Consider the following 92,816-nt stretch of genomic DNA (forward strand, 5'->3'; position numbering starts at 1 on the left):
AATTTAAATATTATTGTAATTAAATTACTAGATAACAATCACATTATGATTGTTGAACCGATGGTTCAGCGGGGATTACCTAGAAAAGACTCAATTAACCCATTGAGCAAAAAAACAAAATCTAGGAATCCTCACCTTCTACAAGGTGAGGTTGTTCAAACTATTATATAAAAAATATAATTCAATAAAAGTTTTACAAAGAAATTTAGCTGATATTATGTCTGAGGTTAACAAAATTGATATGTTCAAAAATGATGTGAGATATAGGGAAAACATCGCCCATATTGAGACAATACCGGCTAAAAAGGCAAGCTTTAAAAAAGTCGATAATCTGAATGAGAGAATCGTTGATTACATTTCATCAAAAGATGTAAAGTTATACAAGCATCAGGCAGATACATATGAAGCGATTAAAGACGGTGAAAACGTAATAATCACAACACCCACTGCATCCGGAAAGACACTGGCATTTAATCTTCCTATAATGGAGACAATGATAGAGGATGAGGATGCAACTGCCCTGTATATCTATCCTGCAAAGGCCCTTTCCAATGACCAGTTGCATGTTTTGGAAGGTTTGGAAAGTGAACTGAATATAAAAGTCAGGCCCAGAACATATGATGGTGATACTCCAAGGGATGATAAGCGTGGAATTCGCGAAAAGTCAAGAATCGTCCTTACCAACCCATACCAGCTGCACCTGATATTGTCATGGCATCACCAGTGGTCAAGATTCTATAAGAATCTAAGATACATAGTAATTGACGAATCACATTACTATAAGGGTGTTTTCGGTTCCAATGTGGCATTTCTTATAAAAAGACTGAAGAGGATAGCCAATTTCTATGGATCATATCCACAGTTCATATTATCCTCCGCAACACTGGCAAATCCTTTGGAACTGGCCAACAGATTGACCGGTGAGGAATTTGTGCTAGTAGACGATGACTCATCTCCAAGCGGGGAGAAGGATTTTATCCTGTATAATCCATTCAAAAATTATGTAAGAAAAAAGGTCAACACCCAAAATGCGCCCTCAGTGCACATGGAAACTGAAAACATTTTCATGTACATGATGCTTAAAAACATCCAAACATTGTGCTTCACCGTTTCAAGAAAGACAACCGAGCTGATTGCAATGTGGGCAAAAAAGGACATGACACAAGTCAAGGGACAACTTGCCCATCGTATTGCAGCATACCGTGCAGGATATCAGGCGGCTGAAAGGAGGGAGATTGAAGAGGGTCTCAAAAGCGGAAAATATTTGGGAGTGACATGCACCAATGCATTGGAATTGGGCATAAATATAGGATCCCTTGATGCTGTTATCATTTCAGGATATCCTGGAACTATGATTTCCACTTGGCAACAGGCCGGAAGGGCAGGAAGAAGCAATCAGAAATCCCTTGCTGTATTGATTGCCTTTGAAAACCAGCTTGATCAGTATTTCATGAACAATCCGAAATTCTTCTTTGACAAGCCTCATGAAAATGCCATTATAGATTTGACAAATCCGATTTTGCAGGATGCACACCTTCTATGTGCAGCTAAGGAGCTTCCGCTTCAGCGGGGCGAGGCTGAAAAATACTTTGACATTTCTCAGGACGTGATTGACGAGTTAGTCCTAAAGAAGGACTTGCATGAAAACCATAGGGGAGATTTCATCTATCCATATGATGACAATCCTGCAATGGACCATTCCCTTGACCAAATTTCATCTGAAGAGTTCAAAGTCATGAACAATGGGGCATTGCTTGAAACCATGGAGCGTTCACAGGTTTACCGTGAAGCTCATGAAGGCGCCATTCTAATCAACAAGGGTGACACCTATGTTGTAAACAGCGTTAATTTGCAAAACGGCTTTGTCAACGTGTCTAAAGAAGCCGTGGATTATCATACAATGGTTTTGAACCAGACTGACATTAGCATCAAAAAGAAATTGTCAAAAACCAAATACGGCAAGCTGACCATACATTTTGGTGAATTGACCGTTAGCGAGGACTACTTCAAGTATAAGAAGATGCAGTTTTCAAAAGCGATAGGGACTTATCCTCTTGAACTGCCTCCATTGAAATTCAATACAAAGGGTTTATGGTTCACAATACCTAAACAGGTCAAGGACACACTTGAAGACATGTTTCCAAATGAGGAGGAAGTGTTTGCCGGAGGCCTTCATGGTGCAGAACATGCATTGATTGGACTTTTCCCATTGCATACCATGTGTGACAGGTTCGATATTGGAGGATTGTCCACCAATTATCATGAGGATACTCAGGAGGCAACCATATTTATCTATGACGGTTATGAAGGTGGAATCGGAATTTGCGAAAAGGCAGTGGAGGTTTTTGTCGAGCTTTTAAATTCAACCATTGACTTGCTGGATAACTGCCAATGCCAAAGCGGATGTCCCGCATGCATCTATTCTCCGAAATGCGGAAACGATAACAAGCCATTGCATAAGAATGCCACAAAGTATATCCTGGAATACATGTCCAAATTGATATCAAAGGATGATCTTGAAGTGGAGGGGGAAGTAATCATTGAAAATGTGGAAATCCCTGATGAGTATGATGAGGCATATGAGCTGTATGAAAAAGGGGACTATTCCTCTTCAAAAGATGTCTTAAACGGAATTTTGGCCAAAGATAGCAGGCACTCAAGGGCTCTTGCATTAATGGCTCAGATATTATATGAACAGGACCAGAGGGACATTGCATTGGCATTCACCAAAAAGGCCCTTTCGTGCGACAGGTCTAACATGATGGCGAACGAGTTGGAAGTGCTGCTTTCAAGCAAACCTAAAAAGGAAGAGGTCGAGTTGAGCTCCCTTGATGATATTGATACGCTATATGAGGAAGCCTACGATTTGTATAATCAGGGAGACCTGGCAACATCCTCAGAGATATTGGAAAAGCTTTTGGATTTCGATGATAAAAACGCTGAAGCCCTTGCATTGATGGGAATGATATATTATCAATCAGGAATGTTTCCAAAGGCTATAGAGTATTATAAGAAGGCATCAAAAATAAATAAGAATGGTGAAATGGTTCGTGAGTTGAAAATGAGGGTGGCTTAAGGAGAACCTGCATAAGGTGTAAATCCTTCCTCAAAATGTTCGCATACTTTTTCCAGCTCTTCAGGAATGTCAATATGTTGTGTACAGTAGTCCAGACATGTTCCGCAATATGTGCAGTCTTCTGCTGAAACCTTTTCGTCAGCCAACTTATCGAAATATAGTCTGTAGATGTCTGATTCAGGACGGTTAGAGCTGAGGTTATATATGCTGAAGTATTCAGGAATAGGAATCATTTCAGGACAGGCATCGACACAATATCCGCATTCGCTGCATGGCACTGCAACGCTTGAATTAAGTTTGTCAGCCATTTTTTCTAAAAACTCATTTTCTTCACTAGTCAATGGTTCGAAATTTTCAAAAGTGTCGCAATTGTCAAGCAGATCTTCCATTTTGCTCATTCCGCTCAATACCATCTTAACATGTTCCAGTGAAGCGCAGAATCTAATTGCAAAGCTGGCTATTGACTTGTCCGGATTGAATTGTTTGAATTCATTTTTGATTTCATCGTTTGGATTTACAATCACTCCACCTTTCAAGGGTTCCATTACATAAACGTCAAGCCCGTGCTTTACGCATAAGTCATAGCATTTGTGGGCCTCAATGGCAGGGTCTTCCCAGTCAAGATAATTCAGTTCCAATTGGACAACATCAAGGAAATCGCCATATTTGTCAAGAACCTCTTCAAGCAAACTGGCATTGTCGTGAAAACTGAAACCGATTTTTTTGGCGGTTCCCTCTTCTTTCATCTTTTTAACGTATTCGAATGCATTGTGTGCTTCGGCCAGTTTGAGCCATGGTGTATTGATGTTGTGTATGAAGAACACGTCAAAATAGTCTATGTTCAATCTTTCTAACATTTCATTGACGAATTTTTCATTGTCTTTCTCGTCGGTCAATGCCCATGTAGGCATTTTATCACAGATCTGGTATGATTCACGAGGATATCTATCAACTACCGCTTTCCGGATGGCCACTTCGCTTGTTCCATTATGGTATGCATAGGATGTATCGAAGTAGTTGAATCCCTTTTCCATGTAAATGTCAACCATCTGATTGAACAGTTCCTGGTCGACTGATGTAGGGTCATTTTCGTCGGTTAGCGGAAGCCTCATACAGCCAAAACCGAATTTTGATTTGTAAGTCATAATACTATCTCCTTTGGGTAATATTTTTTATTGAACTTGAATATATAAATGTTGTTTTTCTCAACAGTTTAAGTATTACTCAAATAATGTTGGTATATTAAATAGTTTTATATGTAAACAAAACTAAACTTAAAATATTAATGTTTATAGAGGAGTAAAAAAATGCACGAATTATCAATGGCTCAGGGCATTATCAATGCAGTTCTCGAAACTGCCGAAGCAAATAATGCAACTGAAGTTAATGAAGTAACCGTTGAAGTTGGAAGATTGGCAATGATTAATCCGGAACAATTGGAGTTCATTTTAGGTGTTCTGATTGAGAATACTATGATGGAAGATGCAAAAATAGTTTTTGAGGAAATTCCTGCAGAAATCGAATGTTTCGATTGCAAATTCCATGGCGAGGCCATACTTGATGATAGTGACCATTATGCTCCACTTGTAAAATGTCCTGAATGTGACAGCCTGAATGTAGAAACCTTGAATGGTAAGGACATTGTTGTTAAAAATATTGTTATAGAAAAACCTGATGATGCTTAAATGAATTGAGGTGAAAAAATGCACCAAGTAGCTGATGTGGAAGTAGCAAAAAATATTATGGATGCTAATAAGAGATTAGCGGATAAGAACTTAAAAAATTTAGAAGAAAAAGATATATTCTGTGTTGATTTTGTAGGAGCAATCGGTTCCGGTAAAACAACACTTGTTGAAGAGATTATTGATAATACTGATTATAAGATTGGTGTTTTGGCAGGGGATGTCATTTCCAAATTCGATGCAGGACGTATTGAAAAGCATGATGTTCCTGTAGTGGGCCTGAACACCGGTAAAGAATGTCACTTGGATGCACACTTGGTTGGCCATGGTCTTGAAGATTTGCCATTGGATGACTTGGACATGGTGATTATCGAAAATGTTGGAAACCTGATCTGTCCTGTGGACTTTGATTTGGGTTCCCATTTGAGAATAGTCGTTGTAAGTGTTACTGAAGGTGACGATACTGTAGAAAAACATCCAATCATTTTCCAAACATCAGATGTTGTTGTGATAAACAAAGTTGACCTTGCAGATGCAGTAGGCGCTGATGCGGATAAGATGGTTGCTGATGCTCAAAAATTAAACCCAAATGTTAAAGTAATTAAATCAAGCCTTAAACAAGGCACTGGATTAGATGAAATTATTCAAGTCATTGAAGAAGCTATGAACTAATTAAATTAATTTAGGTGGTAACATGAAAGTATGGATTGATATCTCAAATGCTCCGCATGTGAGGTTTTTTAAAGATGTAATCAAATATTTGGAAGCTGAAGGCGAGGATGTAATTGTTACAGCAAGACAATTTGGGGATATTCATAAATTACTTGAAATGTATGATATAGACTTCATTTCAGTTGGAAAACATGGAGTGAGTCTTTATGATAAATTGAGGGAGAGTACTCAAAGAGTATATAACCTGGTAGACATTATACATGATGAAAGGGTTGATGTCGCCCTTAGCAAGCATTCTATAGAACTTCCTAGAATCTCATTTGGTTTAGGAATTCCAAGTTTATATGTTTTGGATAACGAGAAAGCTCTGGCTGCTAATAAATTGACTCTTCCTTTATGTGATAGAATCATTGCCCCAAGCAGTATTGATTTCTGGCAATTAATGAAGTTTGGTGCTGATCCGAACACTATCATTCCATATGACGGTACCTCTGAATTAATGCATTTTAAAAGTTTCGAATACAATGATAATATATTTGATGATTTGAATCTAAAATTAAAACATTCCAAAACCATATTGATGAGGCCTGAACCTTCACTTGCATCATATCTTGATGTGGACTGTAGAAAGTCAGTCCTGTCACCTATTGTTGACGAGTTGAAGAATGTGGCAAATATTTTGATATTGCCGAGATTCAAGGAACAATCTGAAATATTTGAAGGAATTGAAAACGTCCATATTTTAAAGCCTCCAGTTGACACTTCAAGCATTATTAAAAAATCAAATCTTGTAATTGGTGCTGGCGGAACAATGAATAGGGAAGCTGCAATCCTTCAGACCCCAGTTATTTCATGTTATCCTGGTGAAACTTTATCTGTTGATCAGTATTATGTGAATAAAGGTCTTATGTATAGGTCTAATGATACTGATGACGTTATTGAAAAGGCATTGGAGTATATTGTCAATCCTCATGAAAAAATTGAGATTAAGACTGATGATTTATTCCAGGTGATTTTGGATAATTTATATGATTTGGCCAAAAATGGCAAATAGTTTTTTATAGTAATAATGTCATATATTAATATGATATTAATTATTGATTTTTTGGGCTGGTAGCTCAGATGGTAGATCGTCGCCTTGGCATGGCGGAGGCCCCGGGTTCAAATCCCGGTCAGTCCATTTTATATTTTAATAAATTAAATTGTGATTAGAATATGTTGTTAATTGCTCAAAACCACTTACAATTAATTGTTGAAGTAGGAATAATGCTATTTGTTGCATGGATATTTGCATTGAACTTAATTCCATTGTCTTTAAGTGTTGTAACCTTTTTATCCTTGTTTATTATGGGTGGTTTTACACTGATTTTTGGAGCAGATATTGCTCTTTTGATATTGTCTTCAAGTCAGGCGGAATTTACTCACCCGTTCGGGCCGATTGCTCTTTTGGGTACGGTTGCGGCTTTGGCATCGCTTAAGGTAATGAAGGAATCGGGTGTTGATATACGGCCTTTAAGAAGATTTGTAATATTGTTCCTTGCAGGAATTACCATATTTGGGGGATTAATGCACAGATCCTTTTTAATTTTATGGTTAATTGGATTATTCTTCGGTTATCTGATGATTTCCAAATCATTCAGAGAAAAATCTGTATTCACCATGAAAAGGGTTGGATTGTTTTTAGGTGTCGCAGGAGTAGGTTTCATTCTATTGGAAGCTGTCTCAAGGATAACCGGCATGACAATTTTCTCACCTATGTTGAGGTTCAGCAGGATTGAACAATACTCACTGTCAAGTATTAAAACCGTATTGCATAATATTCAATTAATTGGTCACAATGCATCAGCTTCCTATTGGGGAGCAGAGGGCACTGCCTTTGCTGAAGGTTATATTACCTTGCCGATGCAGTTCGTTTTATTCTTTGGTCTTCCTTTCCCGATGTTCTTTGGTATACTTGTAAACCAGAAAGATACAATCGATTATATGCTTCCGGGTATCTTCGGATATGGTTTTGACTTTGGTATATTGGGACTTGCAGGATTAATGGCATTTGTACTTGGAACCATACTTATCGGATTTAAAGTACTGAACATGTACAGAGAAAAAAGGGAGAAAAACAATAAAAAATACCTTGGAAGAGAAGTATTGTTGACAGGAGCATTGGCTTCATTCTGTGCACAGGCATTAATTGGTTTATTTGTATTCAACAGGACAATTAATGGTATGGCATTGTTAACATTCATATTTGTCGGTACATTGATTTTGGCTAATGTAGTTTCACTCAAAACAAGATCATAAGAGGTAATTTTATGAAAGCTTTAGTATTACTTGGATGTCCAGAAACTCCATCTCAGACTCCAATGGCTGTTTATGTTTTTAATAAATTAACAAAAATGGGTTATGACACAACTATCGCTGCAAATCCTGCGGCTTCTAAACTTGTAAAGATATCAGACCCTGAAGGACTTTACAATCTTAATATCGTAGATTTGGAAAGGACCTTGGGTGATATCAATGAAGGAGATTATGATTTGTTAGTGGGTTTTGTTCATAAGGATGCGGCAGCCTCATTTTTCGTAACATTTGACCAGATATTGCAGACTAAATCATTAGCATTGGTATTTTCAAGAGATGCTGATGAAGTAGCGGAATTTGTGACAATGATTGAAGAAAGCGGAAGTGATGCTTTAATCGCTGCTGTAAGAGCTTTCCATAATCCTTCCCCAATAAAAGTTAAATTTGACAGAGCAATTAAGGAGTTTGAATAGAATGTCTTTTTGTTTAGATACTTACCTTCAACAGTCTGATAATTATGAAATCCATGCTTCAAAAGCAGGTTTTAAGGATTGTGCAATGATTATAAGATTCAAAGCCGATGATTTAGTATACATTAAGCCCGGCGATGAAGTTTTAGGCGTTCGTGTTATTGGAATTCCACCAATACCAATTGGATTTGACCATGAGAAAGGAACTGTTTTTTTACCTTACACCAAACCTTGTCATGGAACTTCAGTTGTGGAGCTTCCAATCGATGAAGAGGAAGTCGAAAAAATCAGAAAATTAGATACCGGTAATAAAAAATGAAATCTACAGTTGTCGGAAGCTTTCCAGTTGAAGTAAAACAACCGTCTTCAACTAAAGATAAATTATTGAATGCATTTGGTGCATATGATCCTTTTAAAGAGGCTATTAAAAGTAGTGTAATATCTCAGCTTGATGCAGGAGTTGATATAATCTCTGATGGTCAAGTTAGGGGAGACATGGTTTCTATTTTCACTGAGTATATTCCCGGAATGAAGATTGTTGACGGAAATACTGAAATCATTTCAAAAATCAGGAATCCCACTCAGGAAATTTCAGTTAAAGACTTGCAATATGCCAAAAAGGTCATGAAGGATTACTTTAACGGCAGTATTCCTGAAGGCAAGGGGGTTAAAGGGATAATCACAGGTCCAAATACCATCGTACACTCTTCAAGAATATCTAGTTTTTATAAAAACAAGGAAGATGCAATTATTGATTTGGCACACTCCTTGAAATTTGAAGTTGATGCAATAGCCAAAAAGGTAGAACCGGTCTACATTCAAATCGATGAACCATTCCTTTCAACTGGGATGGTGGATATGAAAACCGCTCGTGAAGCTATTGGCATACTGCATGACGGTTTGGAAATACCATTGGCAATGCATGTTTGCGGCATCCTGAAGGATGCTTTTAAAGATATTTCCAATTTCAATGTTGATATTCTGGATTTTGAATTTGCAGGAAATAACGTTAATCTCGATGTTCTTGAAAAGAATGCCAATTTAGTTTCTGATAAAAAAATCGGTTTTGGCTGTGTCGATTCATCTGTAAATACTGTTGATGATATCGCTGATGTCGATGAATTGGTTTTAAAAGCTATTGAAATCGTTGGAAAAGACAATTTGATTTTGGACCCTGATTGCGGATTAAGAAGGGCTCCAAAAGATGTCGCTTTTGAAAAATTGAGATTAATGAACGAAATCAAGGATAAATACAGTTAAACTTTTAAACATTTGTTTCACTACCCAATCATCACTGGTGTTTAAAATGAGCGAATATTGCAGTAAATGCGGAGAAAAGTTAAAGGAAGATGCAGTATTTTGTGCTAATTGCGGCGAGAAAGTTGCGAATAAACATAATAGATTCTTAAACAGGAACGTAATCATTATAATAATTATTTTTGCCATTTTGGCTATTTTTTTATCAGCCACTATTTTGTCCCATCAAACCCAAAAGGTCAAGGTTGACAATGTTGAATTTGAAATCCCCTCCGATTATGTCAAGGAGCCGCTGAGAACCGATGTCAATTATGACGCCAACGTAAAATCAAGCGCAATGGGTTGGAGCAATGATGACAATTATATTGAAATTGGTGTTACAAGAACGCCTGGGGCGGGCATAGACAGCCAAAAGGTGGCAGCGAATTTGGGTGGAACACCGACAAAAATGTATGGTTATACTGGATATTATCTTGAATTTGAAAATGAAGGATGTGCATTTGTATTCGGAATAAAAGATGAAGTATGTATGGTTTATGTTTCCGATTATGATGTTTTCGATGATATTAATGTAATAGGTGCGGTTTAAAAAAATAAGTTTTGGGATAAAAAATCAATTCCCAAATCTAACGATATTCATGTTTGAAGTTCTTGTCATATAACTTGGATGCGTTAAAGTCGCCAGGGTCTAGGACATCTCCCACCACAATCATTGCAGTCTTTGTAATATTGGCATCTTTAACTTTTTGTGCAATATCCTTGAGGGTTCCTCTAATTATTTGCTGGTCTGGCCAAGTTGCCTTTTTGACTACTGCTACTGGAGTGGTTTCCTCATAACCTTCGAGCAATTCTTCAACAACTTTATCGATCATTCCTATGCCCAAAAAGATGCACATGGTTGCATGATGCTTTGAAAAGCTTGCAAGGCTTTCACCATCAGGCTTTGGAGTTCTGCCTTCAGGACGGGTAATGATGACACTTTGTGAAATCTCAGGTAAAGTTAACTCAGCTTCAAGAACACTGGCAGTACCAAATAGGGAACTTACTCCCGGAATGATTTCATATTCAATGTCGTGCTTTTTCAGTTCACGTATCTGTTCGCCGATAGCTCCATAAATTGATGGATCGCCGGTATGTACACGGGCAACCAATTTGCCGTCATTAACCGCTTCGGTTATTATTGCATCGGTTTCCTCTAAATTCAAATAAGCGCTATTGTGAATTACACATTCGTCTTTTGCAGGACATAAAACATTTTTATTGACAAGTGAACCTGCATAGATGATTACGTCAGCTTTTTCAATTACATTTCTTCCTTTAACGGTGATTAAATCAGGATCTCCAGGTCCTGCACCAATAAAAACAACTTTACCTTTCATAATATTATGTTTAATTTATTTATTATTTAATTATTTGGTATCAAAATTGACTTTGATTTGGAGCAAAGTTTATTAATATCTAAGATAATTAAGAAATATGGATAATAAAGGTTTTATTTCAATAGAATATTTATTTTCACTATTTATTCTTATCATTATTGCTTTAGGAGTGTTATTTTATGCCTCATCAGCAATATCGTCAAGTTTTAATATTGAAGATAGTGTAACGCATAGGTTGATTCTGGATGATGTGGCCAATCAGATTAGTCAGGTGAACTCGAATGGCATAGGATATTCAAAATATGTCCAGCTACCATCCGATAAGGGATATTTTGAGATAACTGTTGAAAAGAACAAACTGACGATGGAATATGGCGATAAAAAAGGGGAGACATTGATGATGCTTGCAAATATGGACTCCAAATATAAACTTGTAAGCGGAAGGAGTTATATGGTAACAAAAACCTCTGAGGGGGTTGTTATATCATGATGGATGACAAGGGACAGATTTCAGCGGAATTCCTATTCCTGTTTGGAGTTTTGATATTGGTGGTCATGCTGTCAATAGTTTTTGTAGCAAATGAGCAGGAATTGAATGTTGCGATGAGTGCAGCTCGAAGCGGTGCAAATGAGGGTCTTGCAACTTCATCATGTGCAATTTATCCTGAAGACACATTTCGTGATTATTCAGCATCAAAGACAAGCTTGCTGTATCCGTATTCAGTTAAAATTGTTAATGTTTCTTATGAGGAGTTGGGTCATGACATAAACTATGATAAAAAGAAAATACAGTTCAAGGTATATGCCAAAACATCACAACGTTTCAGCAATTCCGAATTGGTTTCCATTGGTGATAGGATAAACTATAATTTGAGAAAATCAATTGCAGTAAGCTTTAACAGTACCGCTTCAACGAATAAATTGTACAATCCGGTATTTTCTCCCCATTATGTCTATACAACCGCTAATGTTAAATGGATTTAGGGATATACTATTAATTATGAACAGATATGAAAAAGGTAAAAAATGCTTAGAGGGCATTCAAAATAAGTCAGTTGAAGAAATCTTTAAGGAACTCGATGATATCGCTCCGGATTTGTCCAGATTTGTCATAGAATATCCTTATTCTGAAATATATACTCGTGATGAGGTTGACTTGAAGACCCGTGAAATCTGCACAGTTTCAGCATTGACTGCTCTTGGAACAATTCCCCAGCTTAAGGAACATATCAATGCGGCATTGAATGTTGGAAATACTCCTACAGAGATTGTTGAAATCATGATGCAGATGAGTGCCTATTGTGGTTTTCCAAAGGCAATCAATGCAGTGATGGCCGCTAAAGAGGTATTTGCCGAAAGGGACCTGCTGTAGGTGACTAATGTATCCTGATGACATTAACATTTCAGAGGTTAGCTATGACAGGATATGCCTTAACTGCAAGTACTGGCAAACTGTCACCCAATTGGATGGCTCCGCTCAGAGTGTGGTTTGCCGTTTGGGAAACGGCCACACAAATCCTGGCGATACGTGCAGCCAATTCATGCCCGACAGCACCTTTGACAGCTTGCAGGACCCAAACAAGTATCATGACAAGTCACACAAGTTAAGTGTGTTCAGGCGGTTTTAACATGACTTTTAAAGCAATTGCATCCAAACTGCAGGATGAGTTAGTTGATATAATTAAATCCAAAAAGGAAGTAAATGACTATGAGCTGATTGTTTACAAGTATCTATTCATTTCAGAGCTGAATATTCCAATCTTTGAAGAGTTAGGGGTTGAAATAACTGAGGATTCATTCATATTGTATGTCATCCCTGATGATTTGGAATTTAACCTATTGCGTGATTTGGATGACTCATTTGACAAGTTTACAATCACATTTTTACCTAATTCATATAATATTTTAAAATTGAAATTCAAATTAAGTGATTAAATGTATAATGAAGAAGAAAAACAGCAATTGATGAATGATTTGATTGAAATGGAAACATTCAAGGCGGACGTAGGTGATGAGGGAAAAATACTTCAAAAAGACTTAAAGGAGTATTTCATCAACGGAAATGGCGATAAGGAAGATCTGATATTTAGATTGGAGTACTATCTCTATGCTTTTAAGTTATTTTGCCGAAGGTCAGTGAAAATAGATAGGAATCAATTCATTGTCTATTTGAATGATTCTCTTTTGGATTATCATTTAATTAATCTTGTTAAAAATGATTTGGATGAATTTGAATTGGAAATAGAAGCGGTTAAAGAAAATAAGGATGTTCTGATTAATCTGATTTTCACGCTTCATTATTAGATTTTGAAAATTTTACGGGCATTTCTGGTGGTAATCTCATCAACAGCCTCAACATCCATGTCTTTTATCTCTGCAATTTTGTAAACAGCATTTACAACATTTACAGGTTCATTTCTCTCTTCTTTTGTCATTGCCAGGTATGGGCTGTCGGTTTCGGTTAGGACATAGTCAAGATCTATCTTTTCAATAAGGTCCTGATGGTGCTGTGAATAGCACAGCATTGTGGAAAAGCTCATTACACAATTATCCATGTTCATGATTTTTTTGGCGGTCTTAAGGCTGCCTCCATAGCAATGAAAAACAAAATAGGGAATGTCTTCGTATTCGGGAATTATGTTGACTGCCTTTTTCTCACAATCTCTCACATGCATGACAATAGGTACCTTATATTCATTGGCAAGCTCCAGAAATCCTCTGAATATTTCTTGCTGTCTTTCACGCAATGCCTTGTCTGTAACGTAAAAGTAATCCATTCCGACTTCGCCAATCGCTACAATGTCGTCAAGATATTTATCAATATTCTCATGGGTTGTTTTGATGTCTGATTCGGTGGCGTTTTGTGAGCTTACTGGGTGAAATCCAAAAGTAGGATAGATAAATCCTTCATAATCTTTGGAAAGCTGCAGGACATCCATGTTGCTGTCATTGCTGTATCCGGAAACGATTACATGGTCAAGTTTTTCCTGGGCTCTTTTGATGACGTCCTCACGGTCGCTGTCAAAGTCCTTAAAGTCAATGTGGCAATGGGTATCAATCATTGTTTAAACTCCAAATCTGCGTTCACGCTCTTGATATGACCTTATGGCCCTTATAAAATCAACTTTTCTAAGTTCCGGCCATAGAGTTTCACAGAAATACAGCTCGGAATAGGATGATTGCCAGAGTAAAAATCCGCTCAGACGCTCTTCCCCGCTGGTACGGATAATTAGATTAGGGTCTGCAAGGCCTTCAGTATAAAGGTTTTTGCTTACAAGCTCTTCGTCCACATCATCAACTGTGATTTCTCCAGCTTGAACCTGTTCAATAATCTTTTTAAATGAATCTATGATTTCCAAACGTCCATCATAACCAATAGCTATATTAAATAATCTTTTATCGTAATGTGCAGTTGCATCCTCTGCTTCTTTTATTGCATCACGCACGCTTTCAGGTATCAGCTCGGTTCTGCCGACTACCTTTACCTTCACTTCGTTTCTGTGTATCTTTTCGTGGTCCACTAACCTTTTGAAGTTTGTAACAAATAGGTTCATCAATCCTTCAACCTCGTGGGGAGGTCTATTGAAGTTTTCTGTTGAAAATGCATAAACGGTAATAATTTCAATTCCAAGTTCTATACTCCAGTCAAGAACCTTTTCTAAGGTATCAACACCTATTTCGTGTCCTTTGACAACATCCATATTTCCTTGAAGCTTGGAGTATCTTCTGTTTCCATCCATAATTATAGCAACATGTTTTGGCATTTTTTCAGGCTTTAAATCACGAGTAATATACCATTCATATAATCTATAAAGTATGTTTTCTGACATATTCATCACTTATTTTGATAATTCATCAGCTAATATTAAACTACGGACATATCCATCAATGCTTTGGTCTCGACTTGTGTCAATGTAAATCTTATCTATACCGAATGTTACAGCTCCGTGACTTGGCCATGAACTGACCAGAACAAGTGTCCTAAAAATCATGTTTCCCACTCGTCCGTTTGGAGCGATAATAATGTTGGCTTTGCTGTTTATCGCTTTTTCTATTAGAATGAAGCAATTTTCGACTTCTTCTGATGTGTTTTCCTGAATCAGTTTTGTTAATTTTTTGCTGTCGATTATTGAATTTGATACTTCGCCGCCTCTTCCGAAGTCATCTTCCCTTCCTTCAGCTAAAACTGCAATTTTAGGTTTTTTACCTACTTTTTTGAGAAAATCAATACAGTTCAGCACGATTTCATATTTTTCATCGATAGTATTACCTTCATCAATTCCAACAGGGGACAATAGAAACTCGTGTCCATTTCCATTAACGTATGTTGCCCTTGACAGATTCGGGTAATGTTTCTTGAGATATTGCATAATATTGGAGGCAGGAAGTGATCCACGAACCACTGCATCGATATTATCATCTAAGACAGCTTTTATCAAGTCATCGTCACTATATATTAGTCTTATATCCGTTTTTGGGTGTTTTTCTTTGAAAATATGACATGCTTGTATGATATTTTCGTTTTCACCAACACCAATAGCTATTGTTTTCATTAATTTAATTATATATATTTCATTATAAATTAAAGTTTTCTAATTAATTGGGTTTTCTGAAAAATTTTTAAGTAATCAAATTAAAAATATTATCAAACTGTGGGGATTTTCATGACCGGAAATATTAATGATCTGTCAAGCTATAGTCAAGAGGATATTGAAAAATCAAATTTAATCAAAGGGGTCTTAAGGGAATTTGTGCCTTTAAAAATTTCCAAATGTTATTCTAGAGATATTTCATTTGATAAAAAGTCACACCTGGAATCTCATATTGATGCGAATGTTATCCATCAATTGGATTATGATTATAGTTCAGATGAATTTGAAGAGGATAAGCATGTTTTAAAATCTCCTTCTGATAGAGGAATTCTTTCCAAATATTGCCCTGAATGCGGTCGCAGATATCCTAAGAGCGAAATTATATGCCTTGACTGTTTGGTTCGTCTTAAAGAATTTTCCGATAAGATTGATGTTGGAGATATAGAATCAAATCCCCGATTCATATTCAATGGGCAAAATGATTACGTTTCATTTGAGGAATTGTTAGAGAGGAACAATCTCATAAGAATTAATGAATTTGAATTTACAATCGATGATTATTCGACTATCCTGCATGATATCAAATCCCAGGCTTTTGTTAATTTTGATAATTTGGTTAAGGAAAATAAGATAGACTTTGAGGGTCTCGATATCCTTGAAAAAATAATATTGTTTACAAAATCCTTTGTAAAAGTTGAATACAAGTCATCCGGTGCCCAGTTAGGTTATTTTGAATCAGATACCATTTCCATTGATGACAGACAAACAAAATCCCTTCAAATAACTACCATGATTCATGAATTGTCTCATTTTTTAATCCAGGAAATCCTGATTCATATTCTTTGCAAGTTATTAGATGCCACTCGAAATTCCCTCATTGAATCATTAGTTACATTTATACTGTCCTATACTCATTTCACCCAATTGATTGATGAATACACAGCCCATAACGTTGAGGGACGATTTACAATTTTCGGATTTCAGGATTACTCTTCATTTACTCAAATTGAACAAAGAATGGACGGGGAAATGACAAAAGATGAAATTGAAATTACAAAATCAATTGGAAATACTTTTGCAATATCCATTAAGGAAATATTGGAATCCCTGATTGATAAAGAAATGCGTGAAGAAATAAAAGAACAGTTTTTAGAGGACGTTTTGGATAGGCCAAATTACAGGGCTTTAGAATTGGAAAACTGCCAAATTCTAAATGAGGAAGGGTTTATTAAGGCCATTTGGCTGATTTTAAATGAGGGATGTGAAGTTGCCGCTTCAAACATTGGCAGACTAATCTCCATTCATGAGGAATAACAATTTCTAGATTTTGGCATCGATAGGTGGTGGATGTTGATAAAATAGTTTAGAAAATGACTTATATTTTGACAACAAAACTAGATTTATGAATGTAAAAGACAAAATTTTAAACCTAAATCAGGAACACACCGGTAGCACTGCAGATATTAATGACTTACTTTTAACAATTATTACTAAATTCCAGTTATTTGAACCTTGCGCTTACTTGTCTGAGGATGATGAATGGCTTAATGTCAGTTTGATATCAATTGAAGATAATAATTCTGGTCAGGCATTAACCATCCGCAAAAGCGAAATCACCACATTCGGCATTTTCAATCGTGAGGAAATAGAGCTTAATTTTGCTCCTCAAAATGAATCTGAGGATCTGTATCAATGAAGGAAATCTTTCTAGATGAAGACTTTGATGTTGAGAAGGTAACATCACAAATCACCAAAATCATGGATATGTGGTCAATTCAATTTTTGGACATTAATGGACCTAATTGGATAATATATGACTATGATATGCATGTGAAATACGTGTTCCAGTTTCAGGTGGATTTCAATGACATCGAAGTCCGCATAAAATTAGAGGATTTGAAATTGAATGTTATTCATCACATTGAATCTCTGAGGGATGAGACAACATATAGGGACAATTTGACAAATGCAGTTTTTATAAAATAAAAAAAAGAAAGAATTAAAATTATTTAATTCTTGTATTGTAGTATCTTACACCATCTGTATCGAATGTGTACCATCTGTCAACTTCAACGTCATAACCTTCGCCGACTACAGTTACATATGAATCGGTTTGAGGATTATATACTCTTGCAGTTGTGTTGTTGGTCTTTGTGTCGTTTCTTGGTGAATTATCTCCAACAACAGTATCATTTGTAGCGTTACCGTTTTTATCAATCATAATGACATTAGGTGTGTCATTAGTGGTTGTATTTTTGGTAACGTTTGCAACAGTAACGTTATTTACTGGAGCTTCACTGTTAGTGGTGACAATATAAATTCCAACTGCTAAAAGTGCAACCACTAGAATTGCAATAGCAATTAAAATAATGTTATTTTTTTCCATATTTTATCACCTTAATATAATGTTTGTCTAAACTAGTATATATTAATCACTCACATCATAGTCATCAATCATTTCATAATTGAACTGAGGATATTTTGATTTGAGTTTTTCTTGTATTTCGTTTTCAATCTTTTCTCTATCAGCACCAAATTCCATGATGATGTCAAACATTACGAGATTTTGTTCTTCAATAACTATGAATCCGTGAATTTCAAGTATTTCTTCATATTTGCTTATGATTTCCTCTAAGTAGTTGCGAACATTTTCATATTTGTCATTTCTTGCATAGATTCCTACAGTAAGGATAATACCAAATTCATTATAAATTTTTAGTTGCAATGCTCTTGTTAGTTTATGGATATCTAATGCAGTTAGCGTATCATAAACTTCAATGTGTACAGATCCGGACATCTTTTCAGGTCCGTAATTATGCAAACTCAAGTCATAGGCTCCATGAACTTCAGGCATTTCGCATATTGAATTTTTGATTTTTTTAGATAATTCTGAATCGATTCTTAAGCCGATTATGCTGTTTGCTGTTTCCTTAATCATATCAATACTTGCTTTAATGATTACAATGGATATGATGACTCCCAGAATTCCTTCAAGTGAAATGTGGAAAAATATAGAGATTATCGCTGCAACCAAGGTTGACAGTGATAGTATTGAATCAAAAAGGGCATCGCTTCCGGAAGCTACAAGTGCTTGTGAATTTATATTTTCGCCAACACGTTTTACATATTGGCCTAATGCAAGTTTCACAACTATTGCGACTGCAATGATTATAAGTGAAACAGTAGTGTAGTTTGTAGCATCAGGGGTAAAAATTTTTGGCCATGATTCCATAAAAGCGGTTATGCCCGCCCATAAAACGATTGCTGCAATAATTGCTGATGAAATGTATTCGATACGCCCATAACCATAAGGGTGATCTTTATCACGGGGTTTATTGGCAAGTTTCACACCAATTATTGTAATGATGGAAGATAGCGCATCAGTTAGGTTATTGACTGCATCTAATGTAATTGCAATTGAATTTGTCACGATTCCAACAAATGCCTTAAATGCAACTAGAATTAGGTTAACTACTATTCCTATTACACTGGTTTTAATGATTTTTTCCTGCCTTGTCATATATTATAATTTATTTTTGCTAATTAATAGTTTTTTTTACAATAACTTTAAATAGATTCAATGTAAATTTAATTTCAAGGAGGCATTTTATGTCAGTATATGATTTTGAAGTAAAAGACGGTGATGGAAATACAGTTTCACTATCACAATACAAAGATAAGGTACTTTTAATAGTAAACTCAGCAACAAAATGTGGATTCACACCACAATACACAGAATTAAACGAAATATACGCTGAATTCAATGAACAAGGTTTTGAAATCCTGGATTTTCCATGCAATCAATTCGGAGGTCAGGCACCTGGAACAACTGAAGAAATCACTGAAGTTTGCCGATCCAAATGGTTAGTTCCATATACAATCTTTGAAAAGGTTGATGTTAATGGTGAAGATGCATCTCCATTATTTGAATATCTTAAGAATGAACAGCCTTTTGTTGGCTTAACAGGCAAAGGCGCTGGAAAACTGAAACTTGTTGTTAAGATGAGGGACAGACATTACAAAGACAACAATGACATCAAATGGAATTTCACAAAGTTTTTAGTTGACCGTGAAGGCAATGTGGTTCGCAGATTCGAGCCAACTGAAGACTTAAGTGATGTAAAAGAAGCTATAAAAGCTCTTTTATAATCTTCTTTTTTTTATTTTTTAAAATTATTCTAGAATTCACATTCTTTTTACAAAATATTTCATTTCACTAAAATATTATTAACTATGAAATACATAAATACAGTTACATAATAAAGGTGCAAGCAAATGTATAAAAAAATATTATTACCTACAGATGGTTCAACCTATGCAGATCAGGAAGTTGAAAGAGTAGAAAAGCTAATTGCTGAAGATGGTGAAGTAATTGTTTTGTCTGTTGCAGGTAGATTGACCTCTAGCGCTTTTCAATCCCGAAGAAAGGTTAAAAAAGTTAATGAAAAACTTAAAAAGGATGCTCAAAAATTTGTAGATAATATGGCATCTAAATTTGATGAGGATATGAACGTTACAAAAATGGTCCTCACAGGTTTTCCGGCCGAAGTAATTCATGATGTGGCGGAAAAAGAAGGTGTTGATTTAATTATTATCTCTGCATCAGGTAAAAGTGGAATTCACAGATTTGTACTTGGCAGCGTAGCGGAAAAGGTACTTAAAAACAGTGATGTGGACGTGCTACTGGTTCACAATGATTAGGTGTGTGTATGAACTCAAAAACTATTATTACTTTAGTGATTATAATTCTGATAATTGTTATTGGGGGATTTTTCTTTATCCAATCAAATTCTCACAATACAAAAGTAGATGTGATTAGTAACTCTTCTTTGAAGAATGGCGATATGGTTCAGATAGTGTTGACTGATGAGTATAGAAATGTTTATCCTGGCGAACAGGTTCACATTAAGATTTTAGACGATTCAGGTTGGGGAAATAATTATGATGTTGTGACTGATGATTCAGGCGAAGCATCAATTGTTCTATCAACATATAACAACGGAAATTATACAATTCATACTAATTATAATGGAACTTTATTTAATAAGGCTTACCATGGTGTAGATGAATTAGTAATCGACGATGGTTACGGTTACTAATACCATTTTTTTGTGATAACATGGGGTTTAAATCTAAATTACGTAATCTTAAAGATTGTGCTGTCAATTCCATGATTTATAATAATTATTATGATGAGGATATTGACGATAATTTGGTTTATTTGGAATCCCGTGACGGGCTTGATTTCACTGGAAATATATTCAGGATAGTTGAAGAGTTGTCCAGTGGAAAATATGGCGATTTAAAAATCCATGTTCATGCAAAGCCGCAGGTAGTAGATAAAATAAAGGCATACCAGAAAAATTATAACTTAAAAATTGATAAAATCATCACTAAGGAAGCGGTGGCTACAAAAACCCTGGAAAAGGCAAAATATATTTTTACGGATTCTGGCATTAGGCCGAAATATGTCAAAAGGGAAGGTCAGATTTTTGTAAATACATGGCATGGAACTCCATTGAAAGTAATGGGAAAGGACAATGTTGCTGAAGAACACAGAATAGGCAATGTGCAGCATCCTTTTCTTTCAAGTGATTATCTGTTATATCCAAATGATTTTATGATGGATAAGATGCTTAATTCCTATATGATTGAAAAGATTTTTCCTGGAAAGATATTGCTTGAAGGCTATCCCCGCAATTCTATTTTCTTTAAGGACCCAAATGATTTAAAAAGTCTATTGGATTTGGAGGATAAGGAGATATTTATTTATATGCCTACATTCAGGGGAATTCTGATGGACCGTGACAATGAGGGTCAAAAGAGTGATGTTGAAAATTATCTCTTTCAGCTTGATGCAAAATTGAATGATGGCCAGATATTATTCGCTAAATTGCATGTTTTAAACGAGGCAGAAATCGATTTTGAAAAATTCAAACACATTAAAGCATTTCCTCATGGTTATGAAATATATGACATCGTTAATTTGGCTGATGTATTGATAACTGATTATTCCTCTGTATTTTTTGATTTTGCAAATACTCGACGTAAAATCATCTTGTTTAATTATGATGAAGAGGATTACTGCTCATATAGAGGATTCTATTTCCCATTGTCTGATTTGCCATTTCCTAAAGTGCAGACAATTGATGAATTGGTAAATGAATTGAATTCTCCTAAGGATTATGATGATTCAGGATTTTTGGATAAATTCTGCCAGTATGACAATCCAAATGCCGTTCAAAACATCTGCAGACATATCTTTTTAGATGAGAAGGTTTGCAGTGAAAAGACTATTGAAAATGATAATCCCAACATTTTGATCTTTGCTGGAGCGTTGTATAAGTTTGGAATTGCTTCATCTCTTTTCAATTTGCTTAACTGTATTGACCGGACAAGATATAACTTTTTCATAACATTCAAACAATGGGAAGAGAATATTGTGGAAAACCATGAGGAGATTTTCGAGCTGATTCCTGAAAATGTTGAAGTTTTACCTATTAGATTTAATTTGACACCAACTGTTAAGGAGAAACTGGATTATAACAATTTTTATCTCTCAAAAGATGAAATTGACTGTCCGGAAAGTCTTCACAAATTGTTTAAAAGATCTTTTGAAAAGCAGTTCGGAACAGTCAAGTTCGACGCCGTAATCGATTTTGACGGATATAATCATGATGAGACATTGATGTTTACATCATCAGGCTTAAATTCATCCGTTTGGGTTCACAATGACATGGTTCAGGAGGCAAAATGCAAAGGAAATCAGAACCTCAATATTTTAAAGGAAGCGTATTCAAATGCGGATCATGTTTGTGTGGTTTCACCAGGTTTGATTGAGCCAACAAGCAAAATCAGCGGACGAAAGGATAATGTTTCTGTTGTCCATAATTTGAATGACTATAAAACAATTAAGGAAAACTCCAAAAAAGAAATTGAGCTTAACGAAAATACATTCGTATATAATAATGACATTCATGAGGTCTTATCGAAGGATGCATACAAATTTATCACAATCGGCAGGTTTTCACCAGAAAAGGGCCATAAAAGATTGATTAAGGCTTTCAATGATTTTTGCAGGAAGTATCCTGATTCCCAATTGATAATTGTTGGAGGATATGGTGTCTCATTTGATGAAACTTGCAGACTGGTTGATTCTGTCGAGTGTGGAAAAAACATCACATTAATCAAAAATATCTCAAATCCAATGCCTATCTTGGCCAGATGTGATTTGTTTATCTTGTCATCTTTCCATGAGGGGTGGCCGATGGTCATTATGGAAGCTGACACCTTAGATATTCCTATTGTTGCAACAGATATTGAAGCAACTAAAAGCATGGGCTCTTATGGAGGATATTTGGTTGAAAATTCACGGGAAGGCCTGTTAAAAGGAATGTCTGATTTTGTTGAGGGCAAGGTCAAACCTCAAAAATCAGATTATGAAGAGTATAATGGGGACGCTATTGAAGAGTTTTTAAAAATTCTTACATAACTATAAAACTAATGAATAACTAAATACTATATAATTAATTTAATTTTATGAGGAATAATATGATTATAGGATATACTGCTGGTGTATATGATTTATTTCATATTGGACATTTAAACTTATTAAAAAATGCAAAAGGAATGTGCGACAAGTTAATTGTTGGCGTTACTGTTGATGAATTGGTTTCATATAAAAATAAAAAGGCATTCATACCATATGAAGAACGTATTGAAATGGTTAGGGCATGCAGATACGTTGATGCTGTTGTTCCACAGGATAATATGGATAAACTGGAAATGTGTAAAAAACTGGGAGCTTCCTACTTATTTGTTGGTGATGACTGGTATGGAACAGAAAAATGGAAAAATTATGAAGTGGAATTTGAAAAAAACAATATCAAAATTATCTATTTCCCATACACCAAAGGTATTTCATCAACAAGAATCAGAGAATTGTTACATCAGGAAAGGGGAGCGTCCCTAACTGATTTAAAATAAGTTATTGGAAATATGACACAAAATAGATCAAAAAGAATATTTTATTTGGATGCTCTAAGAGCATTTGCAATCATTGCAGTTGTAATAATCCACATATTTAACAGTACCAGGTTCATGACTGCACCGGGATATGCAGCCATCCCCTCCGGGAAATGGCTCATTTCATGTTTTTTAGGATCACTTTTAGAGTAGGTGTACCTTTATTCTTGATGTTATCAGGAGCATTGTCTCTTGGTCGTGTTTGGGATATCAAATCATTTCTTAAAAAGAGACTTCCCCGTATTACAATACCGTTTCTGTTCTGGGGATTTGTATTAAGTTTGTTCATTGTGGCATTCTCTTATTATTTTACTTTTGTCCATACGATTGACCCGTATAATTTAAATAATTTCATTCATTATCTATATCATTCATACATGGCTGATAACACTGGATTTACTCCTTACTGGTTTTTCTGGATGATTTTTGGGGTTTATCTGATAATGCCTATTGTCAATAAATGGATTCTTAATTCAAAGTTGGAAGAGTTGGAATATTTCCTGGTTCTCTGGTTGGTTACATGCATATTTGACTTTACATTATTCAAAGAGTTTCCAATACAATTAACTTATTTTTCAGGTCCGATTGGTTTGATTGTTGCAGGATATTATTTTGCTAACACCAAACGAAAAGTATTCAACAGTCCATATTGGGCTTTACTAATTTGCATAATAGGTTTTTTACTTGCAGCAGTTTACATGTATCTCTTTTCAGATGCAAAGCATACGATTTTAATGGACCGCTGGTCTATTATGAATGTGGTTTTAAGCATTGGAATATTCCTGTTGTTTAAAAATTTCTCCAAATTCAATTTCCGCCCGAACTTTTTATATAATCCTGATGGATTATTTAGAAAGGCGATTTTTTCCATTGCAATGTACAGCTATGGAATATATTTGATTCATAGGGTTATTATGGAAATTTTCTATAGGTATTTTAAGCATGATTTAAGTTTCATACCATTCATTATACTATTGTTTTTCACAACATTTTTTATTTCATGGGCTATAATGGCGATTTGTTATAGAGTTCCGTATTTAAAAGATGTAATCGGTGTAAAATAATACTATTTTTCTTTAAGTATTAATATTATAAAAAACAGATTATCTATATAATAGTTATATTTATCAATTTTAACGTAGGGATTTTATGAGTGATTTAAAATTTAACGAACCGATATTGGTTACCAGACCATTATTGCCTCCTATCGAAGAATATGAAAAAAAATTAAAGGAAATCTGGGACAATAAGTGGATAACAAATAACGGTCCTTTAGAACGTGAGTTTCAAGCTAAACTAAAAGAATTTTTAAGTGTGGACAATATTGAGTTGTTTGTTAATGGCCATAACGCTTTGGAGATGGCTATAAAAGCATTGGATTTAACTGGTGAAGTCATTACCACTCCTTTTACTTTTGCATCCACCACTCAGGCAATAATAAATAATGGATTGACACCTGTTTTTGCAGACGTGGACCCTGAATATTATAATTTGAATCCCGATAATATCGAAGATTTGATAACTGATGAAACTTCAGCAATTATTCCAGTTCATGTTTTTGGAAATCCCTGTGATGTTGATAAAATTGAAAAGATAGCTAAAAAACATGATTTAAAGGTAATTTATGATGCTGCTCATGCATTTGGAGTTACAATTGATAATAATCCAATTGCAGCTTATGGTGATATCAGCATGTTCAGTTTCCATGCAACCAAAGTATTCAATACAATTGAAGGAGGAGCATTGATTTTTAGTGATGATGACCTGACTTATAAATTCAAGGCCCTAAAAAACTTTGGAATTACCCCTGATAATGAGGAAGTACAATTTTTAGGAGTTAATGCTAAAATGAATGAGTTTGAAGCGGCAATGGGCTTGATTAATCTTGATTATGTTAGCGATTCAATCGCAAAAAGAAAAGTCATTTACGAAAAATACTTGGAATGTTTATCCGGCCTTGAAAATCAGGGTAAAGTTAAAGTCTTAAGACCTAAGGAAAATGTGAAATATAATTATGCATATTTTACAATTAAATTGAATTCTTTGGATGAAAAAACTCATTTGTTTGAAAAATTGCCGGAATACAATGTTTTTCCTAAGAGATATTTCTACCCTCCATGTAATGAGTTTCCTGCATATAATTTTGATAAAAATACTCCAATTGCTAAAGATATTAGTGATACAATTCTTTCACTTCCATTATATTTAGATTTAACTGTTGATGATGTTGAAATGATCTGTAAAATAATTGAAGCTGAATTAAAATGATTTTGGTGTTTTAATGAATTTTAAAAGTAAAGGTAAAAATCTAGCAAAAAAATTTATTAATAAATATGCTGGTTACTATTATCGACCTACAGTGGATATGGAATTAAATGGTGATGAAATAATTATTAAAACTCATAAAAGAGTCATGCCTAATTCATTCATTGAAATTAAACATAGGTCAAGTGGAAAAAGAGTTGTCAGACCCATTAAATCATCTACTGCAATTTTTTCAGTTTCAGAATTAATGGATATGACTCAAAAAGGTATATTAGATGTTTATTTTAAAGTTAAAATGAATAATATCTTTTTTAAAAAAAGAGTTTTCTTCACTTCTCATAATCAATTTTTCAAAGCAATTTCTTATGAAAATAATCTTGTTTTAATTTCTTATAGAACAAATTTTGGGAATTTATCTATTAGAATAAAGGATATTGATTTTGATTATTCAATAACCGAACTGAAAGTTATAGAGGATAATAAAATTTTAATTAAGGGTACTTTTTCTTTATTAAATGAGGATATAAACAGCATAGATAAAGTCACAATTATCGCAAATCATCGTCGTGATAGTCAAAGCAATGTATTTGACTTAAATTTTAATGTTAATGAATCAAATAGTAGGCAATATGAATTTGAAGGAATCATTGACGATATAAAAAGTTCTTCTGAAAGAATTTTAGACTTGAGAATGGATTTCTTTATAAGAATTTATGATGATGATATTTATTATCAATCTATTATTGACTTGTCAACATTTAAATATTTTGAAAATGATGAAGATAGATTTTTAATTAAAATTAATGATGGAGACATGGTATACTCATATTATGCAACTGAAAATAAACATTCATTAGCGTTATGGATTACAACAGAATCTGCATGGATGAGGTCATATACAATTGCATGTGGAAGAACTATCTATACCAATGCTTCTAAAAATAAGTTAAATGAAAAGATGATTTTCTTTGAAAGCTTTTTTGGAAAGTCATATGCCGGCAATCCAAAATATCTGTATGAAACAATGCTTGAAATGGGAATGGATAAGGAATATACTTTTGTTTGGGCATATTCTGGAGATGATAAGGATGTTATTCCTGGAAATCCTATCATTGTTGATAGGTTTGAACCGGGGGATTATTACAAATATCTTGCATTATCAAAATATTGGATTAACAATATAATTTTTCCGATTCACACAAAACGGCCGGGAAATGTATATTTACAGACTTGGCACGGTACTCCTCTTAAAAAATTAGGATATGACATTACAATTCCGGGTCCTGAAGTTCAAGGAAGAGAGAATTTCTACAATGAATCTAGAAATTGGGATTATTTAATTTCATCCAATCCTTATTCTACAGAAATATTTAAACGAGCATTTAAATATGAAAAAGAAGTTTTAGAGGATGGTTATCCGATCAATGATATTTTCTTTAAGGATAATACGGAATTTGTTAAAGACTTAAAATCAAAACTCGGCATTGATGAGAATAAAAAAATAATATTATACGCTCCAACCTGGAAGGATGATGAGCAGAATGAATCATGGCAACATTACTTTAACTTAGAAATTGATTTGGAAAGGTTATATGAAGAGTTTTCTGATGAATATGTTGTAATATTGAAGATGCATCATTTGGTGTCTGAAAATTTAAGGATTGACGAAAAGCTTAAAGACTTTGCCATAGATTTGTCAGGTTATGATGATATTCAGGAGTTATATGTTCTATCTGACATTTTAATAACTGATTATTCCTCAGTATTCTTTGATTATGCACATTCAAGAAGGCCAATATTGTTCTTTGTACCAGATTTAAATCATTATATTGAAAATGTGCGTGGTTTATATTTAAATATGGAAAAAGAACTTCCAGGACCACTTATAAAGGATAATGATGAATTAATAAATATTATCAGAAATATAGATGAGGTTTCAAGAGAATATAGTGAAAAATACGATGAATTCTACGAAAGATTCTGTAGTTTATGTAAAGGTGATTCCGCTAAAAGGATTATTGAAAAAATTTTTAAATAAGGTGTTTCGATGGATATCAAACAGAAGATTGGAAATAAAATATTAAACAGTAGTGGTTCAGTTCAGCATTATAAAAAGCAAATTGATAAACTGAATAAAAAGGTCGAAAGACTTGAAAAAGAAAATAACTCAACAAATAGGCTTCTAAATACATTATTTTTGGATTATGATTTGACTCCTTCCCCATTACTTCAAAATTTCAGAAATTTATCTTTGGAATTATTAAGATTCATGGATAATATATGTAAGAAATATGATTTGGAATGGTGGATGAGAGGAGGAACATTTTTGGGAGCAATCAGGCATGATGGCTTTATTCCATGGGATGATGATATGGATTCCGGAATGATGAGGAGCTATTATGACAAATTTGTCGACGTTCTTCCTGAAGAACTTGAAAGAAATAATTTGGACAATAAAATCAAAATTAATTTCAGACAAAGAAACGCTTTTGTAGAAGGGGCAACTTCATTTTTACAATTATTCTACTATAGTGACCTTAAAAAGGGTATTGACTTAACTGCATTGGATGTTTTCCCATTTGATTACATGAAAGATTATAATGGAGAAGACTTTGGTCAGTTATATGAAGATGTCAGACTTCAATACTATCATGATTTGGTGGACAGTAATGGTGATTATGAGGCATCCATTGCTAAAGTTTATGAAAGCTTGAATTTAACAAGAGAACAAACACCTTTCATGTTGAATGGTGTTGAAGGTTCAGCAGGTCCAAATAGATTAAACAAGCTTCAAGTTTTCAATACTGATGGAATTCAACCATTTAAAAGAGTTAAGTTTGGAAAATATGAGTTCCCAGGTCCAAAAGATAAAGATTATTACTTGAAAAATTATTATGGAGACTACTGGAAAGTTCCTAGGGTCTTGACATTCCACCAAAGAATGGGAAGACTTAGAAAATATCCAGAAATCCATGAAATCATGGAAAATGAGGCAATATATCTCAAAGAAGTAAATGATAATTTTGAATAATTAATGATATTATGAAAAACGTTTTAGTATTCCCTTGCGGTTCCGAAATAGGTTTAGAAATTCACAATGCTTTAAAATACAGTAAGGATTTTAAGCTGTTCGGTGGTTCCAGTGTAGATGATCATGGAAAATTTGTATATGAAAATTATATTCCAGATATTCCTTTCATTGATGATGATAACTTGTTGGATTGCTTAAACAATATCATTGAGGAATATGATATTGATTTGATATATCCTTCTCATGATGATGTTGTTTTAAAGCTCGCTGAACTTAAGAATGACTTAAATGCTCATGTGGTTGTCTCAAATGATGAAACCTGTGATATTTGCAGGTCAAAAAGCAAAACTTACAAGTATTTTAAAGGCTGTGATTTTATACCTAAAGTGTATGATATCTCAAAAGACAGTTTCGATGACTTGAGTTATGTTGAATCCATCGCTGAAGGCGAGTTTCCAATATTTTTAAAGCCTGATGTTGGCCAAGGGGCAAAAGGAGTTGCAATTGCAAATAGTGTAGATGACCTAAGGCATCATTTCTTTGAAAATCCTGGCTTGATAGCCGTGGAATACTTGCCAAATGATGAATACACTATTGATTGTTTTTCAGCTAAAGGTGAATTGTTATATTGTGAAATGAGAGAAAGAATCCGTGTTAAAGATGGAATTAGTGTTAATGCAATAACAATTGAAACGGAAGAAACTGTACGGGAGATTGCAAAAACAATCAATTCGAAATTGACCTTTGACGGAGCATGGTTTTTCCAGCTCAAAAAAGATAGGGAAAATCAGTATAAACTATTGGAAATCGCTCCAAGAATCGCCGGAACAATGGCATTGCATAGAAATACTGGAATCAACTTCCCATTATTGACATTATATGTTCATTTGGGTGTAGATGTAAGCATAATTGCAAATAAAAATAGATTAACAATAGATAGGGCATTGACTAATCGTTTTAAGTATGAAATTGATTATGATAGAGTTTATCTTGATTTTGATGACACGGTATTTGTCAAAGGCAAAATTAACACTTATCTTATGATGTTTTTATATCAATGTGTTAATGAAGGCAAGGAGATAATTCTGATTACAAAACACATTAAAGATATTGATGAAACGTTAAAAGGATTGAAAATTGATATAAATTTATTTGATAAGATTATTAGATTAACAAAAGAGGATAATAAATCTGAATTTATGGATAATGAGAAAGCGTCAATATTCATTGATGATTCCTTTTCAGAAAGATTGGCTATTTCAAATGAACTGGGCATTCCTGTATTTGATTTAGATGCTATAGAATCATTAATCGATTGGAGAATGTAGAAATGAGTAATGAATACAAAGTATCAGTTGTGGTTTTAGTTTATAATACAGAATATTATCTTGAAGACTGTTTGGATTCACTTATAAATCAAACATTGGAGGATATGGAAATTATCTGTGTTAATGATGAAAGTACTGATAACAGTTTAAATATTTTAAAACAGTATGCAAGAAAATATGATAACATAACAATAATTGATCAGAAAAATCAAGGTGGAGCTGTTGCAGGAAATAATGGTCTTAAAATTGCAAAAGGAGAATATGTGGCAATTATAGATTCTGATGATATTGTTGTTGAAGATGCTTATGAGAAATTATATAATAAAGCAAAAGAAACAGATTCAGATATTGTTGCAGGAAAGCCGGTTAAGTATGTAAGTGGAATTCAAAGAGAAATTACATTTAGCCATGATATTTGGGAGGAAGAACGTACATTCACTGTTGATGAATTTAAAGATATTTATTATGATGTTTTCTACTGGAATAAAATTTATAGGCGCAAGTTGGTTGAAGAACATGATATTTACATGATTCCTGGCAAAATCTATGCTGATGTGCCGTTGGTGTTTAGGGCGTATTCCTTTGCGGATAAAATTAGCATTATTCCAGATGTTGTTTATTATTGGCGAAGACGTGCTCAAGAAGACATTATTAAAGGAAATAGTGATACTTCAGTAAGTAAAAGTTTACAGGATATTTCAAACATGAAGGATCGATTGTCGACCTTTTATTATGTAAAGGAATACTTTGCAGAAGCAGGTATTGAAAAATACTTTAATTATGCTATTAAAACATATATGGAGAGGTTTTTTTATCCAATTAGAGGGATACTTCAGGATGACACGTTCAAATGGGAATATCTGAAAGAAATAAAAGTAATATTATCAAATATTGATGATTTATATGATAATGATTTGGATAAAAGATACAATATCTTTTTTTACTTTATATTGAATGATATGGATAAGGAGTTAGAAAACTTTTTAAATTTTGAGTTGTTTGAACGTTCAACCGTTACACGTGATGGGAAAGTCTATTGGAATATAAAATACTTTGATAATCCTGAATATAATATTCCAGATGAATTGTTTGAAATAAAAAAAATTGAGGATAATTTCATAGATATTGAAGATATTTCATCCGATTCTAAATATATCTACTTTAATAATATATCATTTCCTCAAAATATAGCTATTAAGGAAGTAAAAGTTTCATTAAGAGGTTTAACAAAAATTGAGACCCTAAAAATAAATAATATTTATGAATTTAAATTAGATGAAATTGATAATCATGTTTATAGCGGCAAAGTTAAAATCGAGGATATTCGAAACATTAACATTTTTGATGTTCACTTAAAAGTCACATACAGTAATGATAATTATGAATTATTTAGAGTTAAAGAAAGATTATTTGAAAAAAACAAAAATGACATTATTAAATTAAATAAAAATAAATATTTATTGTTTCATTTTACCCATTTAGGTAATTTTTCAATTGTTAATGGATATTGCCGAAATTTCTTTAAATATCATGTTGATAATCGAGCAATGACTTTAATTCCACAGAGTAGTGGGGCTACACGTTATAAAATTGCTGTTATTTATAAATATGACCAAGTATATTTCACTAATGTTGATACAAGCTCAAAAATTAGATTGAAAAACGAACTAGAATTAATTTGGAAGTATAGTCTTGATGAAAATACAAAATATAATTTGTTTATAAAAACTAAATTCTTTACAATTAAATTAATGAAAGATGCTTTTGTTGATTTTAAAGAGCAAACTGTTGATTATAATGGTAAAAAAATCAGAATATTTGAAGATTCAGATGGAAGTATAGCAATTTTATTAAAATAGTGAAAATATGAAAAATAATCCGTTAGTTAGTATAATAATACCCGTATATAATACTGAGGAATATTTGGAAGATTGTTTGGATAGTTTATGCAATCAAACACTTAAAAACATTGAAATAATATGCATTGATGATGCTTCAAATGATAATTCATCTGAAATTTTAAATCATTATGTTAACAGTGATGATAGGATAAAACTTTTAAAAAATAAATTTAATCAGGGCCAATCAATTTCAAGAAATAGGGGTCTTGAAATAGCAACTGGAGAGTATGTAACTTTCTTGGATTCTGATGATTTAATGCAAAAGGACGCATATGAGAAATTATATAACTTTGCCAATAATTATAATCATGATTTAGTTGTTTTTGATGCTGTACGTTTCAATGATGAAATGATTGAGTGGAAAAGTGTTTTGCATTCAAAAGCGGGTTATGATAAAGTTTATACTCAAACCAATGTTTTTGAGCATAAAAACTTAATTTATGATACAAGTATATCAAAATTTCTTAAAAATGATTTCATAAAACGTCATAACTTTAAGTTTCTAGAAAATGTTTTATATGAGGATTTGTTGTTTTCAATGCAGGTTTTATGTGCAAGCGTTAATCTTGGAGTATATCCTGATGTTAAATATTACTGGAGAGTCAGATACGGCTATAAAAAATCTGTGACTCAATCTGTATCAGAAATAAAAAATCTTAAAGATAGGTTGACAATAATCAATAAGATTTTGGATCTTTTAAACTCAAATAGTAAAAATAAAAGTTTATTGAATATTTTTTATCAAAAATTAGTCGAAATAGATATTTTACAATTCATAGATCAATTAGATTCTTGTAGTTCTGAATATAAACAGGTCATGTGTGATGAAGTAAAACCGTTGGTTTTAAACTTCCCTATTGAAGTATTTGAAGAGTTAGATGGTATTGATAAAGTAAAATATCTTTTGTTTTTAAATGATATGTGGGATGATCTGATTGAGTTAATTCAATTTCAAAAATATTTAAAAAATGAAATAAATGATTTAAAGGCACGTAATAGGAAGTTATCGAATTCTGTCAAAATCAAAAATGAAAAACTTAAAAAGCAAAGAAATTTCAAATACCTTCTTGAAAAAAATCATCAATTAAAAAAAGAAAACAAAGCCTTAAAAAAGGAAATAAAAATTATCAAATCAACTGGTGGTTGGTTAAAATATAAAGTTAACAATATTTATCTTAGGATATTTAAAAAGATTTAATGGGTGGGTAAATGGGTTATAAAGATATTCAAAAATATATCTCTGATTATTTTGGGGATAAATCCAAAAAAGAATTGGAAGATGAACTATTTTACACTAATCCCGAATTATTCAATGAAATTGCTAAATATAGAAAATATGGAATTCCAAAAAAATATAAAAAAGCCTCAAATAACTTCCCTATTGATGAAAACTTATTCTTTTTTGAAAGTAATCTCTCAAAACAGTATACTGGTAATCCAAGATATATTTATGAGCGCATGTTGGAATTATATCCGGATTATACTTATGTATGGGGATATAATGGCGATAAAAGCAATATTCCTGGAGATTCAATTGTAGTTAAGAGAAAATCTGATGAATATTATGAGTATCTAGCTAAAGCATCTGTTGTAGTCAATAATACTTTATTTCCTGTTTGGTATTTGAGAAAAGAAACATTTTATTTACAGACTTGGCATGGAACGCCTTATAAAAAATTACATTGGGATGTTGATTTAAAACAACATGCAAAAGGTAGAACTTCACCTCATTTTTATGTAAAGTCCACTGGTTGGGATGTATTGTTAAGTCCTAATCATTATTCAACTGAAAAATTTGCGTCATGTTTTAAATATAAAGGCAAAATTTTAGAAAAAGGATATCCCGCTAATGATATCTTTTATGATAAAGAAAAATATGAGTCTAAAAGAATCGAAATTCGTGAAAAATTTGGAATTTCGGAAGATAAATTAGTTTATTTATACGCTCCCACTTGGGGAAATCGTAAATCTTTAAGGAATTTGGATCAACCTTACGGATTATTTTTTAACCCTCAAGAATTCTTAAAAAACGCTCCTAATAATTCTATATTGTTAATAAGGTTCCATCATTTACTGGATTCAGATGAAACCTTAGAATATTCAGAGAATATTATTGATGTTAGCGATTGGGATGATGCAGTTGAATTAATGTGTGCTTCTGATATTTTAATCACTGATTACTCTTCAATTGTTTTTGATTGGTATTGCAGTAAAAAACCTGTGATTTATTATGTTCCTGATTTGGAGGAATATGAAACCAAAACTCGTGGAGTTTATTTTGATATAAATAAAGTGAATTGTGGTGTCGTCTGTAAAAATGAAGAGGAATTGTATGATAATCTTGATGTAAGGGACGCTCCATTCTATAAGGAATTTTATGATGAGTTCTGCTCATTGCATAGTGGCAATTCCTCCGATGAAGTTATAAAATATGTCATTGATAGAAATAAAGTATCTCAAAAAGTCAAATTAAAAGATTTTATTAAGAAAAGCGGTAAGAGGATATTCAAATGACATTTGTAAGTATTATAATTCCATTTAATAGGCCGAAAAGGTATTTAAAAGACTGTTTGGATAGCTTGTCTGAGCAAAATTTAACTGATGAAGAGATTATCCTAATTTTGAATGGAGTAACTGAAGATATTGATGAACTGTTGAACAGTTATGATTTGAATATTGTTACAAAATCATTTGAAAGTGAAATTGGTGTTTCAAAAGCTAGAAATGAAGCATTAAAAATAGCAAAAGGGGAGTATGTGTATTTCATTGATAGCGATGATTACATCTATCTTGATGGATTATCAAAACTTATAAACGTTGCGAAATCTACAAATGCTGATTTTATTAATGGTGAGAAAATCCTCGGCGGATATATAAGGGACCGTTTTAGTGAAATCTTTGAAATGCTTGCAAGATTAAAAAAATATCCTTTAACCAAAGATAAATTAAGTGATGAGGAATTTTCATTAAGATTGTTGGTTGGTGATAAAACCGATAAGTTTGAGGTATTGTCGGTACTGCACTGCCTGATTAAGAGGGAAAAGATTTCTGATCTCTTTTTTGATGAATCTGTAAGGTATCAATGCGACTATGACTTTATGGTTAATGTAATGAATAATGTCAATTCAATGGTTGGTGTTGAGGATGCATTATATGCAAAAAGATTAAGTGATGATTTTGTTAATGTGCCTTGTCTAAATCAGGAAATGGAAGATGAAGGATTTCTGGTTTATGCACAAAATTATAAAAAAGCCTATAAATCATTAAATAATAGTTTATTAAAGGAAATAATGAATCAAAAATTATTCACATATTTTTATGAGGTTTATTCGATTAAATTTTATTCAGATTCCAATAACAAATGGAGAAATGAATACTTTGATCTTTACGCCGACTTGGTTCAGGATGTTAGCTTTGAAAACGTATCATTTTTCAAAAAAAGGGAATTGAAAGCACTTCAGGCAAGGGATAAAAATAAGCTTCGCAAATTACTTAAAATCAGAATTAATTTCAACAAGCTTCTTGAAATGAAAAACATTTTAAGAATTAAAACAGCAATATACTATAAAATCTTCAATAAAAAAGAAATTAAGACTAATCAAATCATTTTTTGTAGTTTTAAAGGAGATTATTACTCAGACAGTCCAAAATACATATATGAATATCTGTATGAGAACTATAATGATGAGTATGATTTTGTATGGGTATTGAATGATAAAAAGGTCAAGATTCCTGGAAATCCCAAAAGAGTGACCAGATTTTCCCTAGAATATTTTAAAGAGGTTGCGCGTTCCAAATATTGGGTTATTAATGGAAGGCAATTTGCGCCTTTGGCTAAAAGGGATGAACAGGTGATTGTTTCTACATGGCATGGTACTCCACTTAAAAAATTGGGTTTGGATATTGGAAATGTCTATACCATGAATCCATTTATAAAACATTCATATGTTAATATTTCTAAGCAATGGGATTATCTGATATCTCCAAACAGGTATACAACAGATATATTGAAAAGCTGTTTCGGATATCAGAAGGAAATTTTTGAATCAGGATATCCTAGAAATGACATTCTCTACAATGCGGATGAGGAAAAGGTTAACCAGATTAAGTCAAGTTTGAACATTCCAAATGATAAAAAAATCATTTTATATGCTCCAACATGGAGGGATGATGAGTTTATTGATGCAGGGATGATTAAATTCCAATTAAAATTGGAATTGGATAAATTAAAGGATGCATTTAATGATGAATATATTATATTGATTAGAACTCATTATTTTATTGCTGATAAGCTTGATTTGACTGGTGCCGAAGATTTTGCAATTGATGTAAGCAAATATAATGATATTGCGGAATTATACTTGATAAGTGATATTTTAATCACAGATTATTCTAGTGTATTCTTTGATTTTGCAAACCTTAAAAGACCGATATTATACTATACTTATGACTTGGAAAAATATGAGAATGTATTGAGAGGATTTTACATTGATATCCATGAAGATGTTCCAGGACCCCTTTTAAAAACTACTGATGAAGTAATTGATGCAATTCGAAACATTGACCAGTTAAAAGAGGAATATAAGGAAAAATATGATCAGTTTTATGAAAGGTTCTGCAGCATTGAAGATGGAAACGCCTCTAAAAGAATTGTTGAAAAGATTTGGAAAAAATAGGTTGAGTTGTTAGTATTGATTAAAGTTTCAGTAATTATCCCCGTTTTTAATACTCAGGATTTCTTGAAAGAATGCATTGACAGTGTGGTTAATCAAACATTGGTCGATATCGAAGTCATTTGCATAAATGATGGTTCTAGTGATAATTCTCTTGAAATATTGGAAGAATATGGGAAAAATGATTCTCGAATAAAGGTTATTGACCAAAATCATGTTGGTGTCGGCGTTGCCAGAAATGTTGCTTTAGACATTGCACAAGGTGAATACATTCTATTTTTAGATTCTGATGATTATTTGGATTTGGATTCCCTGGATTATCTCTACACCACTTCAGAAGATAAAAATCTTGATATATTGATGTTTAAGATTACCAATTTCAACAAAACAGGAAAGGAATCTACTTCCCCTTATTTTGAGATGGATTTTTTAAGTGAAATTGTTGGGGATGATGTTTTTAGTTGGAATGATATCAAGGATTGCCTTTTCGATGTGTCCGTAAGCATAACATCAAAATTATTCAGAAAGGAAATGATTTCTGATATCCGATTTCCTGAAGGATTGATTTTTGAAGATAATCTTTTCTCCATAAAAACATTATTGAAAGCTCAAAGAATTTATTTTGCTGATAAACATCTTTATCATCGAAGAATTCGTTCCAATTCTATAACAAACTCATATCATGACAAATTCACAGACTGCATTGACATTTATGATTTAATAATTGATTATATACAGGAAATAGGTGAATATGATGAGTTTCATCTTCAAATGTTTGACAGGCAGTGCTTTGACTTTTATCATCGCTTCAGACAGCTTGAGGATAAATATAAAAACGGATTTTATATTAAATTGAAAGATTATTTTTTAAATCATAAAAATATATTGGAAAGATATGGGACACTTGACTCATGTTCAAGGAGAAGTTTGGAAATCTACAATTCTGCAATGAAATCTAACAATTATAATGAGTTTGAATTGTCCGTTGAGGTATTTGATTTAAAGCAAAAGAATAAGAAATATAAAAAGGAGATTTCCAAGTTAAAAAAATCCAATAAAAAGCATTTAAAAGAGCTTGAGGCATTGAAAAGTTCTAAAAGTTGGAAGGTGGCCAATATTTTTAGAAAATAGTTTTCTAAAATTTTATAATATTGTAATATTAAATAATATAATATGGATTGTGATGAATTATATATTTCTTTTTTGTTCCCTCCGGCGGAATCTGTTTCAGGCATAACCGTTTTTAAGCGTATTGTTGAAAACAATAAAATGGTGGATGTCTTGCAGTCACAAATCAAATCTCCAAGGCATAATGAATTAGATAATCTCATAGATGACTATGTATCTGATAGGATATTGGTTGATGTTGGCTGTAATAATGATTGGGCAGATTGCATATTCAAATCCGTTAAAGAAGGAATGAAATCTATTAAAGGGGATTATAAGAAAATTTATTCCAGATCCTGGCTAATGTCAAATCATTTTTTGGCCTATGAATATAAAATGAATCACCCTGAAGTTTACTGGACAGCAGAATTTTCAGACCCTCTTATTTTTAATTTGGATAATGAGCCAAAAACCTATCGGGAAATGATTATTGATGATGAAAGTTACATCTCAAAAGTCAATAAGGAGATAATCAATTTAAATGAGGATACTGGATATGACTTTAAATTAATTGAAAGCGGTTCAACAGCTTATTTCATAGCCGAATATTTTGTATACTTGTTTGCCGATAAAATAATTTTTACAAATGAAAATCAAAGAAAAGTCATGTTGGACCAATTTCCAGTAGATGTCAAAAGTTTCGTTTTAGATAAAAGCGAAATTGAGATGCATCCAACATTGAATGATGAATTTTATCATATTAAGGATGTTGATTTGGATTTGGATGAAAATCATATTAACATGGCATATTTCGGCAATGATTACTATTCCAAAAGACATTTTGAAAGTTTATTTTATGCGGTTGAAGCTCTAAATCATAAATATGGTGACAGGATTAGAGTTTATTTATATTTGTCTAACAGGAATATGGTTAAAAGTTTGATTCCTTCAGAGAGGTTCATTGTTAAAAAGCCATTGGAATATTTGGATTTTTTGAATGCAACGACCAAGTTCGATGTTCTAATTGTAAATGATTTGGCTACAAATGGGAATTTTGAAGTTAATCCCTACTTGCCTTCAAAGCTTTCAGATTATTTAGGATCCGGAAGTGACATATGGGCATTATATGAAAAGGAAAGCACTTTATCAGGTTTTGATTTAAAATACAAATCAGATATGGCTGATTATAACGACTGTTTAGAAACATTGGTTAAAATACTTAAGGATTATGGATATGTTGATGATTCTTATTCAACTGATTATAATTACTTGAATAATCGGTTTACTTATCTAAATGAACTGTATGAAAAGGAATACAAAAATAAAAATGATTTAAAACGTAAAGTTAAAAAAATCAAAAAGGAAAATAAGGAAATCAAGTCTTCAAGTGCATGGAAAATATCGAGGTCTATCAAAAAACTTAAAAATTGATTAATGAGTGTTTATATGCCTGAAATATCTGTTATCATACCTGTTTATAATGTAGAAAATTATCTGGAAAAATGCTTGGATAGCGTTTGCAATCAAAGTTTCAGGGATATTGAGATAATATGTGTCAATGACGGTTCAACTGATCGCTCGTCAGATATTCTAATGGAATACGGTCAAAATGATAACAGAATAAAAATAATAGACCAAAAGAATCAGGGACTTGGGGCCGCTAGAAATAATGGTTTAAGGCATGCTAATGCTAAATATATCTATTTTTTAGATTCTGATGATTATCTTGACATTACAGCACTAGAGAAACTTTACTCAAATGTATTATCTAATAATTCCGACATTGTTCTATTCAAGTTTCAAACGTTTGATGACAATGAAAATGTCCACAATAGGAGTGTCGAATTTAAAATTGATGAGATTTTCGGTGATATTGATTATTCCAATTTCACCTTCACATATAGTGATGTAAAAAAGCATGTCATGAACACTGCATTTTCAGCATGTCTAAAAATTTATAAAAAAGACTTTTTAGATTCATTTGATGATTTTTATTTCCCTGAAAACTTATCTTTTGAGGACATTCTGTTTCATGTGAAAGTCATGCTTAGGGCTTCAAGGATATCCTTTGTCAATGAATTCCTTTATTTTTACAGGTCAAATCCTGATTCAATTTTGAACTCAACGGCAAATGCATATGACATCTTTGAAAATATTGATTTGGTTGAGGATTTTTTAAGAGAGAATAGCTATTATCATGAACTTGAAAATGAGTTTATCTTTTTTAAGATAGCACAGATTCTTCTTTACAGGATTTCAAAACAACCTGAAGATTATTTTAATCGAGCTAGAGAAGAATTTTTAAAAATGTCGATTAAAGATGAGACTAAAATGAAAAAATATGCTTTAAATGGGTATAATAGGGTTATAAATTCCCCAACATATTCTGATTATCTTTCTGATTATAATAAAAAGAAAAATAAAAATTCATCTTCATCGAAAACTTTGAAATTGTCAAATTCATTTCGATTTCTAAAAAATCTAAAAAAGTAATAATTCAATTTGAACGTTTAATAATTACATTAATATATATTATTAAATAAAATATAATACAGTAGATAAAAATTTCTACTATATAGTTATAACTATTTTGGTGTTTTAAAATGAATAAAAAGATAGGTATTTTATTTGCTTTGGTATTAGTAGCTTTTTTAGTTATGGGTACCGCAAGCGCTGGTTTATTTGACTTTTTAGGGGGAAATCAATCATCTGGTGATGCAACTGCAAACGATGCAGACACTTTCATTGTCGGTTTTGATGCAGAATTCCCACCTTACGGATATAAGGACGATAGTGGAAACTACACTGGTTTCGACTTAGACTTAGCAAAAGAAGTTTGTGAAAGAAACAATTGGACTTTTAAAGCACAACCAATCGATTGGGATGCTAAAGATGCTGAATTAGAATCTGGTTCAATTGACTGTATCTGGAATGGATTCACCATTGATGGAAGGGAAAACGATTACTTATGGTCTGACCCATACTTTGACAACAAACAAGTATTTGTTGTTAAAAATGACTCTGGTGTTTCATCAATAGATGACTTAGATGGAAAAACCGTAGAAACACAAAAAGACTCTTCTGCATTAGCAGCACTTGAAGGTGACAACAAAACTATTGCAGAAAAATTCGCAACATTAAATCAAGTAGCTGACTATAACACTGCATTCATGGATTTAGAATCCGGTGCATGTGACGCAGTAGCTATGGATATTGGTGTAGCAGAGTACGATATCAAAAACAAAAACAACTCCGATGATTTCTCAATATTAGATCAATACATCACTACTGAGAAATATGGTGTTGGATTTAAAAAAGGAAACACTGATTTAAAAGATAAAGTACAAACAACTTTAGATGAAATGTTTGCAGACGGTACCGTTTTAAAAATCGCTGAAAAATACGGTATTTCTGAAGACGCATTAATATCTAAATAATTTAAATTAGTTGTGAGGGAGAATTATTAAAATGATATTAAGTAATGTTATTTCACAATTGCTTGGAGGTATGGTTACCTCAATTGAGATATTCTTACTTACTCTATTATTCTCTCTTCCTTTAGGTTTAGCAATTGCTGGAGGAAGAATGAGTAGTTTTTCACCGTTAAGGTGGTTGATGAAGGTATATATCTCAATCATGAGAGGGACACCATTGATGTTACAATTAATCGTAGTATTTTTCGCACCATATTATGTATTTGGTATGAGCCTGTCTCCTGATTACAGATTCATTGCAGTTATTATTGCATTTACTATGAATTATGCAGCTTACTTTGCTGAAATCTATAGGGGCGGAATCGAATCTATCAACAGCGGACAATATGAAGCGGCTCAAGTACTAGGTTATTCAAAATTGGAAACTTTTTTCATAATCATCATGCCTCAAGTGGTTAAGGTAATTCTTCCTTCTGTAACTAATGAAGTAATTACACTTGTAAAAGATACTTCACTGTCATTTGTAATTGCAATTCCTGAAATGTTCACTGTAGCTAAACAGATTGCAGCAGCTGATGCTTCAATTGCAGCATTGCTTGTAGCAGGCATATTCTATTATGTATTCAATGTTTTAGTGGCATTTGCAATGGAACGCTTAGAAAATAGATTGGATTATTATGAATAGGTGGTAAAATGAGTTTACTGGAAGTTAAAAATCTTAAAAAAAGTTTTGATGATAATGTGGTCTTGAAAGATATCTCTCTAAGCGTTGAAAAAGGTGAAGTTTTAGCCATTATTGGACCGTCAGGTTCCGGGAAATCCACATTGCTTAGATGCATAACAGATTTGGAAACTGAAGACAGTGGTGAAATCAAATTTGATGGAACTTTTGGTTTAGTGTTCCAGAATTTTAATCTATTTCCACATCACTCTGTGATGAAAAATATTGCCAATGCACCGTTGCGTGTTCAAAAGAGGGAAAAAAGTGAAGTTTATGCTCATGCAAGAGATTTACTTAAAAAAATGGGTCTTGAAGATAAGGAAGACGCATATCCTTGTGAATTATCTGGTGGTCAGCAGCAACGTGTATCAATTGCTCGTGCACTTGCAATGAATCCGGATATCCTATTCTTTGATGAACCTACTTCAGCGCTTGATCCTGAGCTGACTGGTGAGATTTTGACAGTCATTAAAGAGCTAGCCGCTGAACATATGACAATGGTAATTGTAACTCACGAAATGGCCTTTGCCCGTAACGTAGCTGATACCATAATTTTCATGGACGGCGGTGTTATTGTGGAGGAAGGCTCTCCTGAAGAAGTATTTTCATCAGAAAATCAGAGGATGAAAGATTTCTTGGGAAAATTCTATGATTAAATTTTTTAATCATCTTTTTTCATATTTTCAAACCATCCAAATAATTTGATACGGCTTTAATTATTTTCATATTTTTTCATGTAACTTTTATTTTACTTCAATGAATTTTTCATTATTTGGTTTTTATAGTAATTTTTAATAATTTAAGGTAAGGACATGTATGTTACTACATGAACTTTATTAATTTTCATTAAAATTGGCATATTTTTAGTATAACAACAAATTTTTTCATTAATTTAAAAATATTCTAATGAAATTAATAATAAATAATTTTTCATTGCTTTTTTGAGGAATAAGAAAATATTTATATACAATTTGTTTCTTAAAATTAATTATTAATGTTATTTACTGGTTGATGATATGAAAACTGCAATATTAATCCCGTGTTATAATGAATCCGCAACAATTGAAAAGGTTGTTTCTGATTTTAAAAAGGAGATGCCTCATGCGGATATCTATGTGTATGATAACAATTCCACTGACGGCACTGATGAAATCGCTAGAAATGCAGGGGCTATTGTAAAATATGAATATAAACAGGGAAAGGGAAATGTGGTCAGGTCAATGTTTAGAGACATTGATGCCGATTGCTATATAATGGTGGATGGTGATGATACCTATCCCGCCAAAGCTGCAGTTGAATTCGAAAAACTAATTTTAGAAAAAAAGGCGGACATGATTATCGGGGACCGGCTGTCATCCAATTATTTTGAAGAAAATGACAGGCTATTCCATAATACAGGTAACAAGATGGTCCGTAAATTCATCAATACTTTTTTTAACAGTGATTTGAAGGATATCATGACTGGAATGAGAGGATTTAATTATGATTTTGTAAAATCGTTTCCTATTTCATCAAAAGAATTTGAAATCGAAACTGAAATGAGCGTTTTTGCTTTAATGAATAATTTCAATATTATTGAAATACCAATAGAATATAAGGACCGTATTGAAGGAAGCGAATCAAAACTGAATACCTATCAGGATGGTTTTAAGGTAATAAGGATGATTTTTTCCTTAATTCGTGATCAAAGACCATTATTCTTTTTCACAATTGCTTCAATTATATTATTAGTTATTGCGGGAATCCATTTCTTCCCAATTTTATTTAAATATTTCAGTACAGGTTATGTTTTAAAGATACCTACTCTAATCATGATTTCAACAATAATCACAGTTGCAGCAATGACATTTTTTGTAGGAGTAATATTGCATGTTTTGAAAAAGCAGCATGCAGATAACTTCGAACGTCATTTGATTTTATTGAATGAACTAAAAAGAAAGGATGAATGAAATTGATTGATAAGCTATTCGTGCAGAAAACTGATAATGTGTTTCTTCAATTTTTCAGATACATTTTTGTAGGAGGAACTGCATTTGTTGTGGATTTCTTTTTCCTGTATTTCTTCAGTGACATTTGCGGAATCTATTATCTGATTTCAGGTGTTCTATCATTTATAATTTCTGTACTTGTAAACTATATAATGAGCACAAAATGGGTGTTCAATCAGGAAAACATTGACAATCGTGTTCTTGAATTCAATTTATTTTTGCTTATAAGCACAATCGGTTTAGTGTTTACAGAAATTTTATTATACTTATTCACTGATATTTTAGGTTTATATTATTTGATTTCTAAAATAATTGCAGCAATCATTGTGTTATTTTGGAATTTTATTGCACGAAGAGTAATGTTTTATGGAACAAAATTAAAAACATGAGTGACATATTTAGGAAAAGTCACTGAATATAAAGATACATTATTCAGCTCAAAAAATTGTATAATTAGATGAGATAATTATATTTAATGCAGTATACAAATTATGATTAACTGATGTATTCATATGGGTGATAGTTAATGCGTTGTCCTAAATGTAATAGTGAAAATAAGGATTCGGCAAAATTTTGTAAAAAATGTGGAGCGCCTTTAAAAAAAGAAATTAATCATGAAAACATGATTAATTCAATGAATGATAAATCCGAAAAGAATGAAAACACTAAATTCCTTATCATTGCTTTGGCAATCGTTGCAATTGTTCTTGCAGGCGTTTTTGTTTATATTTATGGATTTAATTCAAATCAAGGTACAGATGTTTCCCAACAAGATGATGATTCGGCTGAATCAGATACAATGACAATATTGGGTGGAAGTTTCACAACAGGCGGTGAACTTGAAGATAAAACCTATGCTTCAATTGATGTAGGTTCGGAATATGCGGGTGAGAAGGTAACGGTACAAATTTTCTACTCCCGTGACGGATCAACTTTAAACAATGGAAACATGGTTCCAGTAACCGTGGATTCAAGTGGAACTATTGAGGTATCCAGTGCTGATGCCTACAGGTATTTCCCTGATTATGCTGAAATAAATCTATTCGATGAATCAGGAGATAAGTTATTGGATACAAAAAGTGTAAGTTTATCTCCAGAAGCAGGTACTCAAACATTTTAGTTTGAGTGCTGTTCTTTCTTTTTTTTAGTAAAAATTATATAACATTAAATTCAAATTAATAAATAATTTTTTTAAAATAGGTCAAAATCATGTCACACAAAAGAGAGCGTATTAAATATTATGATACATTAAGATTTCTGGCTATCCTAGGAATCATTATTCTTCATATTTCTCAAGTGTTTCACGGAGCAGACCTGATTGGAGACAGAATATACAGCCTATCTGAAATCACACGATTTGCTGTTCCGGTATTTTTGATGATGACTGGTGCACTTCTTTTGAATAGAGATATTGAGTTGGGAGATTTTTTTAAAAGAAGATTTATAAGAATCATCTTGCCTTTCATATTGTTCCTAATCATTCATAGGATTGTAATTTATATTATTGGTGTTTATTATGATCCCAGCTATTTGGGTAAAGTATTTAAACATCCATTTTCATATAACTGGTATTTCTGGCTGATTGTAGGAGTATATTTCTTTATACCTATATTAAATAAAGTTGTACAGAATTCAACAATGAAAGAATTGGAATATTTTGTTTTGGTAATTCTAGCGGGGTCTCTGTTTTATCAGATAATGCTGTATCTACATATGGTTCACTCCATTGATTTGAGCTTCTTTATCGGCCCGATATCCTTTGTAGTTTTAGGATATTATCTGTCAATTAAGGAATTTGACATTTCTGTAAATAAGATTATCACTATTGCTCTTTTGATATTTATTGTCACATCCGTTTTAAAGATGGGCGGACAATTAAACTTGCCTTTTGACTTGTTCCATGATTATCAAGCAACCAAATCAAAAATTATCAAATCTTCACTGGACTTGGCATTTGTGCAGCTGCTGCAAGCAGGATCACTGTTTGTAATGATAAAATATATTCATCAGAGCACTTCAGGCATATACTCAAAAATAAGACAAGTATTTGAAAACAGTATAGTCAACAGGTTCATTACTTCAGTAAGTAAGGCCAGTTATGGGATGTATCTCATGAATAATACATTCAGATTGGTATTTGAATTATTATTGGCTGGAGTGGTATTGTCCAAGCCTTCAGCGATTTTATTGTGGATTGCAACCATTGTATTTATTTTAATAGTCAGCTGGCTGATAGTTATTGTGATTAGTAAGGTTCCTTATTTGGGCAAATGGTCCGGTTATCACTGATATTTTTTAAAAGAGAGGATCAGTACAAATTTTAAATTAATTTTTTGCGGTTCTGATTTTTTATGAGTTCTGAGGTATTATTGCTGCCTGTGAAATCGTATTAAATCATTTTAAAAAAATGAATTCCACTGATTGTAATTCCTTTTTTTTGGTTTTTTGTTAAATTACCAAAATATATATGATTTAAACAGTTGAATTTAAATAGTATTTTTAACATATACTTTAATAATATATTTTTTTCATTTTGAGGTGTTGCTTTGAAGAATTATTTAGTAGGTTTTATTCGTAAGAATATGGATAAATACATCACAAATAATATTAATAATTGTTATTTTGAGATAATTGAAAATTCTGAAAAATTTCTTTTTGAATTAAAAAATGGCATCCCTTTTGGCGATTCTTATTTAATGCTTAAAAATAGAAAAACAGGTAAAAGAATATTAAAAAAGATTCATAATTCAAAAGCACAATTATCCCTCAGTGAAATTAATGAATTTAATGAATTAGGAATATTTGATATTTATTTGATGATAAACATATTAGGTAAGACATATTTAAATAAAATCAGGTTCAATTCTCAAAATCTAAATAAGAAACTCATTGATCATGAAAATTCAAGAATTTTTGCATCATTTAAAAATAATTATTCTCATATTTCATTTAATTATTATGAAAACAATTTTATTGCAAATATTCTAGAATTTAAAGAAGATGAAGATGGATTTGTTGTTTATGGCGTGATTGAGTTTTTTGATGATTGTGATTTTGATTGTATTGAATTGAGAATTAATTCTAAAGATTTTCGAATGGATGTGCCCTGTACTTATGAGCGAAATTCTAATGAAGTAAAGTTCAAATCTAAAATTCGTTTTGATTTAAGTGAAGATTATTTCTATAATATTTTTAAATTGGAACTTAAGGTTAAAAAAGATGATATTGTTTTAAATCAATCAAAAATTAAAGGATATTATTTAGATGAAAAATCTATTTCTAATGGATATATTTTAGGAGTATTTGAAGATACTTCTGATTTGAATGATGAATTGTGTTGTGCGTTTTATTTAAATTATGATTCTAATTTATATTGTATTGTTATTAATAAGAATGATATAGATAAATTCACCCGAAATCAAAAGTTACTACATGAGTTTTATTATAGAAACTCCAAAAAACCTACCGTGTTTTTTGAAAGTTTCCATGGTAAATTTTATTCAGGGCAACCAAAATATATTTATGAAAAGATGTTAGAAATGGGTTATGATAAAACTTTTGATTTTATTTGGGCTTATGATGGAGATGTTGAAATTCCTGGAAATCCATTGTATGTTAGGCACAACTCTAAAGATTATAAAACATTCTTAAAAAAGGCAAATTATTTAGTGTCAAATATTGATTTTCCAATTTTGAAAAGAGATAATCAGATTTATTTACAAACTACTCATGGAATCCCGTATAAGCATCTTGGTGTGGATATTGATTCATCCAATTCTAAGCTTAAAAAAGGTAGGGTGGTGTTGGAGTCTTTTACATGGAATTATTTGATATCTCCTTGTGATTATGCTGATAGAACTTTTAGGCGGGCTTTTGAATATGATGGTGTTGTTATAAATAAAGGTTATCCTGCAAATGATGTTTTTTATCAAGATAATTCCAATAGAATTGTTGAACTTAAAAATAAATTTCATATTGATAAAGATAAAAAAGTAATTCTTTATGCGCCAACATTTAGAGATTATCATGTTGATATTGATAATAATGTTAATTTTGAATTATTGTTAGACTTAAAAAAATTCCATGAAAACTTATCTGATGAGTATGTTTTGATTTTAAGGTTACATTATATCCAATCTGAAAATTTAGATTTGAGTGGAGAAATTTCAGATAGTATAATTGATTTATCTAATTTGGATGATATAACCGATTTATATTTAATTTCTGATATTTTAATAACTGATTATTCATCTTCATTCTTTGATTTTGCCCACAGTAAAAAACCAATTTTATTCTTTGTTCCAGATTTCGAAAGGTATTATAACTTTAGAGGATTATACCAGGAGGTTAAGGAAGATCTCCCTGGAAAAGAAATAACTGATAATGATGAATTAATTAATTGTATTAAGAATATTGATGAGTACAATGAGAAATATAGCGAAAAATATGAGTTATTTTATAATAAATACTGCAGTTTAGGTCATGGAACAGCGTGTAGTGATGTAATTAATATTGTTTTTGGAGATGAGATTAATGAATAAATTGGATGATTCAAAAAAATATAATCTCACAGCGATAGTATTAGTTTATAATGGTGAACCTTATTTAGAGAATTGTATACAATCACTTGTTGACCAGACAATTGAAGGTTTGGAAATTTTGTTAATAAATGATGCAAGTACTGATGACAGTTTAAGCATATGCAGAAAATTCGAAAGAGATTACAATAATGTTTTTGTAATTGATAAAGAGAAAAATGGTGGTTTGGCATCTAGTGCAAATTTAGGAATTCAACTTGCTCGCGGAGAATATGTAATTTTAGTTGATAATGATGATTTTGTTCCTAGTTATGCATATGAAAAATTATATAAGAAAGCAAAAGAAGTTGATGCTGATGTTTCTATAGGTAAAGCTAATTTATTTGCAAAATATCAAATGGAAATGAATTTTCTAGATAATTTTGTATGGAAAAAAGAAAGGGTTATTACAGATATAAATGAATTTCCTGAATTATTCTTTGATGTCTTTTATTGGAATAACATTATTAAAAAGGACCTGTTAATTGATAATAATGTGATAATGCCTGAAGAAATAAAAATTTATGCTGACCGTTGTTTTACTCATAGAGTTTATTCTCATGCAAAAAAAATCTCAATCATTACAGATTGTGTTTATTTATGGAGAAAGAGAAGTGACTCTTTAAGTAGGACACATCATGATATTAAAAATTTCATAGATCGGATGGATGCTTATGATTATGATTTAGATTACTTAAGTGGTTTTTACAGAAATTATTTCAACACATTATTTAGAAGAGCTTTGATTCCTATTAAAGGAATTTTACATGATGATGATTTTGAAAAAATTTTTTATGATAGAGTGTTAAAATTATTCAAAAAGGGTCAAGAAAAGGTAGATAATATCTATGATAATAGGTTTAGTGAACTTGACAACATTTTAGCATATTTAATTATTAACGGACATCATGATGAATTAAAAGAATTGTTGCAGATAACTTTTTCAAACCAGACTGAGGTTTTCAATGAAAATGGTAAAAGTTATTGGAAATTACCTCTATTTAGAGATTCTGCATTAAATATTCCTGATGAACTATTTGAAATACGTTACTTGCAGACTCAATTTATCAATATTGAAGAAATCAGTGTTAATGAAAAATCTATCTTGTTTAAAAATATTGAAATACCTAAATATTATGATTTGGTTAAAGGGGAAATTTTATTTAAAGGCCGTGCTAATGAAAATGAAATTTACAGTGAATTTTGTTCTTCTTTTGAGGTAGAAAAAATTGATATCCCTGATAAAAACGTCTATGAGGTTGAAATCCCATTAAATGAATTAAATTTCTTTGAATTTTATGGCATTCATTTTAGATTTGAGAATAAATATGGTATGATAAAGGATGTAAAACTATCTTCTAGGTATGTTAAAAAGATTAAAAATAACAATGATAATATTAAGATTTTAAGCAATTCTAAAAAATCTCTTCGTTTGATTTCTCAACAGTTGGATAATCTCTTTGAAATTAATTACAATGATGAAGAACTGTTTATTGATGTTAGTAATTCTGATAAGATTAAAAAGAATATTAGAATATATTTAAAAAATAACACTACTTTTGAGAAAATATTCTTAGATTTAAATGACTCTAGAACAAGATATGGCTTGAAGTGGAAATTTTTCTTAGATAACAATACCAAGTATACATTTTTCATGATAATATTGGATAATAATGGAAGGTTAAAAAAAGATATTAAGATGCATGAAAGATATGTTAAAAATTTTGAGGAATTATATAGGAATAATGATGAAAATTTCATTAAATTTTATAAAACTAAGAATAATATTGTTAAATTTATATCAAAATGAATTCACAGGATATTTAACAATTATTTAAAAAAGAAATATGGGTGAATTTATGAATATTACAGTTATAGGAACTGGCTATGTGGGCCTTGTCACTGGCGCATGTTTTTCTAAAATGGGTAATAAAGTTTTCTGTGTTGATATTGATGAGGAAAAAATCAATGGTTTGAAAAAGGGGATTTTACCAATTTTTGAACCTAATCTGGACACTATGGTTAAAAATAGTTTGGAAAAGGGAGATTTGATTTTCACAACACAGATTAAAGAAGCGCTTGATAATACAAATATCATTTTTATTGCGGTTGGAACACCTATGGCTGAGGATGGTAGTGCTAATCTAGATTATATTTTTTCAGCCGCTTCGGATATTGCTAATAATATTACTCATGATTCATTAATTGTAATAAAATCCACAGTTCCAATTGGGACTTGTTTTGAAGTTAAAAAATATGTTGAGGATATTTTATTTGAGAAAAATTCATCAGTTAAAATTGACATTGCATCAAACCCTGAATTTTTAAAGGAAGGAAGGGCTATTGAAGACTGCATGCATCCGGACCGTATTGTTATCGGCGCTGAAAAACAGGAAGTATTTGAAATATTAAAAGATTTGTATTCCTCATTTGTCATTAATCATGACCGTTTTGTTTTAATGGATGTGAAATCTTCTGAAATGACAAAATATGTTGCAAATGCAATGCTTGCTACTAAAATTTCGTTCATGAATGAGGTTGCTAATATTTGTGAGGTTACTGGAGCGGATGTTCGCCAAGTGCGTTTGGGTATTGGTTCTGATAGGAGAATTGGATATGATTTTATCTATGCTGGTTGTGGTTATGGTGGAAGTTGTTTTCCAAAAGATGTCCAGGCACTTATTTCTACCGCACAATCTAATGGTTACGAACCGATGTTATTGTCTAATGTGGAAAAGGTCAACATAAATCAAAAAAAGGTCTTAGTAAACAAGGTTGTTGATAGGTTTGGTGATAATTTAAATGGCCGAACTTTTGGAATTTGGGGATTATCTTTTAAACCAGGTACAAATGATGTTCGTGAAGCTACATCACTTGTTGTAATTACTTCACTTATTGAAAAAGGTGCAAAGATAAAAGCATATGATCCTGAGGCTATTGATGAATTTAAAAAATCTATTGATAATCAATATTTAAAGTGTATAGAATTTGTAAATAATCGTTATGATGCAACAACTGATTGTGATGCCTTGATTTTAATAACTGAATGGAAAGAATTTAGGAATCCTGATTATAATTTGCTTCAAGAAAGATTAAATGAAAAAGTTATTTTTGACGGAAGAAATATTTATGATAAAAAAATAATCCAAAATGGTTTTGAATTATTCCAAATTGGTTGTTAATTAATTTTTTTGAATTTATCATATTTTTTAGAATCTTTTTTTTTAAAAAGATATATATTTTATTAGTTACTAATAATTAAATAATATATTAATTTTTAAAATAAAACTCTTATGCTTTTAGATGATTATTATGAGAATAGTTTCAATTTCTACAATTAAAAATGAAGCGGATATCATAGAATCTTTTGTCAGATATCATTCAAAAATTTTTGATTTAATGATTATTCTAGATAATGGTAGTACTGATGATACTAAATATATTTTAAATGAATTAGAAAAGGAAGGTTTGCCCTTTGTTGTTTTAATTGATGAAGATAAATATTTTGAACCACAGGAAAAATATAATTTTTTATTACATAAAGCAATCAATGAATATGGTGCAGATATTATTTGCCCTCTTGATGCTGATGAGTTCATAACATCTGATTTTGGCAATCCTCGTGAATTTATTGAGGAAATTCCAGATGATTCTTATTATACCGTGTTGTGGAGAACTTACGTTCCAACAAAACATGATGATGTTAATGATTTATTTGTTCCATCTAGAATAAAATACATCCGTGATGAAACTATTGAGAGTAAGGGTAAAGTAATTTTAACAAAAGAATTAGTTGACAAATATAATGTTAAATTATCTATGGGAAATCATTATTTATATATCTTGCCAGAATTTAGAAGTCAAATTACAAACATATCTTACGATAAATTAAATATTTCTCATTTTCCGTTAAGGTCTGTTTATCATACTATGATGAAAGTTTTAAATAATTATCCTAATAGTCGTGCAAGAAAATTTGTTTCTGAAAATCAGAGTTATCATTATGTGGTAATGTATAATAAGATAAAAGAAACCGGATCTATTGATATGGATGATGTAACTGAGTTTGCAAAACAATATTCATTAATTAATAACAAAGGAAAAGATGAATTGGATCAGGATTTAGATATTGGCATTTATGAGCATCCAATGAATTTTAGCTTTTGTGGAGATATTGATGTTAAATATCCTTATAAAGAAAATCTTTTGGGAAATTTACTTGAAACAACAATGTATTTTGCTGATGAGATTCATACCTTTAAAAATCAACTGGATTATTATAAAAAAGAACATAAAAGGTTGAAAAATAAGGAATCTAACTTAAATAATAAGATAGAAAAGAAAAATGAGAAGATTAAAAAACTTAAATCTGATTCAAAAACTAATAAAAAGAAAGTAAAAATTTTAGAAAATGATTTAAAAAACAAAGAGGATGAAATTGAGTATTTAAAAAATGAAAAACCAATTTCACTTGAGGAGGATATTGAAAATCAAACTAAATTGCCTCAAAAAATTGCATCTCCCGAATCTTTTAGAGAAAGATTATTATTCAAAAGTAATGCTTATGTGAATTATAAAACAGGATATGAGTCAACATATGCAATGTTAAAAGATAAGAACACTCAAATTAAAAGATACTGGAAGCAAATCAAATTTTTACAAAAAGATTTAAAGAATAAGGATAAAACTATTGACTATTTGCAAAAGGAATTAACTAATAAAACAGAATCAAACACTAATCTTGAAACAGAATTATCTAATTCCAAACAAATGATGCACATAATGGATAAAAGATTCAACAGACTAGATTTAAACAAAATCCCTAAAGATATGGAAGAAATTAATATTGCATATGTATTGGAATCATTTCCGGTTCTCTCTCAAACTCATATTGTTAATGAAATTAGATGGTTAAAGGAACATGGATTTAATGTTGTTGTTTTCACAAATAAAGAATCTGAAAAACCTATAGAAATAGATTTTTTTGTTGAAAAAGTTCATTTTGAAGAGATTTTTGATTTAACAGAATTATTGGTGGAATATGAAATTGATTTAATGCATACACATTTTGTTTATCCGATCTGCACTAATTTCACTTTACCAATAGCTGAAAAATTAAAGATTCCTTTTACGGTGTTTGCAAATTCCCATGATATATTTATTCGAGAGAATGATGAACGTAATAAGATTAAGCAGATTTCGGACTCCCAGTTTTGTTTAGGAATTTTCACATTGAGTGATTTTCATAAAAAATATTTAATGAGACGGGGAGCTCGTGAAGATAAACTTGTTGTTACTAAGCAGGCTGTAAATTATGAGATCGTTCCTATTGAAGAAAAAAATAATAAAATTAAAAAAATAGTTTCAATATGTCGATTTGAAGAAAGAAATGGTTTGGATGTACTGATTAATTCTGCAAAAATATTGGAAAACGAAGATTTTGAGTTTGAAATTTATGGATATGGTGATTTGCAAAACGATTTAGAAAATCAGATTAACGAGTTGGGATTAAAAAATATATCCATTAAAGGTGAATTGCTCCCTAATGAAGTTGCAGATACACTATTATCATCTGATTTATTAGTGTCTCCATGTAAAGTTGCTGCAAATGGAGATTTTATTGGATTTCCGGTAATACTTTTTGAATCCATGGCTGTGGGGGTTCCTGTATTAACCACTTCTATGTCAGCTATTCCAGAAGTCATTGTTGATGGTTATAATGGTTTCAGAACTGATAGGGGAGATCCGGAAAAATTTGCAAATAAAATTATTGAAATTTCTAATTTACCGAGTGAAAAATTATTTGAAGTTAGAAAAACTGCTCAAGAAGATCTTATTAATGTAGCTGGCATTGAAAAAACAATGAATAGGTATATTGAGCAAATAAATGAATTAAATTTATAAACTAAAAGTAAAAATTGAGATTCAGTTAAGTAAAGTTGTAATGGTCATGGATAAGTTGTATTAATATTGATAATCATGTAATTAGAGGGATAATGTGGATTTTCTTCAAAAAATCTTAAATAAAAGTAATAGTTATAATCATTATAAAAATGGTTATGAAACCTTAAAAAAAAGAGAAAAGGATTTAAAGAAAAAACAAGATAAAATAAACTCCTTAAAAAAAGAAAATAAGAATCTTAAAAAGAATAATGACCGATTATTCAAGAAATATGAAAGTGATTATTTATTTTTTGATTTTGAGGGAATCCTATCAAAATTTTATGTTTCTCCGACAATTAAATCTCCGTTCACATTTGAAGATAAACGATGTTTTGCATTTATGGATCATTTAGCAAAATATTTAAGGAACGATGTTGATGAAGATAATCAACCATTGCTTTCTATTATCCTTCCTGTTTTCAACAATGAATCTGAAATTTCAGAAACACTCAATTCTATTTTTAATCAGACATACAAAAACTATGAATTGATTATAGTTGATGATGCCAGTGATGATAAAACTGTCACTCTATTAAATTCAATTGATAACTCCAATGTTCAGGTAATTTTTAACGGTGAACGAAAAGGTTTTTCTTATTGCAGAAATTTGGCATTAAATAATGTAAATGGAGAATATGTTTTTTATATAGATTGTGGGAATGTTTGGTGTGAAGAATACTTAAAAACAATGATGGGGGCATTTTTGAAGTTATCTGATGCAAAAGCTATATATTCAGGCCAATTAGTTTATAATCATGATTGGAATAAAATTTCAGGAATACAATTTGGTGCATATAACAAATCCTTGTTATATAATAGGAATTACATTTCCTTAAGTGCCTTTGCTCATAAAAAATCTTTAATTGATGAAATAAAATTTAATGAGTCTTTGAATTCTTTAGATGATTGGCATTTTATTTTAAATATATCAAATAATTATAAAATGTATTCAATACCTATTTTACAATCTAAAACTAATATTAAAAGTAATGATGATGAGGAGAGTATTGAATTAATTCATCGTTTAATTGATAATAAAAAAGATTTTTCTTTAAAATATCAATTAACTAAAAAAATCAGCATTGTAATTCCAAGTTATGAACTCTTAGATGACCTTAAAGAGAATATTGATACAATTTTATCATTTAATTCACCATTGATTGACATTATTGTTGTTGATAATAATTCTAATGATACTGTTAAAGATTTTCTAAATGAGTTATATTCAGAAGATAAAATTAAATTAATTCAGAATGAGACTAATTATGGTTTTACATATGCCGTTGAACAGGGCATTTCTATATCTGGTGAAGACTCTGATATTTTACTTTTAAACAATGATGCTATTTTGACAAAAGGTGCATTGGAAGCAATGCAGTATTATGCTTATAAAATAGATGATTGCGGCATTATGGTTCCTCAGGAAATTCTATTTAATAGTGATTCAAGAATTAATAATAATGTTCCTTATGCGAATTTCCATTATGAATGTGATGTAACCCCATCTAAAACCCATAAAAATATTGTCAATGTTCCTTTGTTTCACGATGGTGAAATTCTGGAATTGAATTTTGCTCCGTTTTTCTGCACTTATATAAAAAGAGAGGTTTATAATAGAAGTTTAGGTTTGGATCCGGAACTTGGAAGGCATTATCGTTCAGACAGAATATTTTCAAATTATGTTCGTCATGTTTTAGGATTAAAAATATATCAAACCTCCGATGCCAAGGTGTATCATAAGTTTCAACAGGCAACAAATAAACTTAAAAAGAACAAGGATGACTTTGATTTGATGTATTCAAAAAATCAATGGGAACCAGAATTAGCTGAAAAATTAGGATATAAAACTCCTTTGTGGGACGTGTGATGATTAAAATGAATATTTCCTGTTTCTTTAATAAAATAAATTTGTATGAGGAAGACAAATATTATCTGTTAATATTGTTTGTGATTAGTCTGTTAATTACGGTAATGTTAATAAGATTTCATCAAACAAGAGGGGCTTTCTCTTCTGATCTTTATGTTTATTTAGCGGCGGCATTAGATTTTGCTGGTTTAAATGTTAATAATATTTCTAACCCCACATATTTGGCAAATTCGCCCGTAATTTGTTATTTAACTTCGATTTTATTTAAATTGGGATTTGTTGATGTTCTTTCAATATTTATTGTAACAGGATTTTTTGGAATTTTAGGAATTTTAGGAATGTATGTCCTTCTTAAGATTAGGTTTTCACCTTTATTAAGTTTCACAGGTGCACTTTTATATTCCAGTTTTTCATTAACTTTGCTGTATTTTGCATGTGGATTGTTGGACGTTCCTGCTGTTTCGATGATAATATGGACTTTAATTTTCACATTTGCCATAGATAAGGATAATAGATTTTATGTTTTAGCGGGAATTTCAGTTATACTGTCATTTTTCACCAGATATACAAATGCATATATAATAGCTCTAATTGCTTTGTATATGCTTAAAAATCATGATGTAATTGAATTAGTTAAGAATCTGATATATGACAGGAGATTATTTATTAAAAAATCAGTTGATTTTATTAAAAGTAACGAATTTAAATGGATCTGTATCTCAAGTATCATTTCGTTAACATTATTACTGTATGTTTTCCATGTTTTAGTGTCCATGGGTTCAGATTTGAGTTATTTTGGAATGGCTTCTGGATCTTTAAATCATTTTACTTCAAATAATCCTTCTAATCAAGTTAATTATATTGAAGATAAATTTTTTTATATAACAAATTATCTACATTTTTTATATTGTAATAAAATAACATTCAGCGGACTTATTCCAAAATTTAACAATCCTTCTCCTTTAGCATATCTAATACTCTTAATTTTGATATCTGGATTCTTATTAAAAGTAAAAAAATCCACTAATATTATTAAATGCTTTGTTGGAAAAATTTTTGAACATAAGTTTCTCTGTTTATTAATTTTCGTTTTATGTTGTGTTTCAATTATTGGATTAAAAACTAATTATCTGATAACTTTATTTTCAATATGGGCTATTTGTATAATTTTGATGCATTTAGCAAAAATATATTATGGAAATATTGATAATATCGGCATATCATTAATTTGTTTTTGTCTGTTTGCATTTTATTTAATTGTTTTTTCTTTAATGGATATAAAAGCCATAAGATATATTTTACCAACTTTTCCAGCATTCGTATACTTTGTGATTTATTCTTTGAATCAGGTTTTGAAATTCTTTGAAAATGGTTTTGACAATCCTAATTTAAGCGAAAATAAATTTAAAGTTAATGATAATCAGTTTATATCAAGGTTTTTAACCATTATTTTCATAATTCTGTTATTATTCATGATTTTTAATTTCACAAGTACAGTAGAATATGATAATTATGCTTTACAAATTGATTCTGTTGCTAATTATTTAATTAGCCATGATGATAATTATATGAATAAAGAAATTGGTGCATCAGCTGGAATAAGGCCTTATGAATGGTATTTCAATAAGAAGGTTGATTTAGTGAATCTTTCAGGATCTCATGCGGATAGATGGATATTTTTAGGTTTTGATTTAAAGGAATTTAATCAAACTAAGTATGATTATATTATCACTAATACTAAATGGCAGCATGAAAATTACACAAAAATTTATCAAAAGGGAAGCATTAGGTTACATGAGAGGAATTTCTAAATTATTTAAATTTTTTTTTAATCTTTCTTAATGGAGATGTTACTTTCCAAGAATGTGAATTTTCCATTATTTTTAAGTTTTTATTTAGTTTTTTGTTATTCTTTTCTAGTTTCTTATTTTTTTTATTTAGCTTTTCGTTATTCTTTTCTAGTTTCTTTATTTTTTTATTTAATTTATTTATCTCTTTTTCTTGGTCATTTGATAATTTTTTATAATGATTTAAATCATGAATAATTTGTTTTCCTAGTATAATCTTCTGTTTAGGAAGAACAGGTCCGCCTACATATTCCATAAAATTGTCTTCCCAATTCTGGAATGTAGGAATCCATTTTTTATTTAATTTTAAATTATCAAAAATTTCTTCAATTGAAAAATATTTCCTAAAAGTATGATTATGGTGAGATTCATAATTTATTGACCTCCAAAAAATAAATTCAATTGGAATTGGAAAATCAAAACACCACTCATAATCGATAACTAAAAGTTCATCATTCACATAAAACAAATTATTAAAAATAAAATCTAAATTAGAGACTTTATGACAGTGTAAAGGTTCATTAATTTTTTCTTCTCCGAACACCTCTGAAAATTTAGAAGTATGATAATTATCATTTTTTGAAGAATTGAATTTAATAGCGTCATAAATGTTTTTTAATTCATCAATAGCTTGTTTTTTAGAGGAATCTTTAAGTAAGAAATTCGTTATGATATTTGATATATTTAATTCATCAATATAGGAATAAACTAAATTTTCATTTTCTAAAATACTGTCTAAACATTTTATTTTACCAAAATAATTTTTTGAGTATGTATTCATATTTTCAAGATGTTTTTTAGAGGTTGGGTTCAAAGGAAATTTAGATACAACAATCTCATTATCTTTTTCATAGATTTGTGTTCCGGTTCTAAATTGCTTTTTTCTACGAGCACTTAATTTAGAATATTTAATCTTATCTGTTTTTGATATGGATTTATCATGTCTAAGTTCGACTAAAAATGAGTTAGCAAAATATTTAGAAATATTCTCTTTTGATAATGTTAAATTCATGTTTCCATCATTAAATAGTTTAATTTTTTCATAATCATGATTTGGTGCATTAGTCAAAACAGGCATTTCTTCTATTAAGTCATCAGTGTGAATAATTTTTGGAAACTTATAATCAGGATAAGGGTAAAAAAATTTATAATTATCAAAGCCTGCTTCTTTAATAACTTCTTCTAACTCAAATCGAGAAAAAGTTTTAACATTATCAATGTTTAGATAATTGTCAATACCTAAAAAGCTTTGGGCTAAATGGTCTTCTTTTGATCCTGAAAAATATTTTAATCCTATTCGATTTTCAATAGCAACTAAAATCACACCATCTTCTTTTAACATACTTTTAATTTTTTTTAAAAAATCGACATGAGGATTATCTGTTGGTGTAAATCGAGTAGCATATTCGAGAACGCCACATAAAATAATATAATCGAATTTTTCCTCAAATTCCATATTATTAAGATTTCCTGGAAAAATTTCTAGATTTGAGTGATTTTTATGTCTGTTGTATATAATTTGTGATCTTCTATCAGTTAGTTCAACAGCTGTAACTTTTGAAACTTTATTACAGAACAGTCCGGTTAATGCTCCACAACCTGCACCGATTTCTAAAAGATTTGCATCTTCTTTAAAAGGATACCAATTTAATAAATTTTCTCTTAAATAAGATAAATGATAAAATACTGGCCAGCGTGAATCATTAATTAGAATTGATTCTAAATCATCAGTACTCTTAACTATATTAAGTATTTCATCCTCAATTGAACCGTCACTGTATTCAGTTTCATTATTATAAAATTTTTTATTAATAGTTGCCATTTAAAAACCACGCAATTTTACAAATATTATAATATAATGTTTTAATTTTTATTCTTATTAAAATTTCCTTAAATTTAAATTATAATAATTAATTTTCTCATATTATCGATATTTAAATTGATTAGATAATAAGATGGGATATTCAATTAAAAATAACAAAATACCCCATGATTTTAACAAAATTTCTGTTAAAATTAAATTATTTTAAATAAATAGTGAAATCACACATTTTAAAAGAGTTATTTATCAATTTAAATATAATGATAATTATATATACTATAAGACTATGAAATATTTTATAATTAGTGGGTGATTTTATATCAATTAAAGATAGTTTATTAAATTTTACTGGTGGAAATAATACTTTAAAAAAACATTTAAATAAAAAAAGTATTGAAAATTATTTATTCACTTTTGATTTAATGGAATATGACTTTAAAACTGTTTATAAAACATTTGATGTTTCATATTTTACAAAGGATAAAAATCTGTTAATTAATAATTTAGTTGATTTAAATGAGTTAAAAAATTATGAATCAATTGAAAAATCAACAGATCAATTAATCCTAATTTTAATCAAAAAATTCAAATTAAGAATTTCTTTAAGAAAAAATAATAATTTTTCTAAGCAGATTTTTATTTCTGATGATTATAGTTTTGAACCAGATATATTAAAACATTATAATCCTATAAAAATTGCAATCGTTAAGGATAATTGGGATAAATGGAATAATTTGGAAAAATATGATTACATATTTACGTTTAAAGATCATGTTAGGGATTTAAAGGAATACGGTTCTGTTTTTCCAATTGAAGAAAAATCTCTTTTTAATGAAGTGAAATTTATTTTAAATGATTTATATAGGCGGAAATTTAATAAATTCTATCTTTTTATTAAAGATGTTAATTTTGATAGGGTTTTTCCTAAAATGCCCGATTATTTCAGGATTTTAAATTCAGAATACTTTGATGACCAGTGGTATAAAGATACATATAATTTAGAAGATAACACTGATTCAATTATTCATTTTTTATTAATTGGTGCTGAAAAAGGATATAATCCGGGACCTAATTTTAGTATCTATGAATATTGTGAATGCAATAAGGACGTTAAATCTAAAGGACTTAACCCATTAATCCATTATGAGTTGTATGGTAAAAAAGAGAATCGTGTAATTAGAATTGATGAAATGAATAAACGTGATTATGATTTGATATTGAATTCGCCTTATTTTGATAAGGAGTGGTATGCAAGCACTTATGATTTAAGTGATGATGTTGATTGCGTTGAGCATTATTTGCATAAAGGTTATATTGAAAGGTATAATCCGGGTCCTGATTTCTATACTCAGGAGTATTTTGATAGTAATAGGGATGTAAAAAAACTTTTAATAAATCCTCTGGTTCATTATGAATTAGTTGGAAGAAAAGAAAATAGAGAAATCTATTTTTCAGATGAAAGGCGTCAAGATGATTATAACCTGATTTCAAATTCTCCTTATTTTGATAAGGAATGGTATGTAAGTACTTATGATATAAATGAGGGTATGGATCCTGTTTTGCATTTTTTAAATATTGGTTATGCAAAGGGGTATGACCCTAGTCCTGAATTTAGTGTTAATGGATATCATACTACTTATCCTGATATCAAAGAGCATGGAATGAATCCTTTGCTTCACTATGAACGTTATGGTAGAAAAGAAGGTAGGAAAATAAGTTAATATTTCCCCAAACCCTATTCCCTAAAAATTCGAATCACTTAAAACCAGATTTTAATAGAATATTCATTTTAGAAAAGTGGATGTTAATGATATTGGCAGATTTTGTTCCATTTTAATAAAAAATTAGTTCATGTTCGTTAATTTCATTGTAAATTTTTAAAAATGTTATTAGAGGCTAATTGATTAAAATTTATATATTAAATTGCATATAATTAAATTTAATAAGAAAAATTGGGGAATTATTTGCAAGGGATATCTAAAAAAATATTGCTGATATTTTTTATTTTATTTTTTACAATCAATATAGTTTGTGCTGAAAATAATACTGATTCGTATTCAAACTTAACAGACCATATTAATGCTCTGGATGATAAATCAATTATCAATTTAACTTCTGATTATAAATTTGATGATAGTGTGGATGATGAAGATGGTGTCATTATCTCTAAAAATGTAACTGTCAAGGGCAATGTATACATTGATGGAAATCATCAGGCAAGAGGATTTTTAATTGAATCCAACTGCAATGTTGTTTTAGAGGATTTGACATTTAAAAATTGTTTCAGTGAAGACGATGGCGGTGCGATTTTTTTAAGCAGAAATTCCAATTTAACCTTAAAAAATTGTATTTTCAATAGTAATGAGGTTTACAATGCCAATGGGGCGGCCATTATGTCTGAAAGCACAACCAACATTAATATCTATTCATGTATATTTTCCAATAATACTAGCATTCGTGAGAGTGACCTGGAATGGAATCAATTCAAAAAAGGAATGGGCAGTGCTTTATGTGTTGGAATTGATTCCAGTCTTAATATTTATGATTCTGTTTTCAAAAGTAACAATGCTTACCTTTCAACAATTCTTGTTGTTAGTTATAATGATGTTACCTATAAATTATCCACTTTATTTATTCGAAATTGTTTATTTGAGAACAATACTTCAAGAACTAATACTGCAATTTATTTGGATGAATTTGGAAAGGGTGAGATTTTAGATTCCATATTCAGAAATAATGTAGCTACTGACGTGGGAGGAATTGTCACTTTTGATGCTTCTATTCAGGCTGTTGTTAAAAATTGTCTCTTTGAATCAAATCATGCTATAAAAGGGGGTGCTATTTATATTCATCCTTTCAATGGCAATGGTAGTAATGTGTTAATTGAGGGTTGCAATTTATCTAATAATGTTGCTGAAAAAAATGGTGGGGCAATTTATGCAAATTCTGCTAATTTGGAGATTTCAAATTCCAGTTTCAATCAAAATACTGCATTGGGTAATGGTGGGGCAATTTATGCATATAAAGGTATAACAAAGTTCATGTCTTTGAATTTCAATAATAATAGTGCCAAATATGGGGGTGCAATCAATTTATTGAGTGATAATATTATTATAAATAATAGTATTTTCATTCAAAATAATGCATCTAAAAGAGGTGGTGGTGTTTATTGTAAAAAGATTCAAGTTTCAACTTCAAATTGTATATACATTAGCAATAATGCACCAATAGGGGCAAATGTCTATGGTATATTTCATCTTTCCGTAAAACAAACCAGAATGTATTTCAGGGATGTTCAACTATCAATAAAGTTATCGTCTCCTTGGAAAGTGTCTCTTGCGCAAAAATTCCAGTTAAAATTCCTATCCGGAAGCAAAACTTATAAGACTGATTGGCTGGAAACTTCTTCGAAAGGCATGCTGAATTTTATTGTCCCATTTGATTTAAAATGCGGTAAGTATTCTTTGAGTATTAAGACTGACTCTTGGCTTTGTGATTATGAACCCATTACAATAAATGTTATTAAGGCACCGGTAAAGTTGGTTTCAAAAAAGATTTCTGCAAAATATAATTCCGGCAAATCATTCAAGTTTTATGTTAAAAATAAGGAAACAAATAATGTAATCAGTGGGGCTTGCGTTAAGCTGAAAGTATATTCCGGTAAAAGTCATTATACATTGAATCTTAGGGCCAATCAAAATGGTTTGGTTGAATTTGATACATCTGGACTTTCTTTGGGAAAACATGTCGTTAAGTTCTATGCCGGAGATAAAAACATCCAATTTAAAAATGAAAAATCTGAAATAAAAATATCCAAAGGATCATGTCATGTTGTTGCACCTAAAAAAATTAAGAAGCATTCCAATTTAAATGTTAAGATTTTAACTATTATCTCTAAAAAGCCTATCAAGAAAACTAAGTTTCAGGTTTCTGTCAATTTCAAAAAATATAATCTGAAAACAGATTCTAATGGAGTTTTGAAAATCAAAACCTCAAAATTGGCCAAAGGGAAATATCCTATCCACATCAGGTTAAAAAATGAGAGATATAATATTGATAAAAGAATCTCATGCAAAATAATTTAATATTGGTTCTATTTTTGTAAAATTATCATGTTTGGATGATATAAATTATTTTTAACATCAGAGTAAATTATTAATTTAGAAATTTAACTTAACTAATTTTTTATACAATAATCTTTAAAATAGTATCATGGTAAAGATATCTGTTATACTTCCGGCTTTCAATTCTCAGAAATATATTAAAAAGTCAGTTGAAAGCGTTTTGGCACAAACAATGGGTGATTTTGAGTTAATCATTGTGAATGATGGGTCAACAGACAATACCTTGGATGCTATTAACTCATTCAGCGACGATAGAATCAGAATCATCAACCAATCAAATCAGGGTCCAGGAGCAGCCAGAAACAATGCTCTGAAAATGGCCAATGGGGATTACATAATGTATCTGGACTCGGACGATTGGTTCTGTCCGGATGCATTGGAGATTGCCTATGGGGAGATCACCAAATTTGGCACGGACTTGACATTTTTTCAGATGATCAACTATGATGGTGAGAAGTATTATGGTAATGACTGGTTTGACATGAAAACTTTTGATGAGAACTTTGAAAACAGGGCTTTCAAACCTCAGGAAACTCCAGGTTCGATATTTGACCTGTCAGTTGGGGTTTGCCAGAAGATTTACAGCCATGAATTCCTCAAAAGAATCAATGCAAAATTCCCTGAAGGTATATTCTTTGAGGACATGCCGTTTTTTTACTATGTTTTTCTGAAAGCTGAAAGAATCTCAATATTAAAAAAGCCATTGTATGTCAGAAGAAAGCACACCAAATCAATCACCAATGTGGTTGACGAGAAGTTCTTCGACACGGTGCCTGCCGGACAGGAACTTATGAGAATCTTTATAGAAAATGGATGGTATGATGCATACAAGTTTGACCTACTTGCCTATAAAATCAATGGGCCTCGATTTGCTCTGAGGGACATGCCATTAAAAGACAAACCTCATATGTTTGATTTAATTAAAAGAGACTATGAATCAATTAAACGCACTCAATATTATGAGGACTTTTTGACTCAGCTTGGTCCGGTAAAAAAGAAGTTCTTTTTGGATGTCTTGTCATCAAAAGATTACTGGGAATTCAGTAAAACATCCCGCTGAATCCCATATTTTTACATACGCAGTACCTGCAAAGTGACCTTTCGTCATGAAGGGCTGTCAAGCGAGGTTTGCAGTAGTATTCGCCATTTGAATAGTGCACATCATCACTTTTATCTTCGGAAAATGGATGAAGTGGCTTTTTGGCAATCAACGCCAGATACAAGGATATGTTTTCGGTGAATCGTTTGGTCTCATCATCTCCACCGGCATACCTTTCAAAATAAAACCCTATGTCTGCACGCATATTCTTGATGACGCCGTCCTTTATTTCAAAGTCATCGGTGATTTCCACAGCATAAATCTCGTCATAGACTTCAGAATTGTATTTGGCGAGTTTTTTTGTTAAAGGATCCCTATATCGTGGGTCGGTTACCTTGTTTCTCAGATAGTCTATTGGATAATTTTCCAGATCTTTTCTAATCATTGACAGCAGTTTTGATGCCTTCATAAAATCCCTTTTTTGGAAAGCAGTTCCCTTGGATTGTCTACAATTGCATTCATTGCCTCTTCATGTGTCAGTCCCGCACCTAAAGCGATTTCATATGACTTTTCAAAGGTTATGATGTTGTCAGGTGAGTGTGTATCGGTGTTCACGAGCAGATTGTTTCCAACTTCACGTGCAATGTTTGCCACATGGCCGTTTCCAAGACAATGTCCCTGCCTTGCGGAAATTTCTAAGTAAATATCGTTTTCCTTTGCGATTTCAGCTTCCTCAACGGTAATCAGACCAGGATGGCCTAAGATGTCAACATGTTCGGATTCAACAGCCGCCCTGTTGGTTCCTGGAGTAACTGGTTCGTTCAATGTCTCTCCATGAACAACCACAATCTTAGCGCCCAAATCCTTTGCGCGAGCGGCAATCCCGTCAATTGATTCGCATGGGGCATGGGTCACTTCTGCACCCAAAACGACTGTAATGTCCCAGTTGCTGTTGATGTCATCAATTGCATCCTGGATTGCAGGTATAGTATCAACGTTTGACCAGTCCACATGGTCTGTAATAGCTATGGCTTCATGGTTCAGTTTCAATGCCCTTCTTGCAAGTTCTGAGGGCAACAGTTCCCCGTCACTGAATAAACTGTGCATATGTAAATCAATTCTTTTTGTCATATAATAATTTATATAGAATATAGAATATATAGTTATATAACCTAAAAATTTTGAGGTATAAAAATGAAAGCAAAAGCAGTTAAAATGGCAGATGGTGTTTATTGGGTTGGTGTAATCCATTGGCACAGCAGGACTTTCCATGGATATGGAATTCCGGGAACCACATACAATGCATACTTGGTATTCGGTGAAGAAAAAACCGTATTGATTGATAATGTTTACAGAGGAATGTTCGAGCAGTTCGATGCAAGAGTAAAGGATGCATTCGAACAGGAAGGCAAAGAATTCAAGATTGACGTATTCGTTCAAAACCACTCAGAAATGGACCATTCCACATTCTTAAGACAAACTATAGAAGAATACAATCCTGATGCTGAAATCTATGCATCACAAAATTGTATAAACTTCCTTGAAGCACAATATCACAATTTCGGTGATTTAGAAATCAACGCCGTTGCAACAGGTGATGAACTGGACATCGGAGGAAGAACTCTAAAATTCATTTCCGCACCAATGCTTCACTGGCCTGACAGCATGTTCACACTGCTCGCAGAAGAAGGCATACTGTTCTCAAATGACGCATTCGGACAGCATGTGGCTCATTCCAAAAGATTCGATGAGGATTATGACACAAACTACCTTCTTAGGGAAGCACAGAAATACTATGCTAACCTGGTGACTTTAGGCTCCCCAATGCTTAGGATGAAACTGGATGAATTGACCAATACCGGATTAATCAATGACATCAAGATGATTGCACCTTGTCATGGTCAAATCTGGAAAAATCCGGCTCCAATTGTTGAAAAATACACAGAATGGGGATCCGGTGTATGTAAGGACAAAATCACAGTTATCTTTGACACCATGCACCACTCAACCGAGAAATTGGCATACCAAATTGCTGAAGGTATCATGAGCGAAGGAGTTGAAGTTGCAATGTACTTCATGCAGGAAGACGGACCTGATGACGTAATTACAGATATTCTGGACTCCAAGGCAATTGCACTCGGTGCTCCTACAATGATGAACAAGCCGTTCCCAAGAATCGGTAACATGATGTACTGGCTTGACTGTGTCAACTTCAAAGGAACCGGGAGCGAGAAAAGCGCTTTAATCTTCTCATCCAAAGGATGGGGTGGAGGAGCTGTTGCAAAACTCCAACGTGACCTTGAGGAAGCAGGATTTACCGTAACCGATACATTGGATGTATTGTTTGTACCTGATGAAGACGTTTTAGCTGAAGCGTTTGAAAAAGGAGCAGAACTCGCTCGTTCAATTAAGGAATAGTCAATAGACTATTTCCCATTATTTTTTTTAATTCTTGATTGTTGATAATCGCAACTAAGGTGATGATATGTCAAGCATTGTAATATATTTTTCAAGAAGTGGTGAAAACTACTTCGGAGGAGAACTCAAAAACATTGAAAAGGGAAATACCGAAGTGATTGCCGAATACATCCAGGAACTGGATGGTGCAGATCTGTTTAAGGTTGAACCGGCAGTTGAATATCCTGCAGACTACATGGAATGCATCGATGTTGCCCAAAAGGAACAGCAGGCAGATGCAAGGCCTGAAATCAGGGAAACTTTGGAAAGCATCGCCGAGTATGATACAGTATACATCGGCTTTCCGAACTGGTGGGGCACATTGCCTATGCCAATGTTTACCCAATTGGAACAACTGGATTTTGCGGGAAAAACTGTAAAACCTTTTGTAACACATGAAGGATCAGGTTTTGGCTCATCACAAAAGGATTTGGCGAAACTGTGTGAAGGTGCAGACATTAAAAATGGTCTGTCAATTCCCGGCGCAAATGTATATGATGCAAAGGAAACCGTAAAATCCTGGATTGAAGATTGATTCAATTTTCAATTTCTTTTTTTATTATTTGATTAGGAAAACAATATTGATATTAGATTGTTTTTGTCATATATTTTTCATATTTCTTTTCCATAAATGGGATTATGTAAACTATTTACTACATTAGTTGAATGGTCTCGCATTCCTTATAGTTACTTTTTAAATAATATTCATGAAATAAAATATGTTTATGTATTATTATTTTTGTTATTTTGTTCATTTATTTATATTTTTTATTATCAAAAGTTTTAAATAATAATGTATATTAATATATTTGTACGCAATAGTTATTTAAAAAAATATAGTTATTGTTGAAAAATGAATATTTTTTAAAAAATATTTATTTAAATAAAAATCAATTAATAAAAATTTGATTTATAGATAATTTAAATAATATATCTATGATTTATTGGGTTAGATCAAATCTTAAAGTAAATATAAAAAATCAAATGTTCGCAGAATTTGGCTGAAAATGATTGGTATTTTTCGGTTTAGTGTTATTGATAATGGGGCATGATTGGTCAATTCAGTCCTGTTTCGCTATTGATAGGCATGCTGATAATTGGGAATATTATTTATTAAGATGTTTAAATTAACTGGAATAAATTTAATTTATATTATTAAATTATTGAATTTGATTAGTTTATGTTTGATTTGACTCTCTTTTGAGGGAAAAAATGAAATTTAATAAACTATTTAAAATTTTATTGGTATTGATTGTATTATTAGTATTTTTGAATGCTGTTGCAGCTTCAAATGAAATGGATTCATTTGGGGTTGGAGCAGAAGATGGTAATTTGGCTGTAGAAAATAATGATGTTTCTGACACTTTAAGTGCTGGAAACAGCTGGTATGTAAAAGCAGGTTCAACTAATGGAGATGGATCACAAGAAAAGCCCTATGTTAATTTAAAGTCTGTAATAAATAATGCTAATTATGCTGAAAATGACATAATCTATGTTATGGATGGTACATACAGCGGTCAATATAATAGAGGTATTAATTTAAAGGAAAATACAACTGTAATGGCATTTGAGGGTGCAAAACCAATATTTAATGCTCAAAAGTTTGATTCAATATTTTCCCTTTCCAATGATGGTGTTGTTCTAAAAGGTTTAACATTAATTAATGGTGGCGGAACTGAGGGTACAACAGCCCAAGGTGCAACTAAATGGTGTGGAGGAGCAATATTCAATTCTGGAAATAATTTAGTAGTTGATAATTGTACTATTAAAAATGGTGATGTGTTAGCCTATGGAAGTGGAATTTACAGTAAAGGTAAAAATACTGAGATCAAAAATTGTTATTTCACTGGCAATACTGCACAAAATGGTGGTGCAGTTGCAATTGATGGGCCTAATGCAAGGTTAATTAATAATAATTTTTATAAAAATTATGGGCAATATGGTGGAGCCATAAACATTTATAATTATGGTGGAGCTATAATAGCAAATAATACTTTTGAAAGAAATTATGCAAATTATGGTAACGGAAATGGATTTGCTGGTGCTATTTATGCACGTGCAGGAAATAATCTCATAAAAAATAATACTTTTGACAGAAATTCTGCAAATAGTTATGGTGGAGCAATTTGTCTTGTGAATCCCGATACAGTAGTTGATAATTGTACATTTAAGAATAATCAAATATTTAATGATAATACTGGTTCAAATCTTGGTGGAGCAATTTATACTCAGGCACCATCCAACATTACTAACTCTAAATTCATAGATAATGCCGTTAGAGATAATGGTGGTGCAATTTTTGTTAAAGGAAGTGACAATTTCATTGAAAATTGTACATTTGATAAAAATTGGGCTGCCAGAGGTGGTGCAATTTATATCGCAGAATTTGTTTCAAATAAAAACATTATAAATCCTGTAATAAACAATTGTACTTTTAATGAAAATGGGGTTGATGAAAGTAAAGGTGGAGCAATATACTCTTATGCAATTAATACAACTGTAACAAATTCCAAGTTCAATAACAACAAAGCAATGTTGGGAGGAGCAATTGTATATCAAAATGGTCGTAATTTTTTAGAGAATGATACTTTTGTAGAAAATACTGCTGGAAGATATGGTGGTGGAGCAATATCCAGTACCAAGCAAGGAGATACCATAAACAACTGTACATTCATTAAAAATCATGCTAAAGGATATGGTGGGGCTATCGGTGCTGATTATCCGACAATCACAAATTCAAAATTCATTGAAAACACAGCTTTCCATGGTGGAGCAATTTGTACAATCCTTGCAAATGTTTCAAATTCAGAATTTTATGATAATTCCGCCGATGATGGTTGGTATATAGTGGCTGCAACTGAATTGATTGAAGACAATAACATTCATCCAGAACAAAATTCCATTTCATTGCATGATGCAAAGTATATGGATATGTCTTATGATCCAGAAAATGGAATAACACATGTGGATGGCTATACTGCCTTTTGTGTTGAGGAAGACGCAGATGTTCCAAAGTATGGTGTATTGTGGAAAGATTTAAGGTTTTTACAAAACTCATTATCTGAAGAGTATGTAGGTGAATATCTTAAAATTCTAATATTCAAATATTGGAATGACGAATCTGATTATGCATCATTTGTAAATTTAATAAATATATTCACCGACCATGATTTCAAAAGCAGCAACAACGCGATTGTTAATGACGTGATTTCATTGTATGATTCCGGATTCAGAGTTCCAACCAATGGAGCATTAAAATTAAATCATGACGGAACTGCTGTGGTTTACAACTTTGGAGAAATCATTGTCCCTTCATCCACTCAAAACGTATTCGTGTTCACTGTAAACAAGACAAATTTGACAGTTGAAAAAGAGGTTTTAACTAATCCTGTAGTAATCGGAAAACATGTTGACTTCAATATCACTGTTAAAAATACAGGTGAATGCAATCTTACATCAGTGTGGATAAATGAAACAGGATTCAGCAATGGATTGGTATATGATTCATTCAGATCCCCATTCAATTGGACTTATGATGCTACTAAAAATCTTTGGATACTGAACGAAACATTAGAAATTGGCAAAACTGCATTTGTTATTCTAACTTTCAATGTAACTGATTCAGGAATAATGGAGAACAACGTTTCTGTAGGATTTTCCAATCACACTTTCGGAAATGACACTGTCATTTTCCCTGTATATATTCCGAATATGACTGTGGAAAAAGTCTCATTGACTCCGGAAGTTACAGTTGGAATGCCTGCGTTTTTCATGATTCGCATCAACAATACAGGTGAATGTGAATTAAGCAATATTAATGTTACTGAGATGAATTCTCAAGGTTTGAGTTATCAGGACTTTTCCGATTCAACTGGCAAATGGATTTTCATCGGTACAATGGACAAGCCTAAATGGCAATACAACGGCACCCTGCAAATGGGCGAGTCTGCCGAGATTATGGTAATATATAACACTTTAAAGGCAGGTACCTTCACTAATGTAGTGGCTGTTGACAACAATCAGACAGAGGGCAGCGGTAAAAACGACACCGTTATCCATGAACCTATGTTAAGTGTGGTAAAAATTACCATGACTCCAAAGGTTGCTGTCGGCGAGTTGACAAGCTTCTTGATTCGTGTCACAAATACAGGAGACTGTGATTTGGATGATGTTTATGTAAAAGAGCTCAAATTTGATGGTTTGGTATATGATCATTTCACATCAGTATCCGGCAGATGGTCCTTTGACGGCAAAAACAAATGGACTTATGATGGCATTTTGGCTGAAGGTGAAAGGTCTCAATTTACAGTATTCTTCAAAACCATAAAGGTGGGTAATTTCACTAACATTGTTGTTGCAGGAAGTAATTCAACCAATGAAACAACTGCAGAGAATGTTACAGAAACATTTGATAATAAAACCGACAACAACAATACCAATAATTCAAATGACTCAAATAACACAAATAGGAAAAACGATACAAACACAACTTCTCATGTACCTAAAGATTTGAAAGAAACTGATGTGAACTTAAAAAGGGCAACTGGTAATCCGCTGTTTGCGCTATTGGCTGTTCTTTTGATCCTTAGTGTATCAGGAATTAGAAAATTTAAAAAATAATAGAAGTTTTTTAACTTCTATTCTTTTCTCTTTTTTTTTTTAATGTTTAATTTTAAAACTTTTTTTTGAACCGTTCGCCAACACTTTTGTGCACATATGAATCTGCTTTTAGATTATTATAATGTGTTTATCCATTGTTGATTCTGGCGTATGCTGTGCAAAGAAAAGCGTTCATGTCTCGTTTAATGAATAGGTTTATATATGATATTTTCCAAAATAATATTTAGGTATAACTAAATTTATGTGAGGTATAATTATGAGTGATATGGCCGAAGCAAGAAGACATATGCATGAAAGGCAAGAACGAGAAAAGAAAAACAGTAAATCCAAAGTCAGAAAAGTTAAAAACTTCTTTTTTGGGTGTTGTAAAAACAAATGATCTTCGATTAATCTTTTATTTTTCTATTTTTTTTCAAATTAGACTACTTTTAAAAAATTTTAATTAATTTGAAAACATATTATCTATTATGTCAAATTCAGTTTTTGTTCCTGGCCACATTACCGGGTTTTTCACTATTGAAGAACATGACATCACTCTTAAAAAGGGGTCATGCGGTGCAGGATTTTTATTGTCTCAAGGAGTCAAGACAACCGTTTCGGATTCCAGTGAATTGACGGTTGATGTAAATCAGGGAGACTCAACGGTAATCGATGAGGTCTTGAATATTATGGAAATTGGCACTGATTTTAAAGTAACACAGGACATCCAATTGCCTATTGGAGCAGGATTTGGAACCTCTGCCGCTTCAGCGCTGAGCCTAACTCTTTCTCTGAACGAGTTTTTGGATTTGGGCTATTCGGCTGAACTGTGCGGTCAGATTGCACATATGGCTGAAGTCAACCTGGGTGCAGGTTTGGGCGATGTCATTGCACAAACAGGCCAAGGTCTGGTTTTAAGGGTTGAACCTGGCGCTCCTGGAATCGGCAAAATCAAATCATTCAAGCATGAATGCTTTGTGGCCTGGAAGACTTTTGGAGGCATTGAAACCTCAAGCATCATTCAGGATCCTCACCATCAGCAGGTGATATCCGATGTCGGCCTTAAATATCTGGAATATTTTGAGGAAAAGCCAAGCTTAAGGAATTTTCTCGACTTTTCAAACAGGTTTTCCCATGAGACAAAATTGATGTCTGACGATGTGAAAAATCTAGTTGATTATTTTAATTCGAGGTCTGATATTTTAGGCACTTCCATGGCTATGCTTGGAAATACTGTATTTGCATTTGCTGAAAATGAAGATGCCTTCAAAAATGCGGAAGTTGAAAACTTGCATATAGATAAACTCAACAATGTCGGGATAGTTTATGATTAAGTTAAGTTATGATGTAAAAAAATATCGCCGTGATCTGCTTGAATTGGTCGATGAGGACGATATGGTAATAGAATTGGGATGTCATGTGGGAGGCACAACAAAACTGATAGCTCCTAAATGTAGAGTGGTTGCCGTTGACAATTCGCCGGAGGCAATCGATGAAATGAAAAACATCGAAAATGTGGAATTCATTCCGGGAGATGTTCGCCGGCATGAGATTATTGCCGAAGCTTATAAGATTACTCAATCATGTGACATATTGGCAATTGATTTGGGTGGAGGATATCATCCAGATACTACTTTCAAGGTGTTCTATATCTGGTCCAGCACATTCAAACCAAAACATACGGTGATAAGGAACCGTGGACTTTTGGAATTCTTCAATTCGGCAAGTGTTGGTGAGGAGGATTATCGCACAACTACAGGTTATCTTGAAAGCTATCATGATTCGGGCATTCCTCCATTGATAAAGGAATTTGACTTGTGGACACCGAAACTAAAGAAATAGTTAATTTTAAATTTAATGTCCATTCAAATTCAAAAGTGTTGCCATATATTAAAACATGTATAGACTATCGTAGACTTTGTATTTAACTTAAAAAATATAATACGTTAAATTAAATTATTGTTTAGATTATTTTATCTCTAATTAATTATTCATTTAAATGAATATATCAGATTTAATCTTTTGTATAATTAGTATTATATATCATAATCGCTAAAAATATAATTCATAAGTAAAAAGGTTGTAAAAATGATAGGTAAAAAAATCCGTTTAGAAAGAATCATAAATAGGAATACTGGTAGAACTGTAATTGCACCTATGGACCATGGTGTGTCAAGCGGACCAATTCCTGGAATCATTGATATGGATGAGACAGTTGAAGAAATCTCCCAAGGTGGAGCAGATGCTATTCTCATGCACAAGGGAATTGTAAAGCAAGGTCACCGTGGTTACGGTAAGGATATAGGTCTTATCGTGCACTTGTCAGCAAGTACCTCACTTGCACCGGACCCAAACGATAAGGTTACAGTAACAAGTGTCGAAAAGGCAATTCAGTTAGGTGCCGATGCAGTATCCATTCATGTAAACCTAGGTTCAGAAACCGAAAGTCAGATGCTGCAGGAATTAGGTCGCATTGCAGAAACCTGTGACTACTGGGGCATGCCTCTTCTTGCAATGATGTACCCACGTGGACAAAAGGTTGAAAATGAGCATGATGTGGAATTCGTAAAGCATGCTGCCCGTGTAGGATCAGAACTCGGAGTAGATATCGTTAAAACCAATTACACAGGAGACCCTGATTCATTCAAGGAAGTTGTTGAAGGAGCAATTGTGCCTGTAGTCATTGCCGGCGGACCGAAAATAGACACCGATGAGGAATTGTTGCAGATGGTTAAGGATTCCCTTGAAGTCGGTGGAGCAGGAGTTGCATTCGGACGTAACCTCTTCCAGGCAGAAAATCCTGGAAAAATCACCCGTGCAATTTCCGAAATCGTCCATCATGATGCTGATGTTGACGAAGCAATGAAATTCTTAGATTAGGTGGAATAATGCAGAACAAATTCGCTTGGATATCAACACCTGACGAAGTGTGGGAAGACAAGAAAGAGATGATTACCACAGCATTGGAATCAGGAATCGACCACGTTCTAGACCTTGATGATATTGAAAACATCAGAAAATTGGGAAACGTTAAAATAATATCCAATAGTGATGATGCCGATATATATTTGGTTGGAATAAATGGTGAAGGCGATGGATTCATAGAGTTGAATGAGGACTTTAAGGATTCAGTTGATATTGCAAATGCAAAAAAAGCAAAAAGCGAAGGAAAAACAGTATGTGCATATGTAGTAATCACTGATAAGGCACATGAGCAATTGGCAGTGAAACTTGGAGAGATAGTGGACTATGTCATACTTGTGGGAACCGACTGGACAATCATTCCGCTTGAAAACATCATAGCTGACTTGCAGAAGGTAGATGTTGAAATTATTGCAGCAGTTCGTGACCTTGACGGCGCCCGTGTTGCGCTCGAAACACTGGAACACGGAACAGATGGAATAATTTTTGAAGCCAATAACTTCAACCAAATCAAAAAGATTGCACAGGAAGTTGTTGAAGCGTCACAGGCAAAATATGATCTCCAGATTGCCACTGTAACCAATGTAAAGCCATTGGGTTCAGGTGACCGTGTATGTGTCGATACAACTGACATGATGAAGCCGGGCGAAGGAATGCTCATCGGGTCATATTCAAAATCAATGTTTCTGGTTCACTCAGAAAGTCTTGAAAGCGAATATGTGGCATCACGTCCGTTCAGGGTAAATGCAGGACCTGTTCAGGCTTATGTGATGGTGCCAGGCAACAAGACAAGATACCTGTCTGAACTTGTGGCTGGAGATGAGGTTTTAATCGTCAATACAAAAGGCGAAACCAGAACAGCATATGTCGGAAGAAGCAAAATCGAAAGAAGGCCATTGATTCTAATTGAAGCTGAATATGAAGGGCAAATCATCAGAACCCTGCTTCAAAATGCTGAAACAATAAGAATTGTTGATGAAAATGACAGTCCTTTATCCGTGGCTGATGTAAAGGCAGGGGATAAGGTAAAAGTTTACATCGAATCAAATGCGCGTCACTTTGGAATAGCGATTGATGAAACAATTATCGAGCAATAGGTGTTTTTGATGTCACAGATAAGAGCATTTCTAGCCATTGATTTGGATGATGATTTGAAACCAAAAATAAACAAAATCATTCGGGAATTCAAAAAAACAGATGCCAGAATAAAGTATGTGGATTTAGTTAACCTACATTTGACCTTAAAATTCTTTGGTGACATTGATACTGAGGGTCTGAATTTGCTTGAAGACGCAATCGCCAATGTGCTGGATGAGTTTGACTCATTCAGTATTAAAATCAAAGGCTGCGGCGCATTCCCAAACAATAATCGCATCAATGTAATATGGGTTGGAATTGATGAGGATTCCATCATAAGGGACATGCATGACAAATTGGATAAGGAATTTGTTCGCCTTGGATTTGATAAGGACAAAAAGTTCTCAACACACTTGACTATTGGACGTATGAAATCAGCTAAAAACAAGAATAAAGTAAAATCAACTATAGAAGAGTTCAGTGATGTTGAAATCGGCGATATGGAAGTGACAAAAGTATCACTTAAAAAGTCAACCCTGACACCTGCCGGACCGATATATGAGGATTTGAAGATATTTGAATTATGATAACATGGATTATGAAGCTATACTAAAAGATATTAAACCTACTGAAGATGAAAAAAAGCATATTTGCGGTGTATCAGGCAGTATAATGAAGTTCCTACAGAATGCCTGTGATGAAAAGGGTATTGATGCCAGCGTAAATCTGGTGGGGTCCGTTGCTAAAAATACTGCACTGAAGGGAAAATCAGATATTGATATCTTTATAGCTTTTCCATTGGGGACCGACAAGAAATACCTAAAAAAAATGGGTCTTGAGCTGGCCCATGAATGCTGTGATGAGTTTGGAGTCACAGCTCAACATCATTATGCATCACATCCTTATGTGACAACCCATATCGAAGGATGTGAGGTTGACATTGTGCCATGTTATGCAATCGAAAGTGGAGACCAGTTGAAATCCGCTGTTGACAGGACAATATTGCACACCCGTTATGTAACGGCCAAATTAAGTGAAAGCCAACAGGATGAAGTTCTGCTGCTGAAAAGATTTATGGCAATGACAGGCACTTACGGCTCAGAGTTTAAGGTTGGAGGATTTGCCGGTTATCTATGCGAATTGCTTATAATATATTATGGTGATTTTGAAAAAACATTGAAGGCTGCTATCAATTGGAAATTTGGTCATGTGATAGATATTGAAAACTATGGCACTTCAGACAAATTCAGGAATCCGTTGATAGTCATTGACCCTACAGATAAGAAACGTAATGTCGGCGCTGCTTTAAGATTGGATAAGATGGCGGAATTTATCCAGTCAGCCCGTAATTATATATTTTCAGATAACAAGAAGGATTATTTTTACCCATTAAACAAAAATTTAAATAAGGAAGACATATTAGAGGAATTCAAGAAAAGAAACAGTGATTTAATTGCATTCAAATTCAGAATTCCGGAAATTCCCCTGGACACACTGCATCCTCAGCTTAGAAAGACCTGCCAAGCATTGGAAAGGAAACTGAATGGCGAGGAGTTCAATGTATTTAAGGCAGACTATTGGAGTGATGAAGCAGATTATTGCGTTATCCTCCTGGAAATGGCTTCTTCACATTTAAACAATGTTAGTGTGAATATTGGGCCTAAAGTATTTATTACACAGGCATGTGAGAATTTTGTCGCTAAGTATGGCCGTGAAAACTGCTATATTCAGGACGATTTTCTGGTGCACATGCAGAAAAGGGAATTCGTTGATGCAGTTGACATGATCAGATATATTTTAACAGCTGAACATATAGGGCTGATAAAAGTTGGAAAAAATCTTAAGAAGAGCATTATCAATACCTATGAGTTCATTGACCTTGATGAGGTTGATCTGGACTTTTTAGATGATTTCCTAAATCCTGGTCAGTACATTGTAAGGTGAACAAATGGAAAAGACCGAAGAAATAGATTTAATCGTAAACCATCCGAAAAAAGCTATAAATAAGTTGGCATTACCTATCATTATTTCAAACTTATTCATGATGCTGAATAACATTATCGATGGGATATGGGTATCCGGTTTGGGTCCGGACGCTCTTGCGGCAGTCGGTTTTGTAACACCTTTATTTTTGGCGATGGTCGGATTTGCAAACGGTATGGGTGCAGGTTCAAACAGTCTGATTGCCAGATACATCGGAGCTGAAGACTATCACAATGCGGGAAACAGTGCAATCCATTCGATAATGCTGAGCATAATCGTGACAGTAATCGCAACAGTTTTCATGCTTATTATCCTAAAGCCCCTTCTTTTGATTATGGGAGCAGGAGAAATCATAGATTTGACAATGACCTACGGAACCATTGTCCTCGGAGGTATATTTTCAATATTTATTCCTGCTATGATGGCGGCTGTCTTCAGGTCACAGGGTGAAATCAGACGAGCATCTTATCCTTTGCTTTTTACAGCTGTCATAAACATGATTCTGGATCCTATTTTCATTTATTACTTTAATCTTGGAGTTGGAGGTGCGGCAGTTGCCACTGTTTTATCAGGTACACTTCCGATGTTCCTGATGATTTATTGGATGTTTTATAAAAGGGACAGCTTTCTGGAAGTCAGGATGAGCGAATACAAGAGGGATTTTGGAATATACAAGGACATTCTTGTTGTTGGAATTCCTGCAAGTCTTGAGCAGTTTATCCTTTCATTCGTTTCAATCCTTATGAATTATTGGCTGACAATGCTTTCGGGAACAGTTGCCGTTGCGGCATATACTGCCACATGGAGGCTGGTTGCAATGGGCATGGCTCCGCTGATAGGTATTGGTATGGCAGCATTGACTGTTGGAGGAGCTGCCTATGGAGCACGTAACTTGAATAACTTCAAAACAGCCATGAATTATGGAGTAAAGCTGGGATTGATATCTTCTGTTATAATCTGTGCATTCCTGTTTGTATTTGCCGAGCCGTTGTCATACATATTCTCATACTCTGCAGATGCGGCGGTTCTCTCTGCAAGGGTTATCGATTGCCTGCATATCCTGTGCTTCTTTATAGTATTGATGCCTTTTGGTATTGTGGCCGGAAACCTTTTCCAGGCAATGGGAAAAGGTACCATATCACTTGCCCTGACATTTTTAAGGGCATTTATATTAGAGGTTCTCTTTGCAGGACTGTTTGCATTCGCATTTGATCTTGCGGACATCGGTATTTACATAGGAATGGTCGTCGGAATGTCAATAGGATGTATATTCAATTACATTTACATTAATTATTATCTAAACAAACATGAGGATTACTTCACACCAAAAAGGTGATTTGATGAGTGAAAAAACATACATATATGAATATGGTCGGGATGAATTGGACGAATTGTCAGACATTGAACTGAAAGCATTTAAAAAGGCGTCACGACTCAATGACAAAATGCTTGACCTCAAGATTTTGATTGATGAAATCGACTATGATTGGGGGGAATACCTTGATTTTTTAGAGGAGGAGAAGATTTCCAAAATCTGTGAATTCAGGGGCGACCAATGTATAGAGTTTGATGATGAATTACTGAATGCCATTGTAAATACCTTGAAAAAGTCTCTCAATGACACTAACAAATCCATTAACTACAATCATAAAAAAATAGGATTGAACCGTGTCCTTGACGGATAACATTTTAGAAACTTTTATTTAATTAAATTGTTATATTATTAATCATGACTGAGATTAAAAAACTCACTGCCGACGTTGATGTCGAAGAGTACTACAAAAACTATGTAGACTTCGAAAAATTTTCCAAATTATGCATAGAAGAGCAGGAGATGCTTGGATATAACTGGAGTTATCCTCCTTTTGATTTTGATGTCGATGAACTGTGGAACTCATATAACAAGCTCAAGATTGTAGCATTCAAGATTGAATTTTCAGAAGAGGAGCTGGAGCATACATTCTCAGAAATCGAATTGAATCATGTTCTCAAGAGATTTGAAAGGTTCAAGGCGAGACTGATGAATGATATCTATGTGCTGGAAAATGAGGACTCACAGGCACTGTTTTTGGGCAAATGCAATCTGTGCATGAAGTGCACAAGGGAATTTGGAATGCATTGTAAGATGCCGTTTAAAATGAGATATCCTTTGGAGGCATTGGGTGCTGATGTCGACCAGACAGTTGAGGATATTTTCGGATTAAAGATTCATTACGCACATGATGGCAAGTTGCCTGAATATCTGATATTCGTTGGCGGACTGCTTTATGATAAAAAAACTGGGTGAATTTGAAAGTAAGTGCAATTGGCGAAACTGGATAGCAACACTGGTTTGATTATTATGGATTCATTTGAGGCATTAATTGGAAAAAATATTGATGATGTGACTTTAAATGAATCAGAAACTTTTTTTATTGCACCCCTGATGTATTCAACCAAAGTATGCGGAAAGAGATATCCTTCAGATAAGCTTAAAATATCTGATTTAGATTATTTTAACATGATTTCATTTTCACAGCTGTTCAAAAAGGAAGCGTTATTGATAGTTTGGCATGATGAAACTGGTCTCATAACTGATTTGGAGATATATTACCTGAGCAACGATTTTGATATCCTATTTCAAGATTACTACATCATCAAAAAAGCCATTGATGAGGGTGAAGCCCATAAGCTGAGGGAAGGTGATACCCGATACTTGGGAGCTTCAAGATTAAGTGAAAAAGTGCCCCAGCCAAATAGCATAAAATTGGCAAATAAACGCGAACTAGTTTTAAAAAAGAAATATCTGCAAAAAATCATTAATGAAATCAAGATTTAGACTAAAATATTTATATAGTATTTTATATAGATATGTTATATATTTAATAATTATAGGAGTTGAGATGGTTGTTAAATAAAAAGATTATTGTTATAATGTTGTTAATTGGCTTATTTGCCATCTCAGCTGTCAATGCACAGGACAATGTAACTTGTGACAATGATGTTGCTATTTTTGATGATGGGGTCGTTCTGAATGCATCAGCAAATAATTTCGCTGAGTTAAATCATGTAATCAATGACAATCAGGACGTTAATATATATTTAAATCATGATTTTACATTTGATAATGATACAGATTCCGAGTTTAAGGATGGAATTCTGATTAACAGGTCCGTTAACATTTTCGGTAATGAACATATGATTAATGCTACCCATAATGCAAGAATATTCAATATCATATCTGATAATGTCTTTATAAATGGAGTTAAGTTTGTAAATGGATATGCTCAGAACGGAGGAGCAATAACCGGAAACTCCTATGCGGTCATAGATTGTAAATTTATTTCAAATAAGGCAGATAATTTTGGTGGCGCTATCTTTAATGGTTATGCAGTGAACTGTACATTTGAGGGCAATACTGCAGTGAATGGCGGTGCAATATATAAGGGGTCTGCTGAAAACTGTAGTTTTGAGTCAAATGAGGCATCATTCGGTGGTGCAATATATGATACATATGCAAGAGATTGCCAATTCTCATCCAATTATGCTATTGTTAGTTCAGGTGCAATGGAAGGGGGTTCCGCTTATAATTGCACATTCAATAGAAATTCTGCATTAAAATTTGGAGCCGCATCAAAGGCGAATTTAATCAAATGTAATTTCAATTTTAATAATGCATCCACTTTCGGAGGAGCAATTGGAGAAGGATGCTTTGCTAACCAGTGCCTCTTCATTAATAATTATGCAGTAAATGAAGGTGGAGCAGTTTATGCATCTTATGTAAACAATTCCGAGTTCTGGGACAATCATGCAAAGCATGGAGGAGCCATTTCCGGAAATGTTCATTCTGTTGAAAATTCAATATTCTTTAACAATTATGCAAGTGAAAGAGGTGGAGCATTAAACAATATTTATGCTTATGGATGTGAATTCAGAAGAAATCATGCTCAGGAAGGCGGAGCGATGTATGGAAGTTCCGCCAAAAACTGTACTTTCATAGATAATTATGCAACTGATTCAAGCGGAGCAATAAAAGGATATTCTGAAGAATGTTTATTTATAGGTAATTCTGCATATAGGGCAGGAGCTTGTGAAGGGGATTCATTGAATTCCAAATTCGAGGAAAATCATGCAACAACCGGTGGAGCGATTTACGGTAATTTCGTTAATGACTGTATTTTTATAGATAACTATGCCAATGAAGGCGGTGCAATCTATGGAGGATCTGCAGTTTTATGCGAATTCATTCAAAATCATGCAAAGACCGGTGGAGCTATGTATAGCGGTGCCGCTGTCAGTTCAATTTTCACAAACAATGTAGCCGAAATTTCCGGTGGAGCCCATTACAGAACATCCCTTACAGATTGTATATTAACAGATAATCTTCCAAAATATAAATTGACCGTTTCAGACTTTGAAGCGATTTACGGTTTCGGCGGAGAAATCAGAGTAATATTGTCAGACTCCCAAAGCTACATGATAAACAACATTAGAACATTGGTGAAAATATATGATTCAGATAATAAGCTCGTATTTGTTTCTCCATGTTTAAGCGGAGGAACCTGTTTTGTAGACCTGGACCTTGGAGAATTCACCATGGTGGTTAGTGTGGACGACAGCAACTATAATACCGATCCGGTCACCAGCCATATAACTATTAAAAAGGCATCTTCATTTTATGTTAAAAGCGTAACCGCAACCTATGGCATTAACAATCCTCTTATTATAAACCTGCATGATGCAGACGGTTCAATAATCAAAAATGCTCAGGTAAAGGTAAATGTCGACGGTGTTATAAAAACATATACTACAAACAAAAACGGTCAGGTATTATTGGACACATCCAATTACGCTCCGGGTACACATAAGGTCTCAGTCACTTTTAACGGAAACAGCAAATACTTCAAGTCATCAGCTTCCGCTACAATAACCGTTAAAAAGGCAAAACCTTTCATTATTGTATCAAACATGAAATATTTTGCAAGCGAAAAGGTTAAAAAGTTCTATATGATTCTAAAGGATAATCGTTATAGGGTCATGAAAAATACCAAAGTCACAGTTAAGGTCAACGGCAAGACATACACAGCCAAAACCAATTCAAATGGTAGGGCTACCTTTAAAATAACCAAATTGAATAAGAAAGGCACATTTACTGCTACAGTTAAATATGCAGGTAATGGTTATTATACTGCATTATCAAAATCAGCCAAAATCACAGTTAAGAAAGGCTGAATAAGTTTATTGTTAATTATTCAATGGCAAAAGCCCTGAAAACTATAATTTTATATAACATTAAATTAAAATTTTTTATTATGAAAAAATTTAAATTAGTATTCTTTTTGTTCATATTATTTTTAGTCATTGGTGCAGTGTCTGCAATTGATGACAATACAACAGATATCGTTCAGGCAGAAAGTGAGGATGCTCCAATATCAATTGACAATTCCTCTCAGGAAATTTCCAATGATGAAAATGATATTTTAACTTATACAGAAGATAGTTCTTCAAGTGATAATAAATTGGGAATTTCTGATGATGGGAAATCTAAATTGAATTTAACTGTTGCCACATATTCCAATTTTATTAAGAAGGGAAATAGTTACAGTATGTATTTGACCGACTTGAATGGCCATGGAGTAGTTGGCAAAAAGGTGGTCATAACATTAGACGGTAAAAGCTACAAAAAAACTACAACAACTTCCGGCAAATTTTCGATTCCTATTGATCTGGCAAAGTCATATGTATTGCTTAACGTTTCCTATAATGGGGATGATGACTATAATGCATTTTCCAAAATCATAAAGGTCAAAATCGAAAATTCGGTTTCAATAGATATTGGAAACTCAATATTGCTCAGCAACGGATATCTCAGGATTTATCTTCACGGACCCCTGAAGCTGATTGCTAATAAGAAAATCAAAATAAAAATAGGCAATAAGGTCTTTACAAAAAGGACTGATGCTGAGGGCAATCTGGTTTTCAAGCCTAAGGTTAGTCCTAAAAAGTATAAGGTTACAGTAATATTCGACGACCTTAAGAAATCCAAAATAATCAAATGCATCAAGGGGAATGCCAAAAACCCATTTAAAAAGTCCATTCCTACAAAAAATGGTGTTCCTGATGTTGATAGGATGACCAAATATTTCATCATGGGATATAAGAATGCCAAATACACCCTCAAGAAATCACAATATCGTGAAGTCATGAAAAGGGATAGATGCTGTTTGATGCTGTACGGCAAATTGTCAAAATATGTATTTTTCAAAACAAAGCCTGTTTCAAAAGTCTATCATATCATCAAACGTGATAAATGGAATGTGATAGAAAGGGAAATATTGACTAAGGTTGTCAAAAAGAATAAGTACAGTTACTGGCCAAAAAAAGTCACAGTTTCTCTTAGTGGAAAATCATATGCCTATTCTGAAGTTCGTGACATTCAGAATACAGGATATACCTGCGGACCTACCTCAGGCAGTGTCTGCAGTCAGGTCCTAAAGAATTTCCATTCTGAAAAGTACTTCCAAATCAAGGGGCATGTGACTAGTGGAATCAATATCCCTGTCCTTAAGAAGATTTTGGAAAATGAAGGATTCAGCGCACAATATTTCTATTATGGCAGTTCTTATGACAATGCCGTAAAGCAGTTGAAGAAAGGTGCAGCATTGATAGTATTCCTTCCAAACCATTATGTTTCTGTAATAGATGTTAGCAAGGATGGTAAAAAGGTTCTTGTAAGTAATTCATACGGTAGCTATGATGTTGGATGCAGAAATGTTCCTACAGACTGGGTGTCCTTGAAATATTTCAAGTCCAAATATGGCGGAGTGGGATTGATTGTCAAAAACAGTTTTAAAATATCAAATAAAGACAAAAAACAAATCAATCACTATTATAAAAGCATGGGCGGAAAATGGAATAGGCAAAATGTTAATGAAAGAATCCCTAACATAGGGCTTTAATCAATATTGTCAAATTCCTTTTGAGCGTTTTTATAAAAGCATGCCAGTTCACGTCCGTTTACAAAGATGTGTGAAACAGTTATTGAAACGCTCATTTCAAAGTCCTTGTTTACTTTTCCCCAGGTTATCAGAGGTTGAATTGCATTTCCGTCAACAACACAGTTGGTGATCATGTCAAAGTCAACCCATGGAATGCAGGAAAAGTTTGCAATATTTGTCAAATCCCTTTTTTCCATTTCAATAAAAAATCCTTCGTTTTTTCCGGAGAGAATGTCTGAAGACATGTCTTTTACATAGTCGTGCCAGGTCAGAATGTCACTGAACTCCTGTGGAGGCATAACTCTCATTTCCTTATAGATTTCATTTCCTTCATCCATGATTGGAGATACTCCATCAAGATAATCATATTCGACAGCTTTTCCATCTATTATTCTTCTTTTTAATTCTGGAACTGAGTTTACAGCATTCATAAGGCATCCCAGACTCATTATGAAAAATGATTTGTCATTTTCATGGCACCAGTTCCACATCTTTTCGACATTGATTCTTGCTGACATTGCATAGCGAGCTGATAAAAAATCTATAAAAGGATTTTCATCTAAATTAAATTCAATTTCTCTCATTTTTTAACCCAAATTCTTATTAATAGTTAGTTTTTTATATGTTTTCGATAATAAATATAATTGTTATAAATCATTGAGTGGATGTTATAATGAAAGTAGTAATAGTAGGCGGAGGAGCTGGAGGAATCTCAACAGCTTCAAATATTCGTAAACTCGACAAAGACATAGAAATAACAGTTCTCACAAGAGATAATAAGGTGGCATATTCACCATGTGCAATTCCTTACGTATTATCCGGCAAAATAGAATCATTTGATGATATTATCATGAGAACTCCTGAAGATTACAAGCAAAAGGACATTGAAGTCATTACTGAAGTGGAAGTCACAGCAGTTGATTCCGATAAAAAAACAGTAACTTACGAAAAGAACGGCAAAGATACAGTCTTAAAGTATGACAAGCTAGTTCTTGCAACCGGCGGAAATCCGTTTGTCCCTCCAATGCAGGGGGTTGACTTGGACGGAGTATACAGAATCAGAAATATAGATGATGGTATAAAGGTTCAAAAAGCAATGGAAAGCGCTAAAAGTGCTATTGTCACAGGTGCTGGTTTGATAGGTATTGAAATTGCATTTGCATTAAAGAAAAAAGGATTGAATGTTATCCTAAGTGAAATGCTGCCTCAAATCGTGCCAAGGTCCCTTGACAAGGACATGTCCGACATTCTGGTCAAATATCTGGAACAGGAAGGAATCCAGGTGGTTTTAGGAAAACCTATCACAAAACTGATTGGTGACGGCAAGGTTGAAAAGGCATGCTTCGGTGATGAGGAAATATATGATGTCGATATGGTAATCATGGCAACCGGAGTGAGGGCCGAATTGGATCTTGCAAGAATGGCAGGATGTGAAATTGGAAGATGGGCCATACTTGTAAATGACAGAATGGAAACTTCAGTTGAAGACGTTTATGCAGTCGGGGACTGTGTTGAGTCAAAAGACCTCATTTTAGGTTCAAATACCATTTCACAATTGGGAACCACTGCGGTTCGCGAATCAAAAACCTTAGCCCGTACAATCTGCGGCAAAAAATCCAAATTCAATCCTGTATTGAACTCTATGGTTTCAAAGGTCGGAAAACTTGAATTCGGTGCAGTGGGATATACCACAAGCTTTGCACAGCAAAATCGTATCAGGCCTGTTGTGCAGAAAGTGCAGGCACTTACAAGAGCACGCTACTATCCTAATGCAAAGCCGATGGACATCAAAGTTATTTGTGATGGAAACGGAACCATTATAGGCTGCCAAATCATAGCAGAAGAAAGAGTGGCTGAAAGAATCGATACAATGACATTAGCTATTACAGAAGGATTGACCTGCTTTGATTTAAGTAATATGGAATTTGCTTATGCACCGCCTGTATCAATGGTTACAGACCCATTAATCCTCGCTGTTGAGGAAGTAAGTAAAAAATTCAGTTAAATAAAATTATTTTGGAGATGATAATTATGCCAGAACATGGTCACGGACATGGCCATCACGGTCATGGGGGTCAAATGACTCCAGAACAACAAATGCAAATGATGCAACAGGAAATAAGATTGGCTAAGAACTTAAGCCAAATCAAACATAAGATTGTCGTAATGAGTGGAAAAGGAGGAGTTGGAAAATCCACCGTTGCAGCCAATATCGCTGAGACATTGCAGGCAATGGGATACAAGACAGGTATCCTTGATGCGGATATTCACGGTCCTAACGTTCCTAAGATGCTCGGTATCGAAATGCTTGAAGAGCAGTTCAACCAATATCAGTTCACTGTCTTTAAGGAGCTTGTCGAAAAGGACCTCGACACAAGCCTTCCTGAAGAGGAACAACGTCAGTTCATTGAAGAGAAGAAAAAGGAATACCAGCATTCAATTTTCCCTGTTGAAACCGAAAGCGGATTGAAGGTAATGTCAATGGCATTTTTGATTGACAGTCTTGACAGGCCAATCATCTGGAGAGGACCTCAAAAAACCGGTGCAATCAAGCAATTGATCAGTGACGCACACTGGGGCCAACTTGACTTTTTGGTCATCGACAACCCACCGGGCACAGGTGATGAACCTTTGACCGTGCTTCAGTCAATTCCTGAAACCGATTTGGTATTGATGGTTACCACACCGAATGTCGTATCACAGGAAGATGTGCTCAAATGTGTAAAGATGGTCGAAATGATGAACATCAAAAATATCGGCCTTATCGAGAACATGGCATACTACATCTGCCCTCACTGTGATGAAAAACTCCATATTTTCGGTGAAGGAAACGGTAAGACATTCGCTGATGAAATGGAAATCACATATCTTGGAGACTTGCCTATTAAGGAAAGCGTTGCTGAATCTCCTACTAAAGATGCAACCATTTCAGTGCTTGACCCTGATGATGAAGTGTCAAAAAGGTTTGTTGAAATAGTTGAAGATATAAAAAAAGAGTTTTTAGAGTAAGCTAGTGTTGATTATATAGCTTACACTGCTTATATTTACCAGAAATCCTAAGAAATTAGGATCTTCTTTTAATTTTTTAAAGTAATCTGTTTTTTCAATGATATAATCCTTGTTTTCGGCCATCTCATTCAATGAGAAATACTGCATGCCCATATCATATTCCCTTTTGTCTGTAAAGATAGGAACTATATAATCGCCGTCATTGCCGTAAGGTATTTTGACAGGTTTGTTGTCCTCAGTGGATATTATGAAAACATTATCCTTAATGTATCCCTTCATGTCCTCTTCTATTTTCAGGACAGCTTCCTGATTTCCGTTTTCACCCTGCATATATGCCAGGTTAATGTAGTTCTTAAGTTCCGGATGATTTATTTCTTCAATTTTCATTGTCTTATATTATATTTTTTTAAATATTTAAGGGCATTTGTCTTTAAGGTAGTCATTCAATTCATCTTTTGGTATGAATCTCAAAGCCGCTGAGTTTATGCAATAACGCGGAGATCCTCCCGGTCCGTCATGAAAGAGGTGTCCCAGGTGTGAGTTTGACTTTGCGCTTCTAACCTCTATGCGTGTTGTTCCGTGCGAGAAATCCCTGTGCCTTTTAATCACGTCTTCTGAAATAGGCTTTGAAAATGCAGGCCATCCGCATCCTGAGTCGAACTTGTCCTGTGAAGAGAAGAGAACTTCACCATCTACTACGTCCACATACACATCTTCAAAAAAGTTGTCATATTTTCCACTATAAGGGCGTTCTGTCATAGAAAGCTGTGTTATTTCATACTCTTCCTTTGACAAGTGGTCGAATTCTTCATCCTCTATCAAATTTAAATCGACATGACAATATCCCTGCGGATTCCTTTCAAGATACTTCTGATGATAATCCTCGGCAGGATAGAAACTGCTGATTGCACGGGCCTCGACAACAATCCTTTCAGGAGCAAGTTTCTGTTTTTCCCTTAAAAAGTTGATGACGGTATCCCTTTGTGAATCCTCCTGCCAATAGATGCCTGTTCTGTATTGAGTTCCGATGTCTGCACCCTGGCGATTCAGTGAATATGGGTCAATGATTTTAAAGAAGCTCTCCAGAATCTCCTCCAACGGGATGATTTTAGGGTTGTATGTTGCCTTTACGGTTTCCGTATGTCCGGTTCTACCTGTGCACACCTTCTCATAGGTCGGTGCCAGATCACGTCCGTTGGCATAGCCCACTTCGGTATTGTTGACGCCCTTCAGTCTGGAAATGAATGCCTCAACACCCCAAAAGCACCCTCCGGCCAGATAGATTACTTGCTGTTTTTCAAACATAATTAATAATATCAGTTCAGGCCATATGTTTTTTTCGACAAAAATCTATTTTAATAATAAAATTTATATTAAATATTATATTGGAGGAAAACCATGTTTTACAGTACAATAATGAAAATTGATTCAATTGACAGATTAAGAGATATAAGGGATGCACTGCTTGTTGAACAAGGTATCAACCCTACCCGTCAAGGTGAACAAGCCATTAAAGTTGTAGTTGAGAGAATCGATGAAATCCAAGCTACTCTCGATAAATCCGCCACTAAAAACTTAAACAGAAGATAAGTGATTTAAGTGATAAGACGTGTAACGACCAGCAGAAGGCTGCTTAGAAAAAGAATGTATAGGGCGCCACACTCAAGGCACAGGATTTCTCAGTACAAGCGGGAAAACAAGAACCTGGTCAAGCCTCATCAGGAAAAATTCAAGGAAATGAACGGCCCTAACATAAAACGTAAAAGAAGGCCAAAAAGGGAAGTCATCTCTGGTTTTAAGATGTCTTACAGATACAAGTATTATCAACAGGCAAATGTTGATGAAGATGAGGAAGAGGAACTGGACGAGTAATCATTCTATTTTGAAGCAGATTAAGATTAATATCCTCTGAATCACAACTCTTTTTTTATTTTTTATCTTTCGAAAAACCATTAATTTGTTAATATTGCTTGATATTCTTTGATTTAAATTCATAATTTATCTCTTATTTTGATTTTACACTTTCTGTGAATCTAATTTTTTTGTTTAGTAATTAGGAATTATTATATACATATGATTGACACAACATTATATATTGTTGAATTAATCTATTCTGAGGGATGATATGGAAAACAAAAACATAATTATAATATTGCTTGTAATAATTGTCATTCTTGCAGCAGTTATCGGATTTTTATTATTTAACCCTCATGCTAAAGAACCGACAAAAATTAAAATTACAAGTGATAAGGAGCAGTATGAAGGTGGAGAATTATCTATAAAATTGACTGATTTAAACAAGACCCCAATTTCAAAGGAAATAGTAAACGTCACAATAACTAACAAAAAGGGCAAAGTTGTCGTTGATGAGGTTGTTAAAACCAATTCAAAAGGTAATGCAAAATTAGATCTTGATTTAAAGAAAGGCAAATACAATGTCAATGTTACTTATGGTGGAAATGAAAACTACACTGGAAACAATACAACACAGAAATTAACCATTAAAGAAGAAGTCAAAGAAACTGTCAGTGAATCATATTATGCAAGTAGTGATTATTATCAATCATCAAAACCACCGAGAACTGAATATACTGGAGACCCTAACGACAGAGAAGCTTATACTGAATGGAGAAAACAAGATTTGCAATCAGCTAATCCACACAGAGGATATAGTGTACTATTAGATGGACCTGAAAACTCCCCTGTCAAGTAATTTTTTGTATGAGGTTAATATGAACTATTTTGACAATGCTTGAGAATAATATAATATTCATAATACTGAATGATATTTAAGGTGATAGATATGGGTGCTATAACTAAGTATGTATGTGAAAAATGTGGTTTTAGTATTAGTGATCGTGATTTAAACTATTTTGTGGATGAAGAAACTAACTGTGTAGTGGAGCATGCATCAGGTATGTTAACATTTGATATGGGGTATGGTTCTAAAATAAGAGGAAAGATTATTCTTTCATTTTGTCCGGATTGTTCTTCTGAAGTGCATTTTTATTATAATGAAAATGAATCTTATGTGAAAGAAATAAAAACTGCCCTTGAACAAGACGAAGAAGATTTTAAAGAAGTATTAGATGAAAAATATCCTTATAGGACAATCAGTTCGGTGTTGAAAGATGCTATTGGATCTAAAGATAAAACACATAGTGAATGCCCTAAATGTGGTAAACACATTCCATTAATCACAGAGAATGAATGTGAATGCCCTAAATGTAGTGGAAAACTTTATGGTTTAATGGTTGCTTTATATGATTAATAATTCTAGTAATTTACTTATCTATAGAATTATTGAGAGAGAATTATTAAGGTTAATCTAATTGATAATAATAAAAAAAGATTAGAAGAGTAATTCTTCTTTTGTTATTATCTTATTTTTTGAATGAATATCCAAAATCAGGCCGCTGAATGAATCATCATTTTTTGCAAGTTCCATAAACAGTTCATCTGAAACTTCAGTGGGATTATAGTCGACCAATTCCAGATATTCAAAACCCTTTTCGTATTCATCCAAATCGGAAAAGACAATGATTTTAAAGTCATCCAAGGATCCTGTAACTAAAAAGTCCTTTTCATGATCCTCGCCTATTGTCGGACATATATACATCAGAAATCACCGTTCCTATCAAAGTTGAAGTTCTGTGAGTGGGGATTGACTACAAATCCCTGGAAATCCTCATCATTTTCGGCCAGTTCGGCAATGTCTTCGGGAGAAATCACCTTCAAGTCAAGCTTGTCCAGAAATAATGTGGAAATCTTTGCGCTTCCCACAGCATATTCCCTCATGTCAGTAAAGATTGGAATTATATATTCCTTACTTGCATCGCTCAGGGTAAGCTTGACATATTTTCCGGCCTCATCGATAAGTGTAAAGTAGATTTCGGTCGGATATGTTTCCTTGATATTCTTTTTTACAGGCTCAAGCTCCATTGCCTCTTCGCTTTTGAGCTTTTTGACCATATCTGCATATATCTGGATATACTCCTTCAGCTGGCTTTTGGAAGCCTTCACATTCTTTTCCTGATAGTCCTGGTAATCTTCAAGTTTCATATTTATTCACAGCAGTCGTGGACATCTTCACTGGCTATTACAAAGTCCCATTGAGGTGCATTGACAGCCAGTCCAATGAAATCTTCATCTTCGGAGTGGTCAGCAATGATTTCACTGCCGATTTTTTTCTCACATTCAAAGTCGATATCACCGAATTGTTCTTTAAATTCAGCAATGGCGGTGTTTGCCTCTTCTTCGTCAGTGAAAACAGGTATTACAAATTCTTCGCTTTCTTCATCTTCATCACTGATTATTAAAGCGACAACCTCTTTTTCTTCGCCGGATTGGTTGAAGACAATTATGAATTCTTCATTGAAAACTTTGTGTTCGATTTCGTGATAGATTTCGCCCATTTCATCAATCTGTTCTTCGTTTTCTTTGTCGAATTTCTCATCGATTTCATCAGCGGTTTCAAGATACGCTTCTATTTTTTCTTCTAAATCTTCATCAAGTTCAATAAATTTTTCCATTAATTCTTTAAGTTCGCTCATAATATCACAAAAATAATTCAATAAAAATAAGTTTTTTAAAACAAATGAACATTCTCTTCCTAAACACCACTAAAGGAATACAAACGAATGCTCATTTCAACCATCACCATTGTTCATATTATAA

Annotated in this window: 89 protein-coding genes and 1 tRNA gene; 73 read left to right on the top strand and 17 right to left on the bottom strand. The window is 32.7% G+C overall.

The window, feature by feature from the left end; translation table 11 throughout:
* The first annotated feature begins 217 nt into the window (after positions 1 to 217).
* A complete protein-coding gene (locus ACJMML_RS06880; RefSeq protein WP_405306593.1) occupies positions 218 to 3,076 on the top strand; it encodes a DEAD/DEAH box helicase in 2,859 nt (952 codons plus the stop codon).
* Here ACJMML_RS06880 and ACJMML_RS06885 read toward each other — a convergent pair.
* Complete coding sequence (locus tag ACJMML_RS06885; protein WP_405306594.1) at positions 3,073 to 4,221, bottom strand: aldo/keto reductase; 1,149 nt, start codon at positions 4,219 to 4,221, stop codon at positions 3,073 to 3,075. The two genes, ACJMML_RS06880 and ACJMML_RS06885, sit on opposite strands and share 4 nt — an antisense overlap.
* Positions 4,222 to 4,383: 162 nt before the next feature.
* Here ACJMML_RS06885 and hypA point away from each other — a divergent pair, with 162 nt between their 5' ends.
* From hypA to ACJMML_RS06930, 9 genes are all read left to right on the top strand, one after another.
* Positions 4,384 to 4,761: a hydrogenase maturation nickel metallochaperone HypA gene (hypA, locus tag ACJMML_RS06890; RefSeq protein WP_405306595.1), complete on the top strand. Its 378-nt coding sequence runs from the start codon at positions 4,384 to 4,386 to the stop codon at positions 4,759 to 4,761.
* Between the two features lie 18 nt (positions 4,762 to 4,779).
* The gene (gene hypB, locus ACJMML_RS06895) at positions 4,780 to 5,430 is read left to right on the top strand and encodes a hydrogenase nickel incorporation protein HypB (protein ID WP_405306596.1); all 651 of its coding nucleotides are present in this window, start codon (positions 4,780 to 4,782) and stop codon (positions 5,428 to 5,430) included.
* A 22-nt stretch (positions 5,431 to 5,452) separates the two neighbouring features.
* Positions 5,453 to 6,484 carry a DUF354 domain-containing protein gene (locus ACJMML_RS06900; protein WP_405306597.1) on the top strand — a complete coding sequence of 344 codons (1,032 nt, stop codon included), beginning with the start codon at positions 5,453 to 5,455 and terminating at the stop codon, positions 6,482 to 6,484.
* A gap of 53 nt (positions 6,485 to 6,537) precedes the next feature.
* Positions 6,538 to 6,610: transfer RNA gene (locus ACJMML_RS06905), tRNA-Ala, on the top strand.
* 35 nt (positions 6,611 to 6,645) lie between these two features.
* Entirely contained in the window at positions 6,646 to 7,728 is a 1,083-nt protein-coding gene (locus ACJMML_RS06910; RefSeq protein WP_405306598.1) for a hypothetical protein, read from the top strand.
* Between the two features lie 11 nt (positions 7,729 to 7,739).
* Entirely contained in the window at positions 7,740 to 8,198 is a 459-nt protein-coding gene (locus ACJMML_RS06915) for a DUF1890 family protein (protein ID WP_405306599.1), read from the top strand.
* Position 8,199: 1 nt separating this feature from the next.
* Positions 8,200 to 8,514 carry a DUF1894 domain-containing protein gene (locus ACJMML_RS06920; protein WP_292603436.1) on the top strand — a complete coding sequence of 105 codons (315 nt, stop codon included), beginning with the start codon at positions 8,200 to 8,202 and terminating at the stop codon, positions 8,512 to 8,514.
* Positions 8,511 to 9,455 (top strand): methionine synthase, encoded by a 945-nt coding sequence (locus tag ACJMML_RS06925; protein ID WP_405306600.1) that lies wholly within the window; start codon positions 8,511 to 8,513, stop codon positions 9,453 to 9,455. The genes ACJMML_RS06920 and ACJMML_RS06925 overlap by 4 nt, the downstream gene beginning before the upstream one ends.
* A 46-nt stretch (positions 9,456 to 9,501) precedes the next feature.
* Positions 9,502 to 10,041, top strand: coding sequence for a zinc ribbon domain-containing protein (locus tag ACJMML_RS06930; protein ID WP_405306601.1), 540 nt, complete (start codon positions 9,502 to 9,504; stop codon positions 10,039 to 10,041).
* Between the two features lie 37 nt (positions 10,042 to 10,078).
* Here the strand turns inward: ACJMML_RS06930 and cobM are convergent, their stop codons facing one another.
* Positions 10,079 to 10,831: a precorrin-4 C(11)-methyltransferase gene (gene cobM, locus ACJMML_RS06935; RefSeq protein ID WP_405306602.1), complete on the bottom strand. Its 753-nt coding sequence runs from the start codon at positions 10,829 to 10,831 to the stop codon at positions 10,079 to 10,081.
* 97 nt (positions 10,832 to 10,928) lie between these two features.
* Here cobM and ACJMML_RS06940 point away from each other — a divergent pair, with 97 nt between their 5' ends.
* Genes ACJMML_RS06940 through ACJMML_RS06950 form a run of 3 tightly spaced genes read left to right on the top strand, consistent with a single transcriptional unit; the run spans position 10,929 to position 12,203 of the window.
* Positions 10,929 to 11,321 carry a hypothetical protein gene (locus ACJMML_RS06940; RefSeq protein ID WP_405306603.1) on the top strand — a complete coding sequence of 131 codons (393 nt, stop codon included), beginning with the start codon at positions 10,929 to 10,931 and terminating at the stop codon, positions 11,319 to 11,321.
* Positions 11,318 to 11,815, top strand: a complete 498-nt coding sequence (locus ACJMML_RS06945; RefSeq protein WP_405306604.1) for a class III signal peptide-containing protein — start codon at positions 11,318 to 11,320, stop codon at positions 11,813 to 11,815. Before ACJMML_RS06940 ends, ACJMML_RS06945 begins: the two co-directional genes overlap by 4 nt.
* Positions 11,816 to 11,831: 16 nt before the next feature.
* On the top strand, positions 11,832 to 12,203 hold the full coding sequence (locus ACJMML_RS06950; RefSeq protein WP_405306605.1) for a carboxymuconolactone decarboxylase family protein: 372 nt from the start codon (positions 11,832 to 11,834) through the stop codon (positions 12,201 to 12,203).
* 31 nt (positions 12,204 to 12,234) lie between these two features.
* On the opposite strand, the gene ACJMML_RS06955 is transcribed toward ACJMML_RS06950, so the two are convergent.
* Positions 12,235 to 12,420: a hypothetical protein gene (locus tag ACJMML_RS06955; protein WP_405306606.1), complete on the bottom strand. Its 186-nt coding sequence runs from the start codon at positions 12,418 to 12,420 to the stop codon at positions 12,235 to 12,237.
* Positions 12,421 to 12,460: 40 nt separating this feature from the next.
* Between ACJMML_RS06955 and ACJMML_RS06960 the strand changes: the two genes are divergently transcribed.
* Both ACJMML_RS06960 and ACJMML_RS06965 read left to right on the top strand, forming a co-directional pair.
* Positions 12,461 to 12,766, top strand: coding sequence for a hypothetical protein (locus ACJMML_RS06960; protein WP_405306607.1), 306 nt, complete (start codon positions 12,461 to 12,463; stop codon positions 12,764 to 12,766).
* Complete coding sequence (locus ACJMML_RS06965) at positions 12,767 to 13,135, top strand: hypothetical protein (RefSeq protein ID WP_405306608.1); 369 nt, start codon at positions 12,767 to 12,769, stop codon at positions 13,133 to 13,135.
* Here the strand turns inward: ACJMML_RS06965 and ACJMML_RS06970 are convergent.
* The 3 genes from ACJMML_RS06970 to mtxX are packed head-to-tail and all read right to left on the bottom strand — an operon-like array spanning position 13,132 to position 15,384.
* The gene (locus tag ACJMML_RS06970) at positions 13,132 to 13,893 is read right to left on the bottom strand and encodes a TatD family hydrolase (RefSeq protein WP_405306609.1); all 762 of its coding nucleotides are present in this window, start codon (positions 13,891 to 13,893) and stop codon (positions 13,132 to 13,134) included. The genes ACJMML_RS06965 and ACJMML_RS06970 overlap by 4 nt on opposite strands.
* A gap of 3 nt (positions 13,894 to 13,896) precedes the next feature.
* On the bottom strand, positions 13,897 to 14,661 hold the full coding sequence (uppS, locus tag ACJMML_RS06975) for a polyprenyl diphosphate synthase (protein WP_405306610.1): 765 nt from the start codon (positions 14,659 to 14,661) through the stop codon (positions 13,897 to 13,899).
* Positions 14,662 to 14,670: 9 nt separating this feature from the next.
* Positions 14,671 to 15,384, bottom strand: a complete 714-nt coding sequence (gene mtxX / locus ACJMML_RS06980; protein ID WP_405306611.1) for a methanogenesis marker protein Mmp4/MtxX — start codon at positions 15,382 to 15,384, stop codon at positions 14,671 to 14,673.
* A gap of 111 nt (positions 15,385 to 15,495) precedes the next feature.
* Between mtxX and ACJMML_RS06985 the strand changes: the two genes are divergently transcribed.
* From ACJMML_RS06985 to ACJMML_RS06995, 3 genes are all read left to right on the top strand, one after another.
* Positions 15,496 to 16,737, top strand: coding sequence for a hypothetical protein (locus ACJMML_RS06985; protein ID WP_405306612.1), 1,242 nt, complete (start codon positions 15,496 to 15,498; stop codon positions 16,735 to 16,737).
* An 88-nt stretch (positions 16,738 to 16,825) separates the two neighbouring features.
* On the top strand, positions 16,826 to 17,119 hold the full coding sequence (locus ACJMML_RS06990; RefSeq protein ID WP_405306613.1) for a hypothetical protein: 294 nt from the start codon (positions 16,826 to 16,828) through the stop codon (positions 17,117 to 17,119).
* On the top strand, positions 17,116 to 17,409 hold the full coding sequence (locus tag ACJMML_RS06995) for a hypothetical protein (RefSeq protein ID WP_405306614.1): 294 nt from the start codon (positions 17,116 to 17,118) through the stop codon (positions 17,407 to 17,409). The genes ACJMML_RS06990 and ACJMML_RS06995 overlap by 4 nt, the downstream gene beginning before the upstream one ends.
* A gap of 19 nt (positions 17,410 to 17,428) precedes the next feature.
* On the opposite strand, the gene ACJMML_RS07000 is transcribed toward ACJMML_RS06995, so the two are convergent.
* Positions 17,429 to 17,809 carry a hypothetical protein gene (locus ACJMML_RS07000; protein ID WP_405306615.1) on the bottom strand — a complete coding sequence of 127 codons (381 nt, stop codon included), beginning with the start codon at positions 17,807 to 17,809 and terminating at the stop codon, positions 17,429 to 17,431.
* Positions 17,810 to 17,851: 42 nt separating this feature from the next.
* Positions 17,852 to 18,943, bottom strand: a complete 1,092-nt coding sequence (locus ACJMML_RS07005; RefSeq protein WP_405306616.1) for a cation diffusion facilitator family transporter — start codon at positions 18,941 to 18,943, stop codon at positions 17,852 to 17,854.
* 89 nt (positions 18,944 to 19,032) lie between these two features.
* Here ACJMML_RS07005 and ACJMML_RS07010 point away from each other — a divergent pair, with 89 nt between their 5' ends.
* From ACJMML_RS07010 to ACJMML_RS07155, 30 genes are all read left to right on the top strand, one after another.
* Complete coding sequence (locus ACJMML_RS07010; RefSeq protein ID WP_405306617.1) at positions 19,033 to 19,572, top strand: glutathione peroxidase; 540 nt, start codon at positions 19,033 to 19,035, stop codon at positions 19,570 to 19,572.
* A gap of 126 nt (positions 19,573 to 19,698) precedes the next feature.
* Positions 19,699 to 20,124, top strand: a complete 426-nt coding sequence (locus tag ACJMML_RS07015; RefSeq protein WP_405306618.1) for a universal stress protein — start codon at positions 19,699 to 19,701, stop codon at positions 20,122 to 20,124.
* A gap of 8 nt (positions 20,125 to 20,132) precedes the next feature.
* Positions 20,133 to 20,522, top strand: a complete 390-nt coding sequence (locus tag ACJMML_RS07020; RefSeq protein ID WP_405306619.1) for a hypothetical protein — start codon at positions 20,133 to 20,135, stop codon at positions 20,520 to 20,522.
* A 20-nt stretch (positions 20,523 to 20,542) separates the two neighbouring features.
* Positions 20,543 to 22,915, top strand: coding sequence for a CDP-glycerol glycerophosphotransferase family protein (locus ACJMML_RS07025; protein ID WP_405306620.1), 2,373 nt, complete (start codon positions 20,543 to 20,545; stop codon positions 22,913 to 22,915).
* Positions 22,916 to 22,962: 47 nt separating this feature from the next.
* A complete protein-coding gene (locus tag ACJMML_RS07030) occupies positions 22,963 to 23,409 on the top strand; it encodes an adenylyltransferase/cytidyltransferase family protein (protein WP_405306621.1) in 447 nt (148 codons plus the stop codon).
* Between the two features lie 164 nt (positions 23,410 to 23,573).
* Positions 23,574 to 24,512: an acyltransferase gene (locus tag ACJMML_RS07035; RefSeq protein WP_405306622.1), complete on the top strand. Its 939-nt coding sequence runs from the start codon at positions 23,574 to 23,576 to the stop codon at positions 24,510 to 24,512.
* 85 nt (positions 24,513 to 24,597) lie between these two features.
* Positions 24,598 to 25,716, top strand: a complete 1,119-nt coding sequence (locus ACJMML_RS07040; protein WP_405306623.1) for a DegT/DnrJ/EryC1/StrS family aminotransferase — start codon at positions 24,598 to 24,600, stop codon at positions 25,714 to 25,716.
* Between the two features lie 13 nt (positions 25,717 to 25,729).
* Entirely contained in the window at positions 25,730 to 27,751 is a 2,022-nt protein-coding gene (locus tag ACJMML_RS07045) for a CDP-glycerol glycerophosphotransferase family protein (protein ID WP_405306624.1), read from the top strand.
* A gap of 9 nt (positions 27,752 to 27,760) precedes the next feature.
* Entirely contained in the window at positions 27,761 to 28,744 is a 984-nt protein-coding gene (locus tag ACJMML_RS07050; RefSeq protein WP_405306625.1) for a LicD family protein, read from the top strand.
* An 11-nt stretch (positions 28,745 to 28,755) separates the two neighbouring features.
* A complete protein-coding gene (locus ACJMML_RS07055; RefSeq protein ID WP_405306626.1) occupies positions 28,756 to 30,072 on the top strand; it encodes an ATP-grasp domain-containing protein in 1,317 nt (438 codons plus the stop codon).
* 2 nt (positions 30,073 to 30,074) lie between these two features.
* Positions 30,075 to 31,931 carry a glycosyltransferase gene (locus ACJMML_RS07060; RefSeq protein WP_405306627.1) on the top strand — a complete coding sequence of 619 codons (1,857 nt, stop codon included), beginning with the start codon at positions 30,075 to 30,077 and terminating at the stop codon, positions 31,929 to 31,931.
* A 7-nt stretch (positions 31,932 to 31,938) separates the two neighbouring features.
* Positions 31,939 to 33,171 (top strand): glycosyltransferase family 2 protein, encoded by a 1,233-nt coding sequence (locus ACJMML_RS07065; RefSeq protein WP_405306628.1) that lies wholly within the window; start codon positions 31,939 to 31,941, stop codon positions 33,169 to 33,171.
* Between the two features lie 11 nt (positions 33,172 to 33,182).
* Complete coding sequence (locus tag ACJMML_RS07070; RefSeq protein WP_405306629.1) at positions 33,183 to 34,487, top strand: CDP-glycerol glycerophosphotransferase family protein; 1,305 nt, start codon at positions 33,183 to 33,185, stop codon at positions 34,485 to 34,487.
* Complete coding sequence (locus ACJMML_RS07075; protein ID WP_405306630.1) at positions 34,484 to 36,649, top strand: CDP-glycerol glycerophosphotransferase family protein; 2,166 nt, start codon at positions 34,484 to 34,486, stop codon at positions 36,647 to 36,649. Before ACJMML_RS07070 ends, ACJMML_RS07075 begins: the two co-directional genes overlap by 4 nt.
* A gap of 15 nt (positions 36,650 to 36,664) precedes the next feature.
* Positions 36,665 to 37,777 (top strand): glycosyltransferase family 2 protein, encoded by a 1,113-nt coding sequence (locus ACJMML_RS07080; protein WP_405306631.1) that lies wholly within the window; start codon positions 36,665 to 36,667, stop codon positions 37,775 to 37,777.
* 42 nt (positions 37,778 to 37,819) lie between these two features.
* Positions 37,820 to 39,184 (top strand): hypothetical protein, encoded by a 1,365-nt coding sequence (locus ACJMML_RS07085; RefSeq protein WP_405306632.1) that lies wholly within the window; start codon positions 37,820 to 37,822, stop codon positions 39,182 to 39,184.
* 15 nt (positions 39,185 to 39,199) lie between these two features.
* Positions 39,200 to 40,246, top strand: a complete 1,047-nt coding sequence (locus ACJMML_RS07090; protein ID WP_405306633.1) for a glycosyltransferase family 2 protein — start codon at positions 39,200 to 39,202, stop codon at positions 40,244 to 40,246.
* Between the two features lie 110 nt (positions 40,247 to 40,356).
* A complete protein-coding gene (locus ACJMML_RS07095; protein WP_405306634.1) occupies positions 40,357 to 41,190 on the top strand; it encodes an amino acid ABC transporter substrate-binding protein in 834 nt (277 codons plus the stop codon).
* Positions 41,191 to 41,221: 31 nt separating this feature from the next.
* A complete protein-coding gene (locus ACJMML_RS07100) occupies positions 41,222 to 41,872 on the top strand; it encodes an amino acid ABC transporter permease (protein ID WP_405306635.1) in 651 nt (216 codons plus the stop codon).
* 8 nt (positions 41,873 to 41,880) lie between these two features.
* Positions 41,881 to 42,564, top strand: a complete 684-nt coding sequence (locus ACJMML_RS07105) for an amino acid ABC transporter ATP-binding protein (protein WP_405306636.1) — start codon at positions 41,881 to 41,883, stop codon at positions 42,562 to 42,564.
* Positions 42,565 to 42,924: 360 nt separating this feature from the next.
* Positions 42,925 to 43,857 (top strand): glycosyltransferase family 2 protein, encoded by a 933-nt coding sequence (locus ACJMML_RS07110; RefSeq protein ID WP_405306637.1) that lies wholly within the window; start codon positions 42,925 to 42,927, stop codon positions 43,855 to 43,857.
* Positions 43,854 to 44,285, top strand: coding sequence for a GtrA family protein (locus tag ACJMML_RS07115; protein WP_405306638.1), 432 nt, complete (start codon positions 43,854 to 43,856; stop codon positions 44,283 to 44,285). Before ACJMML_RS07110 ends, ACJMML_RS07115 begins: the two co-directional genes overlap by 4 nt.
* 137 nt (positions 44,286 to 44,422) lie before the next feature.
* Entirely contained in the window at positions 44,423 to 45,016 is a 594-nt protein-coding gene (locus tag ACJMML_RS07120; protein ID WP_405306639.1) for a zinc ribbon domain-containing protein, read from the top strand.
* 89 nt (positions 45,017 to 45,105) lie between these two features.
* Entirely contained in the window at positions 45,106 to 46,185 is a 1,080-nt protein-coding gene (locus ACJMML_RS07125; RefSeq protein WP_405306640.1) for an acyltransferase, read from the top strand.
* A 257-nt stretch (positions 46,186 to 46,442) separates the two neighbouring features.
* Complete coding sequence (locus ACJMML_RS07130; protein ID WP_405306641.1) at positions 46,443 to 48,437, top strand: CDP-glycerol glycerophosphotransferase family protein; 1,995 nt, start codon at positions 46,443 to 46,445, stop codon at positions 48,435 to 48,437.
* Complete coding sequence (locus ACJMML_RS07135; RefSeq protein ID WP_405306642.1) at positions 48,430 to 50,283, top strand: glycosyltransferase family 2 protein; 1,854 nt, start codon at positions 48,430 to 48,432, stop codon at positions 50,281 to 50,283. Before ACJMML_RS07130 ends, ACJMML_RS07135 begins: the two co-directional genes overlap by 8 nt.
* Positions 50,284 to 50,332: 49 nt before the next feature.
* The gene (locus ACJMML_RS07140) at positions 50,333 to 51,655 is read left to right on the top strand and encodes a UDP-glucose dehydrogenase family protein (RefSeq protein ID WP_405306643.1); all 1,323 of its coding nucleotides are present in this window, start codon (positions 50,333 to 50,335) and stop codon (positions 51,653 to 51,655) included.
* 130 nt (positions 51,656 to 51,785) lie between these two features.
* The gene (locus ACJMML_RS07145; protein WP_405306644.1) at positions 51,786 to 54,377 is read left to right on the top strand and encodes a glycosyltransferase; all 2,592 of its coding nucleotides are present in this window, start codon (positions 51,786 to 51,788) and stop codon (positions 54,375 to 54,377) included.
* Between the two features lie 94 nt (positions 54,378 to 54,471).
* Entirely contained in the window at positions 54,472 to 56,283 is a 1,812-nt protein-coding gene (locus ACJMML_RS07150; RefSeq protein ID WP_405306645.1) for a glycosyltransferase, read from the top strand.
* A complete protein-coding gene (locus tag ACJMML_RS07155; protein WP_405306646.1) occupies positions 56,283 to 58,094 on the top strand; it encodes a glycosyltransferase family 39 protein in 1,812 nt (603 codons plus the stop codon). Before ACJMML_RS07150 ends, ACJMML_RS07155 begins: the two co-directional genes overlap by 1 nt.
* Before the next feature lies 1 nt (position 58,095).
* Here the strand turns inward: ACJMML_RS07155 and ACJMML_RS07160 are convergent, their stop codons facing one another.
* The gene (locus ACJMML_RS07160; protein WP_405306647.1) at positions 58,096 to 59,952 is read right to left on the bottom strand and encodes a class I SAM-dependent methyltransferase; all 1,857 of its coding nucleotides are present in this window, start codon (positions 59,950 to 59,952) and stop codon (positions 58,096 to 58,098) included.
* Positions 59,953 to 60,257: 305 nt separating this feature from the next.
* Between ACJMML_RS07160 and ACJMML_RS07165 the strand changes: the two genes are divergently transcribed.
* The 3 genes from ACJMML_RS07165 (at position 60,258) to ACJMML_RS07175 (ending at position 65,136) form a co-directional block, all read left to right on the top strand.
* Positions 60,258 to 61,673, top strand: a complete 1,416-nt coding sequence (locus ACJMML_RS07165; RefSeq protein WP_405306648.1) for a hypothetical protein — start codon at positions 60,258 to 60,260, stop codon at positions 61,671 to 61,673.
* A 243-nt stretch (positions 61,674 to 61,916) separates the two neighbouring features.
* Entirely contained in the window at positions 61,917 to 64,037 is a 2,121-nt protein-coding gene (locus ACJMML_RS07170; protein ID WP_405306649.1) for a right-handed parallel beta-helix repeat-containing protein, read from the top strand.
* Positions 64,038 to 64,164: 127 nt separating this feature from the next.
* A complete protein-coding gene (locus ACJMML_RS07175; protein ID WP_405306650.1) occupies positions 64,165 to 65,136 on the top strand; it encodes a glycosyltransferase family 2 protein in 972 nt (323 codons plus the stop codon).
* Here ACJMML_RS07175 and ACJMML_RS07180 read toward each other — a convergent pair.
* Together ACJMML_RS07180 and ACJMML_RS07185 are read right to left on the bottom strand one after the other, a co-directional pair.
* Complete coding sequence (locus tag ACJMML_RS07180) at positions 65,117 to 65,584, bottom strand: DUF2115 family protein (protein ID WP_405306651.1); 468 nt, start codon at positions 65,582 to 65,584, stop codon at positions 65,117 to 65,119. The two genes, ACJMML_RS07175 and ACJMML_RS07180, sit on opposite strands and share 20 nt — an antisense overlap.
* Positions 65,581 to 66,246, bottom strand: coding sequence for a histidinol phosphate phosphatase domain-containing protein (locus ACJMML_RS07185; RefSeq protein WP_405306652.1), 666 nt, complete (start codon positions 66,244 to 66,246; stop codon positions 65,581 to 65,583). The genes ACJMML_RS07180 and ACJMML_RS07185 overlap by 4 nt, the downstream gene beginning before the upstream one ends.
* Positions 66,247 to 66,309: 63 nt before the next feature.
* Here ACJMML_RS07185 and ACJMML_RS07190 point away from each other — a divergent pair, with 63 nt between their 5' ends.
* From ACJMML_RS07190 to ACJMML_RS07265, 16 genes are all read left to right on the top strand, one after another.
* On the top strand, positions 66,310 to 67,533 hold the full coding sequence (locus ACJMML_RS07190) for an FprA family A-type flavoprotein (protein WP_405306653.1): 1,224 nt from the start codon (positions 66,310 to 66,312) through the stop codon (positions 67,531 to 67,533).
* 67 nt (positions 67,534 to 67,600) lie between these two features.
* Positions 67,601 to 68,107, top strand: a complete 507-nt coding sequence (locus ACJMML_RS07195; protein WP_405306654.1) for a flavodoxin — start codon at positions 67,601 to 67,603, stop codon at positions 68,105 to 68,107.
* Positions 68,108 to 68,784: 677 nt separating this feature from the next.
* Positions 68,785 to 72,192, top strand: coding sequence for a right-handed parallel beta-helix repeat-containing protein (locus tag ACJMML_RS07200; RefSeq protein ID WP_405306655.1), 3,408 nt, complete (start codon positions 68,785 to 68,787; stop codon positions 72,190 to 72,192).
* A gap of 256 nt (positions 72,193 to 72,448) precedes the next feature.
* The gene (locus ACJMML_RS07205; protein WP_405306656.1) at positions 72,449 to 72,571 is read left to right on the top strand and encodes a hypothetical protein; all 123 of its coding nucleotides are present in this window, start codon (positions 72,449 to 72,451) and stop codon (positions 72,569 to 72,571) included.
* A gap of 88 nt (positions 72,572 to 72,659) precedes the next feature.
* On the top strand, positions 72,660 to 73,505 hold the full coding sequence (locus ACJMML_RS07210) for a pantoate kinase (RefSeq protein ID WP_405306657.1): 846 nt from the start codon (positions 72,660 to 72,662) through the stop codon (positions 73,503 to 73,505).
* Entirely contained in the window at positions 73,498 to 74,013 is a 516-nt protein-coding gene (locus tag ACJMML_RS07215; protein ID WP_405306658.1) for a class I SAM-dependent methyltransferase, read from the top strand. Before ACJMML_RS07210 ends, ACJMML_RS07215 begins: the two co-directional genes overlap by 8 nt.
* 246 nt (positions 74,014 to 74,259) lie before the next feature.
* Positions 74,260 to 75,051 (top strand): 2-amino-3,7-dideoxy-D-threo-hept-6-ulosonate synthase, encoded by a 792-nt coding sequence (locus ACJMML_RS07220; RefSeq protein WP_405306659.1) that lies wholly within the window; start codon positions 74,260 to 74,262, stop codon positions 75,049 to 75,051.
* An 8-nt stretch (positions 75,052 to 75,059) separates the two neighbouring features.
* On the top strand, positions 75,060 to 76,190 hold the full coding sequence (locus ACJMML_RS07225; protein WP_405306660.1) for a 3-dehydroquinate synthase II: 1,131 nt from the start codon (positions 75,060 to 75,062) through the stop codon (positions 76,188 to 76,190).
* 9 nt (positions 76,191 to 76,199) lie between these two features.
* Positions 76,200 to 76,757 carry an RNA 2',3'-cyclic phosphodiesterase gene (gene thpR, locus ACJMML_RS07230; RefSeq protein WP_405306661.1) on the top strand — a complete coding sequence of 186 codons (558 nt, stop codon included), beginning with the start codon at positions 76,200 to 76,202 and terminating at the stop codon, positions 76,755 to 76,757.
* 4 nt (positions 76,758 to 76,761) lie between these two features.
* Positions 76,762 to 78,114 (top strand): CCA tRNA nucleotidyltransferase, encoded by a 1,353-nt coding sequence (cca, locus tag ACJMML_RS07235; protein ID WP_405306662.1) that lies wholly within the window; start codon positions 76,762 to 76,764, stop codon positions 78,112 to 78,114.
* 4 nt (positions 78,115 to 78,118) lie between these two features.
* Complete coding sequence (locus ACJMML_RS07240) at positions 78,119 to 79,489, top strand: MATE family efflux transporter (protein WP_405306663.1); 1,371 nt, start codon at positions 78,119 to 78,121, stop codon at positions 79,487 to 79,489.
* Between the two features lie 4 nt (positions 79,490 to 79,493).
* Positions 79,494 to 79,838 carry a hypothetical protein gene (locus tag ACJMML_RS07245; protein WP_405306665.1) on the top strand — a complete coding sequence of 115 codons (345 nt, stop codon included), beginning with the start codon at positions 79,494 to 79,496 and terminating at the stop codon, positions 79,836 to 79,838.
* Between the two features lie 44 nt (positions 79,839 to 79,882).
* Complete coding sequence (locus tag ACJMML_RS07250; protein ID WP_405306666.1) at positions 79,883 to 80,440, top strand: DUF2284 domain-containing protein; 558 nt, start codon at positions 79,883 to 79,885, stop codon at positions 80,438 to 80,440.
* 12 nt (positions 80,441 to 80,452) lie between these two features.
* Positions 80,453 to 80,971, top strand: coding sequence for a hypothetical protein (locus ACJMML_RS07255; RefSeq protein WP_405306667.1), 519 nt, complete (start codon positions 80,453 to 80,455; stop codon positions 80,969 to 80,971).
* A 95-nt stretch (positions 80,972 to 81,066) separates the two neighbouring features.
* Positions 81,067 to 83,364, top strand: coding sequence for an Ig-like domain-containing protein (locus ACJMML_RS07260; RefSeq protein ID WP_405306668.1), 2,298 nt, complete (start codon positions 81,067 to 81,069; stop codon positions 83,362 to 83,364).
* 80 nt (positions 83,365 to 83,444) lie between these two features.
* Positions 83,445 to 85,091, top strand: coding sequence for a hypothetical protein (locus ACJMML_RS07265; protein WP_405306669.1), 1,647 nt, complete (start codon positions 83,445 to 83,447; stop codon positions 85,089 to 85,091).
* On the opposite strand, the gene ACJMML_RS07270 is transcribed toward ACJMML_RS07265, so the two are convergent.
* A complete protein-coding gene (locus ACJMML_RS07270; protein WP_405306670.1) occupies positions 85,088 to 85,714 on the bottom strand; it encodes a CatA-like O-acetyltransferase in 627 nt (208 codons plus the stop codon). The genes ACJMML_RS07265 and ACJMML_RS07270 overlap by 4 nt on opposite strands.
* 89 nt (positions 85,715 to 85,803) lie before the next feature.
* On the opposite strand from ACJMML_RS07270, the gene ACJMML_RS07275 reads away from it, so the two are divergent.
* A complete protein-coding gene (locus ACJMML_RS07275; protein ID WP_405306671.1) occupies positions 85,804 to 87,135 on the top strand; it encodes an FAD-dependent oxidoreductase in 1,332 nt (443 codons plus the stop codon).
* Between the two features lie 26 nt (positions 87,136 to 87,161).
* Entirely contained in the window at positions 87,162 to 88,139 is a 978-nt protein-coding gene (locus tag ACJMML_RS07280) for an Mrp/NBP35 family ATP-binding protein (protein WP_405306672.1), read from the top strand.
* On the opposite strand, the gene ACJMML_RS07285 is transcribed toward ACJMML_RS07280, so the two are convergent.
* Both ACJMML_RS07285 and msrA read right to left on the bottom strand, forming a co-directional pair.
* Positions 88,131 to 88,526, bottom strand: coding sequence for a hypothetical protein (locus ACJMML_RS07285; protein ID WP_405306673.1), 396 nt, complete (start codon positions 88,524 to 88,526; stop codon positions 88,131 to 88,133). The genes ACJMML_RS07280 and ACJMML_RS07285 overlap by 9 nt on opposite strands.
* A 27-nt stretch (positions 88,527 to 88,553) precedes the next feature.
* Entirely contained in the window at positions 88,554 to 89,444 is an 891-nt protein-coding gene (gene msrA, locus ACJMML_RS07290) for a peptide-methionine (S)-S-oxide reductase MsrA (protein ID WP_405306674.1), read from the bottom strand.
* Positions 89,445 to 89,537: 93 nt separating this feature from the next.
* Between msrA and ACJMML_RS07295 the strand changes: the two genes are divergently transcribed.
* The 4 genes from ACJMML_RS07295 to ACJMML_RS07310 all read left to right on the top strand — a co-directional run bounded on the left by ACJMML_RS07295 (position 89,538) and on the right by ACJMML_RS07310 (position 91,410).
* Positions 89,538 to 89,729: a hypothetical protein gene (locus tag ACJMML_RS07295; protein WP_292601247.1), complete on the top strand. Its 192-nt coding sequence runs from the start codon at positions 89,538 to 89,540 to the stop codon at positions 89,727 to 89,729.
* Between the two features lie 9 nt (positions 89,730 to 89,738).
* Positions 89,739 to 90,011 (top strand): hypothetical protein, encoded by a 273-nt coding sequence (locus ACJMML_RS07300; RefSeq protein WP_405306675.1) that lies wholly within the window; start codon positions 89,739 to 89,741, stop codon positions 90,009 to 90,011.
* Positions 90,012 to 90,264: 253 nt separating this feature from the next.
* The gene (locus ACJMML_RS07305) at positions 90,265 to 90,852 is read left to right on the top strand and encodes a hypothetical protein (RefSeq protein WP_405306676.1); all 588 of its coding nucleotides are present in this window, start codon (positions 90,265 to 90,267) and stop codon (positions 90,850 to 90,852) included.
* 90 nt (positions 90,853 to 90,942) lie between these two features.
* Positions 90,943 to 91,410: a hypothetical protein gene (locus ACJMML_RS07310; protein ID WP_405306677.1), complete on the top strand. Its 468-nt coding sequence runs from the start codon at positions 90,943 to 90,945 to the stop codon at positions 91,408 to 91,410.
* 81 nt (positions 91,411 to 91,491) lie between these two features.
* On the opposite strand, the gene ACJMML_RS07315 is transcribed toward ACJMML_RS07310, so the two are convergent.
* The 3 genes from ACJMML_RS07315 to ACJMML_RS07325 are packed head-to-tail and all read right to left on the bottom strand — an operon-like array spanning position 91,492 to position 92,692.
* The gene (locus ACJMML_RS07315) at positions 91,492 to 91,758 is read right to left on the bottom strand and encodes a hypothetical protein (protein ID WP_405306678.1); all 267 of its coding nucleotides are present in this window, start codon (positions 91,756 to 91,758) and stop codon (positions 91,492 to 91,494) included.
* On the bottom strand, positions 91,758 to 92,201 hold the full coding sequence (locus tag ACJMML_RS07320; RefSeq protein WP_405306679.1) for a hypothetical protein: 444 nt from the start codon (positions 92,199 to 92,201) through the stop codon (positions 91,758 to 91,760). The genes ACJMML_RS07315 and ACJMML_RS07320 overlap by 1 nt, the downstream gene beginning before the upstream one ends.
* Before the next feature lie 2 nt (positions 92,202 to 92,203).
* Entirely contained in the window at positions 92,204 to 92,692 is a 489-nt protein-coding gene (locus tag ACJMML_RS07325) for a hypothetical protein (RefSeq protein WP_405306680.1), read from the bottom strand.
* Positions 92,693 to 92,816 lie beyond the last annotated feature (124 nt).

The sequence above is a fragment of the Methanobrevibacter sp. genome (assembly GCF_045130115.1).
Classification (GTDB): Archaea; Methanobacteriota; Methanobacteria; order Methanobacteriales; family Methanobacteriaceae; genus Methanocatella.

Coding starts and splice junctions, on each gene's coding strand:
- ACJMML_RS07125 (WP_405306640.1), top strand. CDS start 45,106: ATGTCACACAAAAGAGAGCGTATTAAATATTATGATACATTAAGATTT.
- ACJMML_RS07250 (WP_405306666.1), top strand. CDS start 79,883: ATGACTGAGATTAAAAAACTCACTGCCGACGTTGATGTCGAAGAGTAC.
- ACJMML_RS07215 (WP_405306658.1), top strand. CDS start 73,498: ATGATTAAGTTAAGTTATGATGTAAAAAAATATCGCCGTGATCTGCTT.
- ACJMML_RS07155 (WP_405306646.1), top strand. CDS start 56,283: ATGATTAAAATGAATATTTCCTGTTTCTTTAATAAAATAAATTTGTAT.
- ACJMML_RS06940 (WP_405306603.1), top strand. CDS start 10,929: ATGGATAATAAAGGTTTTATTTCAATAGAATATTTATTTTCACTATTT.
- ACJMML_RS07000 (WP_405306615.1), bottom strand. CDS start 17,809: ATGGAAAAAAATAACATTATTTTAATTGCTATTGCAATTCTAGTGGTT.
- ACJMML_RS07325 (WP_405306680.1), bottom strand. CDS start 92,692: ATGAGCGAACTTAAAGAATTAATGGAAAAATTTATTGAACTTGATGAA.
- ACJMML_RS07295 (WP_292601247.1), top strand. CDS start 89,538: ATGTTTTACAGTACAATAATGAAAATTGATTCAATTGACAGATTAAGA.
- ACJMML_RS07180 (WP_405306651.1), bottom strand. CDS start 65,584: ATGAAGGCATCAAAACTGCTGTCAATGATTAGAAAAGATCTGGAAAAT.
- ACJMML_RS07110 (WP_405306637.1), top strand. CDS start 42,925: ATGAAAACTGCAATATTAATCCCGTGTTATAATGAATCCGCAACAATT.
- ACJMML_RS06930 (WP_405306601.1), top strand. CDS start 9,502: ATGAGCGAATATTGCAGTAAATGCGGAGAAAAGTTAAAGGAAGATGCA.
- ACJMML_RS07270 (WP_405306670.1), bottom strand. CDS start 85,714: ATGAGAGAAATTGAATTTAATTTAGATGAAAATCCTTTTATAGATTTT.
- ACJMML_RS07095 (WP_405306634.1), top strand. CDS start 40,357: ATGAATAAAAAGATAGGTATTTTATTTGCTTTGGTATTAGTAGCTTTT.
- ACJMML_RS07120 (WP_405306639.1), top strand. CDS start 44,423: ATGCGTTGTCCTAAATGTAATAGTGAAAATAAGGATTCGGCAAAATTT.
- ACJMML_RS07200 (WP_405306655.1), top strand. CDS start 68,785: ATGAAATTTAATAAACTATTTAAAATTTTATTGGTATTGATTGTATTA.
- ACJMML_RS07220 (WP_405306659.1), top strand. CDS start 74,260: ATGATAGGTAAAAAAATCCGTTTAGAAAGAATCATAAATAGGAATACT.
- ACJMML_RS07260 (WP_405306668.1), top strand. CDS start 81,067: ATGTTGTTAATTGGCTTATTTGCCATCTCAGCTGTCAATGCACAGGAC.
- ACJMML_RS07245 (WP_405306665.1), top strand. CDS start 79,494: ATGAGTGAAAAAACATACATATATGAATATGGTCGGGATGAATTGGAC.
- ACJMML_RS07065 (WP_405306628.1), top strand. CDS start 31,939: ATGAAAAATAATCCGTTAGTTAGTATAATAATACCCGTATATAATACT.
- ACJMML_RS07015 (WP_405306618.1), top strand. CDS start 19,699: ATGTATAAAAAAATATTATTACCTACAGATGGTTCAACCTATGCAGAT.
- ACJMML_RS07070 (WP_405306629.1), top strand. CDS start 33,183: ATGGGTTATAAAGATATTCAAAAATATATCTCTGATTATTTTGGGGAT.
- ACJMML_RS07240 (WP_405306663.1), top strand. CDS start 78,119: ATGGAAAAGACCGAAGAAATAGATTTAATCGTAAACCATCCGAAAAAA.
- ACJMML_RS07035 (WP_405306622.1), top strand. CDS start 23,574: ATGTTTTTTAGGATCACTTTTAGAGTAGGTGTACCTTTATTCTTGATG.
- ACJMML_RS07280 (WP_405306672.1), top strand. CDS start 87,162: ATGCCAGAACATGGTCACGGACATGGCCATCACGGTCATGGGGGTCAA.
- ACJMML_RS06955 (WP_405306606.1), bottom strand. CDS start 12,420: ATGATACTTGTTTGGGTCCTGCAAGCTGTCAAAGGTGCTGTCGGGCAT.
- ACJMML_RS06945 (WP_405306604.1), top strand. CDS start 11,318: ATGATGGATGACAAGGGACAGATTTCAGCGGAATTCCTATTCCTGTTT.
- thpR (WP_405306661.1), top strand. CDS start 76,200: ATGTCACAGATAAGAGCATTTCTAGCCATTGATTTGGATGATGATTTG.
- ACJMML_RS07285 (WP_405306673.1), bottom strand. CDS start 88,526: ATGAAAATTGAAGAAATAAATCATCCGGAACTTAAGAACTACATTAAC.
- ACJMML_RS07020 (WP_405306619.1), top strand. CDS start 20,133: ATGAACTCAAAAACTATTATTACTTTAGTGATTATAATTCTGATAATT.
- ACJMML_RS07310 (WP_405306677.1), top strand. CDS start 90,943: ATGGGTGCTATAACTAAGTATGTATGTGAAAAATGTGGTTTTAGTATT.
- ACJMML_RS07320 (WP_405306679.1), bottom strand. CDS start 92,201: ATGAAACTTGAAGATTACCAGGACTATCAGGAAAAGAATGTGAAGGCT.
- hypA (WP_405306595.1), top strand. CDS start 4,384: ATGCACGAATTATCAATGGCTCAGGGCATTATCAATGCAGTTCTCGAA.
- ACJMML_RS07075 (WP_405306630.1), top strand. CDS start 34,484: ATGACATTTGTAAGTATTATAATTCCATTTAATAGGCCGAAAAGGTAT.
- ACJMML_RS07225 (WP_405306660.1), top strand. CDS start 75,060: ATGCAGAACAAATTCGCTTGGATATCAACACCTGACGAAGTGTGGGAA.
- ACJMML_RS07085 (WP_405306632.1), top strand. CDS start 37,820: ATGGATTGTGATGAATTATATATTTCTTTTTTGTTCCCTCCGGCGGAA.
- ACJMML_RS06920 (WP_292603436.1), top strand. CDS start 8,200: ATGTCTTTTTGTTTAGATACTTACCTTCAACAGTCTGATAATTATGAA.
- ACJMML_RS07135 (WP_405306642.1), top strand. CDS start 48,430: ATGAATAAATTGGATGATTCAAAAAAATATAATCTCACAGCGATAGTA.
- ACJMML_RS06885 (WP_405306594.1), bottom strand. CDS start 4,221: ATGACTTACAAATCAAAATTCGGTTTTGGCTGTATGAGGCTTCCGCTA.
- ACJMML_RS07275 (WP_405306671.1), top strand. CDS start 85,804: ATGAAAGTAGTAATAGTAGGCGGAGGAGCTGGAGGAATCTCAACAGCT.
- uppS (WP_405306610.1), bottom strand. CDS start 14,661: ATGTCAGAAAACATACTTTATAGATTATATGAATGGTATATTACTCGT.
- hypB (WP_405306596.1), top strand. CDS start 4,780: ATGCACCAAGTAGCTGATGTGGAAGTAGCAAAAAATATTATGGATGCT.
- ACJMML_RS06995 (WP_405306614.1), top strand. CDS start 17,116: ATGAAGGAAATCTTTCTAGATGAAGACTTTGATGTTGAGAAGGTAACA.
- ACJMML_RS07205 (WP_405306656.1), top strand. CDS start 72,449: ATGAGTGATATGGCCGAAGCAAGAAGACATATGCATGAAAGGCAAGAA.
- cca (WP_405306662.1), top strand. CDS start 76,762: ATGGATTATGAAGCTATACTAAAAGATATTAAACCTACTGAAGATGAA.
- ACJMML_RS07025 (WP_405306620.1), top strand. CDS start 20,543: ATGGGGTTTAAATCTAAATTACGTAATCTTAAAGATTGTGCTGTCAAT.
- ACJMML_RS06990 (WP_405306613.1), top strand. CDS start 16,826: ATGAATGTAAAAGACAAAATTTTAAACCTAAATCAGGAACACACCGGT.
- ACJMML_RS07005 (WP_405306616.1), bottom strand. CDS start 18,943: ATGACAAGGCAGGAAAAAATCATTAAAACCAGTGTAATAGGAATAGTA.
- ACJMML_RS07030 (WP_405306621.1), top strand. CDS start 22,963: ATGAGGAATAATATGATTATAGGATATACTGCTGGTGTATATGATTTA.
- ACJMML_RS07140 (WP_405306643.1), top strand. CDS start 50,333: ATGAATATTACAGTTATAGGAACTGGCTATGTGGGCCTTGTCACTGGC.
- ACJMML_RS07115 (WP_405306638.1), top strand. CDS start 43,854: ATGAAATTGATTGATAAGCTATTCGTGCAGAAAACTGATAATGTGTTT.
- ACJMML_RS07265 (WP_405306669.1), top strand. CDS start 83,445: ATGAAAAAATTTAAATTAGTATTCTTTTTGTTCATATTATTTTTAGTC.
- ACJMML_RS07185 (WP_405306652.1), bottom strand. CDS start 66,246: ATGACAAAAAGAATTGATTTACATATGCACAGTTTATTCAGTGACGGG.
- mtxX (WP_405306611.1), bottom strand. CDS start 15,384: ATGAAAACAATAGCTATTGGTGTTGGTGAAAACGAAAATATCATACAA.
- ACJMML_RS07105 (WP_405306636.1), top strand. CDS start 41,881: ATGAGTTTACTGGAAGTTAAAAATCTTAAAAAAAGTTTTGATGATAAT.
- ACJMML_RS07045 (WP_405306624.1), top strand. CDS start 25,730: ATGAATTTTAAAAGTAAAGGTAAAAATCTAGCAAAAAAATTTATTAAT.
- ACJMML_RS06965 (WP_405306608.1), top strand. CDS start 12,767: ATGTATAATGAAGAAGAAAAACAGCAATTGATGAATGATTTGATTGAA.
- ACJMML_RS07315 (WP_405306678.1), bottom strand. CDS start 91,758: ATGTATATATGTCCGACAATAGGCGAGGATCATGAAAAGGACTTTTTA.
- ACJMML_RS07100 (WP_405306635.1), top strand. CDS start 41,222: ATGATATTAAGTAATGTTATTTCACAATTGCTTGGAGGTATGGTTACC.
- ACJMML_RS07160 (WP_405306647.1), bottom strand. CDS start 59,952: ATGGCAACTATTAATAAAAAATTTTATAATAATGAAACTGAATACAGT.
- ACJMML_RS07010 (WP_405306617.1), top strand. CDS start 19,033: ATGTCAGTATATGATTTTGAAGTAAAAGACGGTGATGGAAATACAGTT.
- ACJMML_RS06910 (WP_405306598.1), top strand. CDS start 6,646: ATGTTGTTAATTGCTCAAAACCACTTACAATTAATTGTTGAAGTAGGA.
- msrA (WP_405306674.1), bottom strand. CDS start 89,444: ATGTTTGAAAAACAGCAAGTAATCTATCTGGCCGGAGGGTGCTTTTGG.
- ACJMML_RS07190 (WP_405306653.1), top strand. CDS start 66,310: ATGAAAGCAAAAGCAGTTAAAATGGCAGATGGTGTTTATTGGGTTGGT.
- ACJMML_RS06985 (WP_405306612.1), top strand. CDS start 15,496: ATGACCGGAAATATTAATGATCTGTCAAGCTATAGTCAAGAGGATATT.
- ACJMML_RS07050 (WP_405306625.1), top strand. CDS start 27,761: ATGGATATCAAACAGAAGATTGGAAATAAAATATTAAACAGTAGTGGT.
- ACJMML_RS06950 (WP_405306605.1), top strand. CDS start 11,832: ATGAACAGATATGAAAAAGGTAAAAAATGCTTAGAGGGCATTCAAAAT.
- ACJMML_RS06970 (WP_405306609.1), bottom strand. CDS start 13,893: ATGATTGATACCCATTGCCACATTGACTTTAAGGACTTTGACAGCGAC.
- cobM (WP_405306602.1), bottom strand. CDS start 10,831: ATGAAAGGTAAAGTTGTTTTTATTGGTGCAGGACCTGGAGATCCTGAT.
- ACJMML_RS06960 (WP_405306607.1), top strand. CDS start 12,461: ATGACTTTTAAAGCAATTGCATCCAAACTGCAGGATGAGTTAGTTGAT.
- ACJMML_RS07060 (WP_405306627.1), top strand. CDS start 30,075: ATGAGTAATGAATACAAAGTATCAGTTGTGGTTTTAGTTTATAATACA.
- ACJMML_RS07055 (WP_405306626.1), top strand. CDS start 28,756: ATGAAAAACGTTTTAGTATTCCCTTGCGGTTCCGAAATAGGTTTAGAA.
- ACJMML_RS07195 (WP_405306654.1), top strand. CDS start 67,601: ATGTCAAGCATTGTAATATATTTTTCAAGAAGTGGTGAAAACTACTTC.
- ACJMML_RS07210 (WP_405306657.1), top strand. CDS start 72,660: ATGTCAAATTCAGTTTTTGTTCCTGGCCACATTACCGGGTTTTTCACT.
- ACJMML_RS07305 (WP_405306676.1), top strand. CDS start 90,265: ATGGAAAACAAAAACATAATTATAATATTGCTTGTAATAATTGTCATT.
- ACJMML_RS07090 (WP_405306633.1), top strand. CDS start 39,200: ATGCCTGAAATATCTGTTATCATACCTGTTTATAATGTAGAAAATTAT.
- ACJMML_RS07040 (WP_405306623.1), top strand. CDS start 24,598: ATGAGTGATTTAAAATTTAACGAACCGATATTGGTTACCAGACCATTA.
- ACJMML_RS07145 (WP_405306644.1), top strand. CDS start 51,786: ATGAGAATAGTTTCAATTTCTACAATTAAAAATGAAGCGGATATCATA.
- ACJMML_RS06880 (WP_405306593.1), top strand. CDS start 218: ATGTCTGAGGTTAACAAAATTGATATGTTCAAAAATGATGTGAGATAT.
- ACJMML_RS06900 (WP_405306597.1), top strand. CDS start 5,453: ATGAAAGTATGGATTGATATCTCAAATGCTCCGCATGTGAGGTTTTTT.
- ACJMML_RS06915 (WP_405306599.1), top strand. CDS start 7,740: ATGAAAGCTTTAGTATTACTTGGATGTCCAGAAACTCCATCTCAGACT.
- ACJMML_RS07175 (WP_405306650.1), top strand. CDS start 64,165: ATGGTAAAGATATCTGTTATACTTCCGGCTTTCAATTCTCAGAAATAT.
- ACJMML_RS06925 (WP_405306600.1), top strand. CDS start 8,511: ATGAAATCTACAGTTGTCGGAAGCTTTCCAGTTGAAGTAAAACAACCG.